64 protein-coding genes and 2 tRNA genes are annotated in these 81,131 nt (G+C 33.8%); 36 read left to right on the plus strand and 30 right to left on the minus strand.

Annotated features, from left to right (window positions below; translation table 11 throughout):
- Positions 1–142: 142 nt before the first annotated feature.
- The 4 genes from B0A66_RS14835 to B0A66_RS14850 form a co-directional block, all read right to left on the minus strand.
- Positions 143–216 (minus strand) — tRNA-His (locus B0A66_RS14835).
- 66 nt (positions 217–282) lie between these two features.
- Entirely contained in the window at positions 283–999 is a 717-nt protein-coding gene (gene bshB1, locus B0A66_RS14840; RefSeq protein ID WP_089050641.1) for a bacillithiol biosynthesis deacetylase BshB1, read from the minus strand.
- A gap of 92 nt (positions 1,000–1,091) precedes the next feature.
- Positions 1,092–2,159, minus strand: coding sequence for a chorismate-binding protein (locus B0A66_RS14845; protein WP_089050642.1), 1,068 nt, complete (start codon positions 2,157–2,159; stop codon positions 1,092–1,094).
- A gap of 3 nt (positions 2,160–2,162) precedes the next feature.
- Positions 2,163–2,591, minus strand: a complete 429-nt coding sequence (locus B0A66_RS14850) for a PaaI family thioesterase (RefSeq protein WP_089050643.1) — start codon at positions 2,589–2,591, stop codon at positions 2,163–2,165.
- Between the two features lie 174 nt (positions 2,592–2,765).
- On the opposite strand from B0A66_RS14850, the gene B0A66_RS14855 reads away from it, so the two are divergent.
- The 8 genes from B0A66_RS14855 (at position 2,766) to B0A66_RS14895 (ending at position 19,110) form a co-directional block, all read left to right on the plus strand.
- Positions 2,766–4,283: a hypothetical protein gene (locus B0A66_RS14855; protein ID WP_089050644.1), complete on the plus strand. Its 1,518-nt coding sequence runs from the start codon at positions 2,766–2,768 to the stop codon at positions 4,281–4,283.
- A gap of 151 nt (positions 4,284–4,434) precedes the next feature.
- The gene (locus B0A66_RS14860; protein ID WP_089050645.1) at positions 4,435–6,291 is read left to right on the plus strand and encodes an endonuclease; all 1,857 of its coding nucleotides are present in this window, start codon (positions 4,435–4,437) and stop codon (positions 6,289–6,291) included.
- Between the two features lie 364 nt (positions 6,292–6,655).
- Positions 6,656–10,309, plus strand: coding sequence for a phosphoribosylformylglycinamidine synthase (purL, locus tag B0A66_RS14865; RefSeq protein ID WP_089050646.1), 3,654 nt, complete (start codon positions 6,656–6,658; stop codon positions 10,307–10,309).
- Positions 10,310–10,539: 230 nt separating this feature from the next.
- Positions 10,540–10,971 (plus strand): hypothetical protein, encoded by a 432-nt coding sequence (locus B0A66_RS14875; RefSeq protein ID WP_089050704.1) that lies wholly within the window; start codon positions 10,540–10,542, stop codon positions 10,969–10,971.
- A gap of 178 nt (positions 10,972–11,149) precedes the next feature.
- Positions 11,150–12,928: an AMP-dependent synthetase/ligase gene (locus B0A66_RS14880; RefSeq protein ID WP_089050648.1), complete on the plus strand. Its 1,779-nt coding sequence runs from the start codon at positions 11,150–11,152 to the stop codon at positions 12,926–12,928.
- A 308-nt stretch (positions 12,929–13,236) separates the two neighbouring features.
- Positions 13,237–14,436, plus strand: a complete 1,200-nt coding sequence (locus B0A66_RS14885) for a porin (protein WP_089050649.1) — start codon at positions 13,237–13,239, stop codon at positions 14,434–14,436.
- 247 nt (positions 14,437–14,683) lie between these two features.
- A complete protein-coding gene (locus B0A66_RS14890) occupies positions 14,684–17,776 on the plus strand; it encodes a DUF6493 family protein (RefSeq protein ID WP_089050650.1) in 3,093 nt (1,030 codons plus the stop codon).
- Positions 17,777–17,781: 5 nt separating this feature from the next.
- On the plus strand, positions 17,782–19,110 hold the full coding sequence (locus B0A66_RS14895) for a hypothetical protein (RefSeq protein WP_089050651.1): 1,329 nt from the start codon (positions 17,782–17,784) through the stop codon (positions 19,108–19,110).
- Positions 19,111–19,183: 73 nt separating this feature from the next.
- On the opposite strand, the gene B0A66_RS14900 is transcribed toward B0A66_RS14895, so the two are convergent.
- The 4 genes from B0A66_RS14900 to B0A66_RS14915 all read right to left on the minus strand — a co-directional run bounded on the left by B0A66_RS14900 (position 19,184) and on the right by B0A66_RS14915 (position 27,164).
- A complete protein-coding gene (locus tag B0A66_RS14900) occupies positions 19,184–20,170 on the minus strand; it encodes a multicopper oxidase domain-containing protein (RefSeq protein ID WP_244283506.1) in 987 nt (328 codons plus the stop codon).
- A 141-nt stretch (positions 20,171–20,311) separates the two neighbouring features.
- Entirely contained in the window at positions 20,312–21,370 is a 1,059-nt protein-coding gene (locus B0A66_RS14905; protein WP_089050652.1) for a nucleotidyltransferase domain-containing protein, read from the minus strand.
- A 156-nt stretch (positions 21,371–21,526) separates the two neighbouring features.
- Positions 21,527–26,599 (minus strand): DUF4132 domain-containing protein, encoded by a 5,073-nt coding sequence (locus B0A66_RS14910; protein ID WP_089050653.1) that lies wholly within the window; start codon positions 26,597–26,599, stop codon positions 21,527–21,529.
- Between the two features lie 130 nt (positions 26,600–26,729).
- Positions 26,730–27,164, minus strand: coding sequence for a hypothetical protein (locus tag B0A66_RS14915; RefSeq protein WP_089050654.1), 435 nt, complete (start codon positions 27,162–27,164; stop codon positions 26,730–26,732).
- A gap of 288 nt (positions 27,165–27,452) precedes the next feature.
- Here B0A66_RS14915 and B0A66_RS14920 point away from each other — a divergent pair, with 288 nt between their 5' ends.
- The 5 genes from B0A66_RS14920 to B0A66_RS14940 all read left to right on the plus strand — a co-directional run bounded on the left by B0A66_RS14920 (position 27,453) and on the right by B0A66_RS14940 (position 31,173).
- Positions 27,453–28,184: a hypothetical protein gene (locus B0A66_RS14920; RefSeq protein ID WP_089050655.1), complete on the plus strand. Its 732-nt coding sequence runs from the start codon at positions 27,453–27,455 to the stop codon at positions 28,182–28,184.
- Complete coding sequence (locus B0A66_RS14925; protein WP_089050656.1) at positions 28,181–28,966, plus strand: toxin-antitoxin system YwqK family antitoxin; 786 nt, start codon at positions 28,181–28,183, stop codon at positions 28,964–28,966. The genes B0A66_RS14920 and B0A66_RS14925 overlap by 4 nt, the downstream gene beginning before the upstream one ends.
- Before the next feature lie 13 nt (positions 28,967–28,979).
- Positions 28,980–29,750, plus strand: coding sequence for a toxin-antitoxin system YwqK family antitoxin (locus B0A66_RS14930; RefSeq protein ID WP_089050657.1), 771 nt, complete (start codon positions 28,980–28,982; stop codon positions 29,748–29,750).
- A 40-nt stretch (positions 29,751–29,790) separates the two neighbouring features.
- Positions 29,791–30,573 carry a toxin-antitoxin system YwqK family antitoxin gene (locus B0A66_RS14935; RefSeq protein ID WP_089050658.1) on the plus strand — a complete coding sequence of 261 codons (783 nt, stop codon included), beginning with the start codon at positions 29,791–29,793 and terminating at the stop codon, positions 30,571–30,573.
- A gap of 195 nt (positions 30,574–30,768) precedes the next feature.
- A complete protein-coding gene (locus B0A66_RS14940) occupies positions 30,769–31,173 on the plus strand; it encodes a helix-turn-helix domain-containing protein (RefSeq protein WP_089050659.1) in 405 nt (134 codons plus the stop codon).
- 149 nt (positions 31,174–31,322) lie between these two features.
- Here the strand turns inward: B0A66_RS14940 and B0A66_RS14945 are convergent, their stop codons facing one another.
- The 10 genes from B0A66_RS14945 to B0A66_RS22905 all read right to left on the minus strand — a co-directional run bounded on the left by B0A66_RS14945 (position 31,323) and on the right by B0A66_RS22905 (position 43,417).
- Positions 31,323–31,892 carry a peptidylprolyl isomerase gene (locus tag B0A66_RS14945; protein WP_089050660.1) on the minus strand — a complete coding sequence of 190 codons (570 nt, stop codon included), beginning with the start codon at positions 31,890–31,892 and terminating at the stop codon, positions 31,323–31,325.
- Between the two features lie 77 nt (positions 31,893–31,969).
- Positions 31,970–33,976, minus strand: a complete 2,007-nt coding sequence (locus B0A66_RS14950) for an AAA family ATPase (RefSeq protein ID WP_089050661.1) — start codon at positions 33,974–33,976, stop codon at positions 31,970–31,972.
- Positions 33,977–33,986: 10 nt separating this feature from the next.
- Positions 33,987–34,733, minus strand: coding sequence for a nucleotidyltransferase domain-containing protein (locus B0A66_RS14955; RefSeq protein WP_089050662.1), 747 nt, complete (start codon positions 34,731–34,733; stop codon positions 33,987–33,989).
- A gap of 170 nt (positions 34,734–34,903) precedes the next feature.
- A complete protein-coding gene (locus B0A66_RS14960; RefSeq protein ID WP_089050663.1) occupies positions 34,904–35,704 on the minus strand; it encodes a TatD family hydrolase in 801 nt (266 codons plus the stop codon).
- A 235-nt stretch (positions 35,705–35,939) separates the two neighbouring features.
- Entirely contained in the window at positions 35,940–36,839 is a 900-nt protein-coding gene (locus B0A66_RS14965) for a phosphatase domain-containing protein (protein ID WP_089050664.1), read from the minus strand.
- 13 nt (positions 36,840–36,852) lie between these two features.
- Positions 36,853–38,037, minus strand: a complete 1,185-nt coding sequence (locus B0A66_RS14970; RefSeq protein WP_089050665.1) for a DNA ligase-like domain-containing protein — start codon at positions 38,035–38,037, stop codon at positions 36,853–36,855.
- A gap of 3 nt (positions 38,038–38,040) precedes the next feature.
- Positions 38,041–39,318, minus strand: coding sequence for a methyltransferase domain-containing protein (locus B0A66_RS14975; RefSeq protein ID WP_089050666.1), 1,278 nt, complete (start codon positions 39,316–39,318; stop codon positions 38,041–38,043).
- A gap of 70 nt (positions 39,319–39,388) precedes the next feature.
- Positions 39,389–40,405, minus strand: coding sequence for an RNA ligase (locus B0A66_RS14980; RefSeq protein ID WP_089050667.1), 1,017 nt, complete (start codon positions 40,403–40,405; stop codon positions 39,389–39,391).
- Between the two features lie 414 nt (positions 40,406–40,819).
- Positions 40,820–43,054: a TerD family protein gene (locus B0A66_RS14985; protein ID WP_089050668.1), complete on the minus strand. Its 2,235-nt coding sequence runs from the start codon at positions 43,052–43,054 to the stop codon at positions 40,820–40,822.
- A gap of 245 nt (positions 43,055–43,299) precedes the next feature.
- Positions 43,300–43,417: transfer RNA gene (locus tag B0A66_RS22905), tRNA-OTHER, on the minus strand.
- A 178-nt stretch (positions 43,418–43,595) separates the two neighbouring features.
- Between B0A66_RS22905 and B0A66_RS14990 the strand changes: the two genes are divergently transcribed.
- The 7 genes from B0A66_RS14990 to B0A66_RS15020 all read left to right on the plus strand — a co-directional run bounded on the left by B0A66_RS14990 (position 43,596) and on the right by B0A66_RS15020 (position 53,366).
- The gene (locus B0A66_RS14990) at positions 43,596–44,228 is read left to right on the plus strand and encodes an HD domain-containing protein (protein ID WP_317044363.1); all 633 of its coding nucleotides are present in this window, start codon (positions 43,596–43,598) and stop codon (positions 44,226–44,228) included.
- 398 nt (positions 44,229–44,626) lie between these two features.
- Positions 44,627–45,640, plus strand: coding sequence for a helix-turn-helix transcriptional regulator (locus tag B0A66_RS14995; protein ID WP_089050669.1), 1,014 nt, complete (start codon positions 44,627–44,629; stop codon positions 45,638–45,640).
- A 247-nt stretch (positions 45,641–45,887) separates the two neighbouring features.
- Positions 45,888–46,346 carry a MarR family winged helix-turn-helix transcriptional regulator gene (locus B0A66_RS15000; protein ID WP_089050670.1) on the plus strand — a complete coding sequence of 153 codons (459 nt, stop codon included), beginning with the start codon at positions 45,888–45,890 and terminating at the stop codon, positions 46,344–46,346.
- 116 nt (positions 46,347–46,462) lie between these two features.
- Complete coding sequence (locus tag B0A66_RS15005) at positions 46,463–48,853, plus strand: 3-hydroxyacyl-CoA dehydrogenase/enoyl-CoA hydratase family protein (RefSeq protein WP_089050671.1); 2,391 nt, start codon at positions 46,463–46,465, stop codon at positions 48,851–48,853.
- A gap of 108 nt (positions 48,854–48,961) precedes the next feature.
- A complete protein-coding gene (locus B0A66_RS15010; protein WP_089050672.1) occupies positions 48,962–50,143 on the plus strand; it encodes an acetyl-CoA C-acyltransferase in 1,182 nt (393 codons plus the stop codon).
- A 120-nt stretch (positions 50,144–50,263) separates the two neighbouring features.
- Positions 50,264–52,054 (plus strand): acyl-CoA dehydrogenase family protein, encoded by a 1,791-nt coding sequence (locus B0A66_RS15015; RefSeq protein ID WP_089050673.1) that lies wholly within the window; start codon positions 50,264–50,266, stop codon positions 52,052–52,054.
- Positions 52,055–52,271: 217 nt separating this feature from the next.
- Positions 52,272–53,366, plus strand: a complete 1,095-nt coding sequence (locus tag B0A66_RS15020) for a glycoside hydrolase family 18 protein (protein WP_089050674.1) — start codon at positions 52,272–52,274, stop codon at positions 53,364–53,366.
- 72 nt (positions 53,367–53,438) lie between these two features.
- Here the strand turns inward: B0A66_RS15020 and B0A66_RS15025 are convergent, their stop codons facing one another.
- Both B0A66_RS15025 and B0A66_RS15030 read right to left on the minus strand, forming a co-directional pair.
- On the minus strand, positions 53,439–53,954 hold the full coding sequence (locus B0A66_RS15025) for a DUF4251 domain-containing protein (protein ID WP_089050675.1): 516 nt from the start codon (positions 53,952–53,954) through the stop codon (positions 53,439–53,441).
- A gap of 50 nt (positions 53,955–54,004) precedes the next feature.
- Positions 54,005–54,439, minus strand: coding sequence for an META domain-containing protein (locus tag B0A66_RS15030; RefSeq protein ID WP_089050676.1), 435 nt, complete (start codon positions 54,437–54,439; stop codon positions 54,005–54,007).
- Positions 54,440–54,653: 214 nt separating this feature from the next.
- Between B0A66_RS15030 and B0A66_RS15035 the strand changes: the two genes are divergently transcribed.
- The gene (locus B0A66_RS15035; protein WP_089050677.1) at positions 54,654–55,181 is read left to right on the plus strand and encodes a superoxide dismutase family protein; all 528 of its coding nucleotides are present in this window, start codon (positions 54,654–54,656) and stop codon (positions 55,179–55,181) included.
- Between the two features lie 104 nt (positions 55,182–55,285).
- Positions 55,286–56,488: an LETM1-related biofilm-associated protein gene (locus tag B0A66_RS15040; RefSeq protein WP_089050678.1), complete on the plus strand. Its 1,203-nt coding sequence runs from the start codon at positions 55,286–55,288 to the stop codon at positions 56,486–56,488.
- A gap of 46 nt (positions 56,489–56,534) precedes the next feature.
- Here B0A66_RS15040 and can read toward each other — a convergent pair whose 3' ends face one another.
- From can to B0A66_RS15060, 4 genes are all read right to left on the minus strand, one after another.
- Positions 56,535–57,170 carry a carbonate dehydratase gene (gene can / locus B0A66_RS15045; RefSeq protein ID WP_089050679.1) on the minus strand — a complete coding sequence of 212 codons (636 nt, stop codon included), beginning with the start codon at positions 57,168–57,170 and terminating at the stop codon, positions 56,535–56,537.
- Positions 57,171–57,290: 120 nt separating this feature from the next.
- Positions 57,291–58,943 carry a SulP family inorganic anion transporter gene (locus tag B0A66_RS15050; protein WP_089050680.1) on the minus strand — a complete coding sequence of 551 codons (1,653 nt, stop codon included), beginning with the start codon at positions 58,941–58,943 and terminating at the stop codon, positions 57,291–57,293.
- 77 nt (positions 58,944–59,020) lie between these two features.
- The gene (locus tag B0A66_RS15055) at positions 59,021–59,233 is read right to left on the minus strand and encodes a hypothetical protein (protein WP_244283508.1); all 213 of its coding nucleotides are present in this window, start codon (positions 59,231–59,233) and stop codon (positions 59,021–59,023) included.
- A 203-nt stretch (positions 59,234–59,436) separates the two neighbouring features.
- Positions 59,437–59,916, minus strand: a complete 480-nt coding sequence (locus B0A66_RS15060) for a Dps family protein (RefSeq protein ID WP_089050682.1) — start codon at positions 59,914–59,916, stop codon at positions 59,437–59,439.
- A 108-nt stretch (positions 59,917–60,024) separates the two neighbouring features.
- Between B0A66_RS15060 and B0A66_RS15065 the strand changes: the two genes are divergently transcribed.
- Positions 60,025–60,966, plus strand: a complete 942-nt coding sequence (locus B0A66_RS15065) for a LysR substrate-binding domain-containing protein (RefSeq protein ID WP_089050683.1) — start codon at positions 60,025–60,027, stop codon at positions 60,964–60,966.
- A 34-nt stretch (positions 60,967–61,000) separates the two neighbouring features.
- Here the strand turns inward: B0A66_RS15065 and B0A66_RS15070 are convergent, their stop codons facing one another.
- Entirely contained in the window at positions 61,001–61,198 is a 198-nt protein-coding gene (locus B0A66_RS15070) for a hypothetical protein (RefSeq protein WP_089050684.1), read from the minus strand.
- Positions 61,199–61,364: 166 nt separating this feature from the next.
- Complete coding sequence (gene mnmD / locus B0A66_RS15075; protein ID WP_089050685.1) at positions 61,365–62,030, minus strand: tRNA (5-methylaminomethyl-2-thiouridine)(34)-methyltransferase MnmD; 666 nt, start codon at positions 62,028–62,030, stop codon at positions 61,365–61,367.
- A 307-nt stretch (positions 62,031–62,337) separates the two neighbouring features.
- Between mnmD and B0A66_RS15080 the strand changes: the two genes are divergently transcribed.
- The 3 genes from B0A66_RS15080 (at position 62,338) to B0A66_RS15090 (ending at position 64,504) form a co-directional block, all read left to right on the plus strand.
- Positions 62,338–63,408, plus strand: coding sequence for a branched-chain amino acid aminotransferase (locus B0A66_RS15080; RefSeq protein WP_089050686.1), 1,071 nt, complete (start codon positions 62,338–62,340; stop codon positions 63,406–63,408).
- Between the two features lie 93 nt (positions 63,409–63,501).
- Positions 63,502–64,080 carry a Crp/Fnr family transcriptional regulator gene (locus tag B0A66_RS15085; RefSeq protein WP_089050687.1) on the plus strand — a complete coding sequence of 193 codons (579 nt, stop codon included), beginning with the start codon at positions 63,502–63,504 and terminating at the stop codon, positions 64,078–64,080.
- A gap of 67 nt (positions 64,081–64,147) precedes the next feature.
- A complete protein-coding gene (locus B0A66_RS15090; RefSeq protein ID WP_089050688.1) occupies positions 64,148–64,504 on the plus strand; it encodes a DUF4406 domain-containing protein in 357 nt (118 codons plus the stop codon).
- Between the two features lie 50 nt (positions 64,505–64,554).
- On the opposite strand, the gene B0A66_RS15095 is transcribed toward B0A66_RS15090, so the two are convergent.
- Positions 64,555–64,935 carry a pyrophosphohydrolase domain-containing protein gene (locus B0A66_RS15095; protein WP_089050689.1) on the minus strand — a complete coding sequence of 127 codons (381 nt, stop codon included), beginning with the start codon at positions 64,933–64,935 and terminating at the stop codon, positions 64,555–64,557.
- 456 nt (positions 64,936–65,391) lie between these two features.
- Here B0A66_RS15095 and B0A66_RS15105 point away from each other — a divergent pair, with 456 nt between their 5' ends.
- From B0A66_RS15105 to B0A66_RS15120, 4 genes are all read left to right on the plus strand, one after another.
- Positions 65,392–66,555 carry an SRPBCC family protein gene (locus B0A66_RS15105; protein ID WP_089050691.1) on the plus strand — a complete coding sequence of 388 codons (1,164 nt, stop codon included), beginning with the start codon at positions 65,392–65,394 and terminating at the stop codon, positions 66,553–66,555.
- A 64-nt stretch (positions 66,556–66,619) separates the two neighbouring features.
- Positions 66,620–67,162, plus strand: coding sequence for an RNA polymerase sigma factor (locus B0A66_RS15110; RefSeq protein ID WP_089050692.1), 543 nt, complete (start codon positions 66,620–66,622; stop codon positions 67,160–67,162).
- 33 nt (positions 67,163–67,195) lie between these two features.
- Positions 67,196–67,609, plus strand: a complete 414-nt coding sequence (locus B0A66_RS15115) for a hypothetical protein (RefSeq protein ID WP_089050693.1) — start codon at positions 67,196–67,198, stop codon at positions 67,607–67,609.
- A 16-nt stretch (positions 67,610–67,625) separates the two neighbouring features.
- A complete protein-coding gene (locus tag B0A66_RS15120) occupies positions 67,626–68,084 on the plus strand; it encodes a sensor of ECF-type sigma factor (RefSeq protein WP_089050694.1) in 459 nt (152 codons plus the stop codon).
- 83 nt (positions 68,085–68,167) lie between these two features.
- Here the strand turns inward: B0A66_RS15120 and B0A66_RS15125 are convergent, their stop codons facing one another.
- Complete coding sequence (locus B0A66_RS15125) at positions 68,168–69,226, minus strand: WD40/YVTN/BNR-like repeat-containing protein (protein ID WP_089050695.1); 1,059 nt, start codon at positions 69,224–69,226, stop codon at positions 68,168–68,170.
- A gap of 119 nt (positions 69,227–69,345) precedes the next feature.
- On the opposite strand from B0A66_RS15125, the gene B0A66_RS15130 reads away from it, so the two are divergent.
- The 3 genes from B0A66_RS15130 to B0A66_RS15140 all read left to right on the plus strand — a co-directional run bounded on the left by B0A66_RS15130 (position 69,346) and on the right by B0A66_RS15140 (position 74,127).
- Entirely contained in the window at positions 69,346–70,656 is a 1,311-nt protein-coding gene (locus tag B0A66_RS15130) for a hypothetical protein (RefSeq protein ID WP_089050696.1), read from the plus strand.
- A 132-nt stretch (positions 70,657–70,788) separates the two neighbouring features.
- Positions 70,789–72,753, plus strand: coding sequence for a KUP/HAK/KT family potassium transporter (locus tag B0A66_RS15135; RefSeq protein WP_089050697.1), 1,965 nt, complete (start codon positions 70,789–70,791; stop codon positions 72,751–72,753).
- Positions 72,754–72,897: 144 nt separating this feature from the next.
- Positions 72,898–74,127, plus strand: a complete 1,230-nt coding sequence (locus B0A66_RS15140; RefSeq protein ID WP_089050698.1) for an RsmB/NOP family class I SAM-dependent RNA methyltransferase — start codon at positions 72,898–72,900, stop codon at positions 74,125–74,127.
- A gap of 58 nt (positions 74,128–74,185) precedes the next feature.
- Here the strand turns inward: B0A66_RS15140 and B0A66_RS15145 are convergent, their stop codons facing one another.
- Both B0A66_RS15145 and B0A66_RS15150 read right to left on the minus strand, forming a co-directional pair.
- Positions 74,186–75,226 carry an AMP-binding protein gene (locus B0A66_RS15145; RefSeq protein WP_089050699.1) on the minus strand — a complete coding sequence of 347 codons (1,041 nt, stop codon included), beginning with the start codon at positions 75,224–75,226 and terminating at the stop codon, positions 74,186–74,188.
- A 4-nt stretch (positions 75,227–75,230) separates the two neighbouring features.
- A complete protein-coding gene (locus B0A66_RS15150) occupies positions 75,231–76,166 on the minus strand; it encodes a CPBP family intramembrane glutamic endopeptidase (RefSeq protein ID WP_089050700.1) in 936 nt (311 codons plus the stop codon).
- A 140-nt stretch (positions 76,167–76,306) separates the two neighbouring features.
- Between B0A66_RS15150 and B0A66_RS15155 the strand changes: the two genes are divergently transcribed.
- The 3 genes from B0A66_RS15155 (at position 76,307) to fumC (ending at position 81,112) form a co-directional block, all read left to right on the plus strand.
- Entirely contained in the window at positions 76,307–76,651 is a 345-nt protein-coding gene (locus B0A66_RS15155; RefSeq protein ID WP_089050701.1) for an arsenate reductase family protein, read from the plus strand.
- Positions 76,652–76,746: 95 nt separating this feature from the next.
- Entirely contained in the window at positions 76,747–79,197 is a 2,451-nt protein-coding gene (locus B0A66_RS15160; RefSeq protein WP_089050702.1) for an outer membrane beta-barrel family protein, read from the plus strand.
- Positions 79,198–79,726: 529 nt separating this feature from the next.
- Positions 79,727–81,112 carry a class II fumarate hydratase gene (gene fumC, locus B0A66_RS15170; protein WP_089050703.1) on the plus strand — a complete coding sequence of 462 codons (1,386 nt, stop codon included), beginning with the start codon at positions 79,727–79,729 and terminating at the stop codon, positions 81,110–81,112.
- Positions 81,113–81,131 lie beyond the last annotated feature (19 nt).

The following is an 81,131-nucleotide window of genomic DNA, read 5'->3' on the forward strand; positions in this document are numbered from 1 at the left end:
CAGGTTTTTGTATTGATCCCGAATCAGTATCATCTGCGTTTCATAACAAAACAAAGTAACCATAATCCTGGCGTCGCAAATTTTTTGAAAAAATTACACGCACAAAAAAAGCCTTGAATTTCTTCAAGGCTTTAAATTTCTGGGTGGCTGACCGGGTTCGAACCGGCGACCCGCGGCACCACAAACCGCTACTCTAACCAGCTGAGCTACAACCACCATTTTTGCTTAGCGGTTGCAAAGATATAACAAAGGTTTACTTTTACAAAGAAAAAAATGAAAAATTTACAATAAATTTTCTAAACTACTGACAGCCAAACACCTTTCAACAGTAAAACCTTCGGCAAAATCGACACCAACTAATCTTCCCAGGTCCTGAGCACGATAATTTAGACTTTCGAAGAAGTTTTTACTCGTTATTGGCGTAGCAGGTTCATTAGAATTTGGATCATAAAATTGTGTTTTATACGCTAAAATCGCTTTTACTTTCTGTTCTTCAAAACCCGTAATATCCACAACGAAGTCTGGTTTAAGATTTTTCCATTGAATATAGTGATATACTACCTTTGGTCTCCAGGCTTCTTGCTTCTCTCCATCAATCTCCGTTTCAATTTTCATTAATCCCGAAAGGAAACAGGCATCAGAAACTAACTTACTTCCTTTTCCGTGATCGATATGGCGATCATCAACAGCATTACATAAAACTATTTCCGGTTTATATTTTCGAATCATCTTAATTACTTCTAACTGGTGTTTTTCATCATTGATAAAAAAACCATCACGAAAAGCTAAATTTTCGCGTACTGCAACGCCTAAAATCGCTGCAGCAGCTTTAGCCTCCTCATCTCGAGTTTCAGCCGTACCACGCGTTCCTAATTCACCGCGAGTTAAATCTACAATTCCAACTTTCTTACCAAGAGACACCTCTTTTAAAATTGTTCCTGCACAACCTAATTCTACATCATCCGGATGTGCGCCAAAAGCTACTATATCTAATTTCATTTTTTTTGTTTTTTGTTTTTTTTGTTTCAGGTTGAAAGTTTCAGGTTTCAGGTTGTCTACAAAACTTGAAACCTGAAACTTGAAACATTTTTTTAAACTCTTTTCAAAACTCTTTTCATCGTCATGGACTTATTCACGCTTTCCTCCCATTCTTTTTCGGGAATACTTTCTTTGGTGATTCCGCAACCCATATATAAAATGGCTTTATTCTGCTTTATTTGCATGCTGCGTAAATTTACAAACAAATCAGAACTCACAGCATTAGAAGCAAAACTACTATTGAGTTCGCCTAAAAAACCGGTATAAAAAGTTCTGTCGTACCCTTCATTTTCCACAATAAACGTTTTTGCTTTTTTCTTAGGCAATCCACAAACTGCAGGAGTTGGATGTAAAGTATCAATTACTTCTTCAAGTGTTGATTCTGGATTTAAAACACCCGAAATATCTGTCTTAATATGCCAGATCGATCCCGCTTTTGTATTGTAAGGTTCAGAAACATTTACAGATGTTGCTACTTCTCTCAATCTTTTTACGATAAAATCAGTAACATATTGCTGTTCGTCTTTTTCTTTTTGTTCCCACAAAATCTCAGCTTCTAAATTTGCTTTTTGAGTTCCAGCCAAAGCCATTGTTTCAAATGCATTTCCATTAGCTTTTAGTAATTGTTCCGGAGTTGCTCCCATCCATAATCCAATTTGGGGATGAAAAAAGCAATACACGAATGTGGTTGGATATATTTGCTTCAGATGTTGAAATGTATGTACGAAATCAAAATCAGCTAATTGTACTTCTTCCCTACGCGATAAAACTACTTTTTTGAATTCCTCGTTTTTAATGGCTTCAACTCCTTTTTCAACTATTGCTTTGTAATGTTCTCGGGCGGCTTCATCAATACTAAAGTTTTCTGCTTCAATGTTTTCAAAAGTACTTTCCTCCTGTTCTGCTGTAATAATTTCCGATTCGCTTTCGGGAATTAAAATCAGTTGTTTTTCATCAAAAGAAGCGAAAACGAATCCCTTTTCTTTATAGTCAGCAATTGTATGCAACATATTATTTTGCTGTAACAATCCAAAAAAGGTTTTAGAATTGGGTTTGGAATAAAGTACAAATGGTAAATTGTGTTCTTTATGTTTTTTAATTTTAGAAAAAAATGAATTCATGTCCTACTTTGCTTTTTTATCTAAAATCATATTGGTCAGTTTGCAAAGCGAAATCAGATTTCCGGCTTCGTCTGTAATTTTAATTTCCCAAAGGTGCAAGCTTCTTCCCTTGTGAATAATTCTCGCAGTTGCAAAAACCCAGCCTTCACGAATACTTTTTAAGTGATTGGCAGAAATTTCAATACCGCGAACTTCTTGTTCTTCCATATTAATAAAAAAGAACGAAGCAGCACTTCCTACGCTTTCCGCTAATGCTACTGAAGCACCTCCGTGCAAAAGTCCCATTGGTTGGTGAACGCTTGGATTCACAGGCATTTTGGCTGTTAAAAAATCTTCTCCTGCATCAATATATTCAATTTTTAGCGTTTCCATCAAAGTGTTTTTAGAAAACTGATTGCAACGCTCTAATATTTGCTCTTTTGTATATTTCATTTAAATAAGGCTTTAAAATCGTAAAATTAAAGAAAAGATGAGATACAAATTAGAAAATACAATTCTATTATTAAAATTCATCTCCCCGCATATAAGATTTTTGTTATTTTTACAAAAGCAATAGCGCTTCTTTGATAGATCGACAAATGATCTACAGCATAAAAAATATTTCAAATGCGTCATTATTTTGTACTCTTTACGATCGGTTTACTTTTAGCTGTCAGTTCCTGCCGAACTGATTTTGATACTGTTGCCAGTTCCGGAAATTTAAAGTTTTCAAAAGACACCGTTTACTTGGACACTGTTTTTAAAAATATTGGTTCAAGTACCTACAAACTTATGGTGTATAATATTGGTAAAAAAGACATTACAATACCAAGTATACAATTCAAAAAAGGATTGACCTCTAAATATCGCATGACTGTTGATGGAATGAATGGCAACAGCGGAAAGATTTTTAATGATGTTACGCTTTTAGCTAAAGACAGTTTATACATTTTTATAGAAACTACAGCAGATATTGTAGACGCTGATCCAACTACTTTTTTGTATACTGATGAAATTTCATTTGACAGCGGAGCAAATCTTCAGGAAGTTACCTTAGTTACTTTAATTCAGGATGCTGTGTTTTTATATCCAAAACAAAATCCGGACGGAACAAAAGAGACCATTACCATTGACGGTAAAAATTTTGAAGGTTTTCATCTGGAAGAAAATGATGCGGTAAATGGAAATGAATTACTATTCACCAATCAAAAACCGTATGTTATTTATGGATATGCCGCTGTTCCGGAAGGCAAAACAGTAACTTTTGAGGCCGGTGCACGTGTATTCTTTCATGACAATTCAGGGCTTGTCGTAGAAAAAAATGCTTCACTGCATATTAACGGAACCACATCAACTACCGATAAATTAGAAAATGAAGTTATTTTTGAGGGAGATCGCTTAGAAGATACCTACTCTTTTATTCCCGGACAATGGAACTCCGTTATTCTGGCAGAAGGAAGTACCAATCATAAAATTACTAACCTGACGCTGAAAAATGCTGTTATTGGTTTAGACATTAAAAATCAGGATGCTTCGACTGTTGAAATAAAAAACACCCAAATTTACAATTGTGTTCAGTACGGAATACGTGCTCAAAATTCAATTATCAAAGGTGAAAACATCGTTATAAACTATACCGGATTAGCCAGTTTATCCTGTGTTTATGGTGGAAATTATAATTTTACACACTGTACTTTTAATAATAATTGGAGCAGCAGTTCCCATCTTGCTGTTAATTTGAGTAATAGTCTGGCGGGTGCAACTCCGGAAACGAAAGACCTGTCGCAGGCGACTTTTAACAACTGCATTATTTTTGGCACAAACACCAACGAATTAAATTTAAGCAAAAATGCTAATGCAGGTTTTGTTTATCAATTCAATAATTGCTTAATAAAATCCGGAGCTTCCAGTACCGATCCAAATTATCAGTTTAAAACCGATCCTGTACATTACAATGCTATCATTGTAAATGAAAACCCTAGTTTTAGCAATGTAAACGAGAATAAATTCAATATTGAGCCTACTTCTGTTGCTGCTGCAAAAGGAAATGACGCTTATTTGATTCCGTTAGACATTCTTGGAAAGACCAGAACATTACCTCCCGACTTAGGAGCTTATCAAAGTGAAGTTTTTAAAAAGAAGTAAGAAAATGTGTTTAAAAAATTAATCAACACTTAACACAACATATTTACAAAAGTAGTATTTTTGAGACAATTAATAAATTAAAAAACTCATAGTCAATATGATAAAACCTTAATTTATTTAAATTTTGAACGAAAACTTAATCTGCTTTTTTATGAAAAAAACTTACTCTTTACTGTTGCTAATCTTTGTTTCTATTGGCTTTGCGCAAATACCTTCCGGGTATTACAATACCGCAACAGGAACAGGATACACTTTAAAAACACAATTGTACAATATCATCAAAGGGCACACCAATACCGGCTATGCGGGTTTATACACCACGTATTTAACTTCTGATGTTGATAATTTTTATGAAAATGACGGTACTATTTTAGACATGTATTCTGAAAATCCATCAGGAACAGATCCGTACAATTATACTACAGGAAGCACGCAAAGATGTGGCAGTTATTCTTCTGAAGGCGATTGTTACAATAGAGAGCATATCATTCCACAATCTGTTTTTAACGAACAATCTCCAATGGTGGCCGATGCACATTTTATCACACCAACAGATGGAAAAGTAAACGGAATGCGCTCTAACTATCCGCATGGTCTTGTCAACTCACCAACGTACACTTCTCAAAACGGAAGCAAAGTAGGTCCAAATACAACTTCAGGATATTCAGGAACGGTTTTCGAACCTATAAATGAATTTAAAGGCGACATTGCGAGAATGTATTTTTATTTTGCAACCCGTTACGAAAATACAATCGCGGGATATTCTTACCCTATGTTTGATGGTTCGAGTAATAAAGCTTTTACCACTACCTTTTTAAATATTCTATTGGCTTGGCACGCACAAGATCCGGTAAGTGCACGTGAAATTACGAGAAACAATGCCATTTACGCACGTCAGAATAATCGAAACCCTTTTATTGATCATCCGGAATATGTAAATCAAATCTGGAATACTTCTGCAGACAGCCAAGCGCCAACTACTCCTTCAAGCGTAACTTTATCTTCAAAAACTGGAACTTCAATTACAATTAGCTGGACTGCTTCTTCAGATAATGTTGGTGTAACGGGTTATAATGTTTATGCAAATGGAGTTTTGAAAAATACGGTAACAACATTAAATACAACCATTACAGGTTTAACAAATTCGACTAGTTATTCGATTAATGTAAGTGCCAGAGATGCTGCCGGAAACACATCGGCATTAAGTAACACTATTAGTGTCACTACAGACAGCACTGGCGGCGGTGGCGGAACGGCAACAGAATTACTATTTTCTGAATATATTGAAGGTTCAGGAAATAATAAAGCTTTAGAAATAGCCAATAATACCGGAAATTCTGTTGCTTTAGCAGCTTACACCATCAAAAAACAAACCAACGGTTCCGGAGCATGGAGTACCGGATTGCCTTTAACCGGAAGTTTAGCCAACGGTGCTAAATATGTAATTGTAAATAATTCAATTGCTTCTACTTGTTTTGTAAAAAGCTCCGCTAACATTTCAACAACTGCAACAGAACTTACTTTTAACGGAAATGATGCGGTAGGTTTATTCAAAAATGGTGTTCTTATTGACATCATTGGAACTTTCAATGGCGGAACTGCAAATTTTGCAATTGATGTTACTTTAAGACGAAAATCGACTGTAACCTCACCTTCGACAACTTTTAATTTAAGTTCTCAATGGGATACTTACACAACAGATACCTGCTCTAACTTAGGTGCTAAAACTACACAAACGTTATCTGTGGAAACGGAAGAAAAAACAGTTCCTAAATTAAAAGAACTTCTTTTATATCCAAATCCAACTAACGGAAATTTCAACATTTACTTTAATAACATTAGTTCACCTTACTCGATCGAAATAATTTCAATATTAGGTCAGAATGTATTTGAGAAATCAAATATTACTGATTCATTATCGACGATAAATAATTTAGCCAAAGGCACATACATTATTCGTATTCATCAAGATTCTGAAACTTTTAACAAAAAGATCATAATCAACTAATTAAATGAGTACTTACTAAAGTAAAAGCGGCAATATTGCCGCTTTTTTTTGTTCTAAATATTCTAGCTTTTTTTCTACCATATAAGTGATATAAGTTCATTTTAGAAGGATGAATAATACAAATCATTTTTTTAATTACGCAAAGTCGCAAAGACGCAAAGATTGACTTTTAAGCTTTGTAAATAATACTTTGCGACTTCGCGACTTTGCGCGCAAAATTCACACAGTCCCTAAATGAACTTATATCACTTATAGTATTAAAAAAAGCATCGATATTTTTTTTCAAAAGAGTTTGTTTTCAAATTTGCGCTTGCTATTTATTTACACTAAATTTGCACCTCAATACAACAAACTACACTTTACAATGATCCATTTCTTTGAAAACCAAAGCAAGACTGTTTTTGCAGTACAAACGCAAAACGAAATTTCGGCTCAAGACATTTCAAAACTAAATTGGCTTTTTGCCAACTCTAATAAGATCGAAAAATCCGCCTTGACGGATTTTTTTGTTGGTCCTCGTGCCACTATGATCACACCTTGGAGCACAAATGCTGTAGAAATTACTCAGAATATGGGTATAACAGGCATCATCAGAATTGAAGAATTTCATCCTGCAACGGCTGACTTCAATGATTTTGATCCAATGCTTTTTCAAAAATTCAATCAATTAGATCAGGAAATCTATACGATCAACGTACAACCGGAACCTATTCTGGAAATCGATGATATCGCAACCTACAATAAAGTAGAAGGTTTGGCTTTAAGCCAGGAAGAAGTAGATTACTTAGATAATCTTGCTGTAAAACTAGGCAGAAAATTAACTGACTCTGAAATATTTGCCTTCTCGCAAGCAAATTCTGAGCACTGTCGTCATAAGATCTTCAACGGAACTTTTATCATCGACGGTGAAGAAAAAGAAACTTCATTATTTAAGTTAATCAAAAAAACATCACAGGAAAATCCTAACGATATTGTGTCTGCTTACAAAGATAACGTTGCTTTTGTAAAAGGACCAAAAGTGCAGCAGTTTGCACCTAAAACAGCTGATAAACCAGATTTTTATGAACTAAAAGAGTTTGACTCTGTTATTTCATTAAAAGCAGAAACACACAATTTCCCAACAACAGTTGAGCCTTTTAATGGAGCTGCAACAGGTTCAGGAGGTGAAATTCGTGATCGTTTAGCAGGTGGTCAGGGTTCATTGCCATTAGCAGGAACAGCGGTGTACATGACATCATATTCTCGTTTGAATGACGACAGAAAATGGGAAAACGCACTTGAAGAAAGAAAATGGTTGTACCAGACTCCAATGGATATTTTAATCAAAGCTTCTAACGGAGCTTCTGATTTTGGAAATAAATTTGGTCAGCCACTAATCACTGGTTCTGTTTTAACTTTTGAACATGGCGAAAATGACCGCAAAATTGGTTACGATAAAGTAATCATGCAAGCAGGTGGAATTGGTTACGGAAAATTAGATCAGTCTATTAAAAAGAAACCACAAGAAGGCGACAAAATCGTAATTTTAGGTGGAGAGAATTATAGAATCGGAATGGGTGGTGCTGCAGTTTCTTCTGCAGATACAGGAGCTTTTGGTTCAGGAATCGAATTAAATGCTATTCAGCGTTCTAACCCTGAAATGCAAAAACGTGCTGCCAATGCTATTCGTGGTTTGGTAGAAAGCGATTTAAATCCAATTGTTTCTATTCACGATCACGGTGCAGGAGGACACTTAAACTGTCTTTCTGAATTAGTAGAAGAAACAGGAGGTTTAATCGATTTAGACAAATTACCTGTTGGTGACCCAACACTTTCTGCAAAAGAAATTATTGGTAATGAATCTCAGGAAAGAATGGGATTGGTTATTGCTCAAAAAGATATTGATACATTACAAAGAATTGCTGACAGAGAGCGTTCACCAATGTATCAAGTTGGAGATGTAACGGGAGATCACCGTTTTACATTTGAATCAAAATCAAATGGTTCAAAACCGATGGATTATGCTTTAGAAGATTTCTTCGGAAGTTCTCCAAAAACGGTTATGAACGATAAAACTATCGACAGAAAATATGCTGCTGTTTCTTACTCAGCAAATGATTTCGAAAGTTATTTACAAGACGTTTTACGTTTAGAAGCAGTAGCTTCTAAAGACTGGTTAACAAACAAAGTTGACCGTTGCGTTGGTGGAAAAGTTGCCAAACAACAAAATGCAGGACCGTTACAATTGCCATTGAACAATGTAGGTGTAATGGCTTTGGATTATTTAGGTAAAGAAGGAATTGCAACTTCTATCGGGCACGCTCCTATTGCTGCGCTAATTGATCCTGTTGCGGGCAGCCGTAACGCTATTGCGGAATCTTTATCAAACATTATCTGGGCACCAATAAAAGATGGATTAAAAGGAATTTCACTTTCTGCAAACTGGATGTGGGCTTGTAAAAACGAAGGAGAAGATGCTCGTTTGTATGCTGCTGTTGAAGGTTGTTCTGAATTTGCAATTGAATTAGGAATCAATATTCCAACAGGAAAAGATTCACTTTCGATGAAACAAAAATATCCAAATGATGAAGTAATTGCACCGGGAACGGTTATTATTTCTGCAGGAGGAAATTGTACAGATATTAGAAAAGTAGTAGAACCAGTTTTACAAAAAGACGGAGCTTCTATTTATTACATCAATTTATCTCAGGATGATTTCAAATTAGGAGGTTCTTCTTTTGCACAAATCAGAAACACGATTGGAAATGAAACATCGACTATTAAAGATGCTTCTTTCTTTAAAAATGCTTTCAACACCATTCAGGAATTAATTGGTGACAACCAAATTCTTGCCGGACACGATATCGGAAGTGGTGGTTTGATTACAACTTTATTAGAATTGTGTTTTGCTGATGTAAACCTTGGAGCTAAAATTGATTTTAGTGCTTTAGCTGAAAAAGATCTATTAAAAATTCTTTTTGCTGAAAACATCGGAATTGTTTTCCAGGCTAAAGCGGATGCTGTTGTTGAAGCAAAATTAAGTGCTAACAACATTGAGTTCTTCAAAATTGGTTCGGTTACAACAAACGAAACATTAGAACTTGGTGAGTGGAATTTAGACATTAAAAAATACAGAGATATCTGGTTTGAAACTTCTTATTTATTAGATCAGAAACAAGCTAAAAACGGAACCGCTAAGGCACGTTTTGAAAATTATAAAAATCAGGTTTTAAACTATACTTTCCCAGCTCATTTTACAGGAAAAAAACCGGTAATCGATGCTTCGAAACCAAGACCAAAAGCAGCTATTATTCGTGAAAAAGGAAGTAATTCTGAACGCGAAATGGCAAATGCGATGTACCTTGCCGGATTTGACGTAAAAGACGTTCACATGACTGATTTAATTTCTGGTCGTGAAACATTAGAAGATATTCAATTTATTGGTGCTGTTGGAGGATTCTCTAATTCAGATGTTTTAGGATCAGCTAAAGGTTGGGCAGGAGCATTTTTATACAATGAAAAAGCAAAACTGGCTTTAGACAATTTCTTTAAAAGAGAAGATACGTTATCTGTTGGAATCTGTAACGGATGCCAATTATTTATGGAACTTGAAGTTATTAATCCTGAACATGAAGTACACGGAAAAATGTTGCATAACGAAAGCCAAAAACACGAAAGTATCTTTACTTCTGTAAAAGTACAGGAAAACAATTCTGTAATGTTATCTACATTAGCAGGTACTACTTTAGGAGTTTGGGTTTCACACGGAGAAGGAAAATTCAATTTACCTCTAGCCGAAGAAAATTACAACATTGTTTCTAAATATGCTTACGAAGGTTATCCTGCCAATCCTAATGGATCTGATTATAACACCGCAATGATGTGTGATAAAACAGGAAGACACTTGGTGATGATGCCACATATTGAACGTTCTACGTTTCAATGGAACTGGGCACATTATCCAAAAGACAGAAACGACGAAGTTTCTCCTTGGCATGAAGCTTTCGTTAATGCCAGAAAATGGATTGACAAAAACTAAAAATATATTTTTTCAATTTAAAGCGTTCGAATTTTCGGACGCTTTTTTTTTGAAACAAAAAGATCAAAATCTTTTTAAAAACACTAAAAAGCAAATTGAAATAAAAATGTTTAAAAAAAAATCTTATTCTGATAATTCTGTTGTTATTTTCTATTCAAATTTAAACTATATTAGCCAAGATTCTTTTGCGAAAAAAAATTAAAAACCCACCAAATCTTAAATTTTATAGAATGAAACCTTTACATTTAGTATTAATTACATTGTTTTTTGTTGCTACACAATCTTATTCACAAGTAGATGTAGCTAAGATTAAATACAATAACCGCGAACATTACATTACAACTACAATTCCTTACCCAATTCAAGGAACTTTTGTACCAGCGGGACAAAAAACACCTACTACTGTTTTGAACCCGGATGGATCAGGAGTTATTCAGTATGATGATTTAACAAAAAAGAAAATTAATTGGGGAATCGAATGTTCAGACGAAGGAATTCCAATTTTCAAAGAAGGCTTTAACAGTGCGTCGTATACTTTTTGGTACCGACCAACGGACAGCAACGAATGGATTTATTCTCAATTCTCTATTCATTTCACCAAGAAAAAAATGTTTTTAATGGGCGAAAGAATGAAAGAATACGTAGATTTTAACGTTCAGTAAACGGCGAAAATTACTCTTAAATTTAAATATTTATGGCATTTTTTTAAATTTTGTTATCAAAAAGAAAACGTTTTCGTTGATTTTTAATAGTACCTGTAATTTTTTACATAAAATTCCATTAACTTAAAAATTATACCTTATTTTTATTTAATTTGCAGTAAAATTCAATATATTAAACATGGTTTCAATCACACGCCTTTTTGATTTTCCTTATTATCAACAAGAAACTTACAACCTTCCGGTTGCCCTAGCGACTAAAAAAAATGGAGCTTGGGAAAAAACATCCAGTCAGGAATATATTGCTAAAGCAAATGCCATTTCGAGAGCATTATTGCGAATGGGCGTTCAAAAAGATGATAAAATTGCTTTAATCACTTCAAGCAATCGTACAGAATGGAATATTATGGATATTGGTATTCTGCAAACAGGAGCACAAAACGTTCCTATTTACCCAACGATAGCCGAAGAAGATTACGAATATATATTAAACCACAGTGGCAGTGTTTATTGCTTTGTTTCAGACACAGAAGTTCTGAATAAAGTAAACGCTATCAAAGCAAATGTACCTAGCTTAAAAGAGGTGTATTCTTTTGATGAAATTGAAGGCTGTAAACATTGGTCAGAGTTATTAACTTTGGGCGAAGACGAAAGTAATCAGAACGAAGTGGATGCTAAAAAAGACAGCATCAAAGAAGATGATCTTGCTACTATAATTTATACTTCAGGAACTACAGGAAGACCTAAGGGTGTAATGTTATCGCACAAAAACATTGTGTCGAACGTTTTAGACAGTGCGCCAAGAATTCCTTTTGATGCCGGTAAAAGTACCGCATTAAGCTTCTTACCTATTTGCCATATTTTTGAAAGAATGATTTTGTACATCTATCAATATTATGGTGTTTCTGTTTATTTTGGAGAATCAATCGAGAAAATCAGTGATAACTTAAAAGAAGTTCGACCAACTGTAATTACAGCTGTACCGAGATTACTTGAAAAAGTATATGATAAAATTTATGCTAAAGGTGGAGAATTAACAGGTATCAAGAAAAAACTATTTTTCTGGGCTATTGATTTAGGTTTACGCTATGAACCTTACGGAGCAAACGGTTTTTGGTATGAATTTCAGTTAAAGATCGCCAGAAAACTTATTTTCAGTAAATGGAAAGAAGGTTTAGGAGGCAGATTAGACCTGATGGTTTCAGGAAGTGCTGCCTTACAACCAAGATTAACGAGAGTTTTTGCTGCGGCAGAAATTCCGGTAATGGAAGGTTACGGTTTATCTGAAACATCTCCGGTAATTTCAGTAAATGATCAAAGAAATAAAGGTTTTAAAATTGGAACCGTTGGAAAAATAATTCGCAATGTTGAAGTAAAAATTGCTCAGGACGGCGAAATTCTTTGCAAAGGACCTAATGTAATGTTGGGGTACTTTAAAGATGAAGAAAAAACGGCTGAGGCTTTACAAGACGGATACTTTCATACGGGAGATATTGGAGAAATTGACAGTGAAGGTTTCTTAAAAATTACCGACCGTAAAAAAGAAATGTTCAAAACTTCAGGTGGAAAATACATTGCGCCACAATTGATTGAGAATGCGATGAAACAATCTCGTTTTATCGAGCAAATTATGGTAATTGGGGAAGGTGAAAAAATGCCATCTGCTTTTATTCAGCCAAATTTTGAGTTCGTAAAAGAATGGGCAAAAATTCATAAAGTAACTTTAGGAAGCACTAACAAAGATATCATCGAAAACGAACAGGTACGCAAACGTATCGAAGACGAAGTTGAAAGCATCAATGATAAATTTGGACACTGGGAAAGAATCAAACGTTTTGAGTTAACTCCGGATGTGTGGTCTATCGATGGCGGACAGCTTACGCCTACGTTAAAACTTAAACGTAAAATCATTAAAGAAATCTACAAAGATCTTTACGCAAAAATCTACGCTCAGAATTAAAAATCAAAATAATAAACCAATGAAACGGCTGTCTGAAAAGACGGCCGTTTTTTTTGTGATTTTTTGTAAAAAATACTGATTTTACCACAACTACTTAATTTTTAAATATTTACAATTTTAACATATGATGAAAAAAAATTGAAAAATCACGGAAAGTGGGTATTGTGGCTAAAGTATTTAAGTTTTAGGTTTGCAGTATAATCTTATCATTTAAATTGGAGTTTAAGATTAAACTTATTATTAAGTTTGTTCTAATTCTAATTTGACATTTAAGATTTATTAACTGTTTAACCAAAAAATAGATCATTATGAAAAAATGTTGCGTGTATGTAGTTCTTCTTCTTTTTCCAATCCTCGTATTGGGACAAGTCAACCAAATGGAGAAACAAACGAATGAAGGAGGTTTTAGAACCGATTCTGTAAATTCTTTAATTCCGATGGAAAAACAATCGTTGTTAAGAGATGTCGATGTTATTGTCAATTCACGAATATCGTACAGCAGCAAATTCTTAGATGGTAAGCAAACCATTGCTAATTTTAATGCGGATCAATTACGATTTGAAATAAAAGGAAAAATTCATGAAAAAATTTACTTTCGATTCCGTAACAGGTATACCTCTGAACCTATTCCGGGAAATTTAGATAATGTGAGCCGTTCTGTTGACTTAGCTTTTGTAAAGATTGATATAGCACCCCGAACCAATGTCTCTTTTGGAAAACTAGTTGCTGACTGGGGAGGTTACGAGTTTGATTATAACCCAATTGATATTTTAAATTACAATGATATTGTTGGAAATGCAGACAGCTTTTTAGTTGGTGCCGGAATAACACATACCCTTAAGGATGATCGAAACTCCTTTACTTTTCAGGCATTAAATTCAAGAACAAAAACATTTCAGGAATTATATGGTGAAGCTGCTCCTCCGAACATTGAATCAACATCGTATCCGCTTGCGTTTGTAGGGAACTGGAGAGGAAAATTCTTTGGAGGGAAATTTGAAACCACGTACAGCTACAGCTTTTTTAACGAAGCTAAACATGCTCAAATGAATGCTGTTGCACTAGGAAACAAATTGAAAACCAAAAAATTTATACTGTATTATGATTTTCAGTACAGCAATGAAGGACTTGATCGTAAAGGACTAGTTTCCGGTGTAATCCGAGAGCAATATAAATTTGCAGCACAAAATGCTTTATATATTGATAACTGGCTAAGAGCAGAATATATGGTAGCGCCTAAGGTAAATGTACTTTTAACATTAATGTCCAGTAATCACTATTGGAAAAACAATCCCGATCATGATGCCCCATCCATGTTGACTACAAGTTATGGTATAATCCCGACGATTCAGTATTTGCCATTTAAAGATACCAACATTAAGTTTTACTTGGGTTATGTAGGTAGAAAATACGATTACACCGATTATGCTGAAAATTCTTTTGGAGCAAAAGACTACACAACAGGTCTTGTATCCTTTGGCTTTATAGCACCGTTATTACTATTATAACCATTTTATTAACCAGTTCGTTTCCATTAATTACCGAAAACGGTTGTCTTTTTTCTAAAAGGCAGCCGTTTTTTCATTTTTTGGCTATTTCTCTCTTTATTTCTCTAAGTGCTTACAAGAAAAATAGCAAGGTATTATTGCTATTTTAACGTAAGTTTTCCTTTAAAAAATAGGCTTAAGCCTAATAATTTTTATATTTTTGAGAAAACAAATATTTAGTTCTTTATCAATTCATCCCCCTGCCAGCATGAAAAAATACCTCAAATATATTGATGGAAACTCCGATAAGTTTTGGCAAATCGAAGTTACCGGATTAGAATATACTGTAACCTACGGAAAAAACGGAACTTCAGGAACATCACAAACCAAATCACTTGCAACCGACGAAGAATGTCTTAAATCTGCCGAAAAAATATTGGCCGAAAAAGTAAAAAAAGGATATTCAGAAACAGGTGACGTTACGGTGGAATCAAAACCAAAAACAGCAAAAAAATCAAATGCTGACGAAGTTTTAGAAGAGTACGATGCTATTATAAAATCTAAAAAGATAGATCTGTTATTACCTTTTCTTCACGAGAAAACAAAAGGGAATATCGAAGCGCTAAAAAAGCACATTAAAAAGAGTAAACGATACTGGATGACATATACTGACCTGTCTAAAGATCCGGGTTACGTAAAAAAAGGCAAACACGATTACGGCTGGGGTACACGAGGCGATCAGCAACAAAATCAAATCATTACGCTTAGCGCTATTGCATTATTTGACAAAACCGATATTAACTCGTGGGATGAAGCGTTAAGCTTACTGAACGAAATCAACGAAAAACCACTTGTTTTAGAGGTATTATTGTGGGCAAAACCCAATTGGCTGGAAACTTTTATTTTAGATAAAGTAAAAAGACAGGACTGGGTAGGATACAACTATTCAAACCTTCGCAGACTTGAGGAACATAAATTAATTCAGTTTAACCCGGAATTGTACGCTCTAAGTCTGGCGTCGTACAATGAATGGCGTTCTAAGATGAAAACACGTCATTTCATTCACAAAGTCGAAAATGATAAAATAACATATCAGCGAGATGTTCCGGAATTGTTTAACTACGAAACGATTCTGCACAATAGCTTTTTTAGAGATAACGATAAAGAGAAACATGACGAATACCAGACTTGGGTTGTGATCTTCAAATCTCTGATAGATAATAACAAAATGGATCGTGGCTTTTTTATCGAAAATGCTATCCTGATTCAAACTAAAGAATGGAACAATAATCTAAAATCATTCTTTAGAAAAAGAATTGAAGAATATAATGCTACTGCTGATGAACTGATTGTACATCAGGAAAACATATTTTCATTTTTACACAATCCGTATCCGCCAATAACGAGCTACGGAATAGAACTTGTAAAGAAATTTTACGATCATCCAAAATTTAAAGCAAAATCATTCTTAGAATGGTTAGAACCTTTGATGATGCGAAGCGATTGCAAAGCCGCTATCAAAAATGTTCTGCCTGTTCTGGAAAAATTAGCTAAAGCAAATCCGAAACTTAATGCAACAATAGCCAACATCATTGCGGATGTTTATGTAATTGCAGACCTGGCATTGCAGGAACGCGCTACTAAAATCATTACGAAGATTGCGAACGTAAAAGATAAGACGCTTAAGGAAAAATTATCTTCGTATGTTACGATGATGCAGGGAAATATCAAATCCGGACTTACTTCGTTTCTGGATGAAGAAGCTTTAAGTGTTGATGACGCTGCTGCGGAAGAATATGTATTTGAACCACAGAAACCATTATTCCTAACAGAAGAAGTTACGCTTCCTCAAGATTGGAATGCTGTATTGTTTCAGTTTGGAAATTTCATTAATTCCGAAGAAACGTTAGATTCAGAAATATTGTTGAATGTCTACATTTCGCAACGCGATTTATTTCCGGAGGATTATGCTTCACAGTTACAGCCTTACGAGAAACAATTGAATAAAAGTTATTTCGAAAGCATTCATAAAAATTTTACGAAAGCCTTTCTGCTTAACAAGATTAAAAATATCGATCAAAAGTTTAGCAGTAACATCAATCATTATTCTAAATTAATTACAACCAAAACGATGCAGCCTTTACTGGACAAGGTGCAGCAAAAAATGGAGGCAAAATCGACATTGCCTTTGCTTTCATTTCCGAGTCATAAACCGCATTGGGTTGCTCCAAAAGTTTTAGTAGAAAGAGTAATTGCGTACCAGAAAAACAAGGAAGAAATTGATAATACTGATTTAGCTATCGCGATCGCCCGTATGCCGAGAGAAAATGTAGCAGAAGCGATTCCGTTATTAGAAAATGTTGAAGGGGAACTTCAGCAACTATTATCCTTTTGCCTTGGCGTAAATGAAAAACTGGAACTGGACGAAACTTCATTATTTTCAAAACTATTGGCTACAATGGGGAAAACCACCAAAGAAAGCGGAATTCTTTCGCTTTGGGCGGTTGCCGCAAGAACTTTCTATCCAAACGACACTTTTGCACAATTTGAAAGTACGTACTTAAAAGAAGTTCCATTTGTGGTTGCTCCTTTTATACCTGAAATAAAGTTTAAAGAAAAATGGAACGAATGGACCAATTATCAAACCAAAGAAAAAGAAAGAACACCTTCCTGGTACGAAATGAGTTTTGAAGTTCCTCAATATTCTAAAATACCAAATTACCTGTTGTACAGTCTTGATGTTTATCATCGCGCTAATACGTGGGATTATCTAATAAATTCAGCAGGAAACACGTATTACTGGCACAGTCTTACACCACAGAACGCAGATGCTCTGGCGTTGATACTCTTAAAAAATTGTATAACAGGAGACGGTTCTAAACCAGAATTGAAAGCTTTTTTAGAAGTGGCTAATACACCGGAATTTAGCTTCTCTCCTATTAGCATTTTATTGTATGCTTGCTGTTTCTTTCAAGAAAAGAAAGACTTACGATTATTGGCGTCAGAAGTTTTGATACAATTAATCGAAAAACAAGCGATTGACATCAATGCATTGGCAACACAATTGGCATTCTTATCTTCAGAAAAATATGGTGTGTTTTTGAGAATGGTCGACGGCTTAATTGCAATCAAAGATGTTTCGCCATTGCATAATAGTGCTTTGTTTCAGCTTTTGAATTCTTTCTTTGAAAAACTAAACCTGAAAGACAAACTGCCTACAAGCTTCAAGAAAATAGTAGAGAACTATTTTGATCTATTGACCAAAACAAATCAAAAACCTTCTCCTAAAGCTGCTGTTTTCTTTGAACAATGGAAAGGTAATGCTTCGCTTAAATCATTGATTAAGCAAATTTTAAAATAAAGAAAATGACAGATCTCGAATACAATTACAGAGGAATATCGACATACAGCAAAACAAAGGGAATCAACAATCTTGTTTTAGCGCATCAAACGGAAATTGAAGAAGTCAATAACATTCCGTGTTTTTTCTGGGGAAGCTTAACTGATCCTTATGTTACGGCAAAATGCTGGAGTACTATTGCAAAAGTGGTGCGTTCCAGCTTTGGACCTGTTCCGCCAAGCTTACGTGATCCTATCGTTTCTGCAGGATCAGAACGATTACGTTTTGAAGGATTTTCATCTTGCAATGGCGTATACGTGCGATTGGACATGAAACCGGAAGCTATTGATGGCGAATTTATTGCCAACGGAACAACGAACGTCGATTTTAATGATCCGATGCTAAACGCACTGAATGCTATTCAGAAAAATGAAAAAGTAACGCTTGCCGTAGGTCAGCAAGAAGTTCAGGTTATTACCAGCAAAGCAAAAGTTACCGAGAAAAAAGTAACCTTACCCATGCGCTGGATTAAAGGCTTAACCAGCGTTCAGCTCTACCTTGCCGACATGGACATTAAATTTGAATTGAACAAAATTCAGACCATTCAGCTTTTTCAAAGTTTACCAAAAGGAAGTATCAAAGGTGATTTTTTCATTACAAAAAGAGCAGGAAAATTTATGTTCTCTACTTTGTCGACTGCAGACAGCGTGAGAATTGGCGGAGTACAACGCTTACGCTTATTAGAAGGTATTCTCGCCATTGTAGATAAAATTTTTGTTTACGAATCGTCAGACAAGCAAACGTGTGCCATTGTTGCCGAGTTTGGAAAAATGCAGCTCTTAATGGCTTTTTCTCCTGACAATTACCGCGGGTTTTCCGGTGAAGGAAATGTACTGGAAACTATGACCGAAAATTTACCAATCGAATGGGTTTACGGACTGAACAGTTTATTAAAATCAAATGAAACTTTTGATCCTACGATGTTGTCTATCGAAAATGATATCGATTTTGGTACGATGGATAATCTGACTTCTAATTTATCATCGATGGGATTATTGGGTTATGATTTAAGTGAAAAAGCCCATTTTTACAGACGTTTACCATTTAAAACAGAACGTATTTTATCTTTAAATCCGAGGCTAAAAAATGCAAAAAAACTAATCGATAACGAAGACATCGAAATCGTCGAGCGAAGAGCAGATTATATCGAAGCCAAAGTAAAAGGTTCTGGCGTTGTACACAAAGTAATTATCGACAGCGTATCGCAAAGATGTACTTGCGATTGGTTTACCGCCTATCAGGGCAAAAGAGGAATTTGCAAACATATTCTGGGCGTAAAAATGACGATATCATAAGTTGTTATTGCCCATAAAAACAAAATCGCCCTTTTTTTTCAGGGCGATTTTCTGTTTATAGGAATTTCAGGATTTAGTAAAATACGGGGATATTGGCTTCGTTGCAACATTTATTCGAATTGGTATCTATGAATTTATAGACAACATGTTCATCATCGGCTACGTTTTCTAAAAAAACAAGCAGTTCGAAACATTCACCAGGATGTAATTTGACTTTATATCCGCGAGGTAAGTTTACGATATTGATTTCGTTTCCTGAGATCAACTGCAGTCTTGCTTCAGCCGGAAATACAATTTCGTGTCGGTACAAACCTGAATTGGCCAAACGAAGAAAGACAGTATCTTTTTTGTATTCTAAGGCTTGTAAACCTTTGTTTTTTATTGCCTTCTTGCCGTTAATGAGGAAGTAATTTGGTTTATAATCCGGAAGGTTGATTGGCTCTCCCGTGTGGTCCGACGTTATTCTCATCATATCTTCGCTATGCCACGTAGTATCAATTTCATTACTGCACCATAATATTTCGTTCCAGGGCTTATAATACAGCGAATCGATTTCTTTTGATCTAACAATGATGAGACCAAACATTCCTGCCTGCAAATTAAACGGATAATTTTCGGGACTGTAATAGAGATAGGTTCCCGCTTTGGTTGCCTGAAAAGAGTAAAAACCGTGTTCCATGTGGTCAACAAGAGCTTTTTCTTTTAGCGCGCTATTTCCTTTGGTACGCTGCTGAAATTCAATTTCCTTACAATACAAAGAGACGGGGTTTCCCTGAGAAATGTTCCAAAGATCTATACTTACGTTGTCGCCAACCTCAACGTCAATATCTGATCCCGGTAAAGTTACCTGCCCCGAAAGCGAATTGGTAAATCCAAACGTTCTGACGGCTAATTTTTTTGTTATGGCTAATTTACCTGTTGTTTTGCCAATAATTAATCTTTCATTTTGAGAAAACAAAGAAGTATTGCCCAATAAAAAAGAAAATAATGGTTTTGATTTGATTTCTTTTATCATCGCTAAATTCAATTTTAAATTATCAACTACTTGATCTTCAATCAAATTTAAACTTTTTAAAAATAGAAAACAACGTATAACTACTTGTTTTTGTAGTAAAAATCATAATTTAACAGTAATGATGATTTTATGGCATTTTAGGAAAATCACGAAAATTCAGCTTAACTCAGAACACTTTTACATTTTTTACTGATACAATTCTTCCCGGATTTTGATTAATGTTTGTATGGCATTTTCTTCATTTGGTCTTTCCGGTAAAACAGAGGTTGCAAAATGATTTTCGATTGATGCGATTAGATTATCTGCCATTTCGAGTAAATCATCATATTCCCGATTTCCTGCCTTTATATCGAGTAATTCTTCCCGATTCGGAACGCGGATATTTAATTTTCCTGTATCCAAAATTTGTTCTGCCGTTTGCAAAAGTCTGATCGTGTGCATCATGTTTTTGCTGTCGTAATTTTTACCGTGTTGCTGGTTGGTATTGTATCTCTCTTCATTACGCTTATCAATCCAACTCCAATATTCTGTATATTCTTTGCAATATTTAGAATAACCATCCTGATTGCAGAATAAATAGCCTATTAGTTTTTCATTTTTAGGTACAGACGAAACAGAAACTTCATTGGAATTTTCTTTCTGTATAATTCCTTTATAACGCAACGTAGCATCATTATCGTAAAACATGGCAAACATTCCTCGTGAATTAGGCAAATCAACTAAACCGACTTGCTCCTGCCTGAAATTATTTTGCTTCAAAAATTCTAGTACAGATATGGTTTTATAACCTTCTAAAGCATAGCAAAAATCCAACAAACTTTTCTTTTCCTTCGGCAACGGATTTACAATTTTCTTGTTTAAACCTCTTGCCTTTTTGATTTGCGTTACAGCATAACCGGCAAAAGAATCTTTGCACAATTTAGACAGAAAATCTTCTATTTTTAGCTGTTCCATTAACGGATGTTTGTATAGAATACAATCTTCCGGTGAAGCTAAAATCTCCAGAATGTTCGGATTGTTTTTTAACAGTAATTCTATAAATCGTCCCAATTCATAATATACCTCATCATTGGTTTCGTTACTTACTTGTGGAATATAATCTAAACCGAAGAACTTTTCTTTTGGTAAATAATAAACACCTTTAATATCGGTATCAGATGTTGGTGTAGCTAAGCCAAAAGACCTGCTTCCGGAAATTACTTCGAACAGGATTAGGTTTTGGGATTTTAGGTCTTGAATTGTCATTATTTGTAAAATGTCGTCAGTAAGATGATAGAATTGTTAATTATTCATACATTATGTACTACAAAAGTAAACATTCTAAATACTAAAAAAAGCGCAAATTTCTTTTGGAACTTTGCACTTTTTCGGGTTTCATTTTAAATAGAAAATACAATCATTTTAAACATACGTTTTATCAATCTGACTTAAAATTGTGGGGTCTTGAATTTCATTATCTTTTGCAAACAATAAAACTTTAGACATTACCTCAGCTGATTTTGGATCATCATCAGCAAACGGAAGGAACAAACGTCCTCTGTGCTGAGAATGAATTGGCAAAACCGATAAATATTTACCTGGAAGCTGATGCACAACTGCACTTCCTAAATGTATGCTGTATTCTGCCATTGTTCCTTTTACAATCGCATGATTTTCTTTGATTTCTACGTTTTTAATTTTGAATAAACGTAATGTTTCTCTCAATAATACAGCTCTCATTTCGATTGAAGAATGACTTGCTTCAGGATCAACACCTCCAACGTGAGCAACACTTACAACCAAATCAATATCGCGCATGACTTCTGAAAAAATCCTAGGATTCACATCTTCAAAAGGAATGTTTTTATAATCTTTAAGCGAATGAAATTCTATTGTTTCCAACGTAGGACTTTCTACATCGGCAGGTGAAAACCAATCAGCCAGTGCGTACATTTTTACCTGATAGCCTTCTTTATGGAAAACTTTCTGCAATCCTTCTTCATAATCTACTTTCCATCCTCTGGTCTTTAGTAACGCCAAAGTTTGGTTCGGCTGCACCTGATGTCCTGCGTAACGTCTTGAAATTGATTTTTCTTTTAATTCGTCTGGTGTTGGAACATACAATTCTCTGAAAACCTGTTTAAAGGGCTGTTGCAATTTGTTGTCAAAGCAATAACTTTGGAAATCTGTCCAGACATTATGTTTGTGCAAATCAAAACAATGTGCAATTCTAAAAGTCTGATTTTCATCTATTGTAATAACTTCACCTAAAGCCGAAACCAAATTTCCATCAGCATAAAAACCAATTTTATCTTCGCCTGACACAAAAACCAGTTTTTCCAGATGTTTCGAAATAATCGGATGTTCAAAAAGATTCTGCATTTCGGCATACAAAAACGCATCACCGCGAATCATACTTTCTTCTAATCCTTTTCTGGAACGCGTCCATTGCTCGCGCATTGTTTTTCTGTAATTGGTTAATTCCAGAATTCCTTTGTCTTTTTTATATTTTGGCGGAATCGACTTTAATTCCTTATCCCCTTTAAGCGTTACCAAATCAGCCTTTCCTTCTTTGTTGATCACCAAACTTATGATGACATCATCCAGCACAACCTGCGTTTCTTTGGATAAAATATTCTGAATTTGCTTCGTTTCCATTGCCCACGTCAAACGAACAGGATCCGGATAACCGGCATTTCTTGCTAAATTTTCCAACGCCACACGAATTGCCAAAGCTTCACTCGCCTGCTTCATCGAACCAAATTCCTTACTTTCTTTTTTAAATTGTTGCAAGTATTCATAGCGTGACAAAATATCCTTGTCTGGTCCTGTTTTACTTAGTGGCACTAAACCGTAAACTCTTAAGTAATCCTGATCGCGTTTGTCTTTTACTTTTGCGGTAACTTCTCTAATTTTCAAATCACCGGTAATCGTGTCCGCATACAATCGGGCGCGTCGGTGTCCGTTTCCGTCCGTTACATATTTTGCAGCTTCATACAACATCTCCCATTTGGCTTTGCCTAATTTTTTATAAGCAGATACAAACCAGTTTTTATCGACCGCTCCATCTTTAAAATCTTGAAGATCGATAGAAGAGAATTTCGCCATTTCGCTTTCTAATTCTGAATTGGCGGCACTAAAACTTGCTGTTTTTGTATGTGCGTGAAACCACCAGATTCCTTCGTCTAAACCATTCCAGTTTAAATAATTACTGATGAACTTTTGCCATTGCGGCGCATAAATAGCAGCTTGAATTAATCTTTCTTCTGAAATTTTAGCTTTTTTAATGGCCTCGTTAAAGATTTCCTGCGTGTCCGAAGCCAGCGGGTAACATCTTTTTAGTAAATAACTAAACAATTTCTGTTTCGTTAATTCAGTGTAGCTCCACGAATAAATGTAACCTTTGTACAAACTTGCTTTTCCGAGTGCGGTAAGCATTTCGACAAAACGATTGGTGCCGAATATCTTTTGGAAACTCTGTACCAAATGGGTCACAGCTGTATTCGAGTCACCTCTTTTTACTTCAACATCCAGAAAAGTCTCGCGGATTTTTGTAATCATCGGAACTAAAAACGGAAATCTCTTGATGAGATCTTCACTTCCGAAATGTCTGTAATGTTTCGTTTCGCTTGTCAGGACAGAGATTCTTTCGCTTTCCAGAATACCTTCATACAATTCTCCTTCGATAATGGCATTTTGCTGAAACGCTTCACAATACAAATGAATTGGCGGTTTGTTGAAAGCAATATTCTTTTCTAATCCATTTAACTGTCTCCATCTGTAGAGATTCCATACTTTATTATTTTGTTCCGCTGTTAAATCCTGTAAATTAATTCTATTCAGGTAAACATCAAAAGAACGCTGATTCTGCCAGCCATTTCCATTATCTGAATTATAGTAATACTCGTCTTTTTTCGGTTTATATTCGAATTCTAAAACTGATTGCGGAAGATCTGCATACAAAGTGCTGCAAGCATCAATTAGGAAATCATTTTTTTCTTTGAATGAATATTTTAGCTGCAATGCATTTAAAATCTGCAAAATAGCATTGTCCCAATCGTAACCACGTTTATTTTGATGTGGCAGATAATCTTTAAAATAAAAAATATGTTTCTCCAGAAGATCCCCCCAATTATTTTTATCGTAACTACTAATCAGCGTCAGTAAAAACAAATCTTTCTCTGCTAATCCCGAATTCTCAAACCAACCTGACCAAACCTCGTACAGCGGATAATTTGTCGCTCTGATTTCGGGATCTTTTTCGTCTTTTAAGTTTTTAATATCTCTAAAAGTATTTCCCAGTAAAACAGTCGATTTGCTGTTGTCGTAGTTTTCGATTTCATATTCGTAATTTCTATTCTCTTCATACAATGCGTAAAGTTTAGAAATTTCCGTTTTTAGATCAGCCAATGATTTCGAAAAACCATATTGGTGTTCCTTAACCGATTTTGAATACAACGAATCTGCCTGCGGTTTTGGCAAGGCATAAGGCGAAACTTCATTTGGCGTATAAAAACCAAATCCGTTTTCGGCACTTAAAGTATTTTTCTTTTTTGAAGGTTCTAACTGCTCAATGAATTTGTTTTCTTTCTCGGTAATTTTTGGTCGAGCCGAATAAGCCGCTACCCAATCATTGACTTTATCCGTAAGCTTTGCATTTTTCTGCAACTGCAACATCAAATCTAAAACTGACATACGTTGTTCTAAATCGCCTTTTTCTAAAGTCGTTTCTACGAATGAAGTTATTTTTTGCTCTTCTTGTTTCAGTAGAATCGCAGTTAGGTTTTTCTTTAAATTAGAATTTTTACGTTTGAATAATTCCTGAAAAATTGCCAGTTCATCATCAGATAAGTTCAGATTGTTTAACGTACAAATTGCCGAGGCCACAAGAGATTCTCCTCTGTCTTTTAAAATTCGCAAAGCAAAATTTCGCTGGTATTGTGTTGGCTCGTTTTTAGCTTTTTCACCGGTACTTTTCAGACTGTAGAACGAATAACAATAATAATCTCCTAAAATTTCTCTGGTTAGTTTTTCTCTTAAGTTGATAGAAAAACCTTCAAAATGAGCTAAGATTTGCTCTAATCGTTCGGTATTGTCTCCCACTAAATTGATCGCCGCATAATAAAGCGCATCTTTTTCAAACTTCGTATTTAACCATGAAAACACTTTGCCTTCAAAAACCTTTTCTTTTATGGTTATGGTTTGAGCCAGATTATAAACCTTGTCAAAGAAATTTGGATATTCGGCGTTTTCAACATAATATCTCGAATGCGCGTTGGCATTTAAAAGTAAATTTAATCTTGGTATAGCAAATGCCAGAACTTGCAGATTTTCGTCGTCTAAAGCTTTAAAATACAACGGCATTTCGATATAAGGATCGTTTGTTTCTCCGGCAAATTTCAATGCCAGCGATTTCTTTTCGATTGATCCTTTTTCTAATAATTCATGCAGATAAGGAACGGTTTTTTCGACATCAAAAACACCCTGAACCCACAATGCCATATAAACTTCGTTGTTGTTCTTGCTTTGAATTCCAGCCGGAATCGTTTCCGGATTAGCAAAATAACCATAAGCCAGATTGATAATGTTTCGAACTGTAGTTTCTTTTTCAGAATCCCAGCCCAAACCTGTCCATGTATCGATTCCGCGAACAACAGATGAAAAACGGGTTAGTTTATTATCGATTATCACCTTTATCATATATTGCAGAGCACCAATACTGGTTTCGTCTAAGGCTTCCAGAACGGTCTGGCGCAATCCTTCCTGACGCTGAGCTGCCAACAATAGTTTTTCGACCAATTCCCAGCTTTCTTTTTTCTCACTGTTTAAAAGTGCTTTGATGATATTTCTGGAAACTTTGCCCCTTGGGTCTTTGTTGAAAATAATGTCTTCAAACAACTGAAACAGATTTTCTCTGTTCAAATCCAGTGCTGCCGACCAAATCATGAACTGATTCAAACTACCGGAAACCTCTGTATCATAACGAATTTGCTCCTCGATACTTAAATCATAGTGTACTGAATCTCTATCATGGTAATTGTAAATCTGAGGACCATTTAGCAGCGAACGCAAAAAGTTAACCTGATTTACCAGTAAATATTTTTTGTTATTGGGCGCTCTAAAAGAACGTCGCGTGTAACCACTCTGATACATTTTTTGGGGAAGTCTGCTCCAGGCTTCTTTTACGTAAACAGCATTTTCTTCGCCAAAAAAGTAAACCAAAAGTTCGTAGTAGTTTTTATCATCCCACAAATCTTCTTTTACCCATTTTTCGAATTCAGTGCTTTCTTTTGAACCTAACGAAATATACGTAGCCTGATAATTGTCTTTTAGTTTTAGAATTTCTAAACCAAATTCGGCTACTTCTTTTTTGAGCTTTGTTTTTAATAATAATTTCGAAACCAAATTGCTTTCTACAATTTCTTTGAGTTCTTTTTTAAATCTATTAATTGGATTTTCTATTACTTTACTTTTCAGAAGATCTTCTATCGTCATGCTTTTAGATTTTAGATTGTTGATTTTAGATTTTAGATTGTTTTTGCTGATAGGTTCCTATCGTTATGTTGTTTGAAATTATGAGTTATGAATTATAAGTTATGAGTTATAAACTTTGCTCATTTTTATTCTACCAGTAGCTTCCTGCTAAAAATGTAAGTCTGATAAAGGTGATGGGATTGTTTTGTGCTAAATCGATTTGATCGTCTAAAGATTCGAGTTGGTCGTCGCCATAAAAAACGGCGTACAGACCATCTTCAAAAGCTACAATGGCGTTTTCCTGCGCCGTAACGATATTAACTTTATTGTGATTGTAGATCGCACCGAAACCTACTTTTCCGGTATCGGTTAGAATTGGCAGGTAATTTTCTTTCGGAAGATGAATTTTGTCTTCATCCTCCCATTCAAATGAAGAAGCATGAAAGAGCTCAACCTGATGTTTTACGATTAATTCTAAAAAAGTTCGAACCGAAACAATTGATTCAGAAGTATCCAGGCTTATTACTTTTTCCTGCAATATAGGATGCTTTTTTCCTAATTGTTTGACAGAGATTGTGGTATTCATTTTTTTCTGGCTTTTATTTGGACTTGTAAAATAACAAATTATAAAATAAGATTATACTTAAGCAACTTATTTTAATGTTAAAAAATTAAGGCATTAAAATGAGCTTATAAAAGTAGTTTCCAGTTTCAAAAAAACATCTCATAAATTGGTATTCGAAAGGTTTGGGTTTTTATTCCGTACCCACTTTCCGGTATTTTTAAAAAATCACGGAAAGTGGGTATTGTGGGCGTTATCAAATAAGAATAAATTGTAGGAATTAAAAGTAATAACTTACAAATTATAATTATTATGAATTTTGATTTCGACTTTGATGAGCATGGAACGGGTAGTTGTTTTCATAAAAACAACTTAGACAATGACTTAGGACAATTTAAATCCTACGGAGCTTATAACGCAGCGTTATTGCGATTAGTAGATTTTGATGGAAAAACGCCTTTTGATTGGTACAGAAATAAAGAAAATGGCGAAATAATCTGGCTCGACGGACATGCCAAGATTGACAACTATGCAAATCTTGGACACATGTGGGGAAAAACATTTGCAAATGGTGACCGATTGTTGCTAAACGGAGACACCAAACTAATCACCTATAACGGAGAAATTCTGTACAATTTTAAGAAAAAAACACCTAAATTAGGCGGAGGATATGCATTTGCAGATGGAGGATTCAGTCAAAACCCTGGCGCCTTAATGAGAGGAGGAAGATATGTTACCTGGATTGATTTTGGAGGCGCATTATTCGCTCTGATTGCCATATTAGGTTTTGAAGTAAAAGGCAGTACTTCAAAAGGAAAAGGAACAAATGGAGGAAAACCGACAAAGGATGATAAAATGAATGATAAGATAACGGCTGTTGATCATAGTGTAAATGGAGGGAAAGAAGCTAAGTCATTATATGATAAAGCGATAAAGGAAATAGCTAATGATGGAAAATATCAAGAAGAATATGAACAAACTTTTAATAGTAAAACACAAATGTATAATTTCACTAGAAAAGATCAAATTAAGAAACCAAAATGAAAAAGAGTATCAAATTTTTATTGTTGTTTTTAATAATAACATGTGGCGCAATTATTATATATGTTTTTTCAATTAAAAAAGAAGAGCAACTTCATGATTTCAGATATTACGACCCTAAAACACATTTATTAAGTGTGTCTCAATTTGTAATTAGAAACAATGACAGTATTTTTCAAGGTAAATTTACTACGTACAACGAAAAAGGTACAAAAATAGCAGAAGCTAATTTTATCGAAGGTCACGTAGAAGGAAAATGCATTAACTACTTTGAAAATGGAAAAATAGAATCTATTCAGTATAAAAGAAAAGGAGATATTAAAGAAGAATCTTTTTGGTATTACCCTAATGGTATCGTAGAGAAATATGCTTTATACAATCCTTTAGGCGGACTTATTTTTACTGCTAAATACGATCAAAATGGTGAAATTGAATCATATAAAGGTTCTCCACAAATTGAAGTTTATCAGTATAAATTTGCTAATAAGAAAAAGTTTAACATCAAAAATGATCAATATCTTAAAGTGGGAGATATTTTAAAACATACTTATGTTTTAGGCAATATACCTTATACCAAAAGAAGCTTGAAAATAGAAAATTTAGCTATCCCTAATAATAAAGTTAAAAGAACTATTACTAAAAATTCAACAGTAGAAATCAATGTGGAAGAGGTTCTTGTAAAAAAAGGCGTAAATACAATTAGAACAATTGTTGAATATAAATTTAACGACAAAACTACACCAACGCTTACTGATACTATTTCTTTTAACGTCACTGTTAATTAGATGAAAGATTAAAATGAAAAATAAAAAAATACTAATTATAATTTCTATTGTAACTATTGTATTGTTAGCACTTTACTTTTATTTAAAAAATGAAAAAGTTTACACTTTAAATAAATATAGTCCAGAAGGAAAATTACTAGGAACAAATGAATATGTTATTAGAAATGGCGATACAATTTTTCATGGAAAATTTGTTAGCTATAATGAAAAGGGAATTAAAATTTCTGAAGGTAAATTTATTGATAATGAGCCAAATGGCAACTGCTTTTATTATTATGATAATGGTAAGTTGAAATCTGTTTTTTATAGAAAAAATAGTGAAATAAATTTAGAATGCACTTATTATGACCAAAATGGATTGAAAAACAAATATATAATGTGCGATAGCCTTGGCAAAACCGCTTTCATAATTAAATTCACTAACAAAGTAGTTAAAATGTATGATGGCTATTCAATTTGGCCAATTGGACAATATAAAATAGAAAATAAAAAACTCCGTGAAATTAAAGCTGGCACTCTAAAAATAGGTGATACTATTCGCTATAATTACCTAGTAGCAAATATTCCCTACGCCAAAAGAACTTTTAAAATAGAAACTGTTGGTGCTGATAATTCTAAAGTAAAAAGGATTATCAAAAGTAAATTACCAACAGAGATTATTGTTGAAGAGGTTTTAACGAAAAAAGGATTTAATAGAATTCAAATTGTAGCTCAATACCAATTTGAGGATAAAATAACACCAACACTAAATAAAATTGTCTCTTTTGATGTAAATGTAAATTGAAAAATAAATTAGAAATTACAAATTAGATCGAAAAAACCCAATGAAGAAGAAATACAAAATAATTTTGACAATAATCGCTGTTTATAGCGTTTGTGTAATACTACTAATTTTATCACTTATAAATAAAAAGCCTCCTGTTTTAAAAAGGTACATTCCAGAAACAAAAGATACACTTACAACAGAATTTGTAATACGAAACAATGATACTATTCCACATGGTAAATATATTGTTCATAATGAAAACGGAAATAAAACGGATGAAGGTAGCTTTGTTGATGGGCACATTAAAGGAAAAAGCATTCATTACTTTGATAATGAAATGATTGAATCTATATGCTATTATAAAAGTGTTAAAATAAAGGAAGAATGTACCTTTTATTATTTCAACGAAAAGACTATGAAATATTACATGTACAATGATTTAGGAGAACTTGAATTTATAATTTATTATGACAAATTTGGTAATGTAGAAAGTTATGAAGGTACTCCATTGCTAGAAATTTATCAATACAAAGTAGCAAATAAAGAAAAATTCAAAACAAAAATAGAACAACACTTAAAAGTTGGAGATACATTAAAATATGAATATTTAATAGCAAACATACCGAATGCCAAACGTACTTTTAAGATAAAAAATTTAGATGTAGACAACACAAAGGTCGATTTATCATTCCGAAAAACATCTCAAGTTGGTATTGAAGTAGAAGAAACCTTAACCCAAAAAGGAATCAATACAATACAAGCTACTGTAAAATATGAATTTAACGACAAAGAAAAAACAATCATTAATGATACGCTTTCTTTTCAGGTTACGGTTAATTAGTTTTAGTGTTTAGGATTCTTAGAAACTTAGATCCTTAGACACTTAGCCTCTTTAAAAACAACAAATAACATTTTTACGAAAGTAAGAAAAAGCATAAATTTGTTTTATACAACATTCTGATACGTACGCTACCAAAACTTGGTGGTATTTTACCAACTGGTATTTTTATAAAAGAATTTTAAATATCTTTGAATTATGAACACAGGAACAAAACGAAAACATATTGGCAGAAATATTAGCCGAATCAGAGAGCTTCGTGGTATGAAACAGGAAGCGCTTGCAGAAGCAATGGGCGTTAGTCAACAAACTGTTTCTATACTTGAAGGAAGTGATGAAATTGAAGAACAAAGACTTGCACAAATTGCAAGAGCTCTTGGCGTTAATGTAGAAGCCCTTGAAAACTTTACAGAAGAATCTGTCTTTAATTATTTCAATACCTTTTATGATAATAGTACGGCAGGAAATGGAATGTTTAGCAATCATCCTACTCATTGTACATTTAATCCTCTTGATAAGGTTGTCGAACTTTATGAACGTCTGGTTAAATCTGAAAAAGACAGAGCTGATGCTCTAGATAAACTATTGAAAGCAAAACAATAATTCTTGATCTAAGAATTTATTATATGAAAAATGCGCAAGCTTCTTGGTGAGGTTTGCGCATTTTTTTGGTTGATGTTTCCAAATTGATAGGAAGAATTTATTTACTTGACTAAATAATTCTAAATAAAGATTGGTTGATATCCTTATTATTAGTCAAGTACACTTAATATATAAAAAATAGATTTTGGTAAATCATTATAAGTTTTCAAAACAACATAATACCATTTATTTTCAGGAATATCAATTTCAAACAAATCATTATTTTTATGGCTTTTAATCACATCTTCAAATGTTTTATTCATAGTACCTTCATTGAACCATCCTAAATCACCTTTGTTAGCATTACTGTCCATATTATAAATTGCAACTAATTCTTCAAACGATTTTCCTTTTTTGTATAATTTGATAATTTCTCCTCTTTTTTTATTAATATCATTAATGGTTAATTTACTCCCATCCAAATAAATATAACTTATTCTCATTGAGATAATAGATTCAGTCTGTACTATTCTATCTCTATCTATCAAATCTTTTTCAAGAAATCTATTTTTATAATAATCAAGACTATCATTACTAATTTCTAAAGTTGTAATTTCTGCCTTTGGATTTAATTTTACAAAATTTTCAGCTTCTTCAAGAGAATTAATTTCTTTTAGATTTTGAGAAGAAACAGCAGTTAAATAAAAAAAGTTAAGCGCTAAGAGTAAGTATTTAAACATAATGTAATAATTATTTAAAAATAAAATGAGTATTTCAAAAAGAATAAGATTTTGGAATTTCAGTCTCTAAATGTTAATTATTTTTTTTGCGTAATAAAATTATAAATTTCAATGGTTAGGTTTTCTATTTCTTTATTTTTTTTAAATACTTCCCATGAAAAATTTTGATTAAATACAAGTTCACTTAGTTCTCGTTTATTAACTATTGTTCCAAAACTCCCATCTGATTTCACTTCATACAATGATTGATTGAGAATATATGATGATCTTAGTGTACCCATTTTATTTCTAACTTCCTCAAGAAATTGTCCAACATAATCTTTTAAAAAATTTGAAGAATTTACTTCAGACAAAGCTTGATCAATTTTTACTAAAATATCTGATTCATGAGATTTAGCTAATGTTTTATTACAGAGATCTTTTAGAATAACTTTCCACATATCATTTGTTATAAGATTTTCAATCTCTCTTATGTTCCATATAACTTTAGGAATAAAATTTTCCGTTTTAGATTTCTCTAAAGCAATTAATTTTTTGCCTTTTTTAGTTTTCTTATTTGATGCATCTGAATCTGCCAGAAGAAAAATTCTATTACTTAGTGCTAAAGCTTTTATATCTTTTAAAATATCTTCCTCATGTTCTTTTTCCGCTTTTTCATCAAAAATATAGTGATCAATATTAGATCCCGCATACTCAAAAAAAGCAAAATCTATATCTTCCTTTATATTTAAATATTCCTTCTTATCATTTTTAAAAATGTATTCTGTATATGATTTCAAGAATGCTTTAATATAATTCCTATCCGAAATTCCTTCTACCCAAATACTACAATTAGCCATAAAAACAGAAGAATTATTTACACCTAAATCTTTAAGAATTCTATTATCTCCCCTATTTACATTCTTTATTAAAAATTGTTTATCATTTAAATCATTACTTTTAGAAGAAAAGGAATAAATAGATACATTTTCTTTTTCAATAGTTAAATCTAAAAAATGATTGGAATGTGTTGTAATAATATAGTTTAATTTTTTCTTTTTTAAATCTTTATTACTTGTAATTTGCTCTAAAAACAATCTTTGCATTCCAGGATGAAGATTAAGTTCTGGTTCATCAATAAATATAAATGAAGTATCTTCTGCCATAAAAATTTTATACATTAAAATTATTAATGCTTGAATTCCGTCACCTAATTCATACAATGAACGAGTTTCTTTTTCTCCATCTATATGAACACTAATGATTTCTAAATTATTGTTTCCTTTAAGACTTTCGTCTTTGTCAAACTCAGCAACAATATCAATCTTTTTTCCATCAAAAAAGTTTAAGCGAATGAAATCTTCAAATTGATCAAACTTATTCCTTATCTCTCTTCTAGAATTTCTTGTATTTAAAATTTCTTTATAGAGATGAAGCCCAGTAAAAACCTCAACATTTTTTCCCTTTAAATCGTAATAATAATCGAGAGTATCTAAATAAATATCTTCCTCAATTTTAGAATGTTTTTCAATTTTAAAATTAAATAAAGAATGAGCAGTCCGTAACGTTGGAATAAAATATCGCTTTACATTAAAAACTTTCAAAAATGATTCATCAATATCTCTAAAAATACTTAAATATAAATTTGTTATTCCTGCAAAAGCAATGTTCTCAAGTTTTATTTTATTTTGATTTATAATTGATAAAAAATCGTGAAGTGCATCTTCTTCGAGTATATTTAATACATTTTTCTTTAATCTCTCTGCTTTATCTTGATCTGGAGTACCTCCAGTAGCATAAATTGTTGTAAGAGCTATTTGTTCAAGTGACTTAATTGAAGTATTAATTGTTTTGTTTACATCAGTAATAGCTTCATTGTATTTATTTACAAGAATTCTAAGAGTATTTAAATCTTTTACTGCATTAAATTTTCCATAACTCATTAAATTTCGGATAAATCTACTTTTACCACTATTATTAGCTCCTACAATAATATTTATCTCGTTAAAATTTGGTAGAAAAGTCAACGATTCCATTTTGTCATTTAAAAAATAATCATCAAACCTATCACTTATTGGAAGAATTAAATCATAACCTTTTTTCATATAGCTAATATTATTTTATCAAATTCCTAAAAAACAAATCCAATTCCTCACTAATTTTCTTTCCACTTCCCAACTTACTTGCATTCTCCTGATTAAATTGTATAGTTTCCAATAAAAAATCAGTAATTAAAGTTTCTTTTGGGTGCAAATATTTTTCGTCTTTATTGGCTTTTATTTGTTGTAATTCCAGTATTTTTTCTTGTATGTTTTGTGGTGCGATTGGCAATAAATCAGCAAAAGCAACAGGCGGAAAAGTATTTGTTTCTATAATCCATTTTCCGGCTAAAGCGGTGCGCAGGGCGTAGAAATAACTTTTTAGTTTTACTTCTTCCATTTCGCATACTTCTATAAAATTTTTAGTCGTTCCCAAATAGTGATGCAAAACCGCTATTGGCGAAAAACATTTCAGAGCTATCTCACGCATTTGTTTTGCAAAATCGGCATCTTCAAAATATACCACAGGCGAAAACAACCATTCAATCAAAGGTGCGTTAGATTTTGCTAATAATTTTATGGTTTTCCGTAAGTCCCACCCGGAACCGTCAAGATCGTCTTGGGTCATGAATTCTATTACGTCTGGTTTTTCCCAAAGCGACAAATAGTAATCCAATTTGTGTTTGTATATAAAACGTATATCGTAATCGCTGTCCGGAGAAGCAAATCCCCAGGCACGACTTCCTGATTCTACCGCAAAAAGTATGGTTACGTTATGCGTTTGTTCTATTTCTTTTAATTTTTGGAGTATTTTTTCTTTCATGATTTTTTCAAATATAGATAAACAAAAAGCCTTTAAACCCAGTAATTATACCTGATTTAAAAGCCACCTAATCTTTTTTTTTAATCTCGCAAAGGCACTAAGTCGCAAAGTTTACTTCATGCTGTTTTAAGCCTTACCCTTTGTTCCTCTGCACCTTTGCTCCTTTGAACCTAAATAGCAAAAAACGCTCTAGCATTCTTCGTTGTCTGCTCTGCTACTTTGTCTAGAGAAATTCCTTTAAACTGTGCGACAGTTCCGGCAACGTAAGGCAGATAAGCGGGTTCGCAACGGCGTTCGTGGTATTTCTTCAAAAGGCTGTTCGGAACATTTTTAGGAAGCATAAAAGGCGCATCGGTTTCGATCATCATGCTCTCCAGCGGAACGTATTGCAAGACTTCTTTTAAATGCTCAAAACGTCTGGTGTCTGAAATTGCTCCGGTAAAACCCAGCAATAATCCGTTATCGAGATAGGTTTTGGCTTCCTGCAAACTTCCTGTAAAACAATGCACGACTGCTTTTGGCAATTGCGGTAAATACTCTTTTGTAATGCTCAGAAACCTTGTAAAAGCAGCTCTCTCATGCAAAAACAACGGTTTCTGAACTTCGATTGCCAATTCTAATTGGGCTTTGTAGCAGGTTTCCTGTACGTTTCTGGGCGAAAAATCACGATCAAAATCAAGTCCGCACTCACCTACTGAAACGACTTGTTTCTGTTTTAATAAGTCTCGGAGCTTTGCAATACTTTGCGCATCAAAACTCTTAGCATCATGCGGATGAATTCCCGCTGTAGCGTACAACACGCCCGGATATTCTCTCGCCATTCTAGCCGAAGCTTCACTATTTTTTACGCTTGTGCCCGTTAGTATCATTTGCGCTACGTCGGCATCTAATGCATTTTGTACGACATCGTCTATGTCGTCATGGAATTGTTTATTGGTTAAATTAATTCCAATATCTATGTATGTGTTCATTTTTTCTTTTTTATAGGTACAAAGGCTCAAAGAGGCAAAGGTTCAGAGGTTTTCCTCTTTGGAGTCTTTTTTTTTAGGCTCTAAGGCTCTGAGCTGCATAGGCTCAAAGGTTTCTCTTTGGAGTCTTTGTACAATTTTATTGTTTTTATTTTATTTTTTGTTGCCAACAAGGCTCAGAGTTACAACGCTTTTATGTCCTTTGAACCTTTGTTACTCTGAACCTTTGAACCTTTGCTTAAAAATCCCCATAATACACCTGGAAGCAAGGTAATTTTAGTTCATTTCGCCATGTATCGACAACTTGGTTTCTATCGTCTAAAACAAATTCTACGAAGTATTTATCTTTTATAGATTCGTTGTAGATTTCTGTTTTTATGATCGAATCTTTTCGGCTATCGCTTGTTTTACGCATGATCAGAGCATCATATTCGATTTCGTGTTTTTGAAGGAATCTCAATGTTGGTTCTTTGTATCGGTCTTCACGCCCTGAAACCAACAATATTTGATATCCCAACTTTTTGTAATTCCTCAAAACATTCGCCACCGGATTGTTCAGCTCGTCTTCATCGCATTTACTCGCATCAAACGGATTTCTCCCGTTCATTAAAGCCAATGTTCCGTCAAGATCACAAATAATCGCTTTTGGAAGCTCTGGGTTTTGAGCGCAGTATTCTAATTTTTTGTTCACTTTTTTGATAGGTTTAAAATCGAACTTCTCTTTTGTTTTTTGCAATTGGTGGTACATGTTTTCAATCACTTTTTTTGGCACTTTTCGTTCTCTTTTTTCGTTTCGAATAAAAAGTTCCTCCAGCGGAAGTTCAAAAACTTTGAATTCAATATTTGCCATTTCAGCAAAATCGTTGATCGGCTGTTTGATATATTCTAACTTAGCATTACAAGTATCCATGATCACATTCCAACCATTTGAAAGTAACGTTTTGATTTGTCCGTTTACGATTTTCGAAATCATACTTTCTGCTGCCGGATCCATTACTTCCTGAAATTGCGAGAACCTGATTTCATCACGGCTTATTCGCATCGTATTAGATTCTGTTCTCACTTTCCACTCGGCAAAAGTACTTTTCCCCGATGCCGGGCATCCTACTAATATGGTTAATGTTGGTGTCTTTTTCATTTTTATAATCGTATTATAATCTTGGATCTAATGTTTTTTCTATTTCTTCGTTATTGATTCTTTTTAAAAGAAGTAAACGCATTAAATAGTTTTCTTCTTCTAAATCTTTATACGGAATCTGAAGCATCTTCTGATTGATTTCCCAACCGTTTATCGATTGTTCTACTTTTTTCTTTACGTTTCTTTTTTCTAAATAATGATCGAAATCCTGATGAAAATTTACGCCATAAATCATCGTCAAATAATTGTTATTTCTGACTTTAAAACAAGGAGGCAAATTTTTAATATAATTCTCCTTTGGCTTAATCATGATTCCTTCCTCGTTTGCTTCTGTCAATTTTTCGAAAAAAGAATAAATTCCCTTTAGCTTTTCTTCTTTGTTCTGAGCGGTAATTTCAACATTTAAAAATGCATCATCATTTACCAATTCATACGTCAAATTACTGTTTGGCAAAACTTCTTCGCCCGATGTGTTCACTATTTTTAAAATTGTAAACGGTTTAAAATGTATTTCGGCTTCGTTACCAAAAGTGTTGATTTGTTTTTTAAACACCTTTAATGATTCTTCCTGTTTTGCTATATCCGGAATTTTCACCGTTCGCAAAGCTTCGTACTGACGGATAATGTGTGGTTTGTGCTTGCTGCTAAACTCTTTTCTGCTGAGTGACTTTTTATCTGAAATATATGTTGTAAACAATTCAGAGCTTTTCACACTTTCTAACTTCTCCAACAAACCCGAAGCTTGCAAGTATTCATTATGCGTTTTTAAAGCATCGTGATATCCTGTAAATTCCTTCTCGATCAAACCTGCACCCAAAACTTTCCAGGGCAATAATTCTGAGGCGATGATAAGAGTTTCGAAATCCGGAAAAGTAATCAGCATTTTGGCATATAACTCCTTCAAACTGTTTATCGCTTTTTCTACATCGATATGATCCATCTTAAAACCATTTCTGGAAATAAAATACGTTTCATCAAGGTTTCGTTTTAGGTAAATGGTGCAATATGAACCCATGTATTTTTTTTGAACCACAAATTCAGATACTCCTTTTTCTAAATAATAATGAATCGCTTCATCAATGCTTTCTATTTCATTTTTACTCTTGCTTTTTGGAGCGGGTGAAATGGTTGGCGAAAAATCGTTTATCTTATTCTTGCAAAACCACTCTATTCTATTTCTTACTTTAAAATCTAACATCTTTTACTTTTTTTGAATGATTACTGCACTTGTTGGGTAAACTCCTTTTACGCAATCTCCTACTCCATAAAATGATTTAGGATTTGGGAAAATTTCGTTAATCAAGGCTACAAATTCTGCGTTTGAAAGTTCAAAATCATGATCGTCATGTCTAAACTCCTCTGTCATTTCATAATTTACATTAAAGTCTTTATCCGGCGTGGTTACAAATAATCTGCTGAACTTCGTGTTATCTCTAATCCAGATCAAAAGTGACTTGGCTTCTTCAAAAGAATTATGTTCAATAACTTCACTTAAGATAATCTGACCTTCAAAATTTTTTAGTTCTTCAACCTTTTCTATCCAAACCAAATTATCTGCTTTTTCCAATGCCTGAATTTTTTCTGCAATCGGTCTAAAATCTACCTCATCATAAGCGAAATATTCCTGTTTGAATCCTCTTTTGTGCAATAATTTAAAGTACTGCAATTCACCACAACCAAAATCTAATACTTTCTCATCAAAATCGATTTTACGGCAAATAAATTCTTTTCTCGATTGGTGGGTATCTGTAAAAACAAACTGAACATCATTATTGAAATAAGCTTCTAATTGCGGTTTAAACTTCTCAAACTGATTAGGAGAACGCATAATTCTTTTTATAAAAAGATAAAATACGAAATACGGAATCCCTTTTAGATTGGTAAACATCGTAATGTGCTTTTGTATAAAGTAATCGTCGATGTAGGTGTAAACCGCATAACGATTAGTAAAATGCGTAAACAAAGCCACCAATGAGAATTTCTGCATCGCTTCTCTTACCGTTGCACCTTTAATCTTTAATCCAAAATTGTTGCCTATCTTATGGTTTAATGTAATACCATCTATGTATTTTGACAAAAGATAACGCTCATTTTTGTACCAGCCTGAATCGATAAAAAAAGTAGCAATTTCGATGGTACATTTTTCAGTATCAATTTCGTTATAATTTTTATCCAGCCATGAAATTACAGTTTCTTCTAAAACCGAATTCTCTTTGTACAAATGATTAAAAAATTCGGTTGCGATGTTCAAAGCCAATAACGGACTGCAATAACTCTGAAAATCGATCTGATTTCCTTCTTCCGGTAAATAACTGTGTTTACCGTCTAAAAAAACGCAGTGATATTCATTCGCAGAAACTGCGTTTCCAATTACGGTTCCGTCTTTTAACTCTTTCAAATAAAGCCCCTGATCCGTATTTGGATTTTTGTAAAGTATATCTAAAAAGTATTTATTGTCTGATTTAAGTTGTATAATCATGGTGCTTATTTTTGTTTGACAAATATAGATTTGTCACTACGCAGTAATTTTGCGCAGTTAAATTTAATTTTTATTCTTCTTCTTTATTAAACGGTTTTTCGAACTTCGGACGGATCATTTTCCAAATAATTGGTGCATAATCCCTGTTATCCATCATGGCAAATAATACTCCTGAATATTGACAAGTCAAAAAGTACAAAGCGGTTTCTTTTCGCGATTCCAAAATTTTAAAATCGGTTTTACATTGCGCTTCGATTTCCGAATATTGATTTTCTAAATCGGTTTTTGTTTGTTTCACCCAAGTAAAAAATTCATCAGGAACACGTTCCAGAATTTCTTCCATTGGCTGGTTTGTTTTCAAAAATTCCCAGATATTCACATTAGAAACTTGCGTAATGATTCGGTGTAGGCGAAGGTATTCTTCAAACTTAATTTTTACCCGAAAATTATTTGCATACTTTATGATAAAACCTTCTTTGTTGTCTGTATCCATTTCTTTTAAAAGCTGAATATCTTTTACACCATCGTATTTTTCAACAACCGGAAAACCAATATTTTCTAACGGAAATTCTGCTCCTGATTGAATATCAACAATAGCCAGTAAAACCAATTCTTCTGCCACACCATAATCTAAAACAATTCGGTTTTCCGGATAAATAATTTCAAACAAATAGGTTTTTCTTTTATCTAAAAGTGACCAGGTATCTTTGTATTTTCCATGCAACATTTCGTTCGCCTTATCCGACTGATCGCTAGAAAACGAACCTCTGCTCGCCATAAAGGGAACATTCTCTATCCAGTACAAAATCCCCAAAGAACCATCCATTTTATCATACACCTCAAAAGAGGTCTCAGGAAGCACCTGATTTTCCATTTCTCCTAAATTAAAAAACTTAGGAAAAGGTCTGGCAACCACATTGTAATTTCCATCTAAAATAAGACCTCGACATGCTAAAGTAACCTCGTTCCAAATTCGCTCAAATTGAGCATTTTGTGTATAGTTATAGATGTACAAATCATGCTCAGGATGTTTGTTTACCCGAACATAATTCTTTGCAATCATTTCTTTTAATAATATTGTATTCATGAGTTATTTTTTTTTTAAAATTGGCAGGTAATTTTCGCGCAAAGGCGCAGAGTCGCAAAATTTATCTGTCGAATCAATACACGGTTTGTCGTGAAATGAGACAAAATGATAAAAGAAATAATTTCAATCCTTATAATTTGTGGCTAAAAAAAACTTTGCGCCTCTGCGCCTTTGCGCGAAATTAAATCTACCAAACTTTGCGAAGACGCACTGCTGTGCGTCTCTACGATTAAATCATTGAAAAATCATTGTGTTTCAATCTTTGCGTAGACGCACTGCTGTGCGTCTCTACGGTAAACCATTGAAAAATCATTGGGGTACATGTCAATAACAAATATTTGTGAAGACGCACTGCTGTGCGTCTCTACATCAAACCTTTGTACCTTTGCACCTCAGAACCTCAGCACCTTAAAATTAATCAATTAACAATTGTGTTACCGCTGCTGCGTTCATTGCCCATTTTGCATTGTAAACCTCATCGGCATTTTCATCCTCGATGATGGTTAAACCTTGCGCTTCGGCTTTTAATTGCAACAAACTTCCGATGTTTAATTTAGAACTCAATTTTGCCATTAAAGCCTGAACTCCTTTAAAATCCAAACCTTGTACAACCTGACCTCCAAATGTCATTTCTAACCAAACGATTTCTCTTTTGGCTACATCCAACACACCAAAAACCAATCCTTTCGCAACGCTTTGCGTAATACGAACCTGATGATCTACACATGATGGATCGTAAGCAACACCGATTTTCTCCGAAATTTTCATCGGATATTTACTGTTCATCCAACCTACAACAAGATTTGGCGTAATACTTCCTCCGCTAAAAGCATTGCAGGTAAAAGTCACAAATTTTGCATTGGCTCTCTCTAATTTATCAATGTTAATGTTGATGTACTCCGCTGTTCCCACTTTAGCAGGAATGCTTCGGATATCACCACTATGATTACATCCTGTAGTTTCTAATCGGCTAAAAGAGCAGATATCTACACGATCCTCGTAGGCAATATGGCAGCTCAAATCCATATCAAGATGCTGTGCCGGCATATCTTTTCCCCATTGCATAAACAAGCGTACTTCGTTTCCTTCAACTGGGAAACAGGTTCCCATTAACGCAACTGGTAAGTCCTGAACGTTATCGCTTCTATCTCCAATCGAAACTGGCATATTAAACAATTGCGAATCAATATACATCGTTTTGTTTTTGTTTACGACCGCAGCAAATCGTTTTTTCATTGCTACAATGCACAATTCTTCAATCTGATTTTTCATCACTTGCAATTGTACATCGTCGTATAAATTCAATAATGCATTTGGCGCAATTCTTTTGTTGGTTCCACCCAAAGGCTTAACACTTCGCTGTATGTTTTTATCGAAATAATTATCTGCATACATGTTTAATGTAAAAACAAGTCTAGCCGGAACTTTATCGATAATTTCCGTAAAATGTGCCACCGTTTCGTCTGCACCAAACCAAAGCATATTCGAGAATAAAGATCGCGCAAACAATCCCGGACGTTGTTTTAACAAGGCAAACGTTTTCTCCGCATCGAATTTTAATCGTGCTGTACTTACTTTGCTCTCCCAAACATCATAAACCTGATTGTAAAACACATCCATAAAAAAAGCTAATTTTTCAAACCCTTTTCTTTTGCTGTATTCTGCCAAACGCAATGCTCGGATAAAACGAATCCACATTCCGCGTTTTGGATGCATGATTTCGCACATAGCTTCTACATCCATATCTAAATCGTTCAACCAATTCGCTACCATTAAACATTCTTTTCTTGAATATTTAAGTTTCAAATCGTTTGCAGTCGATACTTTACCTTGTCCAGTTGTATTCAAAAATCCATACTGCGCATTTTTTGCTGTTCTGTTGATAATCGTTTTTGGCTCAATAATTTGCAACATTCCTGTTTTCTTGAACCATAAATAACGTAAGATATCTGTTGGCGTTTTAAAATATTGTGAAGCACTTTCGGCTTTACCTTCCGTCACTAAAACGTCGATCACTAACATCAATGTTTCTTTGATGGCGATTGTTGCTTTAGGTAATGGTAAATATTGTAATGCTAATTTCAAGCTATCTGCCTGTGTAGCGTCTAAAGCTGTTTTCGATTGCAATAATGATTTATAAAAATCATCTACATCAGCATCTGTCCACAAATCAAGTACTTTCAACTTACTTCCCTGACCGTAATTTTCGATCGCACCAAATTCAAACGGAGTTCCGCAAAACGGACATCCATTGTAGCGTTCTAATGGAAAAGTATTGTCTGGAATGGTATGTCCACATGCCAAAGCTGTTCCGCCTTTTATGTTTAAAGCGTTCCAAAAATAAGTCACGATATGATCGACAACAGATTCTCCTGTTGGGATATTCCACCCTTTTACTAAAGGTGCCCAGTTTTTATCTGTTCCTAAAACGTCTCTTAAAACTTCTAAAACTTCAACCTTATATGTTGGGTTTATATTGTTTAAGGCATGCAATAAGGATTCAGAAAATGTAAATCCGAGTTTTGCAACATTGGCTGCTAAAACCGATGTTGTTTTTGATATATTTTTATTGTCATTCGCAACGAATACTGTTGGAACATAAATTGCGTTTTGACGCAAACTGATTTTTAACAATGCTTTTGTTTTCATTTTTTTAATTTTTAAAATTTAGATAATGGTGTTTCTGGTTCTACCTAAAAGATTTTGAAGTAAGAAACACTTGACCTGAAATTTGAGTGTAATGGATAAACTGATTCAAAGTGACGGTTTGGTGGGTTTCCCCAGAAGTAAGTTTATCTTGACCCTCGGTTTTTATGAATGATGATTTTAAAACTTGCCGGACTCGAACCGGAGTTACCAATTGTCTGAAGTAAGTTTTAATTGACCATTTATAGTAAAGCAGGTGGGATTCGAACCCACGACCTGGACATTAAAAGTGTAAGAAGTAAGTTTTGATTGACCTCTAACTGGTAATTTCAAAACTACCTGCTCTATCCGCTGAGCTACTGCTTCGTTTGAAATTGCATGAACCGGTAATGGTGTAAGTGTGTACGTGGAAAGTTTCAGAAGTAACTTAAACTTGACCTTGTTAATGCAATTTTTTATTTCAATGAACTTGTTTTTATTTCTTGAGCAAAGATTTCGATAGTACTACGCAATTATTTTGCGCAGTTGAAAAAGAATTTTATATTTGAGTAAAAAAGATATGAATCTTAAGGAAATATTTAGCGAATTACTACTAAAAATTGGTTTCGACAGTAGCGATATTGAAAAAAAATGGCTGGATTTAGAAAAGGCATATTCCAAAAAATCAAGGCATTACCATAACCTAACGCACATTTCGTCCATGATTGAGAGCTTTACTGCTTATCACGCGCAACTAAAATTTCCTGACGAAATATTATTTTCTATTTTTTATCACGATTATATCTATGTAAGTTCTAAAAAAGACAATGAACTCAAAAGTGCCGAATCTGCTTTGGCTGTTTTACCTGCTCAAACTACTGTAAACCGACAGTTAATCTTTGATGCGATCTGTGCCACGCAACAACATCAGCACAATGCAAATGAAGATATCAACTGGATGATTGATTTTGATTTGAAGATTCTCGCCAGTGATTGGAATGCATATCAAATGTATGCTGAACAAATTCGCAAAGAATACCGCATCTATCCTGATTTCCTATACAAACCCGGAAGAGCAAAAGCATTGAAACATTTTTTGGAGAATGATTCTATTTTTCAAACGAATGAATTTAGGGATTTGTATGAAGAGAAAGCCAGATTCAATATTGAAAAGGAAATTTTGTTATTGACGTCGTAAAACGGCAAAATGTGTACAAACAAATGTTATGTAATGTAGAGACGCACTGCTGTGCGTCTACGCAACGAATCACACAATGAATTATACAACGATTACATAATGTTAGACGCACAGCATAAATGATTTTTTCTCATTTTGTACCATTTCGAATTCACGCCCAGCATGTCATTTCGACGAAAGGAGAAATCTTCGCGAGAAACTCTACAATGCTTGGACCTTAGTTGCGGAGCTACTTACGAAGATTTCTCCTTTCGTCGAAATGACAAAATACAGGTGATTGATCATCATAAAAAACGAAACGCGTGAGGGATAGAGGCGATATCCTTTTGTGAAGTGGAACGGAACAAAAGATAAAGCCGAAAGCCCGACCCAGAGGGACACGCCCAAAAACAAAAACTATGTCACAAAACAAAAATGCCTTAATTAGATACAAAACCATTGACAAATGTCTACAAAATAAATACAGACAATGGACTTTGGAAGATCTTATCGAATGTTGTTCTGATGCGTTGTTTGAATATGAAGGTCGTGAAAACCGAATTAGCAAACGTACTATTCAGATGGATATTCAGTTGATGCGCAGTGAAAAACTGGGTTACAATGCACCAATTGTCGTCTACGATAAAAAATATTACAAGTATGATGATGATGAATTTTCGATTACGGATATTCCGCTCAACGAAACAGATATGAATGTATTGACGGAAACAGTTTCAATGTTAAAACAATTCAAGGACTTTTCACTGTTTAATGATGTTTCGGATATTTTGCAACGTCTGGAAGATAAAATCTATGCCGAGAAATCACATACGAAACCGGTCATTTATCTGGATAAAAATGAAGGTTTGAAGGGGCTTCATTATTTAGACGAAGTATATCAGGCTATTATCAAGAAAATTGTTTTGCTGATAACGTATAAATCGTTTAAATCGAAAGAGGAAACCAAATTTCATTTTCACCCTTTTATTCTGAAGGAGTTCAACAACAGATGGTTTGTGATTGGGAAGAAAAAAGGCAGCGCACCAATTACTAATTTGGCATTGGACAGGATTATTGGTATTGATTACGATTTTAACCTGACGTATCTGGAAGAAGATTTTGATGCTGAACAATTTTATAAAAACGTAATTGGAGTTACGGTAAACACGGGATTAGCTCCCCGAAAAATCGAACTTTGGATTGATGCCATAAATGCACCTTATGTATTAACGAAACCTTTGCACCAAACACAACGACTTATTAAGGAGAATGAGGATAAAAGTATTATTGTTCATTTGCTTATTTCACCCAACTACGAAATGGAGCGTATTCTGCTTGGTTTTGGTGACGGAATTGAAGTTATTAAACCTGAAAATTTGAGAAACAGGATGAAAAAGATCCTTCAAAAGGCATTAAACAAGTATGACGAGTAAATTTTATTCGCATAAAAACACTTAATTTTTTAAATATACACTAATTAAAAGAGGGATTAAAAATTGAAACCATTTTTTAGAAGCTAAAATTTGTGCGAATCTCAAAAAAGAATAGTATATTTCAAATGCAAAACAACCCATAAATCACTCTGTTTCAGAGATATTTTTTTATTAACCAAAAATTTATCAAAAAATTATATGCATGCATAGTATTTTTTGTTTATATTTGAAATCGATATAGTTAGATATGAAAGATAAAACGATAGATTATATTTTAAGAGCGACCTGGCAAGCTGTATCAAGAATGTATAACGAAGAAGCTGCGAAATACGACGCTACAATGGCTACCGGATTTGCTCTTTTAAGTATTGACAAAGAAGATGGAACTCCGTCGACAGCCTTAGGGCCAAGAATGGGTATGGAAGCGACAAGCTTAACCAGAACACTGAAATCTATGGAAGACAAAGGTTTGATTGTTCGCAAGAAAAACCCAACTGATGGGCGAGGTGTTTTGATTTACCTGACCGAGTTTGGAAAAGAAAAAAGGGAATTGTCTAAGAATACGGTTTTGAAATTTAATGAATCTGTTAGAAAACACGTTTCTGATGAAAAACTAAATCATTTTATTGAGGTTTCTGAAATCATCAATGAACTGATTCACGACAAATCTATTTTTAACCCTACTGAAGAAAAAGGAAAAGAATAACTTTTATATAACGTACAAAAGTTGTTTTTACCGATAATAAACTGAATATTAACTATGTATAAAATTGCTTCACAATGGCAATGAATACTTAACCGATATAAATAAAATTAACAAATATGAAACGCACAATTAAAAAAGTTGCTGTAATTGGATCCGGAATTATGGGTTCAGGAATAGCTTGTCATTTTGCCAATATTGGTGTTGAAGTTTTATTGCTTGACATCGTACCTCGTGAGTTGACAGAAGCTGAAACTAAAAAAGGATTAACACTTGAAAGTAAAGCTGTTCGCAACCGAGTGGTAAATGAGCACTTGGCGAATTCATTAAAATCAAAGCCCTCTCCTATTTACAGTCAGAAATTCGCAAACCGAATCACGACTGGAAATACAACTGACGACATGGCAAAAATTGCTAATGTAGATTGGATTATTGAAGTTGTTGTGGAGCGTTTGGATATTAAAAAATTAGTATTCGAACAAATTGAAAAATTCCGTAAGCCGGGAACGCTTGTGACTTCTAACACGTCTGGTATTCCGATTCATTTTATGAGTGAAGGAAGAAGCGAAGATTTTCAACAACACTTCTGCGGAACACACTTTTTTAACCCTGCGCGTTATTTAAAATTATTTGAAATTATTCCTGGTCCTAAAACTTCAACTGAAGTATTGGATTTCTTAAACGAATACGGATCTAAATTTTTAGGAAAAACTTCGGTTGTTGCTAAAGATACTCCTGCGTTTATTGGAAACAGAATTGGTATTTACGGTATTCAGAGTTTATTCCACTTGGTAAAAGAAATGGGATTAACGATTGAAGAGGTAGATAAATTAACAGGACCGGTTATCGGACGTCCAAAATCGGCTACTTTCCGTACGGTTGATGTAGTTGGTTTAGATACTTTGGTACACGTTGCTAACGGTATTTATGAAAACTGCCCTACTGACGAACAGCACGAATTGTTTAAACTTCCTGATTTTATTTCTAAAATGATGGAGAACAATTGGCTGGGAAGTAAAACCGGACAAGGTTTTTACAAAAAAGTAGATAAAGATATTCTTACTCTTGATCTTGACACACTAGAATATCGTGCTGCTAAAAAAGCAAGTTTCGCTACTCTTGAGCTTACTAAAACGATCGATAAACCTATCAACCGTTTTAAAGTTTTAGTTAAAGGAAAAGATAAAGCCGGAGAATTTTACCGTAAGAGTTTCGCTGGAATGTTTGCTTATGTATCAAACAGAATTCCTGAGATCTCAGACGAATTATATAAAATTGATGATGCCATGAAGGCTGGTTTTGGATGGGAAAATGGTCCATTCGAAATTTGGGATGCTATTGGTGTTGCCAACGGAATAGAAATCATGAAAGCTGAAGGTCTTGAGCCTGCTGCATGGGTAAACGAAATGCTGGCTTCGGGAAGCGATAGTTTCTATTCTGTAAAAGAAGGTGCTACGTTTTTCTACAACATTCCAACAAAATCACAAACTAAAGTTCCTGGTCAAGATTCTTTCATCATTCTAAACAACATTCGCGAAAGCAAAAAAGTTTGGAGCAACAGTGGTGCTATTATTCAAGATTTAGGAGATGGAATTTTGAACTTAGAATTCCAATCTAAAATGAATACTATTGGTGGTGATGTACTTCAAGCAATCAATAAAGCAATTGACTTGGCAGAAAAAGAACACCAAGGTTTAGTGATCGGAAATCAGGCGGCTAATTTTTCTGTTGGAGCAAACATCGGAATGATTTTTATGATGGCAGTTGAGCAGGAATATGATGAGCTTAATATGGCGATCAAAATGTTCCAGGACACCATGATGCGCGTTCGTTACTCTGGAATTCCAGTTGTTGTAGCACCACACGGAATGACTTTTGGTGGTGGATGCGAAATGAGCTTACACGCTGATAAAGTGGTTGCTGCTGCTGAAACTTACATGGGATTAGTTGAATTTGGTGTTGGTGTACTTCCTGGTGGTGGTGGATCTAAAGAAATGGCTTTAAGAGCATCTGATTTATTCCGCAAAAATGATGTGGAGTTAAACGTACTTCAAGAGTATTTCTTAACAATTGCGATGGCTAAAGTTTCGACTTCTGGTTACGAAGCTTTTGATACAGGACTTCTTCAGCATGGTAAAGATATTATCGTGGTAAACAAAGACCGTCAGATCGCGGAAGCTAAAAAACATGCATTGCTTATGGCAGAAGCAGGTTACACGCAACCAATAAGAAGAACTGATGTGAAAGTTTTAGGAAAACAGGCTCTTGGGATGTTCTTAGTAGGAACGGATCAAATGGAAGCTGGTAAATACATTTCTGAACACGACAAAAAAATCGCTAACAAACTGGCTTATGTAATGGCTGGTGGTGATTTATCTGAAGCGACTTTAGTATCTGAACAATATTTACTTGATATCGAACGTGAAGCGTTTTTATCTCTTTGTACTGAAAGAAAAACTTTAGAGAGAATTCAATATATGTTAACTAAAGGGAAACCTTTGAGAAACTAAAAGCCCCCTAACCCCCAAAGGGGGAAAATGGAGACTTACTAAAATATTAATTTAAAATCCTATTTACCCCTAATAGGAATTCCCCCTTCGGGGGTTAGGGGGCCAAATATGAAAACAGCATATATAGTAAAAGCATATAGAACAGCGGTAGGAAAAGCACCAAAAGGAGTTTTTAGATTTAAAAGACCTGATGAATTAGCTGCAGAGACCATTCAGTTTATGATGGACGAATTGCCTGATTTTGACAAAAAACGTATTGATGACGTAATGGTTGGAAACGCGATGCCGGAAGCAGAACAAGGACTTAACGTTGGACGTTTGATCTCTTTGATGGGATTAAAAGTAGAAGATGTTCCTGGTGTTACCGTAAACCGTTATTGCGCATCTGGTTTGGAAACTATCGGAATGGCGACGGCTAAAATTCAGTCAGGAATGGCAGATTGCATTATCGCAGGTGGTGCAGAAAGTATGAGTTTTATTCCAATGGGAGGTTACAAACCTACTCCGGATTATAAAGTTGCTGCTGCAGGTCACGAAGATTACTACTGGGGAATGGGTTTAACGGCTGAGGCAGTTGCAAACCAATATAAAATCTCTAGAGAAGATCAGGATGAGTTTGCTTACAACTCTCACATGAAAGCTTTGAAAGCACAGGCTGAAGGTAAATTCGACAAACAAATTGTTCCCATTACTGTAGACCAGACTTTCATCAATGAAAATGGTAAAAAAGAAACTAAATCGTATGTGGTAAAACAAGACGAAGGCCCAAGAGCCGGAACTTCTGTTGCTGCTTTATCGGGATTAAAACCTGTATTTGCTGCTAACGGAAGTGTTACTGCCGGAAACTCTTCTCAAATGAGTGATGGTGCTGCTTTTGTTTTAATCATGAGCGAGGATATGGTAAAAGAATTAAATCTTGAGCCAATTGCAAGACTGGTAAACTTTGCTTCTTCTGGTGTTGAACCAAGAATTATGGGTATTGGTCCGGTAAAAGCAATTCCAAAAGCCTTAAAACAAGCAGGACTTGATTTAAAAGATATTGACTTAGTGGAATTAAACGAGGCATTTGCTTCTCAGTCATTAGCGGTAATTCGCGAATTAGGTTTAAATCCTGATATCGTAAACGTAAATGGTGGAGCAATCGCTTTAGGACACCCTCTAGGATGTACAGGTGCTAAACTTTCTGTTCAGCTCTTCGACGAAATGAAACGCAGAGGAAGCAAATACGGAATTGTAAGTATGTGTGTTGGAACCGGACAAGGTTCTGCGGGGATTTACGAGGTATTGTAAGCCCCCTAACCCCCTGAAGGGGGAACTAATAAGAACAAAAAACAATAAGAAAATAGTCTAACAATTTACACCCTACTTACCCCTAGTAGGAATTCCCCCTTTGGGGGTTAGGGGGATGATATGAGCGACAAAACAAGAGGAGGTCAATTCCTGGTTAAAGAAACAAAGTGTGAAGATATCTTTACACCAGAAGATTTTTCAGAAGAGCAATTAATGATGCGTGACTCTGTAAAAGAGTTCGTTGACAAAGAATTATGGGCACATAAAGATCGTTTCGAGAAGAAAGATTATGCTTATACAGAATCGTCTATGCGTAAAGCTGGTGAACTTGGACTTCTAGGAGTTGCGGTTCCTGAGGAATACGGTGGATTAGGAATGGGATTTGTTTCTACTATGTTGGTTTGTGACTACATTTCAGGAGCTACGGGATCGTTCTCTACTGCTTTTGGTGCACATACCGGAATTGGAACTATGCCAATTACACTTTACGGAAGTGAAGAACAAAAGAAGAAATATGTTCCTAAATTGGCTTCTGGTGAATGGTTTGGTGCTTATTGCTTAACTGAACCAGGTGCAGGATCTGACGCTAACTCAGGAAAAACAAAAGCTGTTTTATCTGAAGACGGAAAATACTACTCTATTACAGGTCAAAAAATGTGGATTTCGAATGCAGGTTTCTGTAGTGTGTTCATCGTTTTTGCCCGTATTGGTGATGATAAAAATATTACAGGTTTCATCGTAGAAAATGATCCGTCTAACGGAATTTCTATGAATGAGGAAGAACACAAACTAGGTATTCGTGCTTCGTCTACTCGTCAGGTTTTCTTCAACGATACAAAAGTTCCTGTTGAAAACATGTTATCTGAAAGAGGAAACGGTTTTAAAATTGCAATGAATGCTTTGAATGTTGGTCGTATTAAATTGGCTGCTGCTTGTTTAGACGCACAACGTAGAGTAACTTCTAATGCTGTAAAATATGCTAACGAAAGAATTCAGTTTAACACTGCAATTTCAAGTTTTGGAGCGATTCGTTCTAAGTTAGCTGAAATGGCAACTAATGCTTATGCTGGCGAAAGTGCTTCATACAGAGCTGCAAAAGATATCGAAGACAGAATTGCTGCTCGTGAGGCTGAAGGAACAAGTCATCAGGAAGCAGAATTGAAAGGGGTTGAAGAATATGCTATCGAATGTTCTATTTTGAAAGTAGCAGTTTCTGAAGACGTTCAATCTTGTGCTGACGAAGGAATTCAGATTTTTGGCGGAATGGGATTCTCTGAAGATACTCCAATGGAAAGTGCCTGGAGAGATGCCCGTATCGCAAGAATTTATGAAGGAACAAACGAAATTAACAGAATGCTTTCTGTTGGTATGTTGATCAAAAAGGCAATGAAAGGTCATGTTGATTTGTTAGGACCAGCTATGAAAGTTTCTGAAGAATTAATGGGAATTCCATCTTTTGATACGCCTGATTTCTCTGAATTATTTGCAGAAGAAAAAGGAATCATTACAAATCTTAAAAAAGTATTCTTAATGGTTGCCGGAAGCGCTGTTCAAAAATACGGACCGGATTTAGATGCTCACCAACAATTGTTAATGGCTGCATCTGATATCTTGATCGAAATTTACATGGCAGAAAGTACTATTTTGAGAACTGAAAAACTAGCCAAAAGTAAAGGTGAAGATAAAGTAAAAGAACAAATTGCAATGGCACAATTATACTTGTACAAAGCAGTTGATATTATAAACTCAAAAGGAAAAGAAGGAATTATTTCTTTTGCTGAAGGTGATGAACAACGTATGATGTTAATGGGATTAAAACGTTTTACAAAATACACAAACAATCCAAATGTTGTAGCCTTAAGAGAGGTTATTACATCTAAATTAGTTGCAGAAAACGATTACTGCTTCTAATCCAAAAATAGTTTTTAGCTTTTAATTTGTTTAAACCCGCACTTTTCCGAAACTGTGCGGGTTTTTCTTTTTAGACGCTTGTTCTGATAAAACGTAAAAGAAAACAGACACGATTTCACAATTCTTTATTAAAATTGATAATATGATACAGAATCAATAGTTAATTTTAAAATCTAATGTTTTATATTTAGCTTTTCAAAAAACTAAAAGCTTAAAAATGAAATCAATTAACCTTATTGCACTACTTTTATTTTGCACTTGTACGACTTACACTTTTGCACAAAAAAGTAAAAAAATGGACATTATCGCTTACTACACAGGCGACAGCAAATTAATCGACGAATACGAAGTCAACAAACTAAATCAAATTATCTTTAGTTTCTCTCATTTAAAAGATGGAAAACTAAGCATCGACTCTCCTAAGGATTCTCTTACTATTAAACATTTAGTTTCTTTAAAAGCAAAAAATCCGCAATTAAAAATTATCCTTTCGCTTGGCGGATGGGGAGGCTGTGAACCTTGCTCTGCTGCATTTTCAACAGCTGACGGAAGATTGACTTTCGCAAAATCAGTTAAGGAATTGAGTGATTATTTTAAAGTAGACGGTTTAGATTTAGATTGGGAATATCCTGCAATTGAAGGTCTTCCTGGACATTTGTTTCAACCAGCAGACAAATCTAACTTTACAGAACTTGTAAAAATCTTACGTTCAACGTTAGGAAAAAAATACGAATTGAGCTTTGCAGCCGGAGGTTTCCAAAAATATCTGGATGAATCGATTGACTGGAAAACTGTAGCTCCTTTAGTAAATCGCATCAACATTATGAGTTATGATTTAGTAAACGGATATTCTACTGTTACAGGTCACCACACACCATTGTATAGCACAAATGATAAAGAGGAATCAACAGATAAAGCGGTAACGTTTTTACTTAAACAAGGCGTTCCTGCTGAAAAATTAATTATCGGCGGTGCATTTTATTCCAGAACATGGAAAAATGTAGCAAATATCAATAATGGATTGTATCAGTCTGGTGAACATATAGAAGGTGTTAATTTTAAAGACTTTGCTGCAACGTATACAGAAGCTAACGGATGGAAATATTTCTATGATAAAAAAGCACAAGCTCCGTATTGGTACAATGAAAAAACAAAAACATTTGCAACTTCAGATGATTTAACTTCCATAAAAGCTAAAGCGGAATATGTAAAAGCTAAAAAATTGGGTGGAATTATGTTCTGGGAACTTACTCTTGACAAACCAACTGACGGAATGGTAAAAGCAATTTACGACGTAAAAACAGCTAAATAATATAACGTCAAATTATAAAAAACGGGAACTATCTTAAAAAAGACAGTTCCCATTTTTGTTTGTTATAATTTTTTAATCCTTTTTTGGTTCAGGAGCTCTAATATGCCCAGTATACGATATTGGAACACGATTGTTGCTATTTATCGAAAGTGTCGTTCCTCCGTCATAAAAGACAGCAAAAAACAGATTGTAAACATCATCCTTCCCTTTTACTGTAGCTTTGATCGAATACGATTTATTATTTTTCTCTACTTTTATATTTTCCGGCTTTCCTTCAAACTTAATTCCGCCATCACCACCATAAGGCACATAAAAAGCACGTCCAAAAAAAGGTAAATCGCACTTTACAATTTCCGGACTCAAGGACAAATAATGTCTATTATAATCTAAATAGATCATTCTGCCACTTTGCGGCATTACATACTCAGCATCAAAAACAAAATTACCTGAATCTACTAAAGCTTCGGTTTCTTTTTGTTTTTGAAGTTCTTTTGCTGCTTTTAACTCCTTTTTCGTTTTTTCCTGAGAAAAACACGAAATAGTAATAAGCAAACAGAACACTACTAAAATTGATACTTTATCTTTCATAAATACATTTTAACAGAGTTACAATATTATAATCCGAACGAAAAGTTGATCTATTTTCTGGTAAAACGCATCGTAGCAATATCTCCAGAAATAAGGTTCAGTGTTTTACCATCCTCTGTAATAGCATAAGTATCTGCTTTTTGTAAGGTACTCATAAAAACCTGTTCTCCCTGACCATCTCCACACATCATTTTTGTCATCATCATCGGTTGAGTAAGGTCAACTTTATTACCATCTACAGTAAATTGACCACTAAACGAGTTACAACTACTATTCCCAGAAACTCTATTTTCTTTTAAGTCAAAAGTAATTACTGGTTTTTTATTTGGGTACAAACCATCAAATGCAATTCTTGGTCCGGTTACATAATTTAGTTCCCATGTTCCGGCAAGTGTCGCTGCCGAAGCTTCTTTTTTACACTTAAAAACATTGCACGAAACCATTACTGCGCCTAGCAAAAATATCGCTATTATACTCTTTTTCATAATTTTACAGTTTTAAATTAAACAGAATTAATTACACATTTTTTTAATTCCTGCGTAATTTTCCCATACTAAGTTACGTAATATTCTCTGTGTTGGTGTATAAAATCGAATCAAATCACAGGAGAATAGTTTTGCTTTTTTTTAACTTTTGCTCTCCGTGATATCGGTGTTTTTATGTTAAATTTACTTAACAATAAATTTAAAAGTCTTTAAGATGAAAAAAGTAATAGTTTCTTTCGCTATAATTACAGCCTTAATCATTGGCTGTAAGACCAATACAAAATCAGGTGATGCAAAAAACCTAACCGTTTCTCTAGAACCAAAAAGTAACAGTTCTGTACTGGGAACTGCAACATTTACGGAGAAAGATGGTAAAGTAACGTTCATTGCAAAAATGGCTGGTTTAACTCCCGGAGTACACGCTATTCACATTCACGAAAAATCAGATTGCAGTTCTGCTGACGGAAGTTCTGCAGGCGGACACTGGAATCCAACCTTCAAAAAACATGGTAAATGGGGAGTTGCTGAATACCACAAAGGTGATATTGGTAACTTTATTGCAGACGCAAAAGGCAATGGAACCATTACACTAACGACTAACGAATGGTGTATTGGCTGTGAGGATGAAACAAAAAATATCTTAGGAAAAGGATTAATTGTTCATCAGGGAACAGATGATTTTACTACTCAGCCTACAGGAGATGCAGGAGGAAGAGTCGCTTGTGCAGGAATAATCAAATAAAAAACACAATAACCACTATTTTTTCTAAAAACTAGTGGTTATTTCATTTAAAAAATAATCTTAACACAAGAAAAAGATATCTTTGCACCCTCAAATTCAAATTAATGATTAACCCGTCGGCATCCGGTTGGATAGATAAATTTTTTAGTGACCAAAAACTTTCAGAAGCAATTCCTTTTGAAAGTACGGACTCCTTTTACTTTAAAGTTAGAGAGACTGGCTTTATCTATGGTCATATTATTGACATCGATTCACAAATTCCAATTACTATAAAAGGCTGGTTTAAAACCGAAATTTCCAAAGTTGCCTTATTAAATACTTTATACGGCGTTTTTTGTTTAGAGAAAAGAAGCTCTGAACCTAGAAATTTTATTACGGAGGTTTTGAAATTTTACAAAGAAATGAATCCGGAAGGTTTTAGTTTGTTTAAAATTTTATTACCAAAAGAAGCTCCTTCTCTGGCCTTAGAAAATATAATTGACCAACGCGTTCAAACGAATGACAGCATTGTCAGTAAAAACTTTTCGCATTTGGTAACCAATGCATTATTGTTTATTGATGTTTTAGCTTTTAGACAATATTTGGTTCATGGCGAAATTCCGGAAAAGTACCTGAAACGAATTGAAGAAACAGTACTTGGTATTGTAGCACTTGCTTTAAAAACAAAAACAGTAAAATCACAGCATGATGATTTATTAATTAAACTTTTTGAAGCTTCTATACGCTATTCTAAATTTTCAAAAGTTACTGTTGATACGTTAGAAACTTTGCAATTGGATTATTTTAATAATAAATTAGAACAATATTATCTGATCGACATGGCCGGAATGGCTTTATGGAGCGACGGTGTTGTAGAAAATGAGGAAGCTTATTTTTTATACTCTTTAGGATCAATGATGAATGTTTCTGATGATTTTGTTACTAAAAGTATAGATACGACCAATACTTTTATTACGACGCACAAAAAGAAAATCCCATACTTTAATTATTCAAATCCTGTAAAGCATTTTTACGACCAAATGACACACAGCGTTGTTAAATTGATTGTAAGAAACAAAAACAGATTAATTAAGGAAATTATTCAGAGTAAAGAATTAATGGTTTTATTAGCTTACTCTACAACAAGAGATTTGGATGCTAAAGAAAAGAAAAAAGTAAAAAAACAACTTTTGGATATCTGTAAAACGATTCCATCACTTACCATATTTTTACTTCCGGGCGGTAGTTTATTGTTGCCTATTCTGATTAAGTTTATTCCAACTTTATTACCATCGGCGTTCAATGAAAATCTGGACGATAACGAATAAAAAAAAATCGCCTTTCGGCGATTTTTTTTATTTATAGTTTTATAGATTACAAATCTAATTGATACACTGCATCCAGTTCATCATTAGAGCTAATGGTTACATTAAGATCAGTAACAAAACCGGAATTCAATCCGTATACCCAACCGTGTAACATTAAGCCCTGACCGTTTTTCCATGCACCTTGTACGATAGAAGTTTTAGCCAGATTGTAAACTTGTTCTTTAGCGTTTATTTCTACAAATGCATTAAAACGTTCTGTTTCATCTTCAATTGAATTAAGATATTTATCGTGAAGACGGTATTCATCTTTAATATGACGAATCCAGTTATCGATGATACCAACTGATTGATTTCCCATTGCTGCTTTCACACCACCACATCCATAATGTCCGCAAACAATAACATGTTTTACCTTTAATACGTTTACTGCATAATCCAGAACACTCAACATATTCATATCAGAGTGCACAACCATATTAGCAATATTACGGTGCACAAAAACTTCTCCTGGTTTTGCTCCAATAATTTCATTTGCAGGAACACGGCTATCAGAACATCCAATCCATAATAATGGTGGTGTTTGTCCTTTGGCTAAATCTGCGAAATAATTAGGATCCTTTGCTAATGATTGCTCAACCCACTTTTTGTTGTTTTCTAATATTTGTTTATAAAACTCTTTCATTCTTTGTTGTTTTTTTTAGATAGATTTTACGTTTTGACAAAACATTTCAAAACATAAGTTTCTCGTAAAGTTACCTAAATTTTAATATAATTCGCAAGACGTAAATCTTATATTTTTTGTTTATTCGAAATCTTCTTTGTTTATTTCCCTTTGCACCAATTCTCTTTTTGCCACATCATAGTAATGTTCAATCTTTACATGATTACTGCCTTCAGGAGAGTTTTCTAATTCGTATGCGTCTTTAAAACCTTTTAGTTTTACCTTGATATTATCATCGACAGCGCGGGTTTCTTTAAACTCACGAATCAAATCAAGAACATCATGAGCGATATATTCTGTATCCTCTGCATTGATAATAACTTTTGAATTTTCAGGAATCTCGCCTAATGTAGTTTTAATAGCTGCTTTGTTCAAAAATGAAACTTCTTGAGCCAAATCAATATGAATAACGTCTCCATCTTCATATTCTTCCTTTTTAAAACTGTAAGCTCGTTTTAAATTTCCTCTCAAAACAAAAATAACACTGATAATAATACCCAAAGCAACTCCTTTAAGTAAATCTGTTGCCACAACAAACACTAACGTAGCGATAAAAGGTATAAATTGATATTTTCCTTTTAGCCAAAAATGAATGAAGGTTGCGGGTTTTGCTAATTTATAACCAACCAAAATCAGTACTGTAGCTAAAGTTGCTAATGGAATTCTGTTTAATAAAGTTGGAATACTAAGTACACTTACCAATAAAAGAACACCATGTATAATGGCTGACATTTTAGATTTAGCACCTGCATTATTATTTGCTGATGATCTCACCACTACAGATGTCATTGGTAAACCACCTAAAAGTGAACTCACAATATTACCAAGCCCTTGCGCTTTAAGTTCTACATTAGTATCGGTATATCTTTTTTGTACATCCATTCTATCAGAGGCTTCAATACATAACAAAGTTTCTATAGAAGCAACTATCGCAATTGTGATACCCACAACCCAGACTTTTGGATTGGTAACGGCAGCAAAATTTGGTGTAATAATAATAGATTTAAATTCCTCAAAAGATTGCGGAACCGGCAAAGAAACCAAATGATCTTTTACTATTGCCAACGGGCTTTCTGTTCTGATGAAAAATTCATTTAAAACAATTCCGGCAGCAACAGCAACAAGTGCTCCCGGTACTAATTTTAAATTCTTTAAAAACCCTATTTTCTCCCATGAAATTAAAATGGCGAATGAAACTAAGGAAATTACAACAGCGCCTAAGTTGATATGATTCACTACATCGAAGAGAAAAGAAAAAGAATTACTTCCATCCTTTTGAAGAAAAGCCTGATCTCCTTCAAAATCAGCATCGTAACCAAAAGCATGTGGAAGCTGTTTTAAAATGATAATAATTCCAATACCTGCTAGCATTCCTTCGATAACATTGGTAGGGAAATAATTCGAAATACTTCCGGCTTTTAAAAACCCTAACCCTAATTGTATAGCTCCAGCAATAAAAACAGACATTAAAAACACATCAAAAGCGCCCAAATCGGTAATAGCTGTTAAAATAATAGCCGTTAAACCCGCGGCAGGACCGGAAACACTAATATGCGACTGACTTAAGTAACCTACTACGATACCGCCAATAACACCTGCAATAATTCCTGAAAACAATGGAGCTCCTGAGGCCAATGCAATACCTAAACATAGTGGAAGCGCCACTAAAAAAACGACTAAACCTGATGCAAAATCAGATTTAAGGTTGGCAAAAAGATTAATTTTTTTTGTCATAATTCAATACTAAAATTTGATAAATAAAGGGGAACCATGCTTACAATAAACATAGTTTTTTTTAACAATCGGAAGTATTATGACAAGTTGGGCGGCGGAGCAAATATAGTTGCGGAAATGGAATCTAATTTCACAGTATTTTGTGACACTATAGTTTCTTTTTTAATACAAACAGGCATTACAATTTCATGTTGAAATATTGCAGGATAAACAGCAGCTTTAAGTTCTTTATGCGAATGCTCTTCTTCAGCAAAACTAAAGAACACAGACGTATCATTACTTTCCTTCATTACCGTTACAATCGTCGGTGTAGACAGAAAAGCAATAAATATAAATAACAATATACGAGCGACCTGTTTCATTGTAGCAAAAATAGCGTTAAAGCAATAAATTCAATGCGCGAATGCAAAAATTTTTATCAAATTTAACAAACATAAAAAAAGCAGAATGTCAGCTGGCTGACATTCTGCTTTTTTTTAATATAATCAGTGTTTTATAGTTCCTCTTCTAACCATGCATTCATCATCCAGATGGTTTTTTCCTGTTCAGCAATAAAGTCGCTCATCATAGAATTTGTTCCCTCATCTCCAGCGTCTCCGGCTTTAGTCAAAATACCTCTTTCAATTTTTAATAAATCAGATAAAGAATGTACTATTAACTGAACTGCTTTCTCATCGTTAGATATATTTTTTCCAACAGTTAATTTATTATTTGAAATATAATCTTCAAAAGTATGTAATGGAGTTCCTCCTATTGTTAATACTCTTTCTGCAATCATATCTATTTTTAATTGTGAATCTGTATAAAGCTCTTCAAATTTAACGTGCAAATCAAAAAATCGTTTCCCACGAATGTTCCAGTGAATCCCTCTTAAATTTTGATAATATACTTGAAAATTGGACAACAAAATGTTCAATTCTTTAACTAACAACTCTGACTCTTTTACAGGTAATCCTAAAATATTTGTTTTCATTATAATTGTATTTTACAGTATGTTACTACAAATTTAAAATAAATTGGTCGAAAATATTATAAATAAAAATTATATTTTGTTATTTTTGCATCAAAAAATACTATCAAAATGACGATCACTCAATTACAATATGTGTTAGCTGTTGCAGAACATAAAAATTTCACACTTGCTGCTGAAAAATGTTTTGTAACCCAGCCTACCTTAAGTATGCAAATTCAAAAAATTGAAGAAGAACTTAATATTTTAATTTTTGACAGAACTAAAAAACCTATTCAGCTTACAGAAATTGGTCAGAAAATTGTAAATCAGGCTAAAAATATAGTTAACGAAGCAGATCGAATTAAAGATATTGTGGAGCAGCAAAAAGGTTTTATTGGCGGAGAATTTCGTTTAGGAATTATCCCTACGATTATGCCAACGCTTCTACCGATGTTTTTAAATAATTTTATAAAAAAATATCCAAAAGTAAAACTCTTGATAGAGGAACTTAATACAGATGAAATCATTTTAAAACTTAAAAACGGACATCTTGATGCTGCAATTGCAGCTACTCCGCTTGAAGATGAAAAGATTAAGGAGATTGTTTTGTATTTTGAGCCTTTTGTTGCTTACATCCCGGAACATCATTCTAGCTTTCAAAAAGAAGAAATCGAAGTTTCTGATTTAAACATTAATGAAATTTTATTATTACAGGATGGACATTGTTTTAGAGACGGAATTTTAAATTTATGCAAACATGGTTCTGATGCTGATCAGAATAATTTTCAGATTCAAAGCGGAAGTTTTGAAACGCTGATTAAATTGGCTGATGAAGGTTTAGGCACAACATTATTACCGTATTTACATACGCTTGATTTAAAAGATGCTGATAAATTAAAATTACGCAACTTCAAGGAACCTAAACCTGCTCGTGAAGTAAGTTTAATTTTCCCTAAAAGCGAATTAAAAATGCATATTATCGATGCACTTCGATCGACAATCGCCGGAGTGGTAAAAGGAGCAATCGTTTTCCAGAATGTTCAAATCATTAGTCCGCTACAAAAGAAATAATACTAAAAAAGGAGCCAAAATTTGGCTCCTTTTTTTATACTTTGATGAGTAGTAGACTTTGCTCTAATTCTGGTTTTTCGATAATGAAATTCAATAACCATTCCTGCAACTGTTCCATTTCGTATGGTAACAGCGTTTTGATAGCTTTCTCTAATTCTTTACAGAAAAGTATCGGGTCGAAACTAACTCTTTCAAGTATTGATTTCGTGTAATCAAACATCATTTTTGACATAATAAAATAAGATAATGGGGGTTCTTAATTTTTTAAACTCAGACCAAATTTAATCAAATACTTCAAATAAATTCAACATTTAACTTATTATTTTATAAATCCTATCTACGAATACGTTTTCTTAATATATATAGATCAATGTAGACTTATTCTAAATAACTCATTTTTAAGCCTTTTTAAAAGCTCTAAACATTTCTCTTTTCCCCGGAGGTCCTGCTAATTTTTCTACGACAAATCCTACTTCTATCATACTTCTTTTAACAACTCCTCTGGCTGCATAGGTAACTAATACTCCATTTGGTCTTAAACTTTTATACATTTTCTCAAATATTTCGGTGCTCCACAACTCAGGTTGCACTCGAAATCCGAAGGCATCAAAGTAAATCAAATCAAAAATCTCAAAATCGTTTATTTCATGAAAAAATTGTTTTCTTTTGGTTAACGAAAAATCAGCGCTAATCTGTACTTTTTCGTTCCATTCGCATTCGTGCATTTCTGCAAAAACATCTTTATAGGTGATAGCTTCCAATTCGTCAACGTAATTCATTTCCAGAACTTCTTTAGCATCAACCGGGTAGGCTTCTACTCCAACGTAATCTATCTTTTGTTGTTTTTGTGTTGCTTCTAAAAAAGTAATAAAAGCATTCAGTCCTGTTCCAAAACCAATTTCCAGAATAGTCACCGGCTTCGCTTCAAACAACGAAAGTCCGTTCATTATAAATACATGTTTTGCTTCCTGAATTGCTCCATGTTTAGAATGGTAGGATTCATTCCATTCTGTCAAATGAATTGTTGTTGAGCCATCTAACGTTTTAATAATCTCTCTTTCCACTATTTACAATTTTGTAATGCCATTTTATTGATTTTTAGCCTTCTTTGTTAATCAAATTTAGTCAAAACAAATGCGTAAAGCCTTAAAAAACGAGACAATTTTCATAAATTCTTTATAAAACTATCTTAATTTTTTAAGTTTATTATAAGATAAATAAATCGCAATTAAATACGGTAATTAATGCACTTTTACTAAGTAAATTAGAGATTTTTATCTAATTTTGTATTCAGTAAAAAATCTATTTAATACCAAAATCATTACCGTATTTTTACTATAGGAATGAAATTACATAAAAAACCATTTTATTATGAGTACAACTCAAACAAGCAAAATTGAAATCAGAAAAGCTACTTCATCAAAAATAAGTGGAGTTGACTTTCAAAACTTAAGCTTTGGTGCTGTTTTTACAGACCATTTATTCGAATGTGATTTTAAAAATGGAGAATGGCAAACTCCTGTCATTAAACCTTATGCTCCAATTCTGATGGATCCTTCTTCAAAAGTATTCCATTACGGACAAGCTATTTTCGAAGGAATGAAAGCTTATAAAGATGACAATAATGATGTTTGGTTGTTTAGACCAGACGAAAACTTCAAGCGTTTTAATAACTCAGCTACACGTATGGCAATGCCGGAAGTTCCTGAAGCTATTTTTATGGATGGTTTGAATGAGTTACTAAAAATTGATCAGGAATGGATTCAAAAAGGGAACGGAAGCAGTATGTACATTCGTCCTTTTATGATTGCTACCGGTGCAGGTGTTGTTGCTAATCCTTCTGACGAATATAAATTCATGATTTTATTATCTCCTGCACAATCGTATTATGCAGGCGAAGTAAAAGTAATTATCGCTGAACACTACAGCCGTGCTGCAAATGGCGGAATTGGTGCTGCAAAAGCAGCAGGAAATTATGCTGCACAATTTTACCCAACTAACTTGGCCAACAAAGATGGTTTCCAACAAGTTATCTGGACTGATGATGCTACACATACAAAATTAGAGGAAGCAGGTACAATGAACGTTTTCTTTAGAATCAACGATACATTATTGACTGCTCCGGTAAGCGAAAGAATTTTAGATGGTATTACCAGAAAAAGTTTAATTGCTATGGCTGAAAAAGAAGGATTGAATGTAGATGTTCGTCCGGTAATCGTTTCAGAATTGGTTGAAGCTGCTAAAAACGGATCGTTAAAAGAAATTTTTGGAGCAGGAACTGCTGCTGTAATTAGTGTAATTAAAGGTTTCTCTTATCAGGATGTTTATTATGAAATGGCTCCTGCTGAAGATTCTTATGCAGCTCTTTTAAAAGAAAAACTAACAAGTCTTCAAAACAAACTTTCAGAAGATACTTTTGGATGGACGGTTAAGGTTCAATAATCAAAAGAAACTAAAATAAATACAAGCCCGACGTTTTGAGATTCTCTTACGTCGGGCTTCTTTTATATATTTGTTTTTCAAATTCAACCTGAAATGATTGATAATGCTATTTTAAAGAATGTTGCTAAACATATTTCGCTAGACCAGGATGAAACAGCTTATTTCCTTTCCATTTTAAAGCAAAAGAAATATCCTAAAAAAAGTAATATTTTAAAAGAAGGAGAAATTTGCCACACTATAAATTTTGTTCAGTCAGGCACTTTAAGAGCATTTTACAGAGATACTGAAGGAAAAGAATCTACTATTATGTTTGCTATTTCTGATTGGTGGATCACGGATATGTCCTGCTTCATTAGCCAGCAACCTGCCATGTTAAATATTGAAACAATCGAAGAAAGCACTATTTTTCATCTTCAAAAAGAAGATTTAGATGAATTGTATATAAAAATTCCAAAGTTCGAACGCTTTTTCAGAGTTATCATGCAAAACGCGTATATTAGAGAACAGCTCAGAGTGATTCAAAATTTATCACTATCAGCAGAACAGCGTTACCATATTTTCTTAAACAAATATCCACAAGTTGCGCAACAAGTCACACAAAAACAAATAGCTTCTTATCTGGGAATTACACCAGAATTTTTGAGCATGATTCGATCCAATAAAAACAAATAGCAATTTCTTAAACTACATTATTTTTTTAGCACTACATCTTTACGTGCTTTGTAAAAAACAGACAGATATGCTTATACTTATTGCAGGACCTTATCGAGGAGGTACAAATGATGATCCCGAATTAATAAAACAAAATCTGGAAAGATTAGAAGCCGTAGCGCTGCCATTATTCCGAATGGGACATTTACCCCTAATTGGCGAATGGGTGGCACTGCCTCTGGTACACTTAGCCGGTTCAAAACAGATTGGCGATGCAGCCTGGGATGAAATACAATATCCGGTTGCACATCGGCTTCTGGAAAAATGCGATGCTGTACTTCGACTTGAAGGCGCTTCAAAAGGAGCTGACAACGATGTTAGAATTGCTAAAGAAAGAGGGCTAAAAATCTATTACAACATAGAAGACATTCCAAAAGCGGATTAATAAAATCAAAAAATCCCTAAGTAAGTATAAAACTTTTAGGGATTTTGTTTTTAAAGCAATTTTGAAAAATCAGGTTTAAAATAATTGGGACCTTTCATCACTTTTCCGTCTTCGCGATAAATTGGCTGACCATCTTCTCCTAATTTACTCATATTACTGCGTTGTATTTCATCGAAAACAGCTTCTATTTTGTCCTGTAATCCGTGTTCTATAATGGTACCGCACAAAATGTACATCATATCTCCCAATGCATCAGCTATTTCAATTAAATCATTTTTCTGAACGGCGTCCAGATATTCTTCATTCTCTTCTTTCATTAAATTATAACGAAGATATTTTTTTGCTTCTCCCAAATCGGCAATAGGTGTTTCGCTATGTCCAATCTTAAAAGCAGTGTGAAATTCCTTTACAGCGTCTATTTGTTTTTTCATGATTTTATTTCGTTAAATGCAGTACCAAATTAGCAACTAATCGTATACAATTCTCTAAATTTGTCAAAAAAAAATTTAATTATGTTTAGTCAGGGACAATTAATATTCGCACTTTGTTTTTTTGTAGCATTTGTAATCGTTATGATCATCGCTTATAGAAAAGATTTAGCGTTGCACAAAATATTTTACAAGGGGAATTACAAAGTTTTAATTGGTTTTCTGCTATTTATAGCGATACTATTCGTAATCAAAGTATTTTTTAAAAGGTAATTCGGCAAAATTTCCTTATATTTAAAATCTAGTTGAATACTGAACCTCAAAAGCAGGATTTAAGAAGATCGTTTTATTGATACGTTTTTCGACCAAAAAATAATTAAAAAGTAACGTTATTATTCATTTGCTTATCGCAAGACTGCCGATAAATTTATAACTTTACGACACCAAACAACCAGCCCAATGAAGATTTTAAAATACCTATTCCTATTAGCATTATTAAGCTTAGTTTCCCTCACCGTTTTTGTTGCTACTCAAAAAGGCGATTTTTCTATAGAGAGAAGCAAAGTGATTAATTCACCAAGAGCTACTGTTTTTAATTATGTTAATGACTTTAGGAATTTTGAAGATTTTGAATCCTGGTCGATTGAAGATCCTATGATCAAAATGACTTACCCAAACAATACGATTGGAAATGGCGCTTCTTACTCGTGGGAAGGTACAGAAGGAAATGGGCAAGCTACTACAATCGATACAAAAGAAGGAGAAAGCATTCATCAAAAAATGAATTTTGATGGAACTGAAGCTGATGTAAACTGGATTTTTAAAGATACATTAGGCGTAAAAACAAAAGTTACCTGGAAAGCAACAGGCAGAATGAGTTTTTTATTTAAAATATACACTGCTTTAAATGGAGGATCTGATAATGTTATAGGAACCATCTACGAAAAAAGTCTGGCAAATATTGATAAAAACTTAGATTTTGAAACAAAAACCTATGCTATAAAAGTAAATGGCGTTATCAAAAAAGAAGAAACTCCATACATAAGACAAACGTTTACAAGTGAAATTCAGAAAGTAAATAAAAATGCACGCGCTGTAATTCCAAAGCTAATTCATTTTAGCGAAACCAATGGTCTGGCTGCAAGCGGAAAACCTTTTATTATTTACCATACTTACGACACGGCAAAAGGATTAGCCAGAATATCAATCTGTTTACCAATTAACAAACAAATTTCTATTAGCTCAGGAAGTGATATTTCATCCGGAAAACTGAATAGTTTTGAAGGCGTAAAAACAACTCTGAATGGTGATTACACCCATATCAATGAAGCTATTCAAAAAACAACAGCTTTTATAAACAAAGAAAAAATCACACCCGATTTAAGCTGGTCACATCTTGAAATTTTATCTGTAAGCAAATTAGATGTTAAAAGTCCATCTAAATTAGTGACTGAAATTTATTACCCAACACAACCAAAACCTGTTGAAGTTGTTGCGGAACCTGTTTCAACACCTGTTTACAAGCCGCAAACTCCAGCTCAAACTGAAACTCCGGCAAAAAAACCTGCTGCTGTAACGCCAAAAACACCTTCGCCTGAACAGCAAGTTCCTTCAGAGTTCTAAAAAATAACTGGTTGATTAAACCTTTTGTTTAAAATTCATTCTAACAAGATATAATTCGATAAGCTTGACAAACGAGAAGGAATTTATAGCTCAATTATTAAATCCAAAAACGCAAAATATTGCGTTTCAAAAACTCGTGTCCGATTATCAGAGACCGCTGTATTCGCATATTCGAAATATTGTTTTGAATCATGATGATGCAGACGATGTTTTGCAAAATACTTTTGTAAAAATTTTTCAGTATTTAAAAAATTTCAAAGGAGAGAGTAAACTCTTTTCTTGGATGTATCGAATTGCTACAAACGAAGCTTTGACTTTCTTAAATCAGAAAGCAAAATTAAGCGGTATAACATCTGAGGCTTTGCAAAACAAAACTATAGACAATCTAAAAGCCGATGCCTATTTTGATGGTGATGACATTCAGATTAAATTGCAAAAAGCGATCGTAACCTTACCGGAAAAGCAGCAATTGGTGTTTAAAATGAAGTATTTTGAAGAATTAAAATACGAAGAAATTGCAGAGATTTTAGGCACATCTGTGGGCGCTTTGAAAGCATCGTATCATCATGCCGTAAAAAAAATCGAATTATTTGTTACATCAAATTAAACCTTTTGCTACAAAAGACATCTAATAGACATTATGAAAGCATTTAAATTAGAAAACGAACCGAAAATACCAACTGGATTTAAAACTCCGGATGCTTACTTTGAAAATTTTTCGGCAAAAGTTTTAGAGCAAATAGCTGAAAAGGAGGTAAAAGTTATTCCGATCTATAAGCGTAAAAAGAATATTGCTTTGCTTGTTGCTGCGGTACTCATTATTGGATTATTAATTCCGGTAGTAAACTATTACAATACTTCATCAAAAGAACTTGATGAGGCTGCTTTAGAAACGTATTTAGCCTATCAGTCAAATATAAATCAATATGACCTAATTAAAGAGCTTGATACTAAAGATATTGAGACACTAAATAAAAATGTTGCTCTGGAACAGGAAACGCTGGAAGATATTTTAGCATCCAATCCTAATCTAGAAAATTTAATTTCAGAATAAACAAAAAAACAAAAAGATGAAAGTCAAAAACTTATTACCAATATTACTGTTTTTTGCTACTTTTTCATTTTATGCCCAAAGTGACAAAACAGATGAAAAACGTGAAAAAATAAAAGCATACAAAGTTTCTTTTTTAACAACAGAGCTTGAACTTACCTCTACAGAAGCAGAAAAATTCTGGCCCATTTATAATGCTTTCGATGACAAACAATTTGAACTGCGTCATGAAAAAATGAAAACGTACTTGCGTAAACTGGATGATGATAACATCAGTTCTCTTTCTGAAAAAGAATCCTGTATTCTTCTCTCACAAATAGAAAGTACAGATAAAGAATTATATACATTGCGAGAAAAGTACATGACAAATCTTAAAAAAATACTTTCTGCAAAAAAGATATTAAAGCTTAAAAAATCTGAAGATGATTTTAATCGAAAATTGTTAAAACAATATCGAGATAAGGCAGGAAAAAATTAATTACAGCAATTAATTAAACGATACAACAGCGATAAGGACCCTATATAATAATACTTACTTTATTATTTAGGGTTCTTATTATTTTACCTAAAATTGATTCGCACCAATTTGTTATAACCTGCAGCAATTGCTGTGTTTTTATTAATAAAACGAATGGTAAAAAGTTTCGTATCGGTAGATAGTAAAGTCCACGTTGCTCCTGCGTCTTTAGAATACTGCAATCCCGAAGCTCCAACACACACCAGTTCTTTTGCGTTGCTTCCCGGAACGTATTGTACACATGAAGCATAACCAAATCCCAAATTCTGACTTACTATTTCCCATGTTTTACCTCCGTCATTTGTAACGGCTTTATTATCGGATTTCTGCTCTGGAAGTTCATAATCTCCTCCAGCTATAAATCCGTGTTTCGAATCGTAAAAATCTGCAGTAAAAATTCCTGTCATTGTTTTACCCTGAATAATAGGTGTATCAATAGTTTTCCATTTTACTCCTTTATCTGCTGAATAAAAAACACGCGCTTTTTTTCCACCTGAAACTAGCCAAGTATCATTTCCTTTTATTATAATATTAGTATTACTTGCAGCAAAAGCAGCTTCACCAGTAGCATTAGTTGGCAATTTATCAGACAATACTTTCGTCCATGTCTCTCCTCCATCACGCGTTATGATAACAGAAAAAGTATCTTCTGTTGGATCACCAATAGCGATTCCTTCTTTGTCGTTCCAGAATTGCATACTATCATAAAAAACCTTTGCATGCACTTCTTTGTAAACTAATTTTACTTTTAATGTTTTTTTATCCACTTTATACAACAAAGCAGGATTTGCTACACTTAGCAGAAATATATTTTTTGAAGTTTGAGCAATGCTTCTAAATTCCAATTTTAAAGTATCGCGATAAATATGATCTTCGAATTTTTCGTTTTTGGTTAAATCAAAGTATCCAAAGCGTGAATTATCGCCTCCGTACCAAACTTTATTTTTATCAATTGAAATTGCTCTAATACTTATTTTATCTTTAAATAAAGTGTCTATTTGAACTGCGGTAAAACCACCAATCGCTGCCTGCTTATCTTTACAGTTAAATGCTTTAAAAGATAAAAACAGAAAAACAGCGCAAAGCAAAATTACTTTTCTCATAGGTATTATATTTTTTTTTGTGCTAAAATACAACTAATTACAACATATAAAAATCTTTGTTTATTTTTATGGCACAGTAATTGGATATTTCCAAATATCAATCTTAATAAAGATAAACCATGAAAACTAAACTACTAATTATAGCAATGATTGCCTTGTCTATTTCTTCATGTCAAGCGCAAAACCAAACTACTGTTTACGCCAAAAATTCAGATATCAGTGACAATTTAGACCTAAGAGCTGTTGCCTCTATATTTGGAGAATCTGCCAACCTTCAGGACTTTGAAAGAAGACTAAATGATCCTTCTTATCAGATTTCTAATCTTGATTTGAATGGCGACAATCAGGTAGATTATTTACGAGTAATAGAATCAGTTGAAGACAGAACGCACGTTGTAATCATACAAGCCGTTTTAGACAGAGATGTTTTTCAGGACATCGCAACAATTGACATTGAAAGAGATAATTCGAACCGAGTAGTTGTTCAGGTAGTTGGAAACTCTTATTTATATGGTAACAATTATATCTATGAGCCTGTTTATAGTGTAGCACCTGTAATTTATACTTCATTTTGGGTAACGAATTACAGACCATACTACTCTACTTGGGGATGGAACTATTATCCAACGTACTATTCAGCATGGAGACCTTATCCGATATACAGATACAGAAGAAATGTGAATGTGTACATTAATGTAAACAATCATTACAATTATGTAGATACCAGAAGAAGTTACAGAGCTCCTGCACTTTACGAAACAAGACGTTCTTACGGATACGAAAAAATGCGTCCGAATAATAGTTTCTCACAAAGAAATTCGAATGTAAATAACAGATACGAATTAGATCAGAGACGTATTGCAACCGGTGGAACAACCAGAGGTCAAAACACTTACTCTACAAACAGATCTACTAACAATAATAACAGATCAAACTCTGGAAGAGTTACGACAACACCAACTCAAAATAATAGAAACACGACTTCTAACAGAACAACAACTGACAGAGGAACAACTAATAGAGATAATGGTGCAAGTACAACTAATCCGGTAAGAGTTCAAACTGATAGAAATACAAGTACGAACAGAGGAACGTCTAACAGAGACAATGGAGCCAGTACTACTAATCCGGTACGAGTTCAGACAGATGTTAGAAGAAATAGCACTGATAACAATACGAACAATACTAGAGTAAATTCTGAAAACAGAAGTACATCTAACAGAAGTACTACAACTGCTCCTGTTCAACGTACAGAAGCACCAAGAAGCACTTCTCAAAGTAACAGATCAGCTTCTCAAAATAATGCAAGTACAGCGAGATCACAAGCTCCACAACGTTCTGAATCTTCAAGAGGAGGTCAGGAAAGCAGAAGCAGTCAACCGCAAAGAGAAAGCGGATCTAGCTCAAGAGGTGAAGGCGGAAGAAGATAATTTATCCTAAAATTGCACTCTTAATTATAATCAAAGCACAATTTAACGATTGTGCTTTTTTTATTTTCAGCATATTTAATGCTAATTTGTTTTAAAACAGTAAATTTGCATCCGTCTTTTATAAAAACATACATGAGCGCATCGCACAAAAACTTACACAGTAAGTTGTCTATTGGGGGTTTATTGATCACACTAGGAATCATTTATGGAGATATTGGTACTTCTCCATTATATGTAATGAAAGCCATTTTAGGCGGACACATAATTAGCTCAGATATTGTTTTAGGAGGGATATCGTGTGTTTTCTGGACACTTACGTTACAAACTACCATAAAATATGTACTTATTACCTTAAGCGCTGATAACCATGGCGAAGGTGGTATTTTTGCACTATATGCATTAGTCAAAAAAACAAAAATAAAATGGCTCATTGTACCTGCAATTATTGGTGGTAGTGCTTTGTTAGCGGATGGTATTATTACGCCACCCATTTCCGTTTCGTCTGCTATTGAGGGAGTAAAAAATTATTATCCCAAACTAAATACGATTCCTATTGTTATTGGAATTTTGTTTATACTGTTTTCTATTCAGCAATTTGGAACTAAATTAGTTGGAAAATTCTTTGCTCCGATGATGCTAATTTGGTTTACTATGTTAGGAACTTTAGGAGCCATTCAGATTGTACAACATCCTGAAGTTTTAAAAGCTTTCAATCCTTACTATGCATACCATCTTTTACAGGTTCATCCGGAAGGTTATTTTGTTCTTGGATTAGTCTTTTTATGTACCACCGGAGCAGAAGCTTTGTACTCAGATATGGGACATTGCGGACGTAAAAACATTCGAATCAGCTGGATATTTGTAAAATCAACATTAGTATTAAACTATTTTGGTCAGGCAGCCTATCTAATTCATCACGAAGGTCAGACTTTACAAGAATTGGGTAAATTAAACGCAAACCCATTTTACTTAATTATGCCCGATTGGTTTCGTCCGGTTGGAATTGTAATTGCAACTCTGGCAGCCGTAATCGCTTCTCAGGCTTTAATTAGCGGTTCATTTACTTTAATTAATGAAGCCATGAGACTTAACTTTTGGCCAAAAGTTAAAATTAAATACCCAACAGAAGTAAAAGGACAATTGTATATTCCATCCATCAACTGGTTGCTGTTTTTTGGTTGTGTGGGTATTGTTTTATACTTTGAAGAGTCAAGTCAGATGGAGCATGCATACGGTCTTGCCATTGTACTGTGTATGATCATGACTACGATTTTGCTTAATTACTATCTGATCATGAAACGTATTAAATTATACTTCATGGTGCCATTAATTACAACTTATCTGCTGATTGAGTTTAGCTTTTTAATTGCCAACGTAAGTAAATTTATGGCAGGTGGTTTCGTAACCTTAATTATAGCAATTGTTTTAATTTCAATTATGACTATTTGGTATATGGCGAAGAAAATTAATAAAAGCTACACCAAAATTGTCAAAATTGATGATTATAAAAAAGTATTGATGGAATTGAGTGAAGATCTTTCTATTCCAAAATACGCAACGCACTTAGTTTATATGACCAATGCGAATCGCGTAGATGAATTAGAGCATAAAGTAATCTATTCGATTTTACAGAAACGACCAAAACGAGCTGATATTTACTGGTTTGTACACGTAAACATTTTAACAGAACCGTACAAAACGCAATATAAAGTTACCGAAATTGCTAAAGACGATATTTACAGAATCGATTTTAGTTTAGGATTTAGAGAGCCGACCAAAATCAATTTAATGTTTAGAGAAGTTATTCGCGATATGGTAAAGAATGGTGAAGTAGATATTACCAGCCGATACGAATCTTTGAACAAAAACAATATTATTGGTGACTTTAAATTTGTTTTATCTGAAAAATTCCTTTCGAATGACAGCGATTTAAGATGGCATGAGAACATTATCATGAACTCTTATTTCTTTATCAAAAAATTAAGTTTGTCTGAAGAAAGAGCATTTGGTTTAGATAGCAGCTCAGTTAAAATAGAAAAATTCCCTATGGTGCTTCACGCTCCGGAAAACATTGGTTTAACGCGAATTATCAAATAATACCAATTCAAAAATAAATTCAAAACACTCTTTTAAACTTTATCAGAGTGTTTTTTTTCTTTTTATCGAAAGTCAAATAACAATCATAATTAAAAATTTAACTTTCAATCAATTAATAGTACCTTTGCAACTCAAATAATTAAAATGAGATTACACAGAAATTTAGTTTATACTACCATCGACTCTTTGAATGCTATTTTCAATGAAGGAGAATATGCCGATAAAGTGGTAGCAAGAGCCTTAAAAAAAGACAAACGTTGGGGAAGTTCTGACAGGAAATTTGTTGCTGAAACGATATATGAAATTGTACGTTGGAAACGATTATATGCTGAAATTGCCGAAGTTAAAGAACCGTTTGACAGAGACAATTTATGGAGAATGTTTGCGGTTTGGGCCGTTTTAAGAGGATACCCAATTCCGGATTGGAGACAATTAGAAGGAACACCGGAACGAAAAATAAAAGGTCGTTTTGATGAACTTTCAAAAGTTAGAGCTTTTAAAGAATCTATTCCAGACTGGATGGATGAATTGGGCGTAAAAGAGCTAGGCGAAAAAGTCTGGTCACAAGAAATTACAGCTCAAAACCAGCCTGCTAAAGTTATTTTAAGAACCAACACACTTAAAGGAACAAAGGAAAATCTTAGAAATACGTTGATGGATTTAAATATCGAAACAGAGTATTTAAAAGATCAACCGGAAGCTTTAGTATTAAAAGAAAGAGCGAATGTATTTCTTACTGATGCCTTCAAACAAGGACTTTTTGAAGTACAGGATGCAAACTCGCAATTAGTAGCCGGTTTTCTTGATGTGAAACCTGGAATGCGTATTGTAGATACTTGTGCCGGTGCGGGAGGAAAAACATTGCACATTGCTTCTTTGATGGAAAACAAAGGACAGTTGATTGCGATGGATTTGTACGAAAGCAAACTGAAACAATTAAAATTAAGAGCTAAAAGAAATGGCGCTTTTAATATTGAATACAGAATTATTGACACTACAAAAGTGATCAAAAAATTACATGAAAAAGCTGACCGTGTTTTAATCGACGCTCCATGTAGCGGATTAGGAGTTTTAAAAAGAAATCCTGACGCAAAATGGAAACTTCAACCTGAGTTTATTGATAACATTCGTAAAGTTCAGGCAGAAGTTTTAGAAAGCTATTCTAAAATTGTAAAACCAGGTGGAAAGTTAGTATACGCTACATGTTCTGTATTACCATCAGAAAATCAGGAGCAAGTAGAAAAATTTTTGAAAACAGAAATCGGAAAACAATTTACTTTCATAAAAGATCGTAAAATTTTAGCTTCAGAGTCTGGTTTCGACGGATTTTACATGGCTTTACTAGAACGTAAAGATACTGTAATTGCTAAATAAGATTTTATTCTGTTAAAAATAAAAAGCCTTTAGATCATTTTCTAAAGGCTTTTCTATTTTACTGTAAACTTGGTTTTCGCAGCAATTTTCCGTTTTCATTCTCTTTAAATTTCGGAACAAAAACAATTTCTTTTGGTTTTTCATACTTTTCTAAAACATCAAAAAAATCGGGAGCAAATTCTTGTTTCTCCCCTTCTATTACCAAAATCAGTTTCTCTCCTAAAATAGTATCGGGAATACCCGTCACAAAAAACCTCGATCCAATTTTATCAATTAGCTTTGCTTCTATCTGCTCCGGAATTAATTTTATTCCACCACTATTAATAACATTATCAATTCTCCCTAAAAAAAGAAACTGATCTTCTCTTATTATATCAACTAAATCATTAGTTACAATTGGCTCTTCTGAAATGGTTGGCACTGTAACCACCAAACAACCTCGATCATCTACAGCAATTTTTACATTAGGCAAAATACTAAACACATTCTCTCCTACTTTTCTTGCAGCGATATGTGTAATCGTTTCCGTCATACCGTAGGTTTCATAGACCTCTGCTTTTAATGATAATACTTTTTCTTCAAGAGTAGCATCCATTTTTGCTCCGCCAACAATTAGTTTTTTTACCTTTTTTAAAGCTTCAATAGAATTCTGAACCTGCAAAGGCACCATCGCCACAAAATCATAATTGGTAGTATTCAAAGCCAGCGGTTCCGTACTTGGCGCTACAATATCTAAATCTAAACCTAAGATTAAACTACGCACCAACATCATTTTTCCGGCAATAAATTTTACCGGCAAACAAAGCAATGCTTTATTACCTGGTTCCAATTCAAAAAAATCACCAGTTGCTAAAGCCGATTGGATCATCGCCTGTTTTTCTAATCGTACCAATTTTGGAAGTCCTGTTGTACCGGAAGTTCTCATTTCGATATATTCTTTATTATCGAACCAATCCAATAAAAATTCGCCTATAAATTTTTCGTCAGTATCTCCTTCTTTTATATAACTATAGGCAAACTTACATATATCATCGGCACTTAAATGATGACCGTTTAACTTAAAATAATTATGAACATTCTTATGTGTTACTTTTAACATGATATTATAAATTTGATGATTCGGCAACCTCAATATTGCCCGTTAATTTTTCTTTCCAATTCGTCCACTTATATTTTTTAGCAAAAATCACCAGCAAAATAGGGTATACAACAACAATAGGCAGTATTACATCTAAACCAGCGGAAGGTTCAGACATATCTATAAAAATAGAATGTGTCTGAAAAACAGTCCAATCAGAAGTTACAAGCAAAGCACCAACCAAATTATTGGCAGCATGAAAGCCCAATGATAATTCGATTCCTTCATCCATTAAAGTTAAAATTCCAAGAAAAAAACCTGTTCCTATGTAATAAATCATAATTACATAACCCATTTTTGCTACCTCAGGATTAAAAATATGCATGGAGCCAAATATTACCGAAGTCATTACTAAAGGAAACCATCTGTTTTTTGCTAAGTTGGCAAATCCCTGCATAAGGTAACCTCTAAAAACGTACTCTTCTGTACTAGTTTGAATTGGAATTAATACAGATCCCAACACTACTAAAATCAGGAAAGGAACCAATTTAAAGTTCCACACAAAATTCTCAGGAGATTCCTGATACAAAATAAAAAAGCTTGCTACTGAGAAAAACGCCCATAATAAAAAGGAAAACACAACACGTCGCCAATCTATTTTTTTTCGGGAAGTAGTGATCGATAAAAAAGTCTGTTCATGTAAATGCTTAACCACAAAATAAACTCCGGCTAAAGCAAAAACAAATGAAATCATAACCAGAAATAAGGTTAGATTAGGTTCAAAAATTTTCATAACAGCATCATTGTCTGTAGGAAAGGCAACATTATCTGTGAAATTTTTATATAGTACTGCAACAGAAAAAGGAATTTGCCCTACAAAGGAAGCTATAATGATAAAAAAAGATCCTAAAAGATATTTCCAAAATTTATTTTCGGTTTTGATTCCTTGTTCTAAAAACATAAAGTAAAAATTTTAAAATGAGAAAAAATATCTTTTATGCTTACAAAAGATATAAGTTTAATAAGTAAATCTTATTTTTGGTATAGCTAAAATACCTATTTTTTAGCTGATCTTTATTCTAACAGATTAAAAAAATAAAAATGATACAAGTTTATCACAATCCAAGATGTGGAAAATCAAGAAGCTGTCTGGCTTTTCTGGATGAATCTAAACAAGAGTACGAAATAATCGCATATCTAACTGATACACCTTCTTTTGATGACCTAAAAAGTCTTCTTAAAAAACTGGAGATTCAACCAATTGATTTGGTACGAATTAAAGAAAAAATCTGGATTGAGAATTATAAAGGGAAATCTTTAACAAATGAAGAAATAATTCAAGCAATGGCAGATCATCCTATTTTAATAGAACGCCCAATTGTTGTAAAAGACGGAAAAGCAATTATTGGAAGAGATTTAGATCGCGTTGCTTCTTTTTTAGATTGATTATAAAGAACGGCATTAACATTTTTTTGTGATTTTTCAAATTAAACCAAAAGCTACATTTGCGGTCTAAGAAGAAAAAGACACCAAAAAAACAAATGAAAAAATTCAAATTTGCCGTATTACTTGTATCTCTTTTTACAAGTTTTTACAATTACGCACAACAACCACCCGCCGGTAGCAATAAAGTAAAAGTTACCGGAAAAGTTTTCGAAAAGGTTACAAAACAACCTCTTGAATACGCTACTATTACAATTACAGCACCTAACGATACCAAAGTTGTTGCTGGAGGGATCACTAATCCTAAAGGAGAATTTGAGGTTTTTGTACCAACAGGAATCTACGATATTAAGATTGAATTTATTTCATTCAAAGCAACAGAGATCAAACAAAAAAGCATTCAGGATAATACAGATTTAGGAATTGTAAATCTAAGCGAAGACGCAGCGCAACTAAATGAAGTTGTTATTCGTGCAGAAAAGTCAACTGTAGAAATAAAACTGGATAAAAAAGTATATAATGTTGGACAGGACATGTTGGTAAAAGGCGGAACAGTAAGTGATGTTTTAGACAACGTTCCTTCTGTTTCTGTAGATACTGAAGGAAATGTAAGCTTACGCGGAAGTGATAACATTCGTATTTTAATTGACGGAAGGCCTTCTAATGCTATTAACGTTGCCGAAGCTTTACGTCAGCTTCCTGCTGATGCGATTGACAAGGTAGAAGTTATCACTAATCCATCTGCACGTTATGATGCTGAGGGTGGATCAGGGATCATTAACATTGTACTTAAAAAAGGTAAAAATCAAGGTTTTAACGGAACTGTAATTGCGTCAACGGGTTTACCGGAAACGTATGGTTTAAGTGCTAACTTAAATTACAAAACAGAGAAATTAAACTACTTTACAACTGCAGGATATAATTACAGAACCAACGAAGGTACTGGTAAAACAAATTCAGAATACTTTAATGCTGACGGAACAACTAAAAGCTATCTGGATGAAAGTCGTGATACCAAAAGAACAAGAGGCGGTTTTAATGGAAGAGCCGGTGTAGAATGGACACTTACACCAAATACTTTTTGGACAAATGCAATTAATTTTCAAAAGAATAACGGAGAAGAAAAAGATCAGATTGATTTCTATAACTACGATAACGCAAGAAATTTCACATCATCTTCTTACCGATTAAATAATGGTGATACCAAAAGTCAGAACGTAGAATATACTTCAAACTTAATCAAGAATTTCGACGATAAAGGACACAAACTTACTGTTGACGCTTCTATTTCAAGAAACACAGACGACAATAATAGTCTTATCACAGGTACAAATTCTTTTAATAACACCTTAAACAATCAGGTCCAGAAGCAAGCTTTGTTTCAGGCAGATTATGTATTGCCTTTAGGTAAAGGAAGTCAATTTGAAGCTGGATACAAAGGAAGTTTTGGAGATTTAAACAACGAATATTATGTATTAGATGAACAAGGAGGTTTAATCAGTAATCTTTCTAATACTTTAGAATATAAAGAAAACATCAATGCGCTTTACACGCAGTATGGTTTCAAAGTAAATAAGTTCTCTTACTTATTTGGTTTACGTTGGGAAGACACGAACATTGAAGTGAATTTGTTAGACAACAACGATTTCAATACCAAAAAATATAACAATTTATTCCCAAGTGCTTTCATTAGTTACGAAATTTCAGATCAAAGTAACTTTAGTGCAAGCTACAGTAAACGTTTATCAAGACCAAGAGGACGTTTTATGAACCCTGCTACTAATTACTCTAGTAACATTAATATTTTTCAGGGAAATCCTGATTTAGATCCTTCGTTAACGGACAAATATGATATTGGATATATCAAACGTTGGAGCAAATTAACGTTTAATACATCTGCTTATTTTGAAGATACAAAAGATGTTTTCAGCTTCGTACGTTCTCCTACAGGTGAAAATGTTGATGGAATTCCGGTTATCCTGAGCCGTCCTATTAACTTAGGAAAAGAGCAAAAATTTGGTTTCGAATTCACGTTTAACTACACACCTTTTAAATGGTGGAAAGTAAACAGTAACTTCAATTTTTATAACGTAAAAACAACAGGAGAAAACAGCTATACTGATGCTAATGGCATCGTTGTAACTCAAAATCTTGACAATAAAGCGAATACATGGTTTGCCAGAATCAATTCGAAAGTTACTTTACCATACAAAATTGACTGGCAATTGACTGGTATGTATAATGGTGAGCAAAAAACAGCACAAGGTAAAAACTTAGGACAATTAGGTGTAAATACTGCTTTTAGCAAAGACATCTTAAAAGATAAAGCAACAGTTGCCTTTAACGTAAGTGATATTTTTAATTCAAGAAAAATGAGATCGTACACGTATCTTGAAAACCAAACATCATACAATGAAATGCAGTTCCGTAAACGTCAATTCAATTTATCGTTTACTTATCGTTTTAACAAATCTAAAAACGAAAGAGATAAAAACGCTGCGCCTAAAAATGATGGTGGTGGAGAAGGCGGAGGAGAATTCCCTGGATAATCAATACCAAAACAGCATAAAAAAAAAAAGGACTCGTAAAAACGGGTCCTTTTTTTATGTAATCAATTGAATTAAATTGATTGTTCTTGTTTCTTTTTTGCTCTTTTCTCTTTGATCATTTCCCAGCTAGCACCCGTAACCCAATAAGATACGAAACCAACAAGAAAAAACATCAACCAAAACCCTATAGTTAGTATGGTCAAGAAAAGTAAAAAACCTAAGTACTGTGAAAATTCAAACATGTTTTCCGGAATTTTTGAATGTAATGACAAATGTATGTTTTATATTTTTCGTTAGCAATTAAATCCAAATCAATTTTCGTAAAATCACAATAATCCTTATATTTAAACTCATTTTAAATAAGGTTTTAGACTTTAGATTGTAGACTTTAGATTGTAGACTTTAGATTTTAGACTTTAGATTTTAGACTTTAGATTTTAGATTTTAGATAAAACAGCGCACTATGTGCGATCGACCAAAACAACAAACAATTAAACAGTTAAACAAATAAACGATTAAACAACAAATCATGAAATACAGAATAGAAAAAGATACGATGGGAGAAGTTCAGGTTCCGGCAGATAAATACTGGGGAGCACAAACGGAGCGTTCTCGAAATAATTTTAAAATCGGATCTTCGGCATCAATGCCACAAGAAATAATCGAAGGTTTTGCATACTTAAAAAAAGCAGCAGCTTATGCTAATGCAGATTTAGGTGTTTTGCCAGCAGAAAAAAGAGATGCCATTGCCGCCGTTTGTGATGAAATCCTGGCAGGACAACTCAAAGATGAGTTTCCGCTTGTAATTTGGCAAACAGGTTCCGGTACACAAAGCAATATGAATGTTAACGAAGTTATTGCCAATCGTGCTCAAGTTTTAAAAGGATTTAATATTGGTGAAGGCGAACCTTTTATTAAAGCCAATGACGATGTAAACAAATCACAATCTTCAAACGACACCTTCCCTACTGCTATGCATATTGCGGCATACAAAATGGTAATTGAAACTACTATTCCAGGAATCGAAAAACTTCACGCTACACTTACTCAAAAAGCGGCTGCTTTCAAAGATGTGGTAAAAATTGGACGTACTCATCTTATGGATGCTACTCCTATTACACTTGGTCAGGAAATTTCAGGTTATGCTGCTCAATTGTCTTTTGGACTAAAAGCTTTAAAAAATACATTGGCGCATTTATCAGAAATTGCTTTGGGAGGAACCGCTGTTGGAACCGGATTAAATGCTCCAAAAGGATATGATGTTAAGGTAGCCGAATATATCGCAAAATTTACCAATCATCCGTTTATAACAGCTGAGAATAAATTTGAAGCATTAGCAGCGCATGATGCTATTGTTGAAACGCATGGTGCACTAAAACAATTAGCTGTTTCTTTAAATAAAATTGCTAATGATGTTAGAATGTTAGCTTCGGGACCACGTTCTGGTATTGGAGAAATTCACATTCCGGAAAATGAACCGGGATCTTCTATTATGCCTGGAAAAGTAAATCCAACGCAATGCGAAGCTCTAACAATGGTTTGCGCACAAGTAATCGGAAATGATGTTGCCATAACCGTTGGCGGTATGCAAGGCCATTATGAACTAAATGTATTCAAACCTGTTATGGCGGCTAACTTTCTTCAATCTGCCAGATTGCTAGGTGATGCTTGTGTTTCTTTTGATGAGCATTGCGCACAAGGAATAGAACCAAACCATAAACGTATTAAAGAATTGGTTGATAATTCTCTAATGCTAGTTACTGCATTAAATACAAAAATTGGTTATTACAAAGCGGCTGAAATTGCTCAAACTGCGCATAAAAACGGAACTACACTAAAAGACGAAGCTGTTCGATTAGGCTATGTAACTCCTGAAGATTTTGATGCCTGGGTAAAACCTGAAGAAATGGTGTGAGTTCTTAGTTCTTAGTTCT

The sequence above is a fragment of the Flavobacterium hercynium genome, from assembly GCF_002217285.1.
GTDB lineage: Bacteria > Bacteroidota > Bacteroidia > Flavobacteriales > Flavobacteriaceae > Flavobacterium > Flavobacterium hercynium.

Excerpts from the sequence above, each read along its gene's own strand:
- B0A66_RS14885 (WP_089050649.1), top strand. The coding sequence starts at position 13,237 with ATGAAAAAATGTTGCGTGTATGTAGTTCTTCTTCTTTTTCCAATCCTC.
- B0A66_RS14860 (WP_089050645.1), top strand. The coding sequence starts at position 4,435 with ATGAAAAAAACTTACTCTTTACTGTTGCTAATCTTTGTTTCTATTGGC.
- B0A66_RS14850 (WP_089050643.1), bottom strand. The coding sequence starts at position 2,591 with ATGAAATATACAAAAGAGCAAATATTAGAGCGTTGCAATCAGTTTTCT.
- B0A66_RS15105 (WP_089050691.1), top strand. The coding sequence starts at position 65,392 with ATGAAGATTTTAAAATACCTATTCCTATTAGCATTATTAAGCTTAGTT.
- B0A66_RS14875 (WP_089050704.1), top strand. The coding sequence starts at position 10,540 with ATGAAACCTTTACATTTAGTATTAATTACATTGTTTTTTGTTGCTACA.
- B0A66_RS14845 (WP_089050642.1), bottom strand. The coding sequence starts at position 2,159 with ATGAATTCATTTTTTTCTAAAATTAAAAAACATAAAGAACACAATTTA.
- B0A66_RS14930 (WP_089050657.1), top strand. The coding sequence starts at position 28,980 with ATGAAAAATAAAAAAATACTAATTATAATTTCTATTGTAACTATTGTA.
- B0A66_RS15025 (WP_089050675.1), bottom strand. The coding sequence starts at position 53,954 with ATGAAAGATAAAGTATCAATTTTAGTAGTGTTCTGTTTGCTTATTACT.
- bshB1 (WP_089050641.1), bottom strand. The coding sequence starts at position 999 with ATGAAATTAGATATAGTAGCTTTTGGCGCACATCCGGATGATGTAGAA.
- B0A66_RS14980 (WP_089050667.1), bottom strand. The coding sequence starts at position 40,405 with ATGAATACAATATTATTAAAAGAAATGATTGCAAAGAATTATGTTCGG.
- can (WP_089050679.1), bottom strand. The coding sequence starts at position 57,170 with ATGAAAGAGTTTTATAAACAAATATTAGAAAACAACAAAAAGTGGGTT.
- B0A66_RS14880 (WP_089050648.1), top strand. The coding sequence starts at position 11,150 with ATGGTTTCAATCACACGCCTTTTTGATTTTCCTTATTATCAACAAGAA.
- fumC (WP_089050703.1), top strand. The coding sequence starts at position 79,727 with ATGAAATACAGAATAGAAAAAGATACGATGGGAGAAGTTCAGGTTCCG.
- B0A66_RS15115 (WP_089050693.1), top strand. The coding sequence starts at position 67,196 with ATGAAAGCATTTAAATTAGAAAACGAACCGAAAATACCAACTGGATTT.
- B0A66_RS14975 (WP_089050666.1), bottom strand. The coding sequence starts at position 39,318 with ATGATTATACAACTTAAATCAGACAATAAATACTTTTTAGATATACTT.
- B0A66_RS14920 (WP_089050655.1), top strand. The coding sequence starts at position 27,453 with ATGAATTTTGATTTCGACTTTGATGAGCATGGAACGGGTAGTTGTTTT.
- B0A66_RS14985 (WP_089050668.1), bottom strand. The coding sequence starts at position 43,054 with ATGAAAACAAAAGCATTGTTAAAAATCAGTTTGCGTCAAAACGCAATT.
- B0A66_RS15160 (WP_089050702.1), top strand. The coding sequence starts at position 76,747 with ATGAAAAAATTCAAATTTGCCGTATTACTTGTATCTCTTTTTACAAGT.
- B0A66_RS15055 (WP_244283508.1), bottom strand. The coding sequence starts at position 59,233 with ATGAAGGAAAGTAATGATACGTCTGTGTTCTTTAGTTTTGCTGAAGAA.
- B0A66_RS14970 (WP_089050665.1), bottom strand. The coding sequence starts at position 38,037 with ATGTTAGATTTTAAAGTAAGAAATAGAATAGAGTGGTTTTGCAAGAAT.
- B0A66_RS14915 (WP_089050654.1), bottom strand. The coding sequence starts at position 27,164 with ATGAATACCACAATCTCTGTCAAACAATTAGGAAAAAAGCATCCTATA.
- B0A66_RS15065 (WP_089050683.1), top strand. The coding sequence starts at position 60,025 with ATGACGATCACTCAATTACAATATGTGTTAGCTGTTGCAGAACATAAA.
- B0A66_RS14890 (WP_089050650.1), top strand. The coding sequence starts at position 14,684 with ATGAAAAAATACCTCAAATATATTGATGGAAACTCCGATAAGTTTTGG.
- B0A66_RS15030 (WP_089050676.1), bottom strand. The coding sequence starts at position 54,439 with ATGAAAAAGAGTATAATAGCGATATTTTTGCTAGGCGCAGTAATGGTT.
- B0A66_RS15015 (WP_089050673.1), top strand. The coding sequence starts at position 50,264 with ATGAGCGACAAAACAAGAGGAGGTCAATTCCTGGTTAAAGAAACAAAG.
- B0A66_RS14960 (WP_089050663.1), bottom strand. The coding sequence starts at position 35,704 with ATGAACACATACATAGATATTGGAATTAATTTAACCAATAAACAATTC.
- B0A66_RS15070 (WP_089050684.1), bottom strand. The coding sequence starts at position 61,198 with ATGTCAAAAATGATGTTTGATTACACGAAATCAATACTTGAAAGAGTT.
- B0A66_RS15125 (WP_089050695.1), bottom strand. The coding sequence starts at position 69,226 with ATGAGAAAAGTAATTTTGCTTTGCGCTGTTTTTCTGTTTTTATCTTTT.
- B0A66_RS15120 (WP_089050694.1), top strand. The coding sequence starts at position 67,626 with ATGAAAGTCAAAAACTTATTACCAATATTACTGTTTTTTGCTACTTTT.
- B0A66_RS15035 (WP_089050677.1), top strand. The coding sequence starts at position 54,654 with ATGAAAAAAGTAATAGTTTCTTTCGCTATAATTACAGCCTTAATCATT.
- B0A66_RS15000 (WP_089050670.1), top strand. The coding sequence starts at position 45,888 with ATGAAAGATAAAACGATAGATTATATTTTAAGAGCGACCTGGCAAGCT.
- purL (WP_089050646.1), top strand. The coding sequence starts at position 6,656 with ATGATCCATTTCTTTGAAAACCAAAGCAAGACTGTTTTTGCAGTACAA.
- B0A66_RS14855 (WP_089050644.1), top strand. The coding sequence starts at position 2,766 with ATGCGTCATTATTTTGTACTCTTTACGATCGGTTTACTTTTAGCTGTC.
- B0A66_RS15040 (WP_089050678.1), top strand. The coding sequence starts at position 55,286 with ATGATTAACCCGTCGGCATCCGGTTGGATAGATAAATTTTTTAGTGAC.
- B0A66_RS14945 (WP_089050660.1), bottom strand. The coding sequence starts at position 31,892 with ATGTTTAAATACTTACTCTTAGCGCTTAACTTTTTTTATTTAACTGCT.
- B0A66_RS14940 (WP_089050659.1), top strand. The coding sequence starts at position 30,769 with ATGAACACAGGAACAAAACGAAAACATATTGGCAGAAATATTAGCCGA.
- B0A66_RS15150 (WP_089050700.1), bottom strand. The coding sequence starts at position 76,166 with ATGTTTTTAGAACAAGGAATCAAAACCGAAAATAAATTTTGGAAATAT.
- B0A66_RS15060 (WP_089050682.1), bottom strand. The coding sequence starts at position 59,916 with ATGAAAACAAATATTTTAGGATTACCTGTAAAAGAGTCAGAGTTGTTA.
- B0A66_RS15130 (WP_089050696.1), top strand. The coding sequence starts at position 69,346 with ATGAAAACTAAACTACTAATTATAGCAATGATTGCCTTGTCTATTTCT.
- B0A66_RS14895 (WP_089050651.1), top strand. The coding sequence starts at position 17,782 with ATGACAGATCTCGAATACAATTACAGAGGAATATCGACATACAGCAAA.
- B0A66_RS14910 (WP_089050653.1), bottom strand. The coding sequence starts at position 26,599 with ATGACGATAGAAGATCTTCTGAAAAGTAAAGTAATAGAAAATCCAATT.
- B0A66_RS15090 (WP_089050688.1), top strand. The coding sequence starts at position 64,148 with ATGCTTATACTTATTGCAGGACCTTATCGAGGAGGTACAAATGATGAT.
- B0A66_RS14905 (WP_089050652.1), bottom strand. The coding sequence starts at position 21,370 with ATGACAATTCAAGACCTAAAATCCCAAAACCTAATCCTGTTCGAAGTA.
- B0A66_RS15005 (WP_089050671.1), top strand. The coding sequence starts at position 46,463 with ATGAAACGCACAATTAAAAAAGTTGCTGTAATTGGATCCGGAATTATG.
- B0A66_RS15080 (WP_089050686.1), top strand. The coding sequence starts at position 62,338 with ATGAGTACAACTCAAACAAGCAAAATTGAAATCAGAAAAGCTACTTCA.
- B0A66_RS14925 (WP_089050656.1), top strand. The coding sequence starts at position 28,181 with ATGAAAAAGAGTATCAAATTTTTATTGTTGTTTTTAATAATAACATGT.
- B0A66_RS15010 (WP_089050672.1), top strand. The coding sequence starts at position 48,962 with ATGAAAACAGCATATATAGTAAAAGCATATAGAACAGCGGTAGGAAAA.
- B0A66_RS15145 (WP_089050699.1), bottom strand. The coding sequence starts at position 75,226 with ATGTTAAAAGTAACACATAAGAATGTTCATAATTATTTTAAGTTAAAC.
- B0A66_RS14965 (WP_089050664.1), bottom strand. The coding sequence starts at position 36,839 with ATGAAAAAGACACCAACATTAACCATATTAGTAGGATGCCCGGCATCG.
- B0A66_RS14955 (WP_089050662.1), bottom strand. The coding sequence starts at position 34,733 with ATGAAAGAAAAAATACTCCAAAAATTAAAAGAAATAGAACAAACGCAT.
- B0A66_RS14995 (WP_089050669.1), top strand. The coding sequence starts at position 44,627 with ATGTCACAAAACAAAAATGCCTTAATTAGATACAAAACCATTGACAAA.
- B0A66_RS15095 (WP_089050689.1), bottom strand. The coding sequence starts at position 64,935 with ATGAAAAAACAAATAGACGCTGTAAAGGAATTTCACACTGCTTTTAAG.
- B0A66_RS15085 (WP_089050687.1), top strand. The coding sequence starts at position 63,502 with ATGATTGATAATGCTATTTTAAAGAATGTTGCTAAACATATTTCGCTA.
- B0A66_RS15135 (WP_089050697.1), top strand. The coding sequence starts at position 70,789 with ATGAGCGCATCGCACAAAAACTTACACAGTAAGTTGTCTATTGGGGGT.
- B0A66_RS14950 (WP_089050661.1), bottom strand. The coding sequence starts at position 33,976 with ATGAAAAAAGGTTATGATTTAATTCTTCCAATAAGTGATAGGTTTGAT.
- B0A66_RS15050 (WP_089050680.1), bottom strand. The coding sequence starts at position 58,943 with ATGACAAAAAAAATTAATCTTTTTGCCAACCTTAAATCTGATTTTGCA.
- B0A66_RS15155 (WP_089050701.1), top strand. The coding sequence starts at position 76,307 with ATGATACAAGTTTATCACAATCCAAGATGTGGAAAATCAAGAAGCTGT.
- B0A66_RS15020 (WP_089050674.1), top strand. The coding sequence starts at position 52,272 with ATGAAATCAATTAACCTTATTGCACTACTTTTATTTTGCACTTGTACG.
- B0A66_RS15140 (WP_089050698.1), top strand. The coding sequence starts at position 72,898 with ATGAGATTACACAGAAATTTAGTTTATACTACCATCGACTCTTTGAAT.
- B0A66_RS14935 (WP_089050658.1), top strand. The coding sequence starts at position 29,791 with ATGAAGAAGAAATACAAAATAATTTTGACAATAATCGCTGTTTATAGC.